The sequence below is a fragment of the Pseudaeromonas sp. HNCC25DJ180 genome, from assembly GCF_055413345.1.
This window is the reverse complement of the sequence record NZ_JBVAYF010000015.1, coordinates 57,672-141,475: the sequence shown is the minus strand read 5'-3', so window position 1 is coordinate 141,475 and position 83,804 is coordinate 57,672. Positions and strand designations below refer to the sequence as shown.

The window sequence follows — 83,804 nt, the reverse complement described above, 5'->3', positions numbered from 1 at the left end:
GTCACAACCTCGCCTCGCTGCTCTATCGCCAACGCGGCAGTGCCCAAACTCTGGCCGCCGCCTCATTGCAGATGAACGATGGTATCAATCAGGTCACGCGTGCCATCCATGAGCAGCAGGGACACCTCAACGAGGTGGCTTCTGCCATGGAGGAGATGAGTACATCGATCCGCGATGTAGCTGCCCAAGCTCATCACTGCGCTGACGATACCCGCAGCGCCGAACACTCCACCCAAGCGGGCGAGAGCGAGGTAGCCAAGGCCATCACCGCCATCAATAACCTCTGTAACGAGTTGGCAGGCAGCTCCAATGCCATTTCAACTGTCGAGGAGAAGGTCAAAGCGATCAGCCAGGTCATCGATACCATTGACGGCATCTCGGCTCAGACCAATCTGCTGGCACTTAATGCCGCCATCGAAGCAGCGCGCGCCGGAGAACATGGTCGCGGCTTTGCGGTCGTCGCCGATGAGGTGCGTCAACTGGCTGCTCGCACCCAGCAGGCGACCAAGGAGATCGGCGCTATGATTGACACACTGCAGCAAAATACCGGTCATGCCGTCTCCAGCATGGACAGTTCGGTCAAACAGGCCCATGAGGCCGTGGAAGAGGCGTCTGTCGCCGCCCGGCAGTTCGGGCTGATCGCCAACCAGACCAGCCAGCTGCGCCTGAGAACCGAGATGATAGCCGCCGCCGCCGATCAACAGAGCCAGGTCGCCCAGCAGGTCACCCACTCTCTGCTCGGCATCCGCGAGGCGGTGGAAGAGACCAGTCAGGTGCTGGATGAACTGGCCATCGCCAGCCACTCTCTCTCCGCTGAAGCCTCTGGGCTTGAAGGCGAGGTCAACCGCTATCGTCTGCCAGCCTAAGCAGACTAATAAACCAAACCCATAAAAAATGCCCTCGATTGAGGGCATTTTTCATGAAGCGCAGAATAAGCCGCGGGATCAGTGACGACCGCAACCACCGCCGCCACAGCAGCCTTCAGCCTTCTCTTCTTCTTCGTGATGATGGCCATGGCCACCACAGCACTCATGATCGTCATCGTGACCATGACCACCGCAGCACTCGTGATCCTCATCGTGATCGTGACCACCACAGCAACCGTCGTGCCCGTGGTGATGACCACCCTGACCATGGACGTGACCATGAGCAATCTCTTCGGCCGTTGCGGCGCGCACATCGCGCACGGAAACGGCAAAACGCAGATTCACACCGGCCAGCGGATGGTTGGCATCAACCTTGACGAACTCTTCGTTCACCTCGACCACAGTCACAGGACGGTGACCGTCATCGGTGTCGGCCACAAAGGTGTCGCCTTCGGAGACTTCCATGCCGTCAAACAGTTCACCCGGCACGCTCTGCACCAGATCTTCATCATACTCGCCATACGCATCGGCGGCGTTTACATCCAGCTCGAAGCTATCGCCAGCACTGCGCTCATACAGCGCCTTCTCCAGACCCGGAACCAGAAAACCGGCACCGTGCAGATACACCAGAGGCTCGCGGCCTTCGGTGGTGTCCAGTACATCTCCCGACTCGTCAAATACGGTGTAGTCGAGGGTTACAACGCTCAGATGGCTAACTTTCATGTCAGATTCCCGAAGTTGGTGCCTCAAGACAAACAGAGGCGGAATAAAGTTGCCTCCAGCATACCGGAAAAAACCTAGGGTGAACACCTGTGCCCCATGGCCGTTGCGCTCTGGGATCGAGCAAAGCAGGCCCCTCCGAAACCTGTGGCATTCTGCGCCATGGAAGAAAGGCGCTACTGGCCAGCATCCCTTCATTTATGCCCGAGCGCTTTTTCCGTATAATCCGCTTCAATTTCCCCGAAACGATCGACCCCATGCCCTATCCAGTTCATTTTGTAACCACTCAGGCCGAGCAGCTCCTGCTGCTGGGCCGTCAACGGGCTCCCGCCGATCAACTCCTCTACCTGATGAGCGGCAGCCTGTTGCTGCGTCTGGGCAAGGAGGAGATGGTGCTACGCCAAGGCGACAGCTTCTGGCTGCCCGCCGAGTGCCTGCATGGCCTCACCCTGTTGCAAGGGTGCCGACTGGTGTGCGTGCGTTTCTCCGTTCGGGTACGCCAGCGCCGCCCCCAGAGTGCCGGCCACCTGCTGGCATTGCCGCTGCTGCCGCCATTACTGAGCCGACTCGATGGACTCCAGCAGTTGGCGCAGCCCCTGGAGTGGCAAGGCGCCTCTGGACGCCTGCTGCGGGTGATCGCCGATCTGCTGCCTGAGCTGCGACTCACCCCCTACTCTCCCCTGCCCTGGCCCGCCGCCGTCACCTCAGCGCTCAAGGCCATAATGCAGGGCCAGGAGCTTTCACAACTGGTTAATCATTGTCAGAGTGAACATGGTGGCTCGCCGAGAGCACTGCTGGATCTGTTTTTACAGCATATGGGCAGCCCACTCATCGACTGGCAAGAGCAGTGGCAGCTCTATCAAACCCACCTGCGCCTCAAACAGGGGCAGAGCGAAGAGCAGGCTTATCGCCAGGCGGGCTTTGCCAGCCAGGAGCAATACTTGCAGTCTCATCAACGTTATCTTGTGTCATGAGTCACCCAGCTTGTGCCATGACCAACGCGCCGCCTGCGTGCGGATACCGCCAGACAGCCTTACGGAATAGACCATGATCATCGCCAGTCAAATCGAACTCTTGCGCGGCAATAGCAAGCTGCTGGATAACGCCAGTGCTACCATTTTCCCCGGCCACAAGGTGGGTCTGGTTGGCAAGAACGGCTGTGGCAAATCCTCCTTCTTTGCCCTGCTCAAGGGCGAGCTGAGCGTCGATGCGGGCACCCTCAACTATCCCAGTGGCTGGCAGCTCTCCAGCGTGGCTCAGGAGACACCGGCATTGGATATGCCGGCGCTGGAATATGTCATGGATGGAGATCGGGAGTTTCGCGGCCTGGAGGCTGAGCTGGCCCGCGCCGAGGAGCAAGGAGACGGCCTGAAGGTGGCCGAACTGCACGGCAAGCTGGAAGCCATTGGCGGTTACAGCATCCGAGCGCGGGCGGGTAGCCTGCTGCACGGCTTGGGCTTTGCCCGGGAACAGCAGGAATCCCCGGTACGGACCTTCTCCGGCGGTTGGCGTATGCGCCTGAATCTGGCTCAAGCCCTGCTTTGCCGTTCGGATCTGCTGCTGCTGGATGAACCCACCAACCACCTGGATTTGGATGCGGTGATCTGGCTCGAAGGGTGGCTCAAGAGCTACCGCGGCACCCTGATCCTCATCTCCCATGACCGGGACTTTCTGGATCGCGTCATCAACCGCATCATTCACATCGAAAATGGCAAGCTCAACGAATATACCGGCGGCTATTCCGATTTCGAACTGCAACGGGCCGAGCAACTGGCCCAGCAACAATCCCTGTTCGAGAAGCAGCAAGTGGCCTTGAACCACATGCAGGAGTATATCGACCGTTTCCGCTACAAGGCCAGTAAGGCTCGTCAGGCCCAGAGCCGGTTGAAGGCCATGGAGCGGATGGAGAAGATACTGCCCGCCCATGTGGACTCCCAGTTCAGCTTCAGTTTTCGCGAACCCGATGCCCTGCCCACGCCCCTGATGGTGATGGAAAATCTCAGTGCCGGTTACGGCGACAAACTGATCCTGGAGAAGATAAAGCTCAATCTGGTGCCCGGCTCCCGCATCGGCCTGCTGGGTCGCAATGGGGCCGGTAAATCAACCTTCATCAAGCTACTGGCGGGGGAACTGGCGCCGCTTTCCGGTGTGCTGGAACCCGCCAAGGGTGTCAAAATTGGCTATTTCGCCCAGCACCAGCTGGAGTACCTACGCCCCGACGACAGCCCGCTGGCTCACCTCACCCGCATGGCGCCGGATAAAACCGAGCAAGAGTTGCGCAGCTTTTTGGGCGGCTTCGGCTTTCAGGGCGACAAGGCACTGGATCCGGTCGGCCCATTCTCCGGCGGTGAGAAGGCACGCCTGGTGCTAGCCCTGGTGGTCTGGGAAAAGCCCAACCTGCTGCTGCTCGATGAACCCACCAACCACCTGGATCTGGAGATGCGCGAGGCGCTGACCCTGGCCCTGCAGGGCTTCGATGGTGCCATGGTCATCGTCTCCCACGATAGGCACCTGCTGCGCACCACCACGGATGATCTCTACCTGGTCCACGGCGGCCGGGTCGAGACGTTTGATGGCGATCTGGATGACTACCACAAGTGGTTACTGGATCTGGAGAAGAGCCAGAGTAACCAGGAGGCAGGCGCAGAGGCCGGCAGCAACTCGGCCGCCGCCCGCAAGGATCAGAAACGTCGGGAAGCAGACTTCCGCCAGACCATTCGCCCGCTGAAACAGCAGTTGGAGAAGCTGGAAAAGCGCATGGAGAAGCTGCAAGGCGAACTGGCAGAGATTGAGCAGGCGTTGGCCGATCCAGAACTCTATAGCGATGGCGCCAAGGCCAAACTCACCGGCTTGCTAGCCAAGCAGGGGCCCGTTAAAAATCAACTCGGCGAGGTGGAGCTGGAGTGGATGACGTTAAGCGAAAACCTGGAGCAGAAGGAACAAGCCTTTGCTGACGGCCAGTGAGTTCTGGCGTTTGAGCCAGGCCCTCTATGCTGCCCCCGGGGTGCGAGAGCTCTGTCTGCAGGCCCAGAATGAAGCGGGCGCCGAGATCAACCTGCTGCTATTGCTGGCGCTGCTACAGGCGCGCGGTTGGCGTGGCAGCCACCGCCCCCTGCTGGCCAATATCAGCCAGCAGCAACCCCTGTTGCGCCAATGGCGAGCGCTGCGCCGCAGCCTCAAGGCCAAAGTTGCCCCCGCAGATTACCAACGTCTGCTGGAGCATGAGCTAGGTCTGGAGCTGTGGTTACAACAACAGTTACTGAATGGCTTGCTCACCTCTCCAGCGCCAGATCACCATCAAGAGCAGGCCAGCGAGATGAATGCACTGGCGGGTTATCTGCAACAACTGGGGCTGACAACCACGCCCCTGTATCACCCACTACTGGCGCTGCCCGCTCTGGCGGCAGCGCTCGCGGCGACCAGCCAGGCCTCGGAGGCCACCCCATCTGCCCAGGAGGATCCATGCTAAGTTATCGCCACGCCTTTCATGCCGGCAACCATGCCGATGTACTCAAACACGCCACCCTTGCACTCCTCATCGATCAGCTCAAGAGCAAGGATAAACCCTTCTGCTATCTGGACACCCATGCTGGCGGCGGCTGCTATGACCTGACAGGCGAGTGGCCCCAGAAGAAGGCCGAATACCTGGATGGTATCGCCCGCATCTGGCCAGAGCGCGCGCAGTGGCCGGAACTGGCCAGCTACCTGGAGGTGATTGCCACCCTCAACGAGCAGGATCTGCGCTTCTACCCCGGCTCTCCCGAGGTGGCGCGTCACCTGCTGCGCGAGCAGGACAAACTGATGTTGATGGAGTTGCACAACCAGGAGATCGAAATCTTGCGCCGTCATCTGAGCCATGACAGCCGTACCGCCATTCACCATAGGGATGGGTTCGAGGGACTGCTGGCCCTGCTGCCGCCCACCCCACGTCGCGGCATGGTGCTTATCGATCCCCCCTATGAGCTCAAAGAGGATTACCCGCGAGTGGTTCAGACCCTCAAGAAAGCCATGCAGAAGTGGCCCACCGCCATCTACGCCCTCTGGTACCCCATACTGGGTAAAGAGGTGGACCGCAGCCGCACCCTGCTTGAAGAGATCAAGTATGCGGGTTTCCCCTCTGTGCTCATCGCCGAGCTGGAGGTGGCGGCGCAACCTGAAGAGTGGGGCATGAATGGCTCGGGCATGCTGCTGCTCAATGCTCCCTGGCAGTTGGACACCCAACTGGAAGCACTGTTACCCAAACTCTGCCAAACACTGGCCCAGGGTGAGGATGCCAACTGGCGGGTGGAGTGGTTAGTCAAACCGGAATAAAGCAGGTTGCAAACTCAGGTTGGGATAACAGAAGGGGGCCTTGTGCCCCCTTCCGGTTTATTTCCAGCAATCAGTTGGCAACTTTAACTTGGAGAGATCGGCTGTATCTCCTGATGGTGCAGAGGGATCACTACGCAGCTTCAAAGAGGTACAGCCCGTATCATTGACTTGGTTCTTACCCGTAGTCGCCGTAGCGATCAGAGTATAAGTGGCACCACTCACCGTCAGCGTATAATCGTAATAGTCAGTAGATGTTCCACCGATTGCAGCCATGGTTGTGGCATAGCTGGCATTGGTAACCCGATACTCTTCCAGTTTCAACTGCGCCGATAGCAGATGCTCAAGCGCCTCGGCGCGGCGACTGCGCACCACATGGGCCTGAAAGCTGGGGAATGCAATGGTCGCCAAGATGGCTAGCACCACCAGGGTGATCATCAACTCCAGCAGGGTAACCCCACTACTCTTCATTTTGTCTCTTTCCTTCTCATTCTTGCCCATCACCATCTAGACTCTACTTAGAGTGTGAGCAATTTTGGCGATTACGCCAAGGGGTCAACGTGAAACAGATCACTATGGGGTTTACGCTGATTGAAGCCATGCTGGTGATGGCCGTATTGACCATACTACTGGCCGTGGGCGTCCCTAACTACCAGCAATTCCGCAGAGACCATGAGCTGGTCGGCGCGGCCTATGCACTCTATGGCGATATCCAGCTCGCCAGAACCGAAGCGACCAAAAATAATAGCAACAACATCCATATTTATATCTTTAATGAATTGGGTTCCGATTGGTGTTATCGCATCACGGACCGAGATGCCAACACTTGTAACTCCTGTAGTGCACCCTGCGATATAGGCGGTGATGGCCTCACTCGTGGCAATGACCACTCCAACTTCGCCAGCACCAACATAACTACCGCCTCCGGCAGCGTCAGCACCATCAATATCGAAAATCGACGGACCGGGCTAGATCCTGATGGCAACCATGTCACGTTCGACTTGGCCGGTCGCCAAATCGTAGTGGAGCTATCCAGAATTGGCTCTACCAGGATCTGCACCCCCAGCGGTACCAGCTTGTCAGGTATTGAGTCATGTACCTAACCCGAGCCAAAGGCTTCTCCTTGGTCGAATTAATGGTCGCCATGGTGATTGGTCTCATTGTGGCGACTATTGCCCTGCTCATGTATGTGGCTATCATCAAGGCCAACTCCACCTCGATCCAATCGGCGCGACTCACCCAGGCACTGCAAGCCAGCCTGGATGTAATGGAGCGAGACATCCGGCGGGCAGGCTATCTGGCACCCAGCGCCGCCAACGCGGCTATAGACCCTATCTACCTCACAACCTACCAAACTGACACCATGTTTTCGCTATATACCAGTGCAGCAACTCCAGCATTGCAAGACTTGCAACCATCGGGGCCAAACTACTCCTGCATTTTGTTACGTTATGATGCCAACGATGACGGCGCTATCAGCGGCACAGATGAAATACTGGGCTACCGCCATAACAGCGCCAACCAGACCATTGAAGTCAAAACCTGGGCCAATATTGCCAGCCAGAGAAGTGACAAATGTACAGCTAATGGCTGGGAAGCGATGACAGGCGACGGCACCACCCGCATCACCGCATTGACGTTCAGCATTACACCCAGCAGCGGTGTTTCTATTGACTCCGGCCAGCGCACCATCAACATCGATATTCGTGGTTCTAGTCGGCTCAGCACCGCCCTGCAGATGCACCTTCAACGACAAGTGAGGCTGCGCAATGACCAACAGTAGCCGCTCCAGAGGCTTCGTCACCCTGACGATTACCCTCATCATCATCATCATAGTGATCTTTGCCTCCCTGCTTACGGGGAAACTTCTGTCTGGCAATCAGCGTATTGCCGCCAATGAGTTGCGCTATCGCGAAGCATTTTCCATGACAGAGGGCGGCATGGAATCTCTGCTTGGCGCCTGGAATGCCGCCAGCGGTAGCACCCCTACCCTATGCCAGGGGGTGGCCGCTGGCGTATCTAGCGCCACTCGCACCGGCAACTGCTACTGGGCCGCCTTCGTTGACATGTCAACCAGTAGTGCCCGAGCCAGCAATAGGGATCCGCAGACCAGAACGCCCATCTGCGTACTCCCTGAACCAGCAAGTGCCGCCATCTTTACCATACGCACCACGGGCTTTACCGTTCCGGCGGCTACTGCCTGCCCAACAACTAGCAGCGCCATCAAGACGGCGATTACTCACTCTGAAGCCACTGTCGAGCTGGAAATGAAAGCGCTGAAGAGCAAGGTCTTGGCCGGAGCACCGGACGCACCCATCACGGTAGCGGGTGGCCTGGGCGTGAGCGGTAACTTTACGGTCGTTGCCAACCCCAACGGTGGTGGGCAAGGGGTACCCCTCTCGGTCTGGACTGATCAGAATGTCGACCTGAGCACAGGTACAGGGCAAACCTGTGGGCAACAGGAGTGGGATCCATCTGCAAAAGCATGCACTAGCGCCAACTATAGTTCTAGAGATAACAAGCAGTCCGACATACTAGATAACGATGTGAGATTTCCAACAGATCTGCTGCGCTATGTCTTTGGCCTACCGAGCGACACCCCTAGCAATACAGCCAAATCCATGGCCGAACTGGAAAAGCGGGCAGTGAAACCAGCCCCCCTTTCCGGCTGTAGCAGCCTCAATAGCAGCAGTTATGGACTCTATGTGGTCGATGGGGATTGCAATCCGGCGAGCACCATAGGTAGCCAAGCCAAGCCTGTGATCCTGTTGCTGCGCAATGGGGATCTGACCATGAATGGCAACCTGATCATCTATGGTCTGGTCTTTACCTATGACAGTTTCCCCGCCACACCACCTGACTATGATGTCAAAATGAATGGCGGAGCCACCGTCTATGGGGCCGTGGTGGCTAATCACAAAGTGGGCAACTCAGCGGGGACCTATAACGCCGTCTACGATGCCGCCACACTGAAAAATATCGAAACCGGTTCACCATTTAATTACGTCGCCAATATTCCAGGAAGTTGGAAAGACTGGTAGGGGAACAAGATGAACAAGCGAACAGTAGCTGGCTTTATTCTGATCGAAGTGATCATTGCCTTTATCGTCATAGCGGTTGGCACAACCGCCTTGGTGCAGTTGCATCGCAGCTATTTGCGCCAGGAAGCGAGCAGCAGCATGCGCGAACAAGCCATGCATTTGGCAGAAAACAAACTGGATGATCTGCGCACCTTTGAGGTAATAGGCACCACAACAGGCAAGATCGCCTATCAGAATATTGCCAACAATCAGGGCGGGACTATCACAGCGGGAGTAAAAACCCTGGCTGGCGGCAGCTTTACCCTAAGCTGGAGTGTCACCAATAGCACGCTTCTAGCCTCAAGCATTCCAGTCAGTAAGGATATCAATATCAGTGTTACCTGGGTCGATAGCCAAAACCAGAGCAAGAGCCTACTGCTCTCCAGCACCCTTTCGCAGCAGACCAGTATCAATCTGGGCAAACTGGCTAATCTGCTAACAGGGGGCAGCGGTGAAACACCCTTGGTCAGCTACACACCAGGTACAGCACCAGATGTGGTAGCCGTTACGATCAAAGTAGGCACCAAGGCAGAAACCAGTAAACCCCTGCCCACCGTCTATCAATCCGGCACTAGCACGCTGGTGCAGTTTGAAACCATTACCTACGATTCCAATAATCCCCTAAAAAAAATTCAGGAAGATCAACTGACGCTGGCCTGCTCCTGCACCCTGCAGAGTGATAGCAATAAGTACGCTCTACCCGCCAAACCGCTACAGACTGACGCCGGCCTGTTTTGGGCCACAGGTTCAACGGTCACCAAAGACCATGGCGTCCCGGCAGGTAACCAGAACAGCCAGAGCCCCTACTGCACCATTTGCTGCAACAACCATTTCGATGGCGATAGCAGTGATATCAGCACCACAATCTCTGAATTTGATCTCTACTACAACCAGGCGCGACAAGAGCATGAGCATTACAGTAGCGCCACCAGTGATTCGGTAGATACGGGCTCACAATACCTTGAAGCCTGCCGCCTGATGCGCATCGACGGCTTCTATAAGCCCATGCCCGACTGGAATCTGGTGGCCTTGAATGTGATGAGCCCCGGATTTCTTACCGATGGCGACAACCAACAAAACTACGAGCGTTATGTCAAAGAGGTCGTGATCAATCAATATAAGTTACAAAATGGCGGGTCAGCCTCAGTTAACTCACTCGATGACTGGCTTAAAATTTCTGGCAACGCCAGTGGTGGCACCGCCACCACCGACATCAGCGTGACAGCAGGGACGACCAACCAGCTTATTGCCCGCGGCATCTATGTGGATAAAATGAGTCCAGCTTATTTGGCGATTTTGGCGGCACTTCCCTCCGATGAAGAGCGGCTGCCCTGGATCCCCTTCAATGAGGTGAATCTGACCCTCCTGGCCAATTGGTCCATTGGCAACGCCGAACAGAATTATGCCTCTGTGACCAATGAGGCCATACAGACCATAGTAGATCCCGACAATGACTACTACGGCACCTATAGTCGAGGCCGGATGTCAGCCCTGAATAGCCGCGCCACTGCCGTGCCAGTTTCAGCCACAGTCAAGAACAGCAACTCCGGCATTACCAGCACACCAGCAATCTCCTCGGATGATGCAACAGCAACTAGCTCGGCGCTGAACGTCACCATTAGTAACGCCAGTGCCTTGCACATCACCGGGGGGATCACCTGCTTAACGCCACCGAAGAGAAACTCGACCACACCTCAAGTGTGTGGTAATCCTGACTGGAACAAGTTAAGTGTCAGTGCGACCACGGGGGCTAGCTGCACATTGAATGCGCCATCCGGCAGCAATATTGAGGGCTATTTCGATTGTACCGTGGTTAGAGGGAGCGGAGTCACCATCAGCTTTACTGCCACTGGCTATCAACTTACTCCCAGCAGTATCACGCTCAGTGCAGCCCAAACCACCACTACCGCCAATCTTATCGAACTTGACTATCGCAAATTATCAGACTGGTCCCTCTTAACAACCAAAAAGCCATGTACTTTGATGATGGTTACGAGCGGCATGGACAATTACACCTGTGGTGAGTGATCAGCACAACAAGCCAACGGCAAATTGGCCGCCTTCTAGGCGGCCAATTTTATAACCGACTGGAAGCGGCAATAAAGTGTAATAACCTGGTTCCGCCTTTCCAAACTAGGGTTGCATCTGGCGACTCAATAGTTATCCCCCTGCAGAGCTCTGAGCTAAATCAACTGCGGCATCGCTTATGGGGCAGCGACAAGCGCTGCTCAAACAAGTCCACTGACAATAACGAATAGCAAAAAAATCATATAAGCGCAGCGCAACACCTCTGCTTAGGCTTGGCTCTCTTTAGAAGCATGAGTATTCTCAACCGACTCGGGTAGGAAAGGAGTCAATCAGCGACAACCTACCGGCCATCAGGAAAGGGTTTTCAAAAAACACCAAAGAAATCAATTACTACTTTTACAGCACTTAATGACTAGTTTGGTAGTAAGTTTAAACTCAGCCTCACAATTCTCATGCTAATCAGATTAACAATCGACCAAATGCAAGGTACCATGCCAAGAGTGCATATAGTCATACGAGGCTGTCACCATGTTTAAATCGCAAGGGCTTACTCTCATTGAATTGCTCGTTGCCATCAGTGTACTGGCGATAGTGACCACTCTAGGTGTTCCATCTTTTCGTTACTTTATCGAGACCCAGCATCAAGATACCGCGCGCGAAAAACTGGTAGATAGTCTCCACCTATCGCGTCTTCAGGCTCAACGCCTTAAAACCAATGTCTACCTGTGTGCTACCGATAATGGAACCAGCTGCGGTAATGACTGGAGCAAAGGGTGGATGGCCTATGCAGACAAGGATCGTAGCAATACCCTAAATACAGGGGATGAAATATTTTTGGTTTATAGAGGCTTGCAGGTTGAAGCTATCACAGCCGGAAGTAATAGCTTACTTTTCTCTCCTAGCGGCATGATGCAAAGTGGAACTTTCAACATCTGCTCAAGCTTCTTGGCCAAAAATAATAGAGTTGGTATCAATTCACTTGGCTATATCAATCTTGGACAGAGCAATGCACCTCACTGCTAATACTCGTGGCGTTGGCTTGATCGAGCTGCTTATTGCGCTAGTCATTATATCGATCGGCCTCTTGGGGCTGGCCTCCTTACAGGTCAACAGCTTGCAAAAAACCCAGCAAACTCGAGGATATGAGCACGCATCCGCCGCACTGCAAGATCTGGCCGAGCGGATCGGGGCGAATCCTGCTGCCGCCAAAAATGGTGACTTTAATTTCAGCAATCTCAGCAGTGCGGATAATACGTTGCCAACAGCCGCTGACTGTGGTGCGGTCAACTGCACACAAAGCCAGATAGCGCGCTATACATTGCAAAAATGGGCCGCCCCCCTGTCGGCCGCCCTGCCCTCACCAAGATTTTCTGTTGAGAAAAGCGATCTCGCCAGCGGCGCCATGATGACCCTGACCTTAACATGGGATGCAAGCTTGTCCGGGCAGGGCTCGGCCAGCTGCGCGACCGCAACAGTGAATGGGGCTCAATGCAGTAGGGTGAAAATATGGCTCAACTAACCCACAAGTGCTCTAGTCGTGGCTTTAGCTTGGTTGAACTGATGATAGCCATAGTCCTGGGCCTTTTCGTGATCAGCGGCTTATACACAATGTTAAGCAGCAATCAACGCACCTATTCAGCCGTGCAAGCCAATACCCAAATAACCGATGCAGAACGTAGATTAGATTCTATCATACAAAAAATGCTCAACCAGGCCGGCTTCCGCAACTACCGGCGACTAAAGAGTTATCAGCAATTACCAGCGGGAACCTCACCTGGAGCGCCCGGCCAAACATTGACTTGGTTAGAAGGTCAGGGCAGCACCGGAGTCAACAACAGTAGCGGTCTAGCAAGCGTTAAAGATGGCACTGATACCATTTCACTTCGCTTTTATGGCTCGAGCCTTATTGATGCAAACCCTGCTTCGAACAGCACTGCAGCCGACGGCTCGATCTTTAGCTGCCATGGCGGCTGGATCTCAGCACAAAACTCTAGCACAGTGACTATCTATGTTGACCAAAATAACAATCTGGTGTGTAAAGACAATATAAATCCAGCCCCGTTAATATTGGAGTCGGGCGTTGAGAGCCTGCAAGTTCGCTACAAATTAAGAGGGGATAACACCACCTTCAGCCCGGCATTTGCTGCTGGCAATAGTAACTGGAACAATATTCAGGTGATTGAGTATGCCCTGCTGTTGACCAAACCCTACAGGCAAGGGATGCTCAATAACCAGACCAGCTTTACCTTATTGGACCAATCGGTCAGCGTGGCTGCGGATGGTCAATTACGTCAAGTAGTGACCGGCAGCAGCCTGCTGCGCAACCAGAAATTTACCCACTAGTCTTTATTGCAAGCCCAGGAACCACAAGGACGCTATATGTTCAAATCGCAACGTGGGATGGTCCTCATCAGCGCTCTGGTCATACTGATCATCATCAGCATTATCGCCCTTGCCGTAGGACAATCCAGCATGCGCAATCAACAGATGAGTAGCTCCCGCGCCGATCAACTACAAGGGCAGACCCAAGCGCTCTCGGCGATGAACCGTGCCGACGCTGAATTCAGAGAGACCATAGTCAATAATGTATCCCTACTCACACCCGGAGTCCCAGGTTCAATCACCACATCAATGGCCACTTACAACTGGTGGTTAACAGACAGTAATTGGAACAACACCAATACTCACTCTTTTGCCGAATTGCATGCACAAACCGGTAGTGACCCACGCTACCGCATCGAATACCGAGAAAGTATTCAAGTAAACAGTAATGTGGAAGAGAAGCAGATAAGAAGATTTTACCGAGTAACCTCCCGAGCCAATGGGCCTGGTTCAGCTCGCAGTTTGTTACGAGCCTATTTCATTTTTAACACCTACGAAGATGCAACCAGATAAGCCAAGGACGGTACAGATGAAACTCAAATCCCATTTTGGCTTTACGCTTCTGGAGCTGATGATCACAGTGGTGGTCGTCGCCATACTGGCCGCAGTCGCTGTTCCCTCTTACTTGCGACATGTGCAGAATGCCCGCCGCGAAATGGCCAAGAGTGCATTGGTTGATGCGGCCCAAAAAATGGAAAGCTATTATGCCTTGAACTTTAGCTATGCTGGCGCGGATTCGAATGGTGTGCCGACACTCTTCGCCACCAAAGTACCCAAGGATGGCACGGATAATTACTACACACTCTCTATTTCAGGGTCTAGCCGAACCTACTACTCCGTAGTAGCGACGCCCACATCGGGCTCATCTCAAACCAGTGATGTGTGTGGCACACTGACCATGGATCGTACCGGCAACAAGACAGCAACGGGCAATAGCAGCAACTGCTGGTAACACGCCGACAACTGGAGCTTACCTATGAAGATCAGATACCTCTCGCTTTGTCTGCTGTGTTGCACCCCCTGGGCACATGCCAGCGACCTGGCCCTGCCCAACCAACCGCTGTTTGTCCAACAGGCGGTAGCGCCTATGGTCATGCTGGTAATGGGGCGCGACCACACCCTCTACTACGAAGCGTACAACGATGCCAGCGACCTGAATGCGGATGGCCGGCTCGATACCGAGTTTATGCCCAGGTTTAAATATTTTGGGTTATTCGACCCCAATAAATGTTATGACTATAATACCACTAATAACAAATTCACACCCACAAGCTGGGCAACAGATGGGGACTTAAGAAAATGCACGGGAACACCGGCAGCACCACCTAAACCGGCAGTACCAGGAAAATGGAGTGGTAACTTCCTTAATTACCTGACCACATCACGCATCGATGCCTTGCGTAAAGTATTGTATGGCGGGAAAAGATCAACCGATACGGCTAGCTCGACTGTCTTGATCCGTAGTTATATACCACAAGACGCCCATAGTTGGGGGAAAGTCTGGAAACCGGCCTATAACGTAGGCGGTAATCTGACCCAGTGTAAGTCCGAGTCCCCTCCCAGTTACAGCATTGCCGATTACACCCCTAAAAGTAATTTAAATATAGTTTATCACTTTGCCAATACCAGTGTCGGCGAGAATGATGGCAGGCCATTACTTAGGTTGGTGGAATTAGCCCTATCAGAGAACCTAAATTGCCCACCCAATCAGCCCTGGCAATGGGCAGGTAAAGAGCGCGTTCTGGCGGGTAACGACATGGATAAACCCATCAGTAATAATGGTTCTACCTTTCCAGTTGCCAATAATCGAATTACAGACCTTGAGGTCAAGGTAGATGTCTGTGTGACAGATCTGATATTTGATCCCACCCGGAATAATGCCAATGAAGAGGGGTGTGTGCCCTATACAGTAGATGGTGTTACCACTTATAAACCGGATGGCGTATTACAGGAGTTTGGCCTTAGAAGATCACCGGCCTACCATTTTGGCTTGATCTCAGGTAGTTATGAAAAAAACTTGTCTGGTGGGGTACTGCGTAAAAATGCGACGGCCTTAAATCCCTCCACAAACAACAACACCAATAACGAAATCAACAGCGATGGTACCATCAATACGGCTACTCAGGGCATCATTTATAATTTGGACCGATTGCGAATTAGTGGGTTCAACTACGCAACACACAAATATACCAATAGCAATTGTGGAACTAATGGCTGGTTATCCTCCCGCGCCATTACCAATGGCGAATGTCGTGACTGGGGAAACCCGATTGCCGAGATGTTATTTGAGTCACTACGCTATTTTGCCGGTGAAACCACGGCCAGCACGAGTTATACCTATACCGATGCAGGATCCAAAGATAATGAGTTGGGTTTAACCCAGGCTACCTGGCGCGATCCGTTTGCCACAGGGAGCGGCCACCCCTGGTGTACGCCCGCCTATAATCTGGTGCTGAGCGATATTAACCCCTCTTACGACTCGGACGAGTTGCCAGGCACTGCCTTTACAGCTGCAGCAGCCAGCAGTGCGTCCAGCACAGGCCACACTGGCACGACCGCTAACATCTCCAGCTTCAACGCTGCCGATGCAGCCATGGAGATCACCCGCAAAGAGGGGGATCTGGCGAATAATAGTTTCTATATTGGCCAAGATCTGGCCAACCCCAGTGCAGCCATAACGGCAAATGCCCCCACCCCCAAGAGCATCACGGATCTGGCCCAGATCCGCGGCCTGTCACCCCAGGAGCCCACCAAACAGGGCAGCTTCTACTCTGCAGCCGTTGCCTATTTCAGTAATAAATTTGATCGCTTCCCCGACCACGCCAAAACCCAGGGCATCAAGACGCTGGCCGTCGCATTGGCCTCCCCTTTGCCAGAGATGAAATTCGATACCAATGGGGATAATAAAGCTGATATTAGTTTTATTCCCTTTGCCAAATCGGTTAAAGCGTGGCGTGAGACAGGTGGAATTATCAATCCGGCGGCAGGAAAGTTCCAACCCACCAGCACCATAGTGGACTATTATGTGGAAAGCCAAGCCGCCGATGGAAAATCTGGCACCTTCCGGGTCAACTTCGAAGATGTAGAGCAAGCTGCCGACCATGACAAAGATTTCCTGGTTCAATATGCATACAGCATCAACCCTAGCGGTGCCCTGACCATCATCACGACTCCAGAACAGACACAAATTCTCGGCGACATAGAGATACATGCCGGCTATATCATTTCCGGCACAAATAAAGATGGCCTCTATCTGGATGTAAGAAATAATATCGATGACAATAGAAACCAACCCTATTATCTTGACACGTTAGATTCAGCAGATCTTCCATATCCACTTAACTACCGCAAAACAGATCCCAATGGTAAAGGTGCAGCGAATAAGGTTATAACCGAGAATACGTCCGTAACCCGCACCTTTACCGCCAGCCCTACTGCCGCGGCCCGGTTTTTTAAATCACCGCTCTGGTATGCCGCCCGCTGGGGATATTACGATGTGGATGACCCAACTAAAGAGCCAGCAGGTTTAGGCAGCGGCCCCACGGTAGCAAAACCAGCCGGTTATAACTTGGTGACGAATGCAGGCGATCTTAAAACCAGCTTGGAAGATGCGTTAAATAACGCCAAACCAGGCAAATTGGCCGCTAACGCCGTAGGTTTCAGCACCTTACAATTGGATAGTGCATCCCTAGCCTTTAACAGTTTCTTTGAAACAGAAAATTGGACGGGCGATGTTCAGGCCTTTAACGTGGAGAATAACGGGAATATTGCCAGCACCCCGCTGTGGAGTGGTACCACTCAATTGGCGGGCACCACGCCAGGCAACCGCAAAATTTTTACCCTGGCCTATACCCAAGCACAAGCGGGGAGCAGTTGGCAGAGCAGCAAACGGGAATTTACTGAGCCCGACAGCCTGACTGGCTCCGCTACGGGCTTGGCAGAAAACCAGATCAATGAGTTAGTGACGGGCGTCACACTTACGAATCAAGGCCAGAAACTGGAGTATGTTCAGGCGCTGGTAAACTATCTGCGCGGCGTTCGCACCTATGAGTCTACGACTGTACCTGGCCTGACAACCTCATTTAGGAAACGGACTGGCCTGCTGGGCACCATAGTTCACTCCACCCCTGTCTATGGCAAGAGCAGTGGGGATAGCAAGCCCTTCATCATGGTCGGGGCCAACGATGGCATGGTCCATGTACTGGATGCCAGCGCCAACAGCAGTGATGGCGGTAAGGAGCTATTTGCCTATGTCCCCAGCCCGGTGTATAGCAAATTACCGCGCTTTAGTGAGAGCAACTATAACCACCAATATTATGTGGATGGCGGCATCAATCTACAAACCGTAGTCAATAGTGATGGTGCGAGGCAAACCATAGCCATAGGCTCATTGGGCCATGGTGGCCAGGGTATCTATGCGCTGGATCTGACCAATCTGAGCAGTGGCAGTTTGACCGCATCAGACCGGGTACTCTGGGAATTTACCGATAAAAATGATGTCGACATGGGGTACTACAGTGCCATGCCTTCCATTGTCAAATTGAGAATTGACGAGACGGATCGCTGGGTGGCCATTTTTGGTAATGGTTACAACAATAAGGCCGCCGATGGCCAAGCCAGCAGCACAGGTAATGCCGTTATCTATATAGTCGACTTGTTCACCGGGGAGCTGTTAAAGAAACTGGATTCGGGCTCGGGTGACAGTGACCAAGCCACTTACTCATCCAATGCCATGGCACAGCCGCTTATTGTGGATAGTACGGGCTCAGGGCGTGCAGACAAGATCTACGCTGGCGACCTGTATGGAAATCTATGGAAATTTGATATCAGCCCCAGCTCGATCGATGACTGGAAATCCAGCCTGTTCAATGGCAACACCCCCATCCCACTATTTACCGCCAGCCGTGGGCAAACCATCACCACTCGGCCTGCCGTCACCCGCTCTTCGGCAGGAGGCCAATTGGTCATGTTTGGCACAGGTAAATTTGTCGAGATCAGCGATAAACAGATCGCTGGGGCGACAACCCAGAGCATCTACGCTATTCGAGATAACAACACCACCACAACCATTACCAAGGATGACAACCTTATCCAGCAAACGATCACTGGTACCACAACGGTCGATGGCAAGGATCACCGAATTGTCAGCAACACGGCGGTGGATTGGGTGACTAACCACGGTTGGTATCTGGATTTGATCCAAACAGGATTAACCAACAAGGGGGAACGCGTCGTTCTTAATCCATGGGTCTATGACAATATTCTCTATGTCACGACTCTGCTTCCCGATGCCGACACCTGCGCCTACGGGGGGAGGAGTTGGTATATGCAATTCGATGTGCGGACAGGACAATTACAACAAAGCCAGCTAACCGAGCCACCCGCTATGGGCCTGGAGAGCGGCAGTGTCATCACAGGTAAACCGAATGGCGTGCCGACCCCAAACCCAGATCCAGGCGAACCCACTCCGCCCCCACCGGCACCCGATCCATTGGTGACCACCTCCGCCTCGGTATGCAAGAACAATGGGAGAGGGAATACGGTGCTCTTTAACTATGTTAAAAAATCGGATGGCACCATTACCAAGATCCCGACCGAGATCCAGTGTAATGGCCTCGTCTCCTGGCAAGAACTTTACTAGCCGCCCACTGCAAACACCCCCTTCTTTAAGGGGGTGTTTTTTTAGCCGAGCAAAACGCCCCACAGCAATGACAAGACTTCTCTTGATGAGCAAATTTATTCATTAAATACACTTTGCGACAATATTCTTCCCCAGGGGCCAATCACCGCGTGATCAACATGTTTTAATCCGTCTTTTGTCGATAATGTTAGATTTTTAAGCCGAAAAACCACAGATATCCCCACCGTTAATGCTCCTAATGCCGCTTTTTCAGCCAGGATCCGGTATGACCATTTACCTATAGGTATTGCATAGTCAGGCAGATGCCCGATAATGCGCGCGTTTGTGTATATCGTCGCCCGGCCATTCAGTTGTCGGGGCTCAACTTGGTACAGGGCCATGGCCCTTTTGTGAGGTGTTTGCATAAGATGAACAGCCAATTCGTTCCGGGAATCGACTACCGTGGCCTGGTGGCCCAATATGGCTCTCCCCTGCTGGTGCTGGATCAGGCGGCCGTGCGCCGTCAGTATCGGGCCCTGGTAGCGGCGCTGCCGGGTGTTACTCTGCATTATGCGCTCAAACCCCTGCCCCATCTGGGTGTGGTCGAGACGCTGATGGCCGAGGGCGCCAAGTTTGATCTCGCCACCAATGGCGAGGTGGATCTGGTGCGTGGAGCCCAGATCAACCCGAACGACTGTATCCATACTCATCCGATCAAGCGGGATTCCGATATCCGCCACGCCCTGGAGTACGGCTGCAACATCTTTGTATTCGACAACCCGGTGGAGCTGGGCAAGTTTGTGGCGCACAAGGCCCAGGCCAAGCTGCTGCTGCGCGTCAGCTTCCCCAATCCGGAGACCAAGGTCGATCTCTCCAAGAAGTTTGGCTGCACACCCGAGATGGTGTTGCCCCTGCTGCAGCAAGCCAAGGATCTGGGAATTGAGGTGATTGGCCTCTCCTTCCATGTGGGCTCCCAAGTGCCCAATGCCAAGCGCCATGTGGAAGCCATCGAGGCCTGCAATGGTCTGCTGCGTCAAGCCGAGGCTCAAGGTCTGGGTCTGCAGCTGCTGGATATCGGTGGCGGCTTCCCGGTGGATTACTCAGGCAGCGGCAGTGAACTGGATATCGATGCCTTCTGCGCACCAATCCGCGCCGCCCTGGCCAATACCCCCAAGAACATTCGTCTGCTGGCCGAGCCGGGCCGTTTCCTGAGCGCCCCCGCCATGACCTCACTCTCCAGCGTCATGGGTAAGGCCGAACGCTTCGGTCGTACCTGGTACTACCTGGATGATGGTCTCTATGGCAGCTACAGTGGCCAGTTGTTCGATCATATCGACTATCCCAAGAGTGCCCCCTATGCCAAGGGGGAATGCCACCCAGCCGTGCTGGCAGGCCCCACTTGCGACAGTATTGACGTGATTGCCGAAGAGATCATGCTGCCGGAGCTGGAGCTGGGTGAACTGGTCGTGGGTAAGATGATGGGCGCCTATACCTGGGCCTCGGCGACCGAGTTCAACTTCTTCCGCCGTGCCAATATCCTGGTCATAGACTCAGACGCCGCGGCGCTGCGTGCCGTAGCCTGAAAGGGTTAGCCATAGGGCAAAATAGCAAGGGCGCCTCAGGGCGCCCTTTTGTTATCTGCCTTTGTCGCAGGCTCAAGCACTGACTCTTATACACCACTCCCTCCAGTTGTTCAGTAATAGAGGAAAGGTGCTGCAGTTTTTCCTTAGTTCAGAGGGCAGCAAAGCCCTCCCTCCCCTTTTTTCAAGGGGAGGGCTGGGGTGGGGTTTGCTTTTGTGCTTGTGAAAGATCAAAAGCCACCCCCTCCCAACCTCCCCCTTGGCAGGGGGAGGAGCTGTTCGAGGCATTTCTCGGCATTTATCTCACAACATGACCTAAGATGTGTATAAGAGGCAGGCTCAAGCCTGCTCATATTGCTGCTGGTTGATAACAGGGCGCGCATACATGGCCCGCACTGTTTCCCGCAGCTCGGGGGCCAGGGCCGCCAGATGGGCGTCATAACGCTGGCGCTCGGCCTCGGTCACCTCATCATTCAAACCCGCCGCCAGCCGATTATTGGCAAATAGGCGATACTGGTGGTGGATTGCCCCGTCAATGGCCTGAGCCAGCTCTTCTGGCGTGGCAAACTCGCCGTTCAGGGGTTTGCCCAGGCTCACATGGACTCGACCCTTGAAGCCGATGATCCCCGCCACTATGCTCTCGATATCTTCAAACTCCCCCTTCTCATAACTCCCCGTCTGGGCTCGCTCCAGCAGTTCCCGCGCCTTGGCTTCAGCGCCCGGATCGAACTCATAGGAGATGGCGACCGGCACTATGTTCAGCTGCTGCATATAGTCGGCAAAGGCACGCTTTTGCTGCTTGCCCGCCATATAGAACATCTTGAGGATGGCCGGATCGGTTCTGTCATCCCCATCCTTGGCCCGCCCCTCTTTCTGCGCTATCCAGATGGAGTGCCCCTCTTGCAGGGAGTGGCTGATGTAGGAGGAGAGTTCCGTGAAGGCCTTCATCATCTCCCGCGGCCCCTTGGCCGAGCGCTTGACGATAAAGCTCTTGTTCAGACGCATCAGATCCGTGGCACAGGGTTTACGCAGCAGGTTGTCACCTATGGCAATGCGCACCGTTTCCAGCCCGCACTTGTAGAGCCCCCAGTTAACCAACGCGGGATCCATGGCGATATCTCTGTGGTTGGAGATAAACAGGTAGCCCTTGCTGGAGTCCAGCTGCTCCAGGCCGGAATAGGTGACCCCATCCGTGGTGGAGGCCACCATCTGCTCCATGAAGTGCGCCACTTCCATCTGCACATCTCGCACCGTTTTCACGCGAGCCCAGCGACGCTGCAGCACAGAGCGGATCAACGGCTTCAACAACCAGCCTAACCAGCGGGAGAGGGTGGGATAACGAAAATGGGCAATGGCGCCCAACAGCTCGTCATCGCAGGCCAGACGCGCTAACGCGGCGGGTACTTCATCATCATTGTAGGGACGGATCTCCTTATAGGGATCCGCCTCGTGCAGCTGTTCTGTCATGAAATCCGTCTTATGAAAATGGGCGCAAAATCGGCGCAAATTCTACACTCATTTGCCATAAAGACTAGCCAACAGCGGGCTAAACTCTTCTCTGGGGGGCTAGATCCAAACCATCAACACACAAGCGGCCGTGGCCAACCCCATGCCGAGATTAAATCGTCGCCACCCTTGTGCCGAACGGATCACCCGCCTGACTTGAGCGCCAAAGAGCACCCAGACGCCCCCGGTCACTATCCCCATGCCAAAGAAGGTGAGCAGAATGGCCAACGCCGATGGCCAGTAAGCCTCCTCAGCCAGGGTAAAGCCGCCTATCGCGGACAGGGCCATGAACCATCCCTTGGGGTTGAGCAGCTGCAACAGCGCCGCCTGATGCCAACGCGGCATCTCGCTGAGGCTTCGCTCACCCGGCTCGCCGGCTTGTGCCAGCTTGATGGCCAACCACAACAGATAGAGGGAGCCCAAGACCTTGAGAGCGGTGTGGAATAGCGGATGAGAGTGCAATAACACGCCCAGCCCCAGGGCGGTCGCCAGCATGATGAGATTCAGCCCCGTCACCACGGAAAAGAGCATGGGCAGGCTGCGGCGCACCCCAAGGTTAGCCCCCGCCGCCGTCAACAACATATTATTGGGTCCAGGGGTGCCGCAGGTGATCAGGGCAAAAACCAGCAGCGAGCCAAACCAGAGGGGTTCCATCATTATCTCAACCTTTATAACAAGGCATAGGCCAGAGGCTTACTTTACCATCTCATGCCAGCGCAAGCTCCACCGCGCCGCGGGCATGGAGTGAGGTGGTATCAAACAGCGGCACGACAGCCGCCTCGGGGCTCACCAACATGGCAATTTCCGTGCAGCCCAGAATGATCCCCTCGGCCCCGCGCGCCACCAGATTCGCCATGATCTGCTGATAACGCTGACGAGAGTCGTCTCGCACCACGCCCACACACAGCTCCTCAAAGATCACCCTATGCACTTCCGCGCGCTCGACTGCGGTGGGGATCAGTACCTCCAGACCGTAGCGCGTCTGCAACAATTCCCGGTAGAAGGGCTGCTCCATGGTGAACTGCGTTCCCAGCAACCCCACCTTGCGCAACCCGGCCTGCTGGATGGCCTCCGCCGTGGGGATGGCAATATGCAACAGCGGAATAGCGGCGGCGGCTTCAATCTGTGTCGCCAGTTTGTGCATGGTGTTGGTACAGATGATGAGCAGTTCCGCCCCCGCTGCCACTAAGCCCTGAGCGGCACGGCTCAATATGGCTTCGGCCTCATCCCAGTTACCGGCGCGCTGCAGCTGGGCGATCTCGTGAAAGTCCACACTATGGAGCACGATTTTGGCCGAGTGCAGCCCGCCCAAACGCTCACGCACCAACTGGTTAATCTGCTGATAGTAAGGCACGGTCGATTCCCAACTCATGCCGCCCAATAAACCGATTGTCTTCATCTTCTCTCCAACTTAGTGGTGGCCAGCACAGCTACCTAGCGCCCGCCTCTGCGCCCCAACCCAGGGGCGCGCTTAATACCAAATCACCGCCACACAGGCCGCCGTCATCACCCCCATGATGCGATTAAAATTGCGCCAGGCACGGGGGGAGCGCAACCAACGCCCCATCTGTACGCCAAACTGGGCCCAGAGCAGGCACGTCTTGCAGCAGATGAGGCAAAACAGCACGACCAGCAGGATCACCGAGCCCCAGTAGTGACTCCCCAGCAGGGTGAAGCTGCCGATAGCCGAGATCGACATTAACCAGGCTTTGGGATTCACGAACTGGAACAGCACGGCCTGGTAGAAACAAAAGGGCCGCCGTGTTTCCTGCGTGGGGGGCGCCTCGTTCATTGGCTCAGCACCACTGGCCATGGGCGGTGCCGTGGCAATCATCCAACCCAACCAGAGCAGATAAGCCGAGCCCGCTACCTTGAGCGCCGATTGCAACAGGGGCCAGTGCAAGAAGAGCTGCCCCAAACCGCTGGCCACCGCCAACAGCATCACCCCCATGCCGACGGCAATCCCCAGCACATGGGGCAGAGTGCGGCGAAAGCCAAAACGCGCCCCCGAGGCTGTCAACATCACATTGTTGGGCCCAGGGGTAATACAGGTCACCCAGGCAAATCCCGCCAGGGGTAATAGCCATTCATAAGTCATTGCTTCGTCTCCTTACGACTCAAAGAGCAGAAATGGATTGAGCGATAGAAAACGCATCTGGATGCAATTGTATCGATACAAACCAGGAAAAAACGCCTGATTGTGCTGTTTCACGGCACGAATTCACGGTAATATGAGCCAATGATTGGATCAATGAGATTATTGTCACCATGACAATTTGGACGCCTCAACTCAATGGCCAAGGCCCACTCTACCGCCAACTGCTGGAAGCGATCCGGGCGGCCATTAGCCAGGGGGAATTGGTCGTAGGCGAGCGGTTGCCCACCCATAGAGCCCTGGCCGAACGACTGGGGATCACGGTCGGCACCGTCACCCGGGCCTACAGCGAAGCCGAACATGCGGGATTACTGCAGGCGCGCGTTGGCTCAGGCACCTTCGTGCGAGATCAGCAGGGGGAGCAGGCGCTGGCTTGGCATATTCGCCAACCAGACCCCAATCGCATCGAACTATGGCAAAACCTGCCCGTGGCACAAGATCGCGAAGGCGCCTTCCGCGAAGCCCTGCAAGAGCTGATGGATGAACCTGGCCTGGTCAACAGCCTGATGGAGTATGATTGTGCCGAAGGACGTCTGGATCAGCGCCAACGCGTCAGCCACTGGTTACAGCAGCACGGCATTGCAGCGGATCCAGAGCGGTTACTCTTCAACTATGGCGCCCAGAATGGATTGCTATTGAGCCTGATGGCATTAGGCGCCCCAGGTGAGACCATCCTCTGTGAGGGGTTGACCTACCCGGGCCTCTCGACCCTGGCTCACTCCCTGCGCCTGCAGCTCAAGGGGCTGGCCATGGATGAGGAGGGGCTGCTGCCAGAGGCCCTTGAGAAGGCTTGCCAGCATGGTCACTACCGGATCCTCTATCTCATACCTACCCAGCAGAACCCCACCACGGCCACCATGTCACTGGCCCGCCGTCAGGCCCTGTTGCAGCTGTGTGAAAAATATCAGCTCTGGGTGATCGAAGATGATGTCCATGGGCTCTTGCCCACCAGCCGTCCGGCGCCACTGGTGAACCTGGCTCCCGACAGGGTCTGCTATCTGGGCAGCCTCTCCAAGGGGATCAGTGCGGGCTTGCGCATCGGCTATATGCTGATCCCGCCGCAACTGCAAGCGGCCGCCAGCCAGGCCGTACGCGGGGCCAGCTGGATGGTCAGCCCGCTCCTGGTGGAGTTGGCTTGTCGCTGGTTGCAAAACGGTCAGGCCGATCGCATGCTTCACACCCAAAGAGCACAACTGAGCCAGCGTGCCCAGTTGTTGCAACACCATCTGGGACGCTTCAAACTGCACTACACAGCCGATAGCATGCATGCCTGGCTGGAGCTGCCCCCGCACTGGCGCTCGGCCAGCTTTATCCAGGCCGCCGAGGCTGAGGGCATTGGCCTGGCGGGTGCCGAGTTATTTGCCGCAGGCCATTTCCCCGCCCCGCAGGCCGTGCGGCTCTCCATCAGCCACCCACTGGATAATGTGGCGCTGGATCGCGCCCTGGCGGTATTGGCGCGCCTGTTGGAAGGGGATGCCGCCACACGGCAGTTGCTCTGAGCCAGCCGTAATAACAAACGCGCTCTATGATTCCCAACGCTCCGCTCACTGATGAGGCAAACCATGTTTATCCCCTGGCAAGATCTGGATCCCTCCACCCTGGATAACCTGATTGAACATTTCGTGCTGCGCGAAGGTACGGATTATGGTGAGCAGGAGGTGGGGCTGGCCGACAAGGTAGCCGAGGTACGGCAACGACTGGCCAGCGGCGAAGCCGTGCTGGTCTTTAGCGAGCTGCATGAAACCGTGAATATCATGCTCAAACGAGAATTTCACAACGAGCAGAAGGATTGATCCGTTCGAGCCTGACATAGCGGTAGCACAAAAAATGAGTGGCACATGGCGTTTATCTCTACCAGCCAGTGATCAGGATCACAACCTCATCCTTGAGTCCTGGTGACTACCGCACTTCACTTCTGTTTACTAGGGGTGATGAGTATGATGAAGGGACTGAACCTAGAGCAATCTGCTGTCAGCAAGCGGATCGAGACACAGTTTTCCGGTTGTTGTATGCCATCTTGGTAAAACATACCGAAGATCGAAATCTGTCAGCCAGAGCCCCAGGTTACCAGCATCTGCCTGCAAGGCTGTCCCTCCGGTCAGACCTTGCCATTCGGGGCCTTAGGCCCTTATGCTACGGCAACGATAATAAGGACATAGCCTGGCAATCCGCTTCTTGCCGGGTATCGCTAAACTAAGAGGACTAACAATGGTTATTGGCAAGCCGCAAAGCGATCCGACCCAAGAGTGGTTTTTGTCTCATTGCCACATACACAAGTATCCGGCCAAGAGCACGCTGATCCATGCCGGCGAAAAGGCAGAGACCCTCTATTTTATCGTCAAGGGTTCGGTTGCCGTACTCATCAAGGATGAAGAAGGCAAAGAGATGATCCTCTCTTATCTGAACCAGGGGGATTTCATCGGTGAGTTGGGGCTGTTTGATGACAGCGAAAACCCGACCCGTACCGCCTGGGTTCGCGCCAAGAGTCCTTGTGAAGTTGCCGAGATCTCCTATAAGAAGTTCCGTCAGCTGATCCAGGTCAACCCAGAGATCCTGATCCGCCTCTCTTCACAAATGGCCCGCCGTCTGCAGACCACCAGTGAAAAGGTCGGCAACCTGGCCTTCCTGGACGTGACCGGTCGCATCGCGCAAACCCTGCTGAATCTGGCTCACCAACCCGATGCCATGACTCACCCGGATGGCATGCAGATCAAGATCACCCGCCAGGAAATTGGCCAGATCGTGGGCTGTTCACGAGAAACCGTAGGCCGCATCCTGAAGATGCTCGAAGATCAGAGCCTGATCTCCGCCCACGGCAAGACTATCGTGGTGTTTGGCACCCGCTAAACCAGATGGTTAGTTGCTTAAGCCCGCATCCGTGCGGGCTTTTTTGTGGGCGTCTCGCCCTAGCCAAATGGCGCTAATCAAACTGCCGGATCAGCACAGACGTATCACAACGCCCCAAGCCTCTAGCCATCAACGCCTGATAGTGCTGATCGACCTCTCGAGTCAGTGGCAGCTCGACCCCATGTCGGGCGGCCTCCTGCAGGCAGAAGCCCAGATCCTTGTGCATCCACTCGATAGCAAAGCCAAAGTCAAACTGGTCGGCAGCCATACTCAAGGCCCGGTTATCCAGCTGCCAGGATTGGGCCGCGCCCCCCCCCAGCACCTGTGCCACCAGAGCCGGGTCCAGGCCACAATGCTTGGCCAGGGTGAGCCCTTCACTGATCCCCTGCAAGATACCGGCGATACAGATCTGATTAACCATCTTGCAGCGCTGACCGGCACCATGAGGCCCCACATGGGTGATGCGTTGGCCGTAACTGGCCAAATAGGGCTCGGCCTGTTGCAGCGAGCTCGCCTCCCCCCCCACCATTATGGTCAAGGCGCCTCTCTCGGCTCCGGCCTGGCCGCCCGAGACAGGCGCATCAAGAAATGCGACACCCGACTGGCAGCAGCGCGTAGCCAGCTCTTCGGCCAGGGAGGCCGAGGTGGTGGTGTGGTCGATCAGCAACGCCCCTGACGGCAGGCTGGCCAACACGCCATCGGCGCCATACACCACGCTGCGCACATCCTCATCATTGCCCACACACACCATCACATACTGGGCGCCGCGCGCCGCCTCAGCGGGTGTCGCCGCCCAGCTGCCACCAAACTCGGCGACCCACTGCTCGGCCTTGGCCTGAGTGCGATTGTAGACGCAGAGTTGGTAACCCAACGCCTGCAATGTGCATTGCAGATGACCCGCCATGGGATAGCCCATGACCCCCAGACCTATGAATGCAACTTTCATTTCTGTTTTCTCCAGCGCCGATGCGGTTCACTCTCACCTTAAGAGGTGTCGCGCTCTGCCTCAAGACAAGCCGCGGGCTTTGCGCCACAATACAGGCCATACAAAAAAGAGGATTGTATGACTAGCTGGCTACCATCTGGAGTAATGCAACCCGGGTATCAGGCACTGCTCACCGCCCTACGCCAAGATATCCAGGCCGGGATCCTGCGGCCAGGCCAGCGCCTGCCTGCCATCCGCCGCCTGGCCCAACAACTGGGCGTGAACCCGACCACAGTGGCTCGCGCCTATACGGAGGGAGAGCGGCTTGGTCTGCTGTTAAGCCAGGTCGGGCAAGGTACGTTCGTGCGCGGTCAGCTGGCCCTGGATCAGGTGATCCACTCCCCAAGCCTCGCCACCCCCCTTAATCTGAGCATAATCCAGCCGTTACTCTCGTTGGCCGAACCCGCCCTGCAGCGGGCCCTGCCCGCCCTGGCCCAGCAGCTCACCACGGCGCAGTTGGGGTATCCCGCCAGCCCCCTGCTTCCCCATCAGCAGCACGCGGCCGAGGCCTGGCTTAACTGGCTGGGTATTCCACTGGCCGCCGGCCACCAGATCTTACCGGTGCATGGTGCTCAACATGGGCTACAGGCCCTGCTGCTGGCGCTGAGTGAGCCAGGTGAAACCGTGGCCAGTGAAGCCCTCTGTTATCCCGGGCTCATCGCCCTCTGCCAGAGCCTGGGACGCCCTCTGCAGGGACTGGCCATGGATGAGCTGGGGCTGTTACCCGATGCCGTCGCTGAGTATTGTGCCCAGGCGCCGTTGCGCCTGCTGTTTGTCAATGTGAGTCAGCAAAACCCCACGACCGCCATCATGCCGCTCAAACGGCGGCTGGCGCTGATCGAGGTGGCACGCCGCCATAAGCTGACCCTGATCGATGATGATATCTATGGTTTTACCCTGCGCGGCCAGCTCCCCTCCCTCTATCAGCTAGCCCCTGACTGTACCCTGTCGCTTACCAGCCTATCCAAGTGTCTGCTACCCGGCTTGCGCTGTGGCTTTCTCTGCCTGCCTGACTCGGCCGCCGACGCCGTGCAGCGCGCCATTCGCACCCATATCTGGATGCCCTCCCCCCTGGGCCTGGAGCTGGCCTGCCAGTTGATCACCTCGGGCGATGCCGAGCAGATCTGCCTGGCGCAAATCGAGGAGGCTCAAGCCAGACAGCAGTTGGCCTACCATCTGCTGGGCAGCAACTATCAACACCAGCTACGCGGCCTGCATGGCTGGTTACGCCTGCCCGCTGGCCTCACGGCCGAGCAGCTGACGGCTCGCGCTCGCCAGGCGGGTGTGCTGGTCTCCTCTGCCAGCTACTTTGCCACCGATGTCCAGCAGGCGCCTGCCGCCATCCGCCTGGGGTTAATGGCCTGCGCCAGCCGCGCCCAACTGCACCAGGCACTCACCCTGCTGCGAGGTCTGCTCCAGGAGTCAGGCCCACAAGATTAGGACACCAAAAACAACAAGGGCCACCCGCACGGGTAGCCCTTGATAAGGTGAGCCACTATCTGGCCCTGCCTGATGACCTTAGCTCAGATCTTAGAACAAATCTTAGCCGACCACCTTGGCCACCGCCTCGGTAAAGCGACTCATGCCCAGCTCAAACTCTTCACGGCTAAGGTTCAATGCCGGAGCAAAGCGCACCACATTGCCTCCGGCCACCAGCACCAGCACACCGGCCTCGATCCCGGCATCGACAAAGGCCTTAGCTTTACCATGATAGGCATCGGTCAGCACGGCCCCGATAAGCAGCCCCTGGCCCCGCACCTCACTGAAACAGTGGTATTGGGCATTGATCCCGGCCAGCGTCTCGCGGAACCATCCCTCGCGCTCCTTGACGCCAGCCAGCAAGGCCGGATCATTGATGAGATCAAACGCCGTCTCGGCCACGGCACAGGCCAGGGGATTACCACCAAAGGTCGTGCCATGGACCCCCGGCTTGAATACCTGGGCTATAGCCTCCCGGGTCAACATAGCCCCTATGGGGAAACCGCCCCCCAAGGCCTTGGCTGTGGTGAGAATATCCGGCTCCACCCCCAACTGCATGTAGGCAAACAGGCTACCGGTACGGCCCATGCCGGTCTGCACCTCATCGAAGATCAGCAGGGCATCATGGGCATCACACAACTCGCGCACTGCCTTGGCAAACGCCAGATCGGCGGGCAGGACACCGCCCTCCCCCTGCAGGGGCTCCATCACCACGGCGCAGCAACGATCGGAGATCACCGCCTTGAGGGCCGACAGGTCATTGTAGGCCACATGCTGGATCTGACCCGGCTTGGGACCAAAACCATCGGAGTAACTCGCCTGACCACCCACGCTCACGGTGAAGAAGGTACGGCCATGGAATCCCTGGTGGAAGGCGATGATCTGATCCTTGGCACTGCCATGCTGCTCATGGGCGTAACGGCGAGCCAGCTTGAAGGCCGCCTCATTAGCCTCGGCCCCCGAGTTGCAGAAAAAGGCCCGATCGGCAAAGGTGGCATCCACCAGCTTGCGCGCCAGACGCAGCACGGGCTCGTTGGTCATCCAGTTGCTCACATGCCACAGCTTCTGTCCCTGCTCGATCAGGGTCTGCACCAAAGCCGGATGGCAGTGACCCAGGGCATTGACGGCAATCCCGCCCGCTAAGTCGATATACTCACGATCCTGCTGATCCCACAGACGCGAGGCCAGACCACGCACCGGCACAAACTGCGCGGGCGCATAGGTGGGGACTAACACCTCATCAAACCAAGCACGGGTCACCTGTTCCATATCTCTTCCTTATTGGCCTCGTCACCCCAGAGTCAGGAGTGAGAAAATAATCACTGTTTTTGCATAATACATCACTTGTTTTGGCGGGCGCCAGCACCTGCGAGAAAAAATTGCGTAACGCAACTAATTAGTTCGGCGACAAAAGCGGCGAGCAAAACCGTAAGAGGCGAAGTGATGGCGAGGAGAAGAGAGGCAAGCAGAGAAGAGCAAAGCACATGGGCCGCCCAAGCGCCCGATACCCGGTGTTAAACCGGGCATCGGGCGTTAATCAGGCGCGGTTAGTCAGCCGCCACTGCAGGGTCTGGCCGGCCCAGTACGGCACCAGAGTGCGGCCCCCCAGCAGCGCCAGCCGCTCGGGAACCTGCCAGGGCTCACGTTTGAGGGTGATAAGTCCCTGGTTGCGGGGCAAGCCGTAGAAGTCGGCACCGAACTCGCTGGCAAAACCCTGCAGCTTATCCAGTGCCCCCAACTGATCAAAGGCCTCGGCATAGAGCTCGATGGCCGCAGGGGCCGAGTAGCAACCGGCGCAGCCACAGCCCGTCTCCTTGCGCTCCTGCAGGTGCGGGGCAGAATCCGTTCCCAGGAAAAACTTGGGATTGCCGCTGATGGCCACCTGCTGCAGCGCCTCCTGGTGATTGCGGCGCTTAAGCACAGGCAGACAGTAGTTGTGGGGCCGGATCCCTCCCACCAAGAGGTGGTTACGATTCATCAACAGGTGCTGGGGGGTGATGGTCGCCGCCACATTCTCAGGAGCCGCCCAGACAAATTCAGCGGCCTGCTCTGTGGTGATATGTTCCAGCACTATCTTCAGCTCTGGATAGCGGGCGACTAACCCCTTGAGATGACGCTCGATGAACACCTGCTCCCGATCGAAGATATCCACCCCTTCATCCGTCACCTCACCGTGCAGTAGCAGCGGCATACCCAGCTCACTGAGTTTCTCCAGCACCGGACTCAACCGGTCGATGTTGGTGACCGCCAAATCCGAATGGGTGGTGGCCCCGGCAGGATAGAGCTTGACCGCTAGCACCCCAGCGGCCTTTGCCTCTTCTATCATGGCGGCCGTAGTCTGATCGGTCAGATAGAGGGTCATCAAGGGGATAAACTGGCTGCCCTTGGGACGCGCCGCCTCAATGCGCTGCCGATAGGCCAACGCCAGAGTGGCATCGGTAACAGGCGGAACCAGGTTGGGCATCACCACGGCCCGGGCAAAAGCGCGCGCCGTCGCCGGCACGGTTTCGCCGAGCAAGGCACCATCGCGCAGATGCAGGTGCCAATCGTCAGGGCAGGTGAGCTGTAGTTCTGTCATGGAGCCTCCAAAGCGAAAAAACATCACGCCAAACTAACGCATAACCGCTGGCGGATACTCAATACAAGAAGAGATTGGGAGCTGAGGCCACAGCTAGTATTGCACGCTGAATGCCCCCGATCTTGCCACTGGATTGAGCATAGCCTGTGACGCTCTGTTTCGCCGACTCAGGCCAGGCAAATCAGCCCAGTCGCACAAAGTTTTGTAACAGTGCCATCCCCTGCTCGCTGAGGATGCTCTCGGGGTGAAACTGGACACCGAAGAGAGGGAGCTCACGATGACGCAAGCCCATGATTTCAGGTGCCATGCTCCTACCCTGCCCATCCACTTCCGCTTGGCTCCAGGCCGTCACCACCAGTTCGGCCGGCAGACTCTGCGGCGCCACGATCAACGAGTGGTAGCGGGTGACTCGCAACGGCTGGTTCAAACCGGCGAACACGCCCTGGCCATCATGCTCGATAAGCGAGGTCTTGCCGTGCATGACCCGTTGTGCCCGCACCACCTGAGCACCGAAAGCCTGGGCCAAGGACTGATGCCCCAGGCAGACCCCTAAAATGGGCAGCGAGTCGGCAAAATAGCGGATGGCCGCCAGGGAGATCCCGGCCTCGTTGGGGGTGCAGGGGCCTGGCGAGATGACCAGATGAGAGGGGGCCAGGGCCGCAATCTCGGCAAGGGTGATGGCATCATTGCGGCGTACCAGCACCTCTTCGCCCAAGGCACCAAAGTATTGCACCAGGTTGTAGGTGAAGGAGTCGTAATTATCGATAAGCAGGATCATGAGGCTGTCATTCACTCTTGTCGCTAGCAGGCTGGGTGCCTGACTGTCGCCATGATATCACAGCTCTGCGATTGGGTTGAGCCAGCCCAAGTAAGAGGCCAATCCGAGGTAAAAAGATTGCGTCTGACACCCATCAATCATATAAAGGCGCACTATGCATCTGTAGTTAAACTATCCACTCGAGGTCGTTATGTTTGTCCAGGTCGTGTTTTTATCATTTTTGGCATTGCTGCCCATGGTCAACCCCCCTACCACGGCGACGCTACTGCTAGGCTTGAGTAAAGGCATGTCCCGCGAGCAGGTCCGTAACCAGGTCAATCTGGCCGCTATCTACCTCTTCTGTCTGCTCTGCACCAGCTTCTTTATTGGCTCCTCTATCCTGGATCTGTTTGGCATTTCGATCCCAGGCCTGCGCCTGGGCGGTGGGCTCATCATAGGCTTCATCGGCTTCCGTATGCTGTTCCCCGCCCCCAGCAGTACCCAGGTGACGGAGAACAACCCTAACATCGCCTTCGTCCCCTTGACCATGCCCAGTCTGTGTGGCCCGGGAACCATGGCCCTGGTGATCAGCGGCTCGGCTCAAATTGCCGAGCTACCCCATGAATACTCCCGCCTCGCTATCTACAGCGCGGTTGTGGTCTCATTCCTGCTGATCACGCTACTCAGCTGGGTGGTGTTAAAACTGGCCGATCCGGTGTGCAAGTTGCTCGGGGCCACGGGTATCGATGCCATGACCCGCATCATGGGCTTTTTGCTCATCTGCATGGGGATGCAATTCTGCATCAACGGCGTCAAGGAAGTAGCCCAGGACCCGGTATTCCATGGTGCTCAGGCCACCACCAACAGTGCCGCCGAACAACGCATTGAGGCGATGGAGGTTCGAGTAAAGCTCCATGCATCGGCCGCCACAACAACGCAACCATAACCACTCAAGGTGAGCAGGTTCCTGCCTGCTCACCTGCCCGCAACTAATCAGCGAGCACTAAGTTCGCTAGTCCCACGTTCCCCGGGCTGCAATTGCTCTGCGGCCAGAGCCTGCTCCAACAGCTGCCCCTGGACTTCGGGAGCCTGAGTATACCGAGCCAACAGCCGGTAGAAGGCCGGCACCAGCAGCAGGGTAATGAACGTGGCCAGCAGCATGCCGAAGAAGACGACAGTACCCACCGCCACCCGGCTCTCGTAACCGGCACCACGCGATAGCATCAAGGGAATGGCCGCTATGATGGCCGTGGCTGAGGTCATCAGTATGGGGCGCAAACGCCGCACGGCAGCATTGATAATCGCCGTTTCAAAGTCCTGCCCTCGGCTACGGAGCTGATTGGCAAACTCCACGATCAAGATCCCATTCTTGGTCACCATGCCGATGAGCAGCAACATGCCGATCTGGCTATACAAATTCAGGCTCTGACCCAAGAGCCACAGTCCTAGCAGTCCGCCCAACACCCCCAAAGGTACGGTGAACATCACCACCAAGGGATTGAGGAAACTCTCAAACTGGGCGGCCATCACCAAAAAGGCCACCAGCAGAGCCAGAGCGAAGACCGCCAGCACATCGCTCTGACTGTCGCGATACTCTTTAGACTCACCCGCATAATCCACCGAGATACCCGCAGGCAGATTGCTCTTGGCCCAGCTATCGAGCCAATTCAGCGCCACGCCTTGCGTCTGCCCCGTAGGCAGGTACGCACTCAGGGTGATCGCCTTCTGCCGCTGGTAGTGACCCAAACGCTGGGCCGAGGCCACCACCTCGACCTGGGCCAGAGTAGCGAGACTCACCATCTCACCCTTGGCCGAACGCAAGTAGAGTCGATTCAGATCATTACCACTGCTGAAGTGCTGCTGATCGGCCCGCACATAGACGTCATACTCCTCGCCACGATCCACATAGGTGGTCTTGCTGCTGCCACCCAACAGGGTCTGCAGTGCTTGTCCCACATCCTGCAGCGATACCCCGAGCTGGGCCGCCCGTTCCCGATCCACGTTCACCCGGATCTCCGGGGTCTTGGCGGTATAATCCAGATCCGGGTTGTTCAGTAGTGGACTTTTGGCCACCTCTAACTTCAGGCGCTGAGCCCACAGGTCCAGCTCGGTATAGTCACTGCCCTGCAGCACAAACTGCACCGGCGCCTGGGAGCGGCCGCGAAAGCCCGGCTGATAGGGGCGCAAGGAGATATCGGGAATGCCACGCAGCAGGGTTGGCAGTTGCGCCAGAAACTGGGCGGCACTCTGCTCACGCTCGGCCCAATCGGTGAGCTGGATAGTCACCATGCCGCTCTGATCACTGCCTCGACCTAACGCAGGGGTACTGAAGCTGATGGCACTCACCACGCCCTTACCCACCAGCGGCAACAGACGGGACTCCACCTGCAGCATGTTGCGCTTCATGCGCTCTATGCTGGTGCCCTCGGCACCACGCACCATCACATAGATGACGCCTCTATCCTCAACGGGTGCCAGATTGGTGGGTACCCGCCAGTAGAGCCAGCCAATAGCTAACACCACCAGCAGCATCACCAGTGGAGCCAGCCAGGCCCGCAGTAACAACCAGTCCAGGAGCCGTCGGTAGACACCCTCCAGCCGGGTCATACCCCGCTCCAGCCATAGTGTCAGGCGAGTGGTTTCATCATGTTCACGTAGCAGACGTGCCCCCATGGCCGGGGAGAGTGTCAGCGCCACCAGGGCAGAGAAGAAGACCGCCAGGGCAAGAAACAGCGCAAACTCGGTAAAGAGTCGCCCCATCATGCCCTGCATGAAGGTGATGGGCAGGAAGACCATGATGAGCACCACAGTGGTGGCAATGACAGCAAATCCAACCTCCCGAGTGCCATGCCAGGCCGCCAGCAGAGGTGTACGCCCCAGCCGCAGGTGGTGGTGAATATTTTCCACCACCACTATGGCATCATCTACCACCAAGCCGATGGCCAGGATCAGGGCCAGCAGGGTGATAAGATTGATGGAGAAACCGAAATACCAAGCCCCGATACAGGCAGCGATCAGTGAAACCGGAACCGTCACCGCCGGGATCAGCGTAGCGCGCCACTGGCCGATGAAGAGATAGAGCACGCCCACCACCAGCAGACCCGCCACCGCCAGGGTCAGGTAGACTTCATCTATGGCCTGGCGGATAAAATGGGTACTGTTGTAATCCACCACCAACTCGGCGCCAGGTGGCAAAAAGCGTTGCAGGCGAGCGACCTCCCTCTCTACGCCCGCCGCCATATCCAGAGGGTTGGCCGTCGATTGGGGTATGATGCCAATCCCGATACTGAGTTGGCCATTCCGCTGGTAAGCACTGAGTTCATTCTTGGCCCCCTCCTCTATGTCGGCGACATCACCCAGGTAGAGCGTCTGGCCGCTGTCCAGGGTGCGCAGGGGCAAGCGACGAAAGCTAGCCGCATCCTGATACTGGCGCACCAGTTGCACCGGCAGCACCATGCTGTTGTTGCGCACTTCGCCGCCGGGCAGCTCCACATTCTCCCGCGCCAGAGCGCTCAGCACATCGTTGACCGCAATCCCCAAACCACTCATCTGGCTGCTCTTCAGGCGGATATACATGACTTTTTGCAGATCGCCGGAGAGGTTTACCGAGCTAACGCCATCCACCAGACTCAATGATTTGATGAGACTGCGATTGGCATAGTCCGTCAGCGCCACTCTATCCATCTGGGTACTGGAAAAGTTGAGCCAGATGGAGACTTCGCCCTCACCATTATCCCGGGAGACCACAGGCTCATCCACCTCATCGGGTAGCTGACGCCGGGCGCGGGAGACACCATCGCGGATATCGGAAAGCGCCTCAAGCATGTTCCAGCCCTGTTCAAACTCTACCGTGACACTGCTGCGCCCCTTACGGCTGGTGGAGAGGATGGAGCGGATACCACTGATACCAGAGAGTTGATCCTCTAGCGGTTTGGTCACCTGGCTCTCTATGATGTCGGCCGCGGCGCCCTCATAGGTGGTCGTGATGCTGACTGAAGGTGCCTGCACATCCGGCATCTCACGCACCGGCAAACGGGAGAAGGCCACCAGACCAAAGATGAGCAGCAGCAAGCTAGCCACCAGCGCCAACACAGGCCGCTTGATAGAGAGATCGGAAAGGATCATCTCACCTCTCCTACGGCGTTTGCGCTGGTTGTCCCGGCGCCCGGCTGCTTAGCGGCCGGAACCACCTTGACCTTCATGCCATCATGCAGGGCGACCACCCCTTCAACGACCAGAGGCTCCCCCCCCTGCAGACCGGAGAGCACGGCAATGCGGCTGCCCTGAGCCTCCCCTAACTCAATCTTGCGCCGCTGCACATGCTGATCGCTGCCCAGCAGATAGACAAACCGCTCGTTACCCTGAAATTCGATGGCCTGCACCGGGATCAGCGGCTGTTGCTCACTGGCAAAGGGCAGATCGACCTGCATCAACATGCCAGGCCGCAGCCGCTCATCGTCATTGGCAAACTCCAGCCGCACCTTGATATTCAGCGTCTCACTCTCCACGCGACTGTCGATAGAGCGGATCACACCGGCAAATGAAGCATCAGGCCAGGCCACCGCATGACCCGTCAGGGGCATGCCCAGTTGCAACTGGGACAGGTAACGCTCAGGCACCGCCAGATCCAGCCGCATCACCGAGAGATCATCCAGATGCAGCAGTACTTCCCCCGGGTTCACCAAGGCCCCCAAGCTGATGTCATAGAGCCCTACTCGACCGGCAAAAGGGGCCAGGAGACGACGTTGAGAGAGTTCGAACGCTGTAATATCCCGCCGAGCCTGGGCTTGGGCCACCACGGCGGCTTGCCCATCCAGATCGTTCTGGGTGACCACGCCCTTTCTGGCCAGACGGGTCAAGTCACTGAGTTTTCGCTGCTCGTTAACCAGGAAGGCCTCCGCTTCGGCATGCACCGCCCGCTGTCTGGCATCATCCAGCTGTACCAGACGAGTGCCAAACGCTACCAGCCCACCCTTCGATGAAGGCAGAGCCGTGACCCGCCCGCTCACCTCAGGGGTGATGGTCACCGACTGACTCGCTGCCAACTTGCCCACCAAAGGCAATTGATTGGTGACGACGACCCGCTGAACCGTTTCCAATCGTACCGTCGCCACCATCTGTCGCGTCTTGGCCGAGGATTGAGATGATGAGCTAACGATAAAGAAGTGATAGCAGAGCCCAAGGGCAAGCAAGAGCAGCGGAAGCAACCAGAGCAGACGTTTTGACATGAGAAGAGAGGCCAGCCAACCAGACAAACCGCTAGTATAACCCCATCCTGTGACAAATCTTTGTCGGACAATGGGTGCTGTTGACCAAGGAGGGCAAACCAATGGTCAAGCAAAAAATAGGCAAACCCACACGCCCAGATCATGCTCGGTAAAGAGAGGAATAAATAACAGGGTGGAGGCCTTGAGTCAGCGTAACCAGTCAGGCTTTCGGTCGAGATGTGGCGTTGTCAACAATTACCGATTGAGCAGGACACCATACTCCAGTTCACGTTCGCGCTGACATTCCGCCAAGTAGATAGCCGCCAGTACTGTGGGTTGCTGGTGGTAATCATCCACAGCCTTGGGCACCATCAGCTCCAGGGTCTTGACGGTTTTGGCCTTGCGAAAGCGACGCAGCCAGTAATCTTTGTTTTCTAATTCGATTTGTTCTATCTGTTCTGGTTGTGACATGAGATCTCAACATTAAGTAGTCAGTAATAAACAGGAGCCAGAGCGACCAACCAGGTCACTCTGACCACACCCTAGTTTGGAATGGTTCAAGCCTTGGGCAACAAACCAATGGCATCATAGACTCGGGCCAAGGTTTTTTCGGCTCGTAAACGCGCCTTCTCCGCCCCTTGATGCAACACAGTCAGCAGATGACTTTCATCTTCACGCAAGGCATGGAAACGCTGCTGAATCGGCTCCAACAGGGCAACCACAGCATCAGCGGTTTCGCCCTTGAGATGACCATACATCTTGCCTTCGAAGTGGCTCTCGAGCTCAGAAATGGGACGCCCGGTGGCGCCATGCATCAGGGTCAGCAGGTTGGAGACCCCGGGCTTTTCTGCCACATCGTAACGCACCAAAGGCGGCTCTTGTGAGTCGGTGACGGCACGCTTGATCTTCTTGGTGATAGATTTGATATCTTCCAACAGGCCGATCACATTGTTTTGATTGTCATCGGACTTGGACATCTTCTTGGTCGGATCTTGCAGACTCATGACCCTGGCACCCTGATCGGGGATAAAAGGATCCGGCATGGTGAAGATATCACCATACAGAGTGTTGAAACGATAGGCTACATCGCGAGTCAATTCAAGGTGCTGCTTCTGATCATGCCCCACCGGCACCTGATTCGCCTGATAGAGCAGGATATCGGCGGCCATCAGCACTGGGTAACCAAACAGCCCCACGTTGACGTTATTTTCGTAGCGCTGGGACTTGTCCTTAAACTGGGTCATCCGTGACAGCTCACCCATCTGGGTGTAACAGTTGAGGATCCAGCCTAATTCCGCATGCTGAGGCACATGAGACTGGATGAAGACAGTGCTCTTGTTCGGGTCTATACCCACGGCCAGGTAGAGGGCGGCAGCATCGAGACAAGCCTTGCGCAGGGCTTGCGGATCCTGGCGCACTGTGATGGCATGCAGATCGACTATGCAGTAGAGACAGTCATAATCATCTTGCATGGTCACCCACTGCCGCAGGGCACCCATGTAGTTGCCAATGCTCAATTGCCCCGAGGGTTGGGCACCACTCAGTACTATGGGTCTAGTCATAGCGTCGTGTTTCCTTCAATTAATTAACCAGCAACAGCTCTTCGAGCTGGCTGAACTCATCCATGACCCAATCAGGAGCCGATGACGCTATTGATTCACCGTGGTTATAACCATAGGTCAGACCCACCACGGGAATGGCTGCGGCCTGGGCAGCCAGGACATCGTTCTTGGAGTCGCCTATCATCAGGGTGCGAGCTGGCGCGATCTGCAGTGCCTCGCAGATATGCAGCAGAGGCGCCGGATCGGGTTTGCGTACGGGTAGAATATCCCCACCCAGTAACATGTCAAACAGCGGCAGCAGATTGGCGGCCTGCATCAGGGGTTCCACAAAGGGCGCCGGCTTGTTGGTCACCACAGCCATGCGATAGCCAGCTTGGCGCAGACGCTGCAAGGTCTCACTCACCCCAGGGAAAACGGAAAAATTACGACTCAGGCTGGCATGGTAGTGGGTATCAAAAGCAGAACGCACTCGCTGGAAGAGCTCGGCATCCACCTCCCCCACCAACAGATGTCGTTGCTGTATGGCTCGCTTTAGCAACATATCGGCGCCATTGCCAATCCACATCTGCACCTGAGCCAGCGTCACCGTCGGCAAGTCGCAGCAGGCTAGCGCAGCCTCCACAGCCAGAAAAAGTTGTGGCACGCTGTCGATGAGGGTGCCGTCCAGATCGAACAGCAGCAAATCAAACTGCGATTGTTTATCCCGCATCTCAGCCGTGGGCCTTGGCCAGCTCGGCACGCATTTGATCGATGACCGTCTTGTAGTCTGGCTGACTGAAGATGGCTGAGCCCGCCACAAACATATCGGCCCCGGCGGCGGCGATCTCACGGATATTATCCACCTTGACGCCACCATCAATTTCCAGACGGATGTCACGGCCACTCTCATCGATGAGACGACGAACCTGACGCAGCTTATCCAGAGTGCCAGGTATGAAGCTTTGACCACCAAAGCCCGGGTTCACTGACATCAGCAGGATCACATCCAGCTTATCCAGCACATGATCCAGGTAGTGCAGGGTCGTGGCCGGGTTGAAGACTAAGCCAGCCTGGCAACCGTGATCCTTGATGAGTTGCAGTGAACGATCAATATGCTCGGAAGTTTCAGGATGAAAGGTGATGAGTGAGGCACCGGCCTTGGCAAAATCGGGAATAAGACGATCCACCGGCTTCACCATCAGATGTACATCAATCGGCGCCTGGATGCCAAAATCACGCAGAGCCTGGCATACCATAGGGCCTATGGTCAGATTGGGGACATAGTGGTTATCCATCACGTCGAAATGCACCACATCGGCGCCAGCGGCCAGCACATTGGCCACATCCTCACCCAGACGGGCAAAGTTGGCAGACAGAATCGACGGGGCAATCAAAAACTCTTTCATCAAGGATCTCATCTAATGGCGGTTGCAAAAACGGGCAAATATTACTCCAATACGGCGCCTGACTCTAGGGCAAGCGCCGCGTCACGGCGACTCGAATTCCATGCCGGGCAGATAGAGGGCTAGCAGCTCCCCTACCTTTTGCCTATTTCCTGCACTGCGGCTGATCGTACGTTTGACTTGAATTTCCAGTAAGTCGGCACCGCGGTACAACTCATAGGTCAAAGGGGTGGCATGGTTACTGATGAGCACAGGCACCCGCTGCTCTATCACAGTCCGGCGCGCCAGGCGCGCCAGCAGGGCTTGATCATCCAGGGTGAAGCCACCGGCTGCGTAGCTGGTGAAATTGGCCGAACTGGACAGGGGTACATAGGGTGGGTCGCAATAGACCACATGATCGGCCTGCAGCCGAGTGAAAGTCTGAGCGTACGACTCACACAGGAACGTGGCTTTCTGCGCCTTCTCGGCAAACCCCCACAACTCCTCTTCCGGAAAGTAGGGTTTCTTGTATTTGCCAAAGGGGACATTAAATCCGCCTTTTTTGTTATAACGACAAAGCCCGTTATAACCATAGCGATTAAGATAGAGAAACAGCGCCGCACGCGCCGTGGTATCTGTAGTTCGATTGAAGGCTTCGCGCAGTTCGTAGTAGACCAGTTTCTGATTGTTGCCATCCACAAACAGGCGACGAGACTCGGCAATCACCTGTTCAGGCTTGAACTTGAGCAGATTATAAAAATTGATTAGATCTGGATTGATGTCGGCAAGCAGGTACTCTTCAAACTCGGTATTCAGAAAAACCGAACCTGCCCCGACAAAAGGCTCCACCAAGACTCGTCCAGCGGGCAACCTGGCAGTTATCGCATCGGCCAGTGCATATTTCCCTCCGGCCCATTTAAGGAATGCGCGCATTTTCTTCATGAGTATCAGATCTGAACTGCCCGGAATTACCATAAAAAAGGGGGCGCATTGTAGCCCCCGAAGAATATTGCCGCTATGGCTTACTTGATCTCTTTTTGCACCTGGGCAAAGGACTTAGGCCAAGGTGCACCACGCTTAACCTGCGCTGGCAGCGTTGCAATGGCCGCCTTGGCCTGGGCCGAAGTAGCATAGTCACCCTGGATCAGTACAAACCAAGGCTTACCCTGGTACTCGGTCTGGTAGACCCAACTGGTCTGAGGCAGCGAGAGCTGGCGAGCCGACTGTTTCAATGCCGCCAGATCGGGGCCAGCTGAGAGTTGCAATGTATAGTGACGAGCGGGCTTCTGCTTGAGCTCAGCCAGGTTACCCGTGCCAGCAGCCACACCACTCTTGTTGGCGACGGGTTTGGCCTCGACTTTAGGCTGCGACGGCTTGACCGTCGGTGCAGGTTTAGCCACTGACGTAACCGCCGCACTCGCAGCGGCGCCACTGACCTCATGACCTTTGAGCTTTTGAGCCAATGCGGGTAGCTGCTGCACTGACGTCACGGCACCGGAGACGCCTGCAGACGCCGAGTCAACTGCACCGCTGGCTGCTGGGACAGTACCATTTTTCTGGCTAGCCATGATGTCTTTGACCACTTGATCGGCAATGACCACCCGGCGAGTCTCCCCATTTCCCCCCTCCTCAGCGGTCAAATCCCCCTGAGGCTCAGCAGGCAGGGCACCGCTATCCGACACAGGATTGACGCTCTGGGCTGCCGAGATCACAGTCCCTTCGGCAGCGGAGACCATGGTCTGCTCAGTAGTGACACCGCCCGGAGTAGTCGGATTGGTTGAGAGCAGTGGCGGCAAAACCCAGCTCAACAACAAGATACCCCCGACCACCACAGCACCAGTGGCAACCAGTTTATTCGTTGGCAATTCTTTGAGTTTTAACAAACTTTTCTTATCCATTATGCTCTCCGCCAATGCAACAATTCTACCTGGGTTTCCGGCACATGATCTGAGTCTATCGGCCAGGGCGGCAGGATTAGGCATATGCGCCACAACACCGCCAGTGCGCAGATTAAACTCCAGTAACCGGGTTTGCTCTCGGCTTACCAAAGGCTCAATTTCCAGCTCGAGCACTGAACCCTCTCGTCCCCGGAGCCTTCTGGCGCGTGATTCGCCCCATTCACTGTGACCACAGAATAACACACCTATTTTGTGGGAAATCGGCAACGCATCATTGATGCAGAGAAAATCCCACAACTCGTCGATGAACTCATCTGGGGCAAGATGCGCATCATCCACCACTAACAGCAAACGGATTGGCTCACTCCCCAGCAAACGGAACAGCGAGTCACCCAGAGTATCAGCAGGATCGAATACCGGGTTGATCAGCAACTGCTGGATCAAGGCTTCCCGAGCCTTAGGCAAAGAAAGCTTGTCAAGATAGGTCAGGTAAGCCACGCGCCAGGGGGGATCAAAGCTGGTGAGTAAGAGTTCACACAGGTGCGTCTTACCGCTGCCCTGGTTTCCAGAGAGGAAAATACAAGGTGAAGAGACCTCAAACAGGTGCCGCAACCGCAACACCATTTGAGATTGGCTTTCTAATTCAGGAAGATCCCGAGTGGTCACACCATCCGTTCCGCATCAATGATCTGTTGCAGTAAGCCTGGTTCTACATCGGCAAAGAGATCAGCCGAGCCAATACCCGTGGGTAATACCAAGCGTAGCTTGCCGGATAACACTTTTTTATCACGCATCATGTGGTGAATAAAGGTCGTGAAATCCATTTGAGCAGGAGCCACCACAGGTAACTTGGCCGCCACCAGCAGTTGGCGGATCCGCAAGGCCTGTTCAGCCGTCAGCAAACCAAGAGCCACAGCCGTAGCTGCTGCCAGTACAGTGCCTGCGGCAACCGCCTCGCCATGCAACCAGTTGCCGTAACCCTGTTCAGCCTCGATAGCATGACCAAAGGTATGCCCCAGATTGAGCAAGGCCCGGACACCCGTTTCTGTCTCATCCTGTGCCACCACATCAGCCTTGATTTGGCAGCAACGAAAGATAGCCTGAGCCAACAACTGGGTATCCAATGCCAGCAACTCGGCAGTATGCAGCTCCAACCAGGCGAAGAAGGCTGCATCCCAGATGATGCCATACTTGATCACCTCAGCCAGCCCAGCCGAAAGCTCGCGCTCGGGAAGCGTGGCCAGGCAATCGGTATCAATAACCACAGCCTTGGGCTGATAGAAAGCCCCTATCATATTCTTGCCCATGGGGTGGTTGACTGCCGTCTTCCCCCCCACCGAGGAGTCAACTTGGGAGAGCAGTGTGGTGGGCACCTGAATGAAAGGTACGCCACGCTGATAACTGGCGGCGGCAAACCCCACCAGATCGCCTATCACTCCCCCCCCCAAGGCAACTAGAGTCGTATCGCGACCATGATTACCTTGCAATAAAGCAGTCATGATCTGATTAAAACTCTCCAGATTCTTGTACTCTTCGCCATCAGGCAAAATACAGGTATCCAGTTGCCAAGCAGCCAGGGTGCGTTGTAACCGCTCCAGATAGAGAGGGGCTATGGTGACATTGGTGATGATCATCACCCGCTTACCCTTAATAACCTGGGCAAACAGAGTCACATCATCCAGAAGACCCGGTCCAATCGAAATGGGATAACTTCTTTCTGCCAAAGCGACCGTCAATTGCTCCATGTCACCCGCTCCCTCAACTCAAGCCTTATAAACCCAGCAGTTGCGCAATCTGATTGGCAACCAACTTGGCACTCTGTTCATCGGTGCGCACCACGTAATCGGCGATTTCGCGATATAAAGGTTCGCGTTCATCGGCCAGACGAATCAGAACATCCCGAGGATCTTCTTCTGTCTGTAACAGCGGACGACGCTTATCCCGCTGGGTGCGTGCCAATTGTTTTTCAATTGGCGTTTCGAGGTAAACCACTATGCCGCGTGCAGAGAGGCGATTACGAGTCTGGGTGCTTTTGATCGCGCCCCCACCCGTCGCCAGGACAATCCCTTGCAGCTCGGTCAACTCACCGATGACTTGCTCTTCCCGTTTACGGAAGCCGTCTTCACCTTCTACATCGAACACCCAGCTAATATCAGCCCCGGTGCGATGCTCGATCTCCTGATCTGAGTCAAAGAACTCCATATGCAGTTGATCTGCCAGATGTTTACCAATGGTGCTTTTACCGGCCCCCATGGGGCCCACAAGGAAAATATTGCGTTTCTCAGCCATTTTATTCGTCAAATAGTCAAAACTAACCTGCCCGCATGCGGCGGGATCCAAGGACATATATCCCTAACGTTTGAAACTGGACGGGGAATTATGCAGCAGCGCTCCCATGATAGCAACTTGGCATGGGTTAGAAGCGGCAGAAAGCACCCTGTACGAGTCCCTCCTGTATACTTCTCGGGCACAATGATGAAATAGCGTTCAAATAGAGACAACAAGGCCCAGCTTAGCTGGGCCTTGTTCATACTTCCAATACAAACTTAAGTTACAGTTGCGACTCCAACACTATCTTGGGCGTCACGAAGATCAGCAACTCACGTTTGGCATTCTTCGATGTAGTATTGCGGAACAACACACCCAGACCAGGAATATCGCCAAGCAACGGGATCTTGGTGACGTTCTTCTTGATGGTCTGCTGATAGATACCGCCCAATACCAGAGTCTCACCGTTGTCAACCAGTACCTGAGTGCTGATTTGTTGGGTGTTAATGGCGGTTCCTGTGCCGGTACCTGTCTGTACCGTCTCACCCAAGGTGTCTTGGGTCACCATCAGATCCAGGATTACACGATTATCCGGTGTGATCTGCGGCGTCACTTTGAGACTCAGCACTGCCTTTTTCCACTCTACCGAGGTAGCACCACTAGAAGTCGATGCGTTGCTGGGGAACTCAGTACCCTGCTCTATGAGCGCCTCCTTCTGGTTAGCCGTGGTGACCCGAGGGCTGGCGATGATCTCGGCCTTATTTTCGTTTTCCAAGGCACTCAACTCCAGATCCAGCAAAGAGCCATCTGCCAACTTGGCTACTTGGAAGGCCAAGCGACCAGCATTGGCCGCCGCCACCGGTAAGTTGACGTTGAGACGGTCATTTATAGCAGGAACCGAACCTCCTCTTATCGCATCATTACCCGCAATAGAACCCGAAGTAGAGCCATCCTGCTGGGCCTTACTATAACCCCAGCGAACCCCCAGCTGCTCATCGACACCATCGTCTATGGTGACCATGCGCGCCTCGATCACCACCTGTTTGACCGGAACATCCAGCACTTTCAACATGCTCTTGATATGGTCGACCACCTCAGCCGTATCCTTGAGCAGCAGGGTGTTGGTCCGCTCATCCACGCTGACCGCCCCCCGGCTAGAGAGCAAGCGGGTCTTGTCGGTTGACAGCAGGCTGGCCATCTCAGCCGCCTTGGCATAGTTCACCTGAATATATTCAGTAACCAGAGGAGCCAGCTCAGCTACCTGGTTCTTGCTCTCCAGGCTCTGCTTTTCCCGAGCCGCAATTTCCTGAGCCGGAGCCACCAGCAGTATGTTGTTATCCAGACGCTTATCCAGCCCCTTGACCTTCAGCACTGTATCCAGAGCCTGTTCCCAAGGCACACCATCCAGACGCAGGGTAATGTTGCCGGTCACCGTATCTGTGGTGACTAGGTTGAAGTTGTTGAAATCCGCAATCAACTGCAGCACGGTACGGATCGGCACATTCTGGAAGTTCAGGGAGATGGGTTTACCCTTATACTTCACCTGGTCAGCCCCGGCCTTGGCTGTTGCCTTCAGCGGTGATACCTCGATGATAAAGAGATCCTGCGCCTGATCATATTGGTAGTCATAGCGACCACTCACAGCCAGATCCAGTACCACATCATTTCCCTGATGAGATACATCTACCTTGCCCACCGGCGTGGCAAAGTCAGTGACATCCATCAGCGCAATCAGCTCACTGGCTACATCGGTAGCGTGGAACTTGGCAACAATGTGATTACCACGATTAACTATGTCCACGGCCGCGGAACTGTTATCCAGCCCCACCAACAGTTGACCTGCGCCATCCTTACCCCGTTTGAAATCCAGGCTCTTGATGCGGTTAATGGCGGCACTGGTAACCGGTGACTTGGCAGCCGGGGCAGCCTGAGTACTCTTGGCCGTAACCGGAGCAGCCTGGGCGACTGCCGTTGCGGCAGCCGCCGTTGCAATGACAGGCGCGGCGTCAATCTGCGTCGAACTATTAACCCCTTGGCCCATAGTCACCAGCAACTGGTTTCCCTTCTGGGAGATCTGGTAAGGCATCAACTGATTAAGCGCGATAGCCACATCCAGACCATTGCCATTGGGTGCCACACTAACCTGCTGAATACCCTTGCGTTCGACAGGGATTTGATTCATCGCCAAGCCTGAGCTGGCTTCAGGCAAATGCACCAGCAACTGGTTAGGCTGATATTTCAGGCGATCAGAGAAAGCGGTAACCGGTTCATTAAAGGTAAGTTCAAGCTGTAACTGGTCGGCCAGTAATGGATTTACCTTTACTTGTTCCAGACGAGCAGCTGCAAAAGATGAGCTGCACACACCGGCCAGTAACGCCAAGGTAACAAAACGTCCAATCCGTGATATTTGTTGTGTCATAACGATCCCTGCCTGCGCGACCTATTGTGCGACCAGAATATTTAACTTGGTTGTCCGCTTCGTCCAGCAGCCGCTTCCATCTGGAACAAACTCAAGCAATTCGATTGAATCCGTGTTTATTTTGGTAACCCGCCCATGGTTCAAACCAAGGTACTGCCCAACACTGACCCGATACACTTCCCCCTCCTGCGACTGGATCAGCGCCCAAAGGGCACTTCCAGACCCCAGTGTTCCCTGCATAGATAAATTATCTAGCGAAAACTGCTCCAGGGGCTGCTTCTTCCGATTAGCCTCTGGTTGCACACAATCCTTCTTCACCCTGGTAGCAGGCAAAACCAGCTCAGGTTGAGGCTCGGCAAACGGGGTTCGCTCTGTGTTAGGGTGATATTTCTTGGCTTCGAAAGGCCGGATCATTGGCAGAGGCTCTATCGGCAATGCCGGGCGAGCCTTCACCTGAGCCACATACTCATCCAAGTCATCGCTTCCCGTACATGCAGCTAAGAGCACACAGGCTGACAATAACAACCAATGTCTATTCATCATTTTGTGCCTCCAGCTGGTTTAGAGGCGAGCGGCTTCTCATTGTAACGGAAGGTCTTGGCCAGCATGCTCATCAACAAACCGCCCCCAGTGCCGCGTACAACAGTAAAACTGTCCAAGATGACAATCCGCGGCAAAGCGGCAACATCTGCGGTGAACTTGCCCAACTGGTGATAGTCACCAGAGACTTCAATTCGCATTGGTAACTCAGTGGAGAACTCATGAGGAATTTCAGGTTCCCAATTGATACGCAGCAGCTTGAGCCCATTATCCATGGCAATAAAACTAATATCGTCGAGCAAACCCGCAACTTCGTTTTTGTTTGGCAGTTGTTTCAACTGTGCCTGCAGCAAAGCCTCCAGCTCTACCATCTGCCCCTTATAGGCGTCCAAATTACTGGCCAAGCTGGCTTTTTGCTCAAATTGTCCCTTGAGCTCAATTTCTTTTTGCTGCACAACATCAAGGGCCTTGATTGAATCAGCAACCAGATAGTAGTAACCACCGAAGGCAATCAAAACCGCCACGACCAATACAAAGAAAACTTTGATGGGTAGAGGCCAACTGCCCATGTTGTCAAAATCAAGTTCGTTTAACTCTTGCAGATTCATGACTGGCCTCCCTGGCTGCCATTTGCAGGCTTCTTATTATTCTCTTCAGCCTCATGCTTGAGCACTTTGAACATCATAGAGAACTGGCTCAAGGAGATCGGCTTGCTGTCTGAGGCGAATATGGAACTGATAGTCGTTTGCCCTAACCAGCCACTGCGGTCAATGAGCCGCATCATGTTGGCAACCCGGCTATGAGCCTCAGTCTTGCCCACTACATCCACTTGATTATCCTTATAATTCAAGGAGTCAAGATACACCCCGGCAGTCACCAAAGAAGGCAGCGCATCATACAAATGCACAGCAAGATTTCGGCTCTGCTGCAACTGATCGATGAGCCGCATCCGCTCAATCAACTCAGCACGCCGCACCTTGAGTTGGTTAATCTCACCAATTTTCGCATCCAACTGCGCAATTTCGGTTTGCAAATACTGATTCCGCCCCTCTTGCCGGGTAATGGATTGCTGATACAAGAAGTTGACCACCAATACCAGCAGAGCCGCAGCCAGGGCACCACCACCCAACATGATAAGAAACTGCGATTTTTGACGCTGTTTGGTCGCCTCACGCCACGGCAATAGGTTTATATTTGACATGGTGTAAAGCTCCTCAATGCCAACCCCAGCGCAGTCATATACTTAGCGCCATGTTTGTTACTCTCAGTGCGCAGCTTAGGCGTAACAGAAAATGGATCCGGGTGAACAACCTCCAGTTGCAACTCCAGAGCCAACTGCTCACTGAGCCCGGGAAGCAGACTGCCTCCCCCAGAGAGCACCAACATATCCAGTTCACGATAGCCAGACGAGCTACAGAAAAGTTGGATATTCCGTCTGATTTGCTGAACCAACAGGGTGATGTAAGGCGCTAATACGTCCATCTCGGCATCAGGCGGCAGCTTGTTCTGCACCTTGGCTCTTTCGGCCTCATCCATCGGCATGCTGTAGAACGAGGCGATGGACTGAGTGAAGTTCTCACCACCGAAGCTTTGCAATCTCGAGTAGACAATTTCACCATTGATCATGACACCAAAGGTCAAAGAGACGGCACCTATATCCACCACGGCACAAATAGACTGGGATTTGTTCTCAGTCAGATCCGGCAGTAACGAGATAACAGAGCGGGCCAGAGCATGGAGACCCACATCCACGACCTTAACCTGGAGTCCGGCATCCTGCAGAGCACCCACGCGCCCGGTGATACTATCGGTACGCGCCGCACTCACCAACACATCATTGCGTGTTGGATCTGACAGGTTAGGACCCAGTACCTCAAAATCGAGACTGATTTCATCGAGTGGGAAAGGAATAAGCTGTTCAGCCTCCATCTGGATATGCGTCTCCAGGTCGGCCTCGCCCAACTTGCTATCGACCTGCGTCACCTTGGTGATCACATTCGAGCCCGAGACAGCCGTTGCCGCATACTTGCCACGGGTGGGCAGCAGCTTCAACAACTGCTTGATGGCTTGTGAGGCTTTTTCTATATCCTGCAGTTGAAAATCAACCACAGCACCTTTTGGCGTGGCGACTTCGACGCATGCATCAATCTGGTAGCGCCCAGGTTTTCCCGACACCACCACCGCTTTAATGGTCTGGCAACCGAAGTCAATACCAACCATCGAGAACAAACTACCTTGATTTATTAGGCCTAACATAAGTGCTTCCGTGCGGTTAGAGGCGGCATGATATCCCTTTGTGTCCAGATGCTATTACAGATACAGCCTGGAATACCACCTAAGCATAGCTTCCAAACCTCTCGAATTTGAAGTAGTTAACAAATATACTTCCTGCCAGTTTCCCCAATCATCCTTGCTGGAAGTACACTCATGCTCAAATGGCTTAAGCGCCTGTTTTGGTTAGGCCTATTATTAGCGGCACTCGGCGTCGCTGCTGTGGCCGCCTTTTATTTCAAGCTAGAGAGCGAGTTACCCGATGTTACCGGTCTACGGGGTGCCGCTTTCGAAACACCAATGCGAGTCTACAGCTCAGATGGGGCTCTCATTGCTGAGTATGGGGAAATGCGCCGCATCCCATTGAAAATACAAGAAATTCCCATTCAAATGCGCGACGCTTTTTTGGCCATTGAGGACTCCCGTTTCTATGAACACTCGGGAATCGATCCCATAGGCATAGCTCGGGCAGGCGTAGTCTGGTTAACAACGGGCCACAAGAAGCAGGGCGCCAGTACGATAACCCAACAGGTGGCGCGTAATTTCTTCCTGAGCCGAGAAAAAACCCTACTGCGTAAAATCACAGAAGTGTTTCTCGCTTGGCACATCGAAAAAGAGCTGAGCAAAGATGAGATACTCGAACTCTACCTCAACAAAATTGCCTTGGGCTACCGTGCCTTTGGCGTAGGCGCGGCAGCGCAGGTCTATTATGGCAAGAGCGTAAGCCAACTGACACTAGGGCAAATGGCTGTTATTGCCGGTCTACCCAAGGCGCCCTCCCTGCTCAACCCCATCCGCTCCCCACAACGGGCCTTGGCTCGCCGCAATCTGGTGCTCTCACGCATGCTGGCGTTAGGCAAGATCACCCAAGAACAGTATGCCGAGGCGTTCAAGGAACCGATTGCAACCCGTTACCACGGTGCAGAAATCATGCTCAACGCCCCCTATCTCGGCGAAATGGTGCGTAAATTCATGATCGAGCAACATGGGGATGAAGCCTATACCAAGGGTTTCAATGTCTACACCACCCTCTCCTCTGTACGCCAGAAGGCTGCGGATGATGCCGTATTTCAGGGGCTGATGGACTACGATCTGCGCCATGGTTATCGAGGCGCTGAAAAGCGGCTCTGGCAGGCCAAAGAGCCGGCCTGGAGCAGCGAACGGTTGAATGACTATCTGGATGATCTGACCAGCAGTGATCCCTTTGAACCTGCGGTCGTGGTACGTATCCGCGATCGCCAGGCCGATGTGATGTTGAAAGGCGGGCTGGAAGGCACCCTGAATTGGGATGGCATGAAGTGGGCGCGCAGCTTTATCAGCGATGAACGCCAAGGCCCGGCGCCACGCAAAGCCAGTGACATACTGCACGTCGGCGATCTGATCTGGGTCTGGCCAGTGGATGACAGCCAGCTGCGACTGGTGCAGATCCCGGACGTCAATGCCGCCTTTGTTGCCATGAACCCGCAAGATGGTGCCATTGAAGCGCTAGTCGGTGGCTTCAGCTTCGAACAGAGCAAATTCAATCGGGTTGACCAGGCGCAACGTCAGGCGGGCTCCAACATCAAGCCCTTCATCTACTCAGCCGCCTTCAACTCAGGTTTTACCCTGGCCTCCCTGGTCAATGATGCCCCGATCAATCAATGGAATCCTGGCCAAGGCACGGTCTGGAGCCCCAAAAACTCACCACCGGTTTATGATGGCCCCATCACCCTACGCGAAGCCTTGGCTCGCTCGAAAAACGTGGTATCTGTACGTCTACTGCGAGCCATAGGCATAGATAAGTTGATGGATCACCTGCGCCTATTCGGTTTTGATGTCAAAGCCGATCAACGCAACGAAGCATTGGCGTTGGGAGCCATTGAAGTCACCCCCATGCAACTGGTCACCGCCTATTCCACCCTGGCTAATGGTGGCTTCAAGGTAAACCCCTACTTCATAGCTCGAGTGGAAGATGCCCAGGGTAAGCTGGTTTACGAAGCCACGCCAGTTGCAGCCTGTAAGGGATGCAGCAAGTTGCAGGAGCAGGGACTAGATGACGCCAAAGCCTATCTGGATGTACTCCCCGACTGGCATGCCCAATGTGCCATAGATCCTGCCATTACCGCCCGGATTGCCCCCGCCATCATCAGCGAAGCCAACTCCTTTTTAGTGGCTGAAGCCATGCATAGCGCCATCTTCGGCGGCCGGGACCGCGGTATGAATGGCACCTGGTTGGGCACGGGTTGGCGCGCTGCCAAAGCGCTGGCTCGCCAGGATATCTCAGGCAAGACTGGCACGACCAACGAGGCCAAGGATGCCTGGTTTTCCGGCTTTAACGGCAAACTGGTCGCCACCGCCTGGGTTGGCTTCGATGACCACAGGCGCAAATTGGGCCGCTCCATTGCCGGTAATGAGTATGGTGCCAGTGCGGCGCAACCCATCTGGATTGACTTTATGAAGGTGGCGCTACAAGGCATGCCAGAAAGCCCGGTGGCGCAGCCCGAGGACGTGGTCACAGTGCGTATCGACAGTGCCTCCGGTATGCTCAGTGGCCAGTTTGACAACAATGGCCGGGTGGAGTTTTTCCAAAAAGGGAGCGAACCCACCCAGGCTAACCCCGGCAATGCCACTCTGTTTGGCGAGGGCCCCTCCGCCGCCACGGGCACAGGCACCAGCACAGACGATATATTCTAGACAGATGGTTCTATTTGCCACCAAGATCCTTTATAAAGAGCCCCATTGTGGGCTCTTTTTTTAAGCTGCCCCAAGCGCAGTGAGTGGCTGAAGTCTGTCTCATCACAGTCCAGCCGTTCGATACCTGACCGACTTCAATTTTTATCCAAATGAATACATGGATAATAGTGAGATCAAGAAAACAACACCAAGGACGGGAACCCATGGGATTTACTAAACAAACATTAGCGACCCTAGTCAGTCTGGCACTGATCACGGCATGTGGTGGTGGCAGCGCGCCGATAGGTGGTGGCACTACAGACGGCGGCACAGATAGCGGTACCAGTGGCGCTTCAGCGACTTACACCCTGGCATTAAGCCTGAAAGCGTGTGATGACGTAGCCACTCTCAGCACCTGTAAAGAGCAGAGCACACTACCGGCAGATAAACCCAATCTGGTGGAAGCCACTGTGCTAAATGAGAAGAGCCAACCCGTGCAAGGTGCGGTTGTTGATGCCAGCACTGACACCTACAAAATAGGGGTAATACAAGCTCCAGCGCGAACTATGACAGATACACAGGGCAAGGCTCGCTTTACTCTTGTAGCCGATGCGGCAAACGGAAATGAGGTAGGAAATGTAGCTGTCACCGCAAAATTTACGGGTTCTGATGGTATTGAAAAGTCACTGACCAAGAACAAAAACTTCAGCTTTGGTGCACTCAATCTCACCATGGAGTTGACCACTAACGTTAGTGAGCTGGCAGCCAACGGTACGGCTGCTATCACGGCTAAACTATTTAATAATGGTGAGCCGTACACAACCCCTGTCACCGTCACCTTTAGTTCTCTCTGCGCAACCAATAGCAGCGCCACCTTAGATAGTTCGAAAATAAGCAGTAATGGCATTGCTCTTGCCACTTATAAAGGCAGCTATACCAGTGCGGATGGGACTAGTTCCTCATCTTGTAATGGTGATGATACTGTGACAGCCAATGTTGGTAGCCTGCAAAAATCTCTGGTTATTTCAAATGTTCAAACCGTAGCATCTGCTATCCTTGCTGATGACCCAAGTGACTCAGTTATATATATTCCAGGAAGCGGATTGAAGAGCTACGCAACCGTTTCTTTTAAAGTCACCGACAGTGATGGGCGCCCTAAATCTGGTGAGTTAGTAGATTTTTATTTAGAAGGCATAAATACCAGCACCGAGGGGTATGATAATTATAGTGTGTCCCCTAAACAGGCCATGACCAATAGCGATGGCAAAGTAACAACAACAGTAAATGCAGGCACACTACCGACCTCAGTGGTCGTGGCGGCAAAGCATCATGCCAACAATCAAATTAAAATTGCAAACTCAAAATCTATTGCAGTTGCACTCGGGCTACCGACACAACGTGGGTTTTCATTTTATGCTGACAAATATAATCTTGATGGGTGGTTGAAAAACGATTCAGAGGCCAAAATCACTATCAGCATTACTGACCGCCAAGGCCATCCTGTTAAAAATGATACCAAAGTATATCTCTACACAAACTATGGTCTAATAAAGGGTGACCTAAATAGTAGCACAGGTATCACTGGCTACTGTATTACCAAAAATGGCGTTTGCAATGCGACCCTTGTAACAACGGATCCCAAACCTGCCACTGGCCGTGTAGAGGTCTTGGCCTATGCGGTAGGTGAAGAGAGTTTCAGCGATCTCAATGGCAATTTACTTTTCGATGCAACAGATAAAAGATATGACGATGATAAAAAACCCGATGTAGATGAGCCATATCTCGATGTCAACGACGATGGTGACTTTGATCAAGGCACAGATCAGCCCTTCGATCTGGATCAGAGCGGTGGCTATAGCCCGGCTGATGGCAAGTTTACCGGGCTTTTCTGTACATCTGCCACCTTGGCGTCAGGACTCTGCGAACAAAAGTCTGTTCATGTTTATGACAACCTGCAGTTCAAGTTTACTGGGCTGCAAGGTGGTAATGGCGCCGATCCGCAGATATTAATCCAGGAGTGCTCAACATCGGATAGCAGTAACGCAACAGATGTTGATTCAAAAACGACCACAGCTAAAGCTAATTGCTGGCCAATACCTCGTCCGCTGTGTGTCGACTCTAACGGTGCAGATGCAGACAAAACAGGGACATATGAGCCTAACGAGGGAACGTATAGCTGCGATGACTATGCGTGTAATGACGCCACAGATGAAGTAAAGGATAATTGTCCGAAGTCTGGAGTTAAAGCAGTTACTTCTGTGACAATAGGGTCATCTGCAAAGTATATGCGTTTTATGCCAAGAGTTGTTATGCGTGATACAAAGACATCTGACATACTGGCAATCAACCCTATCCCGGGGGATAGTGACCTAACCATATCTAACGATAATGGCACAGCGGCTGAGTCATGCTGTGGTGGTACCAGCTACACCTCCAAATATCCAGGGAACTGGAAAGAGCCAGATTGGTTTTGGTTCCAGATTAAGCCTGAAAAAACACCTAATGATGTTCATGATGGTGATTTGAAAATTACAGCAAAGAGTGGAAACACGTCCATTACTTCACAACCCATTAATGTTCATGACTAATTGAATATTGGTGTTAAGTAAAATAATAACGGGCCTTTGTGGCCCGTTTGTTTATCCTTTACATACTCATAGATCTTCTGTGCCCCCGCTTTTCCCCCCTCGCCCCTTGGGCTAGAATGGTCGCCACTCCATTCCATGGCTAACAACGAGACTTATATGGCTCAGTTTATTTACACCATGAACCGGGTGGGCAAGGTGGTTCCGCCCAAACGGCATATTCTGAAGAATATCTCCCTCTCCTTCTTCCCGGGCGCCAAGATCGGCGTGCTGGGTCTCAACGGAGCGGGTAAATCGACTCTGCTGCGCATCATGGCGGGCATTGATACCGAGATCGAGGGCGAAGCCCGTCCACAACCCGGCATTAAGATTGGCTATCTGCCCCAGGAGCCCAAGCTCAACCTGGAGCAGACGGTGCGTGAGGCGGTAGAGGAGGCGATGGGGGAGCTCAAGCGCGCCCTGACCCGGTTGGATGAAGTCTACGCTGCCTATGCCGAGCCGGATGCCGACTTTGACAAGCTGGCCAAGGAGCAGGGGGAGCTGGAGTCAGTCATCCAATCCCTGGATGGTCACAACATGGAAAACCAGCTGGAGCGCGCCGCCGATGCCCTGCGCCTGCCCGCCTGGGATGCCCAGATCAAGCACCTCTCAGGGGGGGAACGCCGCCGGGTGGCACTCTGCCGCCTGCTGCTGGAAAAGCCCGACATGCTGCTGCTGGACGAGCCCACCAACCACCTGGATGCCGAATCCGTGGCCTGGCTTGAGCGCTTCCTTCACGACTACGAAGGCACTGTGGTGGCCATCACCCACGACCGTTACTTCCTCGATAACGTGGCTGGCTGGATCCTGGAGCTGGACCGCGGCGAGGGTATCCCATGGGAAGGCAACTACTCTTCCTGGCTTGAGCAAAAGGATGCCCGTCTGGCTCAGGAAGCCAGCTCGGAAGCAGCCCGCCGCAAGTCCATCGAGAAGGAGCTGGAGTGGGTGCGCCAAAACCCGAAGGGACGCCAGGCCAAATCCAAGGCCCGTATGGCCCGCTTCGAGGAGCTCAATACCGCCGATTACCAGAAGCGCAACGAGACCAACGAACTCTTCATTCCGCCAGGACCCCGTCTGGGCGACAAGGTGGTGGACGTGGCCAACCTGCGCAAATCCTATGGCGATCGGGTGCTGATCGACGATCTCTCCTTCTCCATTCCCAAGGGCGCCATAGTTGGGATCATAGGTCCTAACGGCGCCGGTAAATCGACCCTGTTCCGCCTGCTCTCGGATCAGGAGCAGCCGGATGCCGGTAGCATCACATTGGGAGAGACAGTACAGCTGGCGTCCGTAGATCAGTTCCGCGACAAGATGGATGACAAGAAGTCGGTGTTCGATGAGGTGGCCAACGGCCAGGATATCCTCAAGATCGGCAATCTGGAGATCCCCAGCCGCGCCTATATCGGCCGTTTCAACTTCAAGGGGGCGGATCAGCAGAAGCGGGTCGGCGAACTCTCCGGGGGTGAACGGGGTCGTCTGCATCTGGCCAAGCTGCTGCAAGCGGGCGGCAACTTGCTGCTGCTGGATGAACCCACCAACGATCTGGATATCGAAACCCTGCGCGCCCTGGAAAATGCCCTGCTGGAGTTCCCCGGCTGCGCCATGGTCATCTCCCACGATCGCTGGTTCCTCGACCGCATCGCCACCCATATCCTCGATTATCAGGATGAGGGCAAGATCGCGTTCTTCGAGGGTAACTTCAGCGAATACGAAGAGTGGAAGAAGAAGACCTACGGCGCGGATGCCATCCAGCCCCACCGCGCCAAGTACAAGCGCATTACCAAGTAATAGCGACTGCGCCATAACATTCACGGGGCCTACGGGCCCCGTACTTTTTTACCGCATACCAGAAAGAACAAAGCCAGCCCCTAAGGCTGGCTTGTGCTCTTTGCACTTCCCCATCCCGGTAAGGATGTTCACTTGGCCTGCTACCCGGGTTAGGCAGAGGTTGCCGTGGTACGTCGCATCCGATGAGATGCCTTGCCGCCGCTGACGCCGGGTTTGGCGTGGGCTCAACCACTGAAGTTGAAATAATCATACCCCTGATGCCGGGGTGAGTGGTTGCGAAGTCAGGTCAATCTCAGCCATAATTTGCAATAGATGACTCAGCATTGTTAATATTGCGCAATAATATCTCACCAAGCATCTAATAAAGGAAATCATGCAGAAGCTGGATCGCATCGATCGCAAGATCCTGACCCTAATGCAACAAAATGGCCGCATCAGCAATCTGGAGCTAGCCGAACAGATTGGTCTCTCCCCCTCCCCCTGCTCGCGTCGGGTCAAGGCGCTGGAAGATGAGGGGCTGATCCGTGGCCATGTGACCCTGCTCAATCCGGATCGCCTCAACCTGAAGCTCACCGCCTATATCCACGTGACGGTCGACAAACACACGCCGGAGCGGCTGGAGAGTTTCAACCGGGAGGTGAGCCAGATGCCCGAAGTGCTGGAGTGTGCCCTTATTACGGGTAACGATGCCGACTACCAGCTCACCGTCATGGTGCCGGATATGGACCACTACCAGCAGTTCCTGCTGGGCAAACTCACCCGCATCGACGGCGTCAACGGCGTGCGCTCCAGCTTCGTGCTGCGTCAAATCAAGCAGCAGACCGCCCTCCCCCTGGATCACCTGGAGTAATCACCCATGGCTGAAGAGCAAGCGCACAAGGCCCAACCCAGAGTGGGGATAGGGGTAATAGTGGTTAACGCCGAGGGGCTGATACTTCAAGGGCGGCGTAAGAACAGTCATGCCCCCTACTGGTCTATTCCGGGGGGCCACCTGGAGTTGGGCGAGAGCTTCGAGGCTTGCGCCATCCGCGAAGTGGCCGAAGAGACAGGTCTGCTGATCTCAACCCCCAGAGTCATAGCCGTGAATAACGATCTGGTTACCTTCGCCGAGTGTGGCAAACACTACGTCTCTGTCACCCTGTTAGCCGAGCCGGTCGGCGGCGAACCCCGTCTGCTTGAGCCCGATAAATGTGAAGGGTGGCACTGGGTTGACCCTCACCAACTGCCCGAGCCACAATTTGCCGCCAGTTGGCAGGCCGTGGCGTGTTGGCTGGCCGGAATTTCCTATCTACGCGAATCACAACTTGAACCCGAGCTGTATCGGCCGCACAAGATCCCCAGAGAGTTGTCGCCAGACTCCTTTGACTAGGCGTAAAATCAGCACCGACTCTTTTTTTGCAAGCTGGCCAAGGAGGCCCAATGCGCAAGCGATTTTTACTGTTGCCCCTGCTCTTAACCGCCTGCGCGCAACAGAGCGTGGTCCAGGCCCCGGAACAACCCCAGCAGGATGAGCGACCCATACTGCAGATGACAGTGGTCGCCAGCACACTGGAGAGCTGGCCCTATCGCAATGGCGTTACCTTCGCCATTCCCGAGGATCATCTCCATGTGAAGGAGCAGGGCAAGACCTGGCTGCCGCTGATCCAACAGGCCACGCAACAAAGATTGTTGGCGCTGGGCCTCAAACCCGCCCCCGCCAACGAAGCCAACGTCATAATCAGCATAGGGGTACTGGGTGAGAAAGAGGATGCCGACAGCCTGGTCTTTGCCAAACTGGGCATGTCGCCCGGCGGCACGGCGCTGAGCAAGGGCACCATAGCCCTGGTGATCCAGGATAGACAGAGCCAAGCCAAGCTCTGGAGTTCAGCCCTGCAGGCCAACAGCAGCGCCCCCATCAAAGCCACCGAGGCCCGGGAACGCACCGCCCGCAGTCTGGTCGAGCAGATGACCAGCCGTTTGCCTCCCGCCCAATAAACCACCCTGCCGTCAGCCCAGGTTGACGGCCGTCATCCCGCCGTCATCATTTCGTCATAGAGTTCACTCTGGGTTATCACTATTGCTTGGCTAACCAGGAGGCCCCTTGTTCACTCTGTTTATTCGTTTTTTCTGGTTGGGTTGTCTGGGCTTTGGTGGCCCCCTGGCCCATATCGCCCTCTTTCGTCGAGAACTGGTGGAACGCTGCCACTGGCTCACCCCTGAGCAATTTGCCCACACCCTGACCCTCTGCCAATTCTTGCCCGGCCCGGCCTCCAGCCAGTTGGGCTTTGCCATAGGTCTGCAGCGGGCTGGCTTGCCAGGTGCCATTGCCGCCTTTGTTGGCTTCACCCTGCCCTCGTTTCTGCTTATGACGTTATTGGCTCTGGGCCACAGCTGGCTGATGAGCTGGCCCCCCATAACCGGGCTCTGGCATGGCCTGAAACTCTTTGCCTTGGTGGTTGTAGCCGATGCGGTGCTGACCCTGTTTCGCCAGTTTTGTCGCGACCGGCAGCAGCAGACGATCTGCATCCTGGTCGCCTGCCTGCTCTGGTTCTTTCCCGGCAATCTGCAACAGTTGTTGCTACTGGCCGCCGCCGGGCTCTGGGGGGGGGTACGTACCCGCTTGGCGCAAAAATCAGAACCCGCCTCTCCCGTCCCCGCCGATCCCACCACCCCGTTATTGACCCCACTCAAACTCGCCCGTGGGCCTCTGCTGCTGTTTGTGCTCTTGCTGGGTTTGCCCCTGCTGCCCCTGACCGGACTTCCTCTCTCTGGGCTGGGCCAGCTCTTCAGCCACTTCTATCAGGCGGGAAGTCTGGTCTTCGGTGGTGGCCATGTGGTGCTGCCCCTGTTACAACAGGGGGCTGCCGCCGCGCTGCCCCAGGAGCAATTTCTGAGTGGCTATGCCGCCGCACAACTGCTGCCTGGCCCCATGTTTAGCCTGGCTGCCTATTTGGGGGCGCTGCTGGCGCCCGCCACCCCCTGGCTGGGAGCACTAGTGGCGACCCTGGGCCTCTTCCTACCCGGCTTCTTGCTGATCCTGCTGTTTTTGCCCACCTGGCATACCCTGCTGCAACAACCGACCGTGCTGCAGTGGGTCGCCAGCATCAATGCGGCGGTAGTTGGTTTACTGCTGGCCACCCTGTACCATCCGCTCTTCACCTCGGCCGTGGCAGAGCCCGCCGATCTGGCCTGGGCGCTGGTAGGCTGGTGGGCCCTGCGCCAGTGGCGCGCGCCCATCTGGCTGCTGGCCTTGGCCTCCGCCGCCTCAGGATTACTCTTTTATTTCTTATGATGTTAATGAGAGCCCCATTATGACCAAACAGTGGCAAGCCGAGCTGGAGCGCTGGCTGGAGCAACACCACGCAGACGATGATGGCGCCCATGATATTGCCCACTTCCGTCGCGTCTGGAAAACCGCCCAGCAGTTAAATCAGGCCGAAGGAGCCACGGCTGATGAGCTGATCCTGCTCGCCGCCGCCTATCTGCATGACATAGTCTCGCTCCCCAAAAACCACCCTGAGCGTCACCTGAGCTCACGGCTGGCGGCCCGCGAGGCGGCGGTCATACTGCTGGAGCTGGAATTCCCGCCAGAAAAGATCCCGGCTGTCTGTCACGCCATCGAGGCCCACAGCTTCTCTGCCAACTTGCCCGCCCACACCCAAGAGGCCAGGCTGCTGCAAGATGCCGATCGCATGGAGGCGCTGGGTGCCATAGGTTTGGCCCGGGTCTTCTATACCTCGGGCCGGATGCAGCGCGCCATGTTCGACCCCTACGACCCTTTGGCTCGTCACCGGCAGCTGGATGATCAGGCCTACGCCCTGGATCACTTCTTCGTCAAACTCTACAAGGTCGCCGACAGCATGCAGACCCAGGCCGGTCGCCAGATGGCTCAAGCCCGGCGCCAACTGCTGGAGCGCTATGTAGAGGAGCTGCTCCAAGAGCTGTAAGCTGGCGGCTCTGTCGTCATGACAGAGTAGAGGCCACTGGCAATAATGACCTGCTCCCCCGATGCGGAAGCGCAGCTTCCGCATCCCTCCCGGTTTACTTCCCCTCTTCGCCCAGTGAAACGGAAGCTGGATTTCCCATATTATTTTTGTCCAAAGAGCATCCCCAAAAGAGGATAAAATAATATAAAAATCAAGGAACAAGCCAAGCTCGCGCCCTTGTGACCCCGCGGTAAATTCCCTAACATTGACCGATAATGTTGAGTCATATGAGTGATTGGGTCATGTCTTCTGCGAAAATGAAAATTGCCATCGATGATGGTTCCACCAATGTGAAAGTCAGCTGGATCGAAAACGGCACACTGAAAACCATCATCTCCCCCAACTCATTTCGTAAAGACTGGAAGAGTGCCGCCCTGCTCAAGGGGCAAAAGGTCTACAACTACACCATAGGCACCACAAAATACACCTATGACGCCACCTCGGATAAGGCGCTCTCCACCACCCATATCGAATATCAGTATGATGATCAGAACCTGCTGGCCGTGCATCACGCCCTGCTGCAGACCGGCATTCCCCCCTGCCCTGTCGCTATCGTCGTTACCCTGCCCATCACCGAGTACTACAACCCGGATGATTGTCAGAAGAACGAGATCAAGATTGCCGCCAAGCGCAAAAACCTGATGCGCGAGATCAGCCTGAACAAAGGCGAACTGTTCAAGGTGGTGGATGTGGAGGTGATGCCGGAGAGTCTGCCTGCCGTGCTCTCTTCCTTGGTCAGCTCCAACTGTAATGAGTTCACCAAGTCCCTGGTCATCGACTGCGGTGGCACCACCCTGGACATGGGCGTCATCGTCGGCGAGTTTGACGATGTCTCCGCCATCTACGGCAACAACGAGATTGGTGTCTCCATGGTGACCGATGCCGCCCGCAAGGCTCTGGCTGCCGCCGACAGCGATTCCAGCTATCTAGTGGCCAATGAACTCATCAAGCGCCGCTATGACATGACCTTCGTGCAGAGCGTAGTGAACGACGAATCGAAGATCCCCGGCATACTGGAGAAGATCGAGACCAAGATCCGCGAGCTGGGCGATCAGGTCGCCTATGAGGCGAAGAAGTTCGCCAAAAATCCCAACCGGGTCTATCTGGTCGGCGGGGGAGCCTCGCTCATCGAAAGCGCCATCCGCCAGGCTTATGCCACCCTGGATGAGAGAGTCGTGCTCATCGACAAACCCCAGAGTGCCCTCTCCCGGGAGATCTGCCTCTATCACGCCGATGAAGTGGCCACCAGCATAGCCGCCCCGGTATTGCTCGAGGTGGGGAATGAGTAACGGCGTCGCCAAAAAGCTCACCCTGGCGCTCTATCTCAATCCGGAAACCTCCGAGGCCGACCGCTATGCGGTCGGCGCTCTGCAACAGTGGTACGACAAGGCGAAGAAGAGTCACGCCCTCGCCAGCGATCTGGATATGGTGATCCGGCTCTTCCATCGGGACATCTACCTGGCCGGCCTCTATCTGCATCTGCTGAGCCCCCGCCTCTGCCGTGGCATCGCCGGGGCCCTGGACAATCACAACATCACCCTAGCCACCCTCAAGCAGCAACTGGATGCCTGTGGTCTGGAGCTACCCCTGGCGCCGCAGGGTGATAATGGCTTCTCGGCGGCGCAACTGGCTCAACTGCAGCAGCTGCTGATGGCCACGCCGGCCGAGGGATCCCCCCCAACGCCCACGCTCAATCTGGAGGCGGCGCTAGCCGAGCAACATGCCCTGTTGGCCCTGATGAGCGAGGAGCTGAGCCAGCTCAGAGCCTTGGCTGAAACCCAAGCCGAGCAGCTCACCCGCCTCAAACTCGGCAACCTCCGCACCCAGTCCGCCGACGCCAGCCGTCAGGATCAAACGGAAGAGAGCAGCCTCAGCGAGCTGGCGCCTCACCTGGCACAGATCCAGCAAATTAAGAAGAAGGGGCTGTTCTAAACAGCCCATTTTTGCTAAGCCTCGCAGGCACCATTTTTCTCTTAGTTTACCCATACCGGCATGCTGCCGCTTCACCTTCCCCCACCTCAAGTTCTTCATTTCACGCCAGAAAAGAGGCTTTTCACGCTGTTACGCAGAGGCGCGTCCTGCCACGCCAACCCGGGCTTTGTCCATGGTAAAAAAGTCGCCATGCATCACGCTTTTGTGTAAAATACGCGCCCACTCGCGGGCCACTCTGGGCCGCAACTTACCGGGTATTTTTGGCAAAGCTGACTTCCCCTCCCGCCCTCTGGCGCAGCGAGTCAGCTTTGCGAAATTCCCCCCTGGAACCTTTAGAGGACAACGAAGAGATGGAAAACACTCGACCGATCCGCCGCGCCCTGCTGAGCGTCTCAGACAAGAGCGGCATTGTGGAGTTTGCCCGCGCCCTGCAAGCCCGTGGCGTAGAGCTGCTCTCCACCGGCGGAACCGCTCGCCTGCTGGCCGATGCTGGCCTGCCGGTAACCGAAGTCTCCGATTACACCGGCTTTCCCGAGATGATGGATGGCCGCGTCAAGACCCTGCACCCTAAGGTTCATGGCGGCATTCTGGGCCGTCGCGGCATCGATGATGGCATCATGAGCCAGCATGGCATCAGCCCCATCGATCTGGTCGCCGTCAACCTCTACCCCTTCGCTGCCACCGTCGCCAATCCGGAGTGTTCCCTGGCCGATGCCATCGAGAACATCGATATCGGCGGCCCGACTATGGTGCGCTCTGCGGCCAAGAACCACAAAGATGTCACTATAGTCGTCAACGCCCGCGACTATGATCGCGTCATCGACGAAATGGACAGCAACGAGAACTCGCTGAGCTACACCACCCGTTTCGATCTGGCCATCGCCGCCTTCGAACACACAGCCGCCTATGACGGCATGATAGCCAACTATTTCGGTACCAAGGTGCCGAGCTATGGTGTGGCCGACGAAACCAGCAGCGACTCCAAGTTCCCGCGCACCATCAACTTCCAGTTCATCAAGAAGCAGGATATGCGCTACGGCGAAAACGCCCACCAGGCCGCTGCCTTCTATGTGGAAGCCGATGTGCAGGAGGCCTCCGTCGCCACCTCCACCCAGCTGCAGGGCAAGGCGCTCTCCTACAACAACATAGCCGATACCGATGCGGCGCTGGAGTGTGTGAAGGAGTTTATCGAACCGGCCTGTGTCATCGTCAAGCACGCCAACCCCTGCGGTGTGGCCCTGGGTGATGACATACTGCAAGCCTACGATCTGGCCTACAAGACCGACCCCACCTCGGCGTTTGGCGGCATCATCGCCTTCAACCGCGAGCTGGATGCGGCCACAGCCGAAGCCATTGTCAGCCGTCAGTTTGTCGAGGTGATCATTGCCCCGGCCGTCACTGACGAAGCCCGTGATGTGGTGGCCAAGAAGGCTAACGTGCGTCTGCTGGAGTGCGGTTTCTGGACCAACAAGAGCAATGGCCTCGACGTCAAGCGCGTCAACGGCGGCCTGCTGGTGCAAGATAGCGACCAGGGCATGGTCACCCAACGCGACCTGAAAGTGGTCAGCAAGCGTCAACCGACCGAGAAGGAGCTCGAAGAGCTGCTCTTCTGCTGGAAGGTGGCCAAGTTCGTCAAGTCCAACGCCATCGTCTACACCAAGAAAGGTCAGACCATAGGCATAGGTGCCGGCCAGATGAGCCGCGTCTACTCCGCCAAGATCGCCGGCATCAAGGCCGCCGATGAAGGATTGGAGGTGAAGGGCTCCGTCATGGCCTCCGACGCCTTCTTCCCCTTCCGCGATGGTATCGATGCCGCCGCCGAAGCCGGGATCAGCTGTGTCATCCAACCGGGTGGCTCCATGCGCGATCAGGAGGTGATCGATGCCGCCGATGAGCATGGCATGGTGATGGTCTTCACCAACATGCGTCATTTCCGTCATTGATACGGCCGGGCCGCTCACTGGAGCGGCCTTTGCTTTTGCTGGCCGAAGCCATAATTGCGTCAGGTGGCCGAGTGGTGCCATCTGGATTTGCAGCCGGGGCCAGACCCCGACAAGAGGATAGTAAAACATGAAGATACTGGTGATCGGCAACGGCGGCCGCGAACACGCCCTGGCCTGGAAGGCCGCACAATCCCCGCTGGCCGAGAAAATCTTTGTCGCGCCGGGTAACCCCGGCACCGCCCGCGAAGCCAAAGTCGAGAATGTGGCCATCAGCGCCACCGATGTACCGGCTCTGGTGGCATTCGCCAAGCAAGAACAAATTGGTCTGACCATTGTTGGCCCGGAAGCCCCGCTGGTGATCGGCGTGGTTGACGCCTTCCGCGAGGCTGGTCTGACTATTTTTGGCCCAACCCAGGCCGCCGCCCAGCTGGAAGGCTCCAAGGCCTTCACCAAGGATTTCCTGGCGCGCCAACAGATCCCCACCGCCGATTACCAGAACTTCACCGAAGTGGAACCCGCCCTGGCCTATCTGCGCACCAAGGGTGCCCCTATCGTCATCAAGGCCGATGGTCTGGCCGCCGGTAAGGGCGTTATCGTCGCCATGACGTTGGCCGAAGCCGAAGAGGCGGTGTGTGACATGCTCGAAGGCAATGCCTTCGGTGAAGCCGGTAGCCGCGTGGTCATTGAAGAGTTCCTCGATGGCGAAGAGGCCTCCTTCATCGTCATGGTCGATGGCCAGAATGTGCTGCCCATGGCCACCAGCCAGGATCACAAGCGCGTCGGCGATGGCGATACCGGCCCGAATACTGGCGGCATGGGTGCCTACTCCCCGGCACCCGTTGTTACCCCGGAAATTCATGACCGGGTCATGGAACGTATCATAATGCCGACCGTCCGTGGCATGGCGGCCGAAGGCAACGTCTACACCGGCTTCCTCTATGCCGGTCTGATGATCGATGCCGCGGGCAACCCCAAGGTGATCGAGTTCAACTGCCGTTTCGGCGATCCGGAAACCCAACCCATCATGCTGCGTATGCAGTCTGATCTGGTGGAGCTCTGCCTCGCCGGTTGCACAGGCGAGCTGGACACGAAGGAAGCACGCTACGACAGCCGCCCCGCCGTCGGTGTGGTGCTGGCCGCCGCCAACTATCCAGGTGAACCCCAGAAGGGTGACATCATCGAAGGACTGGAGACGCCAGCTCCGGCTGACAGCAAGATCTTCCAGGCCGGTACCGCCCAGCAGGGTGACCATGTGGTGACCAACGGAGGCCGCGTCTTATGCGCCACCGCCCTGGGCAACACAGTCCTGGAAGCCCAACAACAGGCTTATGCCCTGGCCAAACAGATCAGCTGGAATGGTCTCTTCTATCGCTTTGACATTGGCTATCGCGCCATCGCCCGCGAACAGGCCAAGTAACGCCTGAACTAACAAAAAAGAGGGCAAGCCTAGGCTTGCCCTCTTTTATTTGCGCTTCCCGCCGATGTTCGAGCTGCCCTATTTAGCCTGCAATACCCCGGTTTTCAGATCGATCTGCACAGCCAGATCCGGTGTCGGATCGTGCAGGATCCCGTCGCCCACCAGGCCAAACCCGGTCACCAGAGCCGCAAATTGCGGCAGTACTGTGGGAGGCAACGTCAGCTTCATGGCCGCGACCTGCAGCGCCAGCAGGGCTGCCAGTTGTGAACTATCCACCCCCTTGGCCCAGAGAATGGCATAACGATCGGCGGCCGAGATGGCCGGATTGCTGGCCTCATCCCCCTGATAGTGCGCCTTGAGAACCTTGGCGATCAGCGTAGTCAGCGTCTGCTGTTGCAACTGATCCTGGGTGACCCCAGCTGGCAAAGTAGCCAGCAGTGCTTGCTCCCCCTGGGCCTTATCCACCACCGGATCCAGATTTTGACCAAACAGATAGAGATCACGCATCAGATCCCACAGCGGACGCTTGAGCAGCAAGCCATTCATCAGTTGCAGCAGCTGATCCGGCAGCTCCATGCCCAAGGCGGCAGGCAAGTTACTCGCCATATCATCCACCAGCGTCTCCAACGCCGCCTCAGGCACCGACTCTTGTACCTGCTGGCTATCGGTATGGATAGTGAGCGTCTGCTGCGACAGATCGAGCTCTAACTGACGATAGGAGGCCGGATAGCTGACGGTGGCGCCCGTCTCTACATCAATGAGGAAGGAGCCATCCGCATAGCGGCGCTGGGCGATATCGTTGGCATGGAAGTGGCCGGTAAAGAGCAGGGGGATCCCAGCCTTAGCCAACTCAGCCGAGATGTACTCGCTGCTGGAGTTATAGCCCAAGCTTCCCTGGCTGCCGTTACTCTGGGTGTAATTCTCCACATAGGGCTTCCAACTCAGCCCCTTGAGGTAGGAGGCCTTACCGCCACCATCGATTACATAATCCGGGATCAAGCTGTTCTGGCCCGGGAAGTGCTCTATGCCGCCGAAATGGCTCATGGTCAGCAGCACCTTGCCTTCCGCCTTGGCGCGGGCCGCCATCTGTTTCGCCCAGGCAAAGGTAGCCTGCCGCTCTGGAGCCAGTAAGGAGCCGCCGGTCGGCGGATAATCTGTGACCCCGTCGGTGGTTTTCCACTTGGCAGAAGCATCTGGCAGCGAGGTATTGGCGATATCCAGCGCCATGATCCAGAGGCCAGGCACAGGTTCAGTCACATAGGAGAAGGAGCTCTTATCCCGAGCCAACGCGCTCTTGAAGCCAAAGTCGGCGTAAAATTCATCAAAGTTGGCCACATCATAGCGCTTGGCTCCACTCACATGCTCCATGAAGGGAGCCAGGCTACCCACCTCGGCACCCAAGCTGTTTTGCTCGAAGTAGATGGAGCCATGCTGATCATAGGGGTTATTCATGTCATGGTTCCCCGGCACAACCAGCACCTTGACGCCCTTGGCCTGCACCTTGGCAATCGCGGCACGGAAGGCTTCATGGCTGAACTGCTCGCCATCCTTGGTCAGGTCCCCGGTTACCAAGATCAGCTGATCACCGGCCGCCACCAACTTGTCCAGGGCGGCATCCAGCAGCGCCTGGCTTTGCAGCAGGGCCTTGCGATCCTTGGCCAGCGCCGCCTCATAGGCAGGTTGCCCCGCCACGCCGCCCAACCGTACCGAATCGAAGATATGTACATCGCTCACCACCCCAATCTTGATGGGCTTTGGGGGAGTGACTACCGGCGGGGCGGCAGGCACGACTGGCGGCTGAGTAACAGGTTGAGCCGAGGGTTGCGCGAGCGTTTGGCTCCCCTCTGGGGCAGGAGTGTAGGCAGTATGGGAATTGTCATTACAAGCCGCCAACAGCATAGCCGAGGCCAGCAGAGAAAAAGCCGAGGTAAAACGCATGGTAAGAGTCCTTGCTACCAAAGTTAAGAGCAAAGACTCTATCTCGCGCCTATGTCATGAGGATGAAGGAGTCATGACAGCTTCGCGAAAGCCATATGAAGCCATATGAAGCCATATGAAGCCATCTGACACATTAGGGGCGAACTGGCCGCCAGCCCAGGGCAGCCAACTGGCGGTTATGCCAACTACTCAAGCAAAGCATGCCAAACGACGAGCCAATCAATGCCGAAAACATATCGGACTGAGTATCCCACGGGTCGCCCTGGGTACCCAGAAACTCGTCAGCGCCCTGGCCCAACGCCAACGCACTCCACCACTCGATCAGCTCATAACAGGCACTAAACGCCATGGCCACACAGATGGCGAGAAAGCTGGTCATGCGGGTTGCCACCAGATAGCCGCGCCGCAGCAAGATCTCCCTGGCCACTAGCGCCGGAACCAGGCCTTGCATGAAATGGCCCAGCTTATCATATGGGTTGCGGCTCAGATCCAGCCACTCCTGAACCCAGAAGCCAAGAGGTACCCGGGCATAGCTGTAGGTGCCACCGGCAATCAGCACCAGGCAGTGCAGGGTGATAAGCAGATAGAGTAACGCGCTAAGAGGAAAGCGGCGGTGAGTCAGCAGTAGCAGAGGTAGAGCAATCAATACCGGCAACACCTCTAGCCACCAGGTAGTGCGATCAAAAGGCGCCAGCCCAGAATAGAGTAGCGCTATCGATACCAGTAGGGCATAACCCAGCAAAATTGCCCTTTGATCCCATACTCTGGCCATACGTTTACTCCTGACTGGTTAACTGAACACCTGTGATACGCCATAGAGACAGCATGGCCACTGACTACACGGCTCTTAGCATTGCCGATATGGGCAGAAGGCAACTATGGCAGGAGAGAGAAGAGATGCCAAGGCGCAGGCAACAAAGCAGCAGGAGCGGCGACTCACTGCTGCTTTGGTCGGTTACCAGTAACTACTGGGTGTATCAAGCCGAGGTGTTAACCACATTTCCCAGACGGGAATTCCCCCCATCCGGTATTTTACTGGAGAACTTCTGCAGGAAATCCGTGAGCGATACGCCACTGCTGGAACTCCCACTGCTGCCGATCAGAGAGGAGAATTGGCTCTGCAGCTCGCTGACGGCGCTATCCGAGCTGGAATCCGAGCTGCTGAGTTTGCTGATCAGGCTCTGCATATCGGTTTTCATGGGGTTGGTTTCCCCATACTCGCTGCCAGAGCCGCTGTCACTCTCGCTCTTACCCGCCCCCTGCTCATGCAGCGTCTTCATCAGAGTCTCCATAAAGGCCTTGAGCTGATCCTCGCTGCTGGTCGCCGTGGTGCTATCTGTGCTGCTGGTCTCGCTACTTTGATCGGTACTGGATGTAGACGTGGAGGTAGAAATCCCCAGCTCTTTGAGCACATCACTGAGATCCGACATCATCTGCCCCCCATCTTTAGGCGGTGGGGGAGGCATACGGTTGTCTTGCCCCTTCACACTGCCGCTTTGCGTACTGCTCTGATTACTGCTTTGCATCGCTTGCACCAGCGAATTGATGCTACTGGAAGATACTGAACTGACTGACATAACCTTCTCCTTGCTGTTGTCATCAGATAACCCGAAAGGCTATCCCTGGCGATAGATACATGGGCTAAAACCACACAGCCGATGCTCCCTGCTATCCACTTGCAAAGTGTCAGCCAAAAAAATGTTTATTTTTCAATGCAATAGGTAAATATCGGTTAAGTTGTGTGAGTTTGTGTAAGGAGAGATTGCACTCCCAGCTTCAGACTCCGCTCATGCAGCGTTTAATGGGGCCTTCCTCCTCGCCGGAGGGCGGCAGCGGCAAGATCCTGCCGCCCGCCGGCCAGGCTTGCCTGGCATGCTGACATAGCGCCAAACAGCCCGCCCAAGGTTGGCCGCAAAGCATAAAGAAAAAGGTGTCCGGGCCAATTTATTGGCGCTCATGGCCATTCCCCAGCAAGAGCGCGGATAAGGCGTTCGATTGAAGTGTGATCTGGATTCAATTAGTACCAAAGGCCAAAATGAGACTGAAGTCTCATACTTGCGCACCAAGAGCAAAGACTCAGCTCAAATGAATCCTCAATGCTGACCTGATTCAGCAATCTGGTCATACCTGATTTCAGTTGAAACCATTTCCATCGCCTGTAAATTAGCCGCAGATAAGACTTATACAATACTTTTCAACCCCTTGGTTGAAGCCGTTGTTGAGCCGACTTTTGAGCACTGGGGCTCAGCACTATTTGGCATCTCTCCAGAGTCACCACTCGCCGACACGGATAGTCATCGGCACTACAACGACAATAAATAATGGAACAGATGATGGAAAAGCAGCTCATCGAGATCAGCAACCGCAGCCTATTTACCGAATACCTGAATCACTTTGGCGTCCGCGCCCCCAGCCTGCAACAGGATTGGGTCTACACCCTGGACAAGAAAGTCGTGGCCCGCATTCGGATGGATGCCGATCGGGTGCGTTTCTTCATCTCTGCAGCCCGGATCTGCGCTCCCTGCTAAGCCCCCCTTGGCTGCGCCAAGTCGCAGCCATCCCCTAGCTCCCCGACTCCACCCCCCGATTCCGCCCGTTTAGGGGATGCTCGTCATTCACGCCCATGAGAGAGTGCTCAGACGCCTTCCCCTCAGGAGATAGCATGAGCATTCCTTACGCCCCGCTGAGCAACCACTGCTTACCCCAACATGAGGTCAGCGCCTGGCACTCGCCGACTGCCCCGACAAGTGTCATGACAGCCCAGGGCCCCAGAGTATGGCTCTGGCTCAAAGCCCAACCCTGGCCCCAACAGGTGCTGCTGCGCTGTGAGCCGGACAACGAAGAGTGGCTGCAGAGCATGACGCTGCACGCCGAGTCGGCAGGCTGGCGCTGCTACTGCGCCGACCTGCCCCTGCATCAGGCCTCCAGCCGACACTTTTACTGCTTCAAACTACTCTGGAGCCATGCCCAGAGCTGGTTCGGCCCGGAAGGGTGGAGCCAGCAACCACTGGAACGTCTGCGTCAGTTCTGCCTGGCCCTGCCCGACCTGCACCCCAACTGGGTACCAGACCAGATCTTCTACCAGATCTTCCCTGACCGCTTCGCCCCGGGCAGCGGTGACCATCTGGTACAGGAGGGGGAATATCAACATCATGCCCGCAACCGTCGGGTTCGCCGTCGCGCCTGGGATCAGCCACTCGAGCTAGAAGCCGCCAGCACTACCTTCTATGGGGGCGATCTGGATGCCATCACCAGCAAACTCGATTACCTGCAACAGCTGGGGATCACGGCCCTTTATCTCAATCCCATATTCACCGCCCCCACAGTCCACAAGTACGACACCGAAGATTACTTCCATGTGGATCCGCACCTGGGTGGCGACGAGGCGCTGATCCGTCTGCGCCGCGCCAGCCGCGAACGAGAGATGCGTCTGCTGCTGGACGGTGTATTCAACCACAGCGGAGACAGCTGCCCCTGGTTTGATCGCTACCAAACCAGTGCTGGCCTCGGCGCCTGCCATCACAGCGCGTCTCCCTATCGCAACTGGTACAGCTTCGGCCCTGAAGGCGCCCTGGGCTGGAAAGGCAACGCCAACCTGCCCAAGCTCAACTTTGCCGAACCTGCCGTGGTCGAGACCCTCTATCAGGGTCAAGGCAGTGTGGTGCGCCACTGGCTGCGCGAACCCTATGCCATCGATGGTTGGCGGCTGGACGTGGTGCATATGCTGGGAGAGTCCGGCTCCGCCAAACATAACCTGCAGCACCTGACGGGCATCTATCAGGCGGCTCGGGAGGAGAACCCGCAAGCCTATCTGCTGGGTGAGCACTTCGGCGATGCCCGGGAGTGGTTGCAAGCGGGAGTTGAGGATGGCGCCATGAACTACATGGGTTTTGCCCAACCCGTACGGGCCTTTCTGTGTGGCGTAGACATTGCCTACCAACCCATCACTCTGCAGGCGGCCGACTGTGCGCGCTGGATGGAGCACTACCGGGCCGGACTCAGCCAACAGCAGCAACTGTGCCAATTCAATCAATTGGATAGCCATGACACGGCCCGCTTCTTCACCCTGCTCAAAGGCGACAGGCAAAAGATGAAACTGGCTCTGGGCTGGCTCTTCTGCTGGATTGGCGTCCCCTGCCTCTACTATGGCGATGAGATTGGCCTGGAGGGGGAGAACGACCCCTTCTGCCGCGCCCCCTTCCCTTGGGATGAGCAGGATTGGGATCACGAATTGCTGGCCCATACCCGGCAACTGGCCCAACTGCGTCAGCAATTCCCAGCCCTGCGCCGCGGCGCCCTGCAACTGCTCTATGCCGATGCTGAGAGCCTGATCTTCGTCCGCCTGCTGCAGCAGGAGCGGCTGTTGGTCGCCATACAGCGAACCGATTCTGGTGCGATCTTCATTCCAGAGAGTCCATTACTGAGCTGCCGCAACTGGCGACGCCTGCTCGGGAGTGGGCAGCTAACCCAACAGAACGGGCTTCAACTGCAGCTAGACGAATGGAGCCTGACCCTCTTCCACGGAACGGGAGATATTGCGTAAAAAAACGACAAACAAGCCAGTAAGCCAAACCGGGGCTGAACCAGCCCCGGCTCTCGGCTGTTCATCGCTCCTCATCCCATCTAGACTGCGCCGCTCATTATTCACCCTATTTTGCCGGAGAAGATCTGACCCTATGGTGAGCCCTCTTTTCTAGTTTGTTTGGAGCCCGCCCATGCGCATATTACTCTTCGTTATCACCCTCGCCTTTAGCTCTTTGACGTTCGCCGCTGATGATTTCCGGCTCGGCTCGACCCTGTTGCTCTCGGTCGGCGAAAGCGAGGCCATAGTCAAACCGCTGGTCTGCCGTTATGCCGACACCTTGCAGCTCAAAATTGAAAAACAGGAGGCCCGGGTCGAGGCACTGAAGGTCTATTACAAGGACGGCAGCAACCGAACCGTAAAAGTAGATAAAAACTATGGGAAAAATGAACGCAGCAACTGGCTCAAGCTTGATCGTCGCAAGTGCATCACCAAAATACGCGTAGAGGGCTATGCCAAACGCAAGATGTCCGAGGTCACGATTTACGGCCGACGCGACTAACCCCAGCTACGCCCTGATCGTAACAGCTGCGCAGCAGGTCACGCCAAGTGACTATGCCGCAAAGCACTCCCTGCTCCAGCACCGGCAGGCAGGAGACGGCGTGGTGTAGCAGCAGCTCGGTTGCCTCATTGACGCTCATATCCGGAGTGGCAGTGATCAGCTGACGAGTCATCACCTGATGCACCCGCCGCTGCAGGGTATCCCTATCCCGCTGATTCTCCCCCTGACTCTCCAGATAGGGGCTCAGAGCCTTGTAGAGATCCTTGTCGGAGAGAAGACCGACCAGGCACCCCTCCTCCACCACCAACAGGTGATGAAAGGGAGCCGCCTGCAATAGATCCCGCACCATCTCCAGGGTGTCATCCATCTCCACCGTCGCGACCCGCGATTTCATGATCTCGGCAATCTGCATAACTGCTCCTTAGGCTTCAAAGACATTTCCCATTTATGCTGTCATTGTAGCCCGGAGCGCTCTGGAGAGTGGGCGCTGGCACACATTCAGGATTCGCCCTATCAGCATGAGAGGTTCAATTGTTCGCGACGCGCTCCCCGACTCCTGCACTATTAGCTCACCTCTGGCGCTCAACGCTGCTCGTGACCGTCACTTGGCTGCTGAGTGCCTGTAGCCAGTCGCCCGAACATTATCATCTGGTCACCCAGCCCAGCCCCAACCAGGACAGTCGGGTGCAATATCTGGTGCTGCACTACACCCAGATCGACGATGCCAGCTCCCTGTATGAGTTGACCCGACCCGAAAGCCAGGTGAGTGCCCACTACCTGCTCAGCCGCGATGAAGTAGGGGGTAAACCGACCCTCTACGCCCTGGTGCCGGAGAGCCAGCGGGCCTGGCACGCCGGGCGCAGCCACTGGCAAGGAGCCCAGGCCTTGAACACCGCCTCCATCGGCATAGAGATAGTCAATTTGGGCTACGACCCTGCCGATAGCCAGCTGCCCCTGAACCAGCGCCGCTGGCAAGCCTATACCGAGGAGCAGATCCGCGCCCTGGCCGAGCGGCTCAAAACGCTGAGTGCCCGTTACCAGATCAAGCCCTCACGCATACTCGGCCACAGCGATATCGCCCCAGGCCGCAAGGTAGATCCGGGTCCGCGTTTTCCCTGGCAACGGCTGTATGAGGAGTATGGCATCGGGGTCTGGCCTGACGAAGCCCGCGTGAAAGCGCTACTGAGCCAACCCACCGCACCCCAGCCCACCCTCCGTGAGGTGCAACAGATGCTGGTACGTTACGGCTATCAATTACCCATCAGCGGAGAACTGGATGAGGCGACTCGCACCGTGCTCACCGCCTTCCAGCTGCACTTTCGCCCCCGCCTGTGCGATGGCCTCCCGGATGCCGAGAGTATTGCCCGCCTGCAGGTTCTGCTGGAAAGTAGCGACTGAGAAAAATACGCCATGTCAATACGCCATTAGTTTGTTCAATCTTCATTTTGTGAACTACCTTCATGTATAGAGTCGGATCTCTGAGCATGCGAGGTTGTCATGAAGCGCGTTTCTCCCTGGCCCCTGTTGGCTACCCTCTGTCTAACCCTGGCACCTCTTGGCATGGCGGATGCCGCCAAGAGCCAATTTGGTAAAGATCACCCCTTCACCCTCAGCGAGCTGCCCCCTGGCTTGTTGAAACAGGATCTGCAGCGCTTACCCACCACCGCACAGCAAAAGGCCATCGCCTGGCTGCACAGATTCAACTTCCCCGCCAACGATGCCGCCATGCTGCGCGCCGACGCCCAAGGGGGCATCCACTATCAGGACTTTTTCTCTTTAGCCAGCAGCGCCGAGCCTGGAACCGCCCAGACAGTGACGGGGATCACCCCGGAAAACACCTTGCTGCTGCATAGCCGTCCTGGGGCCAGCAAAATTATCTATCTGGATTTCAACGGGCAGCTCATCAGCAACACAGCCTGGAATCAGGGACGGGCCAATCCACTGACCGCCCGCCCCTACAGCCTGGACGCAGACGACACCACCTTCTCCAGCAGCGAGCTGATTAGCATAGCCGCCATCTGGCGTCGGATCGCCGAGGACTATGCCCCCTTCGACGTGGATGTGACCACTCAGGAACCCGCCAGCTTTGGCCCTACCACGGGGCGTCTCCTCATCACGCGTGATACCGATGCCAACGGCAACGCCATGCCTTCACAAGGCGCGGGGGGCGTGGCCTATGTGGGAGTATTTGGCCTCAGCAACTATGGCTACTACTCTCCGGCCCTGGTCTACTTCAATAATCTGGGCGGCGGACGCGAAGATTACGTCAGCGAGGCCGCCAGTCACGAGATGGGCCACAACCTGAATCTCTCCCACGATGGCACGGCTACCCTGGCCTATTACGGCGGCCATGGCAGTGGCGAAACCTCCTGGGGCCCGCTGATGGGCACGGGCTATAACCGCAATGTCAGCCAGTGGAGTAAGGGCGAATACCCAGGCGCCAACAACCTGCAGGATGATCTCCAGATCATCGGCAGCTCCCTGCTGTTTCGCCCCGATGATCACGGCAACACCCCCGCCACGGCCAGCCCGCTCCTGAGCGACAGCAGTGGCGTCATCAGCTCGACCACACCAGAGCAGGATCCACAAAACCAGCAGCCACAAAACAAGGGGGTGATCAGCACACCGAGTGATGTGGACTATTTCTATCTGGATACGGCCGCCGGCACCCTGTCGCTGACCATCACCCCATTGCGGATGCCCAGCAATACCCGAGGCGGCGATCTGGATATTGTGGCCAAATTGTATGATAGCAACGGCACCCTCTTGACCCAGGCAGCTCCCGGCGGCGACACCCGCACTAGCCTGCAATTGAACGTCAATCCTGGCCGTTATTATCTGACCCTTGATGGCGATAGCGATCCACTCTCCCCCTACAGTGACTATGGCAGCCTGGGGCAATACTTTATCAGTGGCTCCCACCCACTATTGGCCAGTGATACCACCCCTCCCACCCCGAACCCCATGACATGGGCCCAACTGCCCCAGGCCAGCGGCCGCAGCACCATCACAATGCGCGCCAGCCAAGCCATTGATGAGTCAGGGAGCCCAGTGCAATACGCCATGAGTTGCGTAGCCGGTGGGGCCAGCTGTAGTGGTGCCACTTGGCAGAGTAGCCCGGATCTGCAGGCCACTGGCCTGAGCGCTAATACCCTCTATCGGTTCCAGATCAAGGCGCGAGATAGTTCAGGCAATGAGAGTGCCGGTTCAACCATTGCCGAAGCGACGACGCTACCTAACCAGATACCGGTCGCCAATAACGATACGGCCACCCTGGCCGAGGATAGCAGCATCACCCTGAGCGTGTTGGCTAACGACACGGATGCCGATGGCGATCCTCTGAGCCTCACCGCAACCACCCCGCCGAGCCACGGCACAGTCACCCAAAGTGGCAACACCCTCATCTATCAACCCAGTGCCAACTACAACGGTGATGACGCCTTTGGCTACACCCTCAGCGATGGCTTCGGCGGCAGCGCGTCGGCTCAGGTCTATCTGACCATCACAGCGGTTAATGATCCCCCCTTGGCCACAAACGACAGTGCCACCGTCAATACAGGCAAGAGTGTGGATATTGCGGTACTGGCCAATGATAGAGATGTAGATGGCACCGCCTTGCAACTTATCTCTGTTTCAACAGCCAGCAAGGGAAGCGTAATCCGGGTCGGCGACCTGCTTCGCTACACGGCCGGTACGCGCACAGGCACGGACACCCTGAGTTACCAGGTCAGTGATGGCCAGGCAAGCAGCACAGGTAAGGTCACCATCACCATAACCAAGGTAAAGCGCTAGTTGTCGATCGCGGCAGGCCGCTGAGCCTGCCGCCCTCGGGTCAAACCTTGAGTGAACATCACGCCAAAGGAACCCGCTATGACTAAATTCCTGCTAATTATTTCGTTATTGCTCAGCAGCACCCTGCACGCGGCCACCCCACGCATAGTGGGTGGCGGCAACACACAAGCACCAGGCTGGATGGCCTCACTCCAGCGGGCATATGGGGCACCGCCCTATGTCAGTTTCAGCCACTACTGTGGCGCCAGCCTGATTGCCCCCCAGTGGTTGGTCACCGCAGCCCACTGCGTCGATGAGTTAAACGTGGCGCAAATACGCATGATGATCGGCGACTCGACCCTGGCCCAGGAGAATATCCTCAGCTCAATAGACCAAGTGGTCATCCACCCGCAATGGCAACCCTTAAATACCGCCTCGACTCGCAACCTGGAGCTATTTGCCAATGACATAGCCCTGTTGCACCTGAGCGAGCCCGTTTCAGCCCCTCCCGTCTTGCTTGCCACGCCAAGCCAGACTCAAGGGTTAAACAGTGACGCCTCTCTAACCGCCTATGGCTGGGGGGCCATGGATGCCGCTGGGTTAACGGCCCCGGAACAGCTACAAAGTGTGACCCTGCCTTACTTGGGCAAGATGCTGCCACAACAGCTGCCGGATCATCTGTTTGCCGGCAGTGTAGCGGGCGAGAATATCTGCTTTGGCGACAGTGGCGGGCCTCTGGTGCACAAGGGCGTCCTCTATGGGATCTCCAGTTTTGTGACCAGCACATCAAGCGACACCTTGGCTTGCGCTAACCCGGATGCCGCCAGCGGCTTCACGGCTATTGCCTCTCATCAGGAATGGCTGCAGAGCCAGCAGCAGGGCTTGACGGTAACCAATCGTCAGAGTCTGGCCGTGCATAGTGGTGACGAGGGAAGCGTCACCTTTGTGATCCGCAACTACAGCAAGGCTCCCTGGTTACTGGGGCAGATCACCTCCTCCTCCCCACTGGATGCCGCCTGTCAGCAGAGCACACTGCAGCCTGGAGAGTCCTGCACCATTCAGGTGGGTTATCGCGCCAAAGATCCTGGCGTCAGTGAGACGCTCCGCATCGACTACAGCGCCACCAGCACACTCGGCAGCCAGGACAACAGCCTGTGGCTGACAGTGCAAAATATCGATGCCGCCGCCATCCCCGCCGTGGTGCCTGCCAGCCCACAACAGAGCAGCTCAGGGGGCGGCAGTTGCTCCCTGCTGGCCCTGCTGGGTTTATGGTTAATCCCACGCAGCCGCCATCTGGGCAAGATGCAGTAAACCACTGGCGCAACACCTGTCGGGGCATGACATCATGCCCCGACAACGGGGGCCCTGCGCAATTGTGCATTGCAGCTAGCGAGTAAATACAGAACAATGCCCGCATACAAGGCTATCTAGGCAAGCACAGCCCGACTCAACCCCAGGGCGGCTCAGGATCCCTCATGCAACAGATGAGTTTTCTCTTTTTCTCCGTTCTGCTTCCCATCTTCTTGCAAATTGGCGCCGGTTACTGGGTACAGAAGCGCTTCCCCCTCAACACCGCCACCCTGAGCAAGATCCAGTTCTATATCTTTATTCCGGCCATCACCTTTACCAGTCTCTATGCCACTGAACTGGCGGGCTCCCTGCTGTGGGACATTCTGCTCATTAACCTGCTGCTCTTCGCCGCCCTGCTGCTGTTAGCCTGGCTGGTGGGGCGCAAGGCGATCAAACCCAGCAAGCGGCGCGCCTTTTACAACTCGGTCGCGCTCTACAACAGCGGCAACTACTGCATCCCGCTCATCCAGCTGCTCTATCACACCCCCTTCTCCTATTCGGTGCAGATCATCATCATGCTGTTACAGAGCGTGCTGACCAATACCTTCGGCATACTCAACACCCAGCAGCAAGCCAAGGGGTGGCGCAGTGCCCTATGGGAGGTGGTCAAGATGCCGATGAGCCTGGCCATGGTAGCCGCCGTGCTGCTGCGCCTGCTCGGCTGGCCCGTTTGGACACCCATCTGGAACTCGCTGCAGGTGGTCTCCCAGGGCATGGTGCCGCTGGCGCTGGTCACCCTGGGCGCCCAGCTGGCCAACACGCCGCTACGCTTGGCGGCGCTGGATGTCTACCTCTCCAACCTGTTACGGCTCCTGGTCGCCCCGCTGATCGCCGCCGGCCTGGTCTGGTGCTGGGGCCTGCAGGGGGTGGCTGCCCAGGTACTGGTGATCTGCGCCGCCGCCCCCACCGCCGTCAATACCGTGCTGCTGGCGATAGAGTTTGGCAGCGACCCCGACTTCGCCTCGCAAAGCGTCTTGAGTTCCACCCTGCTCAGCGCCCTGACCATGCCTCTGGTAATCGCCGCCGTACTGCACTGGCTCTGACTCATCATAGGAAGAAGAGATAATCCAGGGCCAAACCGACAGAGCCTGCAGAGCCTGCAGGGACACCCACTTCCAGCTTCACGCCTGTCCATCCGGCTTGATAGACTCGCCAGTTATGACCCCTTAGTTTGCTTACTACGCGGAGCCGAACTTGATGCCAAACAGCCCTACCTTCGCCGACCAAGAAATAGTGGGGGTTGCCCTCTCGCTGGCACTGCTAACAGCGGCGATCTGGAGTTACCCCGAGCTGTTTATGTTTAGCAAAACCCTTGTGTTGCCAGCATGGGCCAAGGCGCTGCCGGGCAGCCTCTTTGCCGGTGGCTATTTAGGCTTTATTGCCTTGCTGCCCATTGCCCTGCTATCTGGCAGCAAACGACGGCTGCTGGGCTGGTATCTGCCCCTGGTCGCCAGTGCCATGATCCCGGCCAGCCTCTATCACCATCTGGCCCACCCCGACTCACCATGGCAGCTGCTTGGCAATTGCACCGCCGACCTGCTCTACGCCACCCTGATGATCTTAAGCGGCCCGCTGCTCTGCACACTGGCCATCCGGCTATGGCGCGATAAAGGCTCCCGCTCCCGATAGCGGCCAACGAGAACACCTATGCAACCCACTGCTATCAACACGACAGGAAATAAGATGACCCCCACTCTGGATGATCTGCTCTGGCATGATGGCAATCTGATCTCGCTTATCCTTGGCCTGGATAAGCAGGGGAACGCCACTGTCACGCTGGAGATCGACCTCTACCCGGACGAGCAGGCCAGACAGCGCCAACGCTGGCTTATCGAGTGCCAGAGCGTCTCGCGCTTTCACAGCACCCTGGATCTGGCGGCCCTGAAACAGAACCTGGGCGCCGGCCATATCGCCAACGGTTATCTCAAGAATAAAACCCTATGGCTCTATTTCAGCGATGGCTTGCTGGAGATCAGTGCCAAGAAATTCCGATTGCGTGATTTAATGTCAATCAACAGCGCCCCTCATCCACCGATCATTAGCGGAACCGCCCAATGAAGACCCGATTGCTCCTAATCCTGCGCTATATCGCCCATAGCAAGCTGGCCTTTGCCGTGACGCTGATCGGCCTGGTGCTGCTATTTATCTATCAGCTCTGCATCAACAATGGGGTGACACTCGCCCCCGGAGCCGAGCCTGATTACGGTTTTTATGTGGCCGTCACGCCCGGCGCGGAGAATCAGCCCTTTGAGCTGGTGCTGCTAAGCGAAATCAAGAACAAGGCGTACCGCTTCGAATTACCAAGCCAAAGCGCCAGCGTTAAGCGCGGCAAATTCGAAAACCTGAGCTACCGCGTTATCCATTCAACCCCGTCAGGTCAGGAGCCCGGCCAAGAGATAGAAACCATCTATCGCGGTGATGACTACACCTTCTGGAGCCGTTACCGCGTCACCCCCACGGGTATTCAACCGCTCTGGCAACGCAATGTCGGCCCGGGCCAGATGTTTGCCGCCATCCCCTTAGGCCTCATCACCTGCTGGCTACTGTTTTTCGTTTTGCGCCGCCTGTTGCCACGGCAGAAGGCATGTGGCGCTCAAGAGCAAAGCAAATAATCAGCCTCGTCATCACAACGTATGGAGCATATAAAAAGCAATGGAATCAATACCTGACACATCGCAAGTAAGCCTTGGAAAAGGTGCCTGGTTTGTTTTTCCCCTTGGCTCCATGACTGTCAGAGCTTGGGGCTCTGGAATATCCGGTCTTGAGCGGATCTACGTGGACAATACCCTTGTGTCCGAACAAAAAAATAGGCGCAACCGCATCAGCGTCCATAATTTTGCAATCGATGAGGAACCATATTCGGTCACCTTCAAGACCCAAGGTTGTTTCACATTCTGGCTTGAATGTTCCCTGGCCAAAGATGGCGTTCCAGTAAAGACTCTTTTGGCTAAGCAAGGTCGCAGTAGCTGCTCGCCAAAGCGATTATTTCTTAGCATTGTTGCTGGGGCCATCATAGGCATTGGTTGTAGCTATTTCCAATTACCCTATTGGGCCACCCTTTCCCTGATCGCTTTTGTGATACTGGTACAAAGAAAAACCAGAAAGCCTAACGAGATCCTGATTGAAGAAGTGCCTTACCAACAAAGTCTCTCCGCCGATAACCCTTGATATCAATCACCAAGGTTGGGCTGAGAGGAAAGAACGAGGGGGACACCGAGGAAAGAACAGGAACGAGGGGACACCCACTTCCAGGGAGACGAGGGGACACCCACTTCCAGCTTCACCGAAGCTCCAGCTCCAGAAACGTATTCAATCTGAAATACGTTGATGCCCGGTAACAACACCTACAAGCTGCTTTTGCTGGAAAACAGCGAAGGGCGCCCAGCGCACTCCAAACGCCGTCAAAGAGCGCATGGACTCCCGGTTAATCGCATTGGATAACAGAAGCAGATGGGCTTATTGCAGTAAGGTCGGCCTTAGCAAACCGCCCCGGACATTCTGTCGACTGGTGAGTCTGGCATGAGCGGCGGCGCCAGTGACCAATCCGATGACTGTACCGTGTGACAACTGCTTTATCGCCAGCTCAGACAGGAAGCTACTGCTATCAATTCCCAGCCGGGACAAAATTGGAGGTACATCGGCAGCAATAGCTCCCCGTTTGTCATAACGGCGCACTCTTCCCGTCCAGTCTAATAGCAGCAGGTAATCCTTGAGGGTATAGGGCAGGCTCTCTGGCTCAGGCTTGCCACTTGCAAAGGGAAGTAACCTTGGCAACTTTCCTTTAGACTCTATTTCAGGTTCATTTGATTCCGCTAGCCGTTGATGGATGGAAACGTCAGCCGACTCTTCCGGTGCTAATACCAGACTTGCTCGCAGTGGATTGAGGTCAACATACACCATACAGGCCAGTCGCCCCGGTTCATCCAGTATTGCTTGGGACTTGAACCGTCCCTCCCAAAACCGACCTTTGCAACCATCTTCAATGTTGGCCAAACGCGCAATGTGTTCGTTCAGACAACGCATATACCAAGAGACATCGCAAAGGCGGTGACGCCACAGAGCAACCAGCTTCTGTACTACCTCGGTTTCAGCCTCTTCGGCGTTGTTTTTCTGCCAGTTTTTAACCATACCTGGCACACAAAACAGGCGCCCCCAGCGGGAGATAACCTCGTCATCGGTCAGTGCTAATGCCTTGTCTTTATTAATATTAATGACCAGATGGTAATGATTGGACATCACCGCATAGGCATATAGCTCTATGGTAAAGACCTCCGCCAACAAGGATAATCGTTCCAGCACCCAACCTTTGCGATGGCTGTAATCCTTGCCGGTCAAGCTGTCCTCGCCACACAGAAAAGCTCGGCGCACACAGCGGCAGATACAGTGATAGTAAGGCGTGGAGGATGTGCAAATCAGCTGACTGCGAGGGAGGGTCATCATCCACTCCAACAGAACTACCATGATCAAAGCATAGGCACTGTTTTTATATACAGCAAACTGGGGTGGGTGTCCTTTCCCCCGTCCCATGAACGGAACCAATCAGCGCACCATAAACGGCTTGCCACCCGAGCCGTCATCCCCGCGCAGGCGGGGATCCAGAGCCCTGGACTCCCGCCTACGCGGGAGCGACAAAGAGAAGAACCGGCATGGCCGTAGCAGCAGGATGGGTGTCCAATTCAGTCCCGCAAGTCCAGCTCACGCTCCCGAAGTGGGTGTCCTTGCCCCCGTCCAGCCGTTTATTACTCCCAAAGTGGGTGTCCAGTTCGGCCCGTTTTAAGATGTCTCGTTCTAAGTTAGCCGAGAAATAATAAAACAGCCCCAACCATAACTCTATTAAACCTAACCTATGAGCTAGCCTCATCACTCCTCTCACTCGATTTCATTGTAGCTTGCAAGCCATCATTAACTTTTCTTTCAATTGCA

76 protein-coding genes (1 of these 76 only partly in view) are annotated in these 83,804 nt (G+C 56.1%); 44 read left to right on the top strand and 32 right to left on the bottom strand.

What is annotated here, in order from left to right:
• On the top strand, nucleotides 1–866 hold an 866-nt coding region (locus tag ACZYTD_RS14560; protein ID WP_463893086.1), incomplete at its 5' end, for a methyl-accepting chemotaxis protein.
• 78 nt (nucleotides 867–944) lie between these two features.
• Here the strand turns inward: ACZYTD_RS14560 and slyD are convergent.
• On the bottom strand, nucleotides 945–1,589 hold the full coding sequence (slyD, locus tag ACZYTD_RS14555) for a peptidylprolyl isomerase (protein WP_463893084.1): 645 nt from the start codon (nucleotides 1,587–1,589) through the stop codon (nucleotides 945–947).
• Nucleotides 1,590–1,843: 254 nt separating this feature from the next.
• On the opposite strand from slyD, the gene ACZYTD_RS14550 reads away from it, so the two are divergent.
• The 4 genes from ACZYTD_RS14550 to ACZYTD_RS14535 all read left to right on the top strand — a co-directional run bounded on the left by ACZYTD_RS14550 (nucleotide 1,844) and on the right by ACZYTD_RS14535 (nucleotide 5,897).
• Nucleotides 1,844–2,560 carry an AraC family ligand binding domain-containing protein gene (locus ACZYTD_RS14550; RefSeq protein ID WP_463893083.1) on the top strand — a complete coding sequence of 239 codons (717 nt, stop codon included), beginning with the start codon at nucleotides 1,844–1,846 and terminating at the stop codon, nucleotides 2,558–2,560.
• A gap of 73 nt (nucleotides 2,561–2,633) precedes the next feature.
• Entirely contained in the window at nucleotides 2,634–4,550 is a 1,917-nt protein-coding gene (locus ACZYTD_RS14545; protein ID WP_463893081.1) for an ABC transporter ATP-binding protein, read from the top strand.
• Entirely contained in the window at nucleotides 4,534–5,055 is a 522-nt protein-coding gene (locus ACZYTD_RS14540; RefSeq protein ID WP_463893079.1) for a DUF2390 domain-containing protein, read from the top strand. The genes ACZYTD_RS14545 and ACZYTD_RS14540 overlap by 17 nt, the downstream gene beginning before the upstream one ends.
• Nucleotides 5,049–5,897, top strand: a complete 849-nt coding sequence (locus ACZYTD_RS14535) for a 23S rRNA (adenine(2030)-N(6))-methyltransferase RlmJ (RefSeq protein ID WP_463893077.1) — start codon at nucleotides 5,049–5,051, stop codon at nucleotides 5,895–5,897. Before ACZYTD_RS14540 ends, ACZYTD_RS14535 begins: the two co-directional genes overlap by 7 nt.
• 57 nt (nucleotides 5,898–5,954) lie before the next feature.
• Here ACZYTD_RS14535 and ACZYTD_RS14530 read toward each other — a convergent pair whose 3' ends face one another.
• The gene (locus tag ACZYTD_RS14530) at nucleotides 5,955–6,365 is read right to left on the bottom strand and encodes a type IV pilin protein (RefSeq protein ID WP_463893076.1); all 411 of its coding nucleotides are present in this window, start codon (nucleotides 6,363–6,365) and stop codon (nucleotides 5,955–5,957) included.
• 89 nt (nucleotides 6,366–6,454) lie between these two features.
• Between ACZYTD_RS14530 and ACZYTD_RS14525 the strand changes: the two genes are divergently transcribed.
• The 10 genes from ACZYTD_RS14525 (at nucleotide 6,455) to ACZYTD_RS14480 (ending at nucleotide 19,025) form a co-directional block, all read left to right on the top strand.
• Nucleotides 6,455–6,997: a pilus assembly FimT family protein gene (locus tag ACZYTD_RS14525; RefSeq protein WP_463893075.1), complete on the top strand. Its 543-nt coding sequence runs from the start codon at nucleotides 6,455–6,457 to the stop codon at nucleotides 6,995–6,997.
• Nucleotides 6,988–7,677 carry a prepilin-type N-terminal cleavage/methylation domain-containing protein gene (locus tag ACZYTD_RS14520; protein ID WP_463893073.1) on the top strand — a complete coding sequence of 230 codons (690 nt, stop codon included), beginning with the start codon at nucleotides 6,988–6,990 and terminating at the stop codon, nucleotides 7,675–7,677. The genes ACZYTD_RS14525 and ACZYTD_RS14520 overlap by 10 nt, the downstream gene beginning before the upstream one ends.
• A complete protein-coding gene (locus ACZYTD_RS14515; protein WP_463893072.1) occupies nucleotides 7,664–8,935 on the top strand; it encodes a hypothetical protein in 1,272 nt (423 codons plus the stop codon). Before ACZYTD_RS14520 ends, ACZYTD_RS14515 begins: the two co-directional genes overlap by 14 nt.
• Before the next feature lie 9 nt (nucleotides 8,936–8,944).
• Complete coding sequence (locus ACZYTD_RS14510) at nucleotides 8,945–11,002, top strand: type IV pilus modification PilV family protein (RefSeq protein ID WP_463893070.1); 2,058 nt, start codon at nucleotides 8,945–8,947, stop codon at nucleotides 11,000–11,002.
• A 528-nt stretch (nucleotides 11,003–11,530) separates the two neighbouring features.
• The gene (locus ACZYTD_RS14505; protein WP_463893067.1) at nucleotides 11,531–12,025 is read left to right on the top strand and encodes a GspH/FimT family pseudopilin; all 495 of its coding nucleotides are present in this window, start codon (nucleotides 11,531–11,533) and stop codon (nucleotides 12,023–12,025) included.
• Entirely contained in the window at nucleotides 12,009–12,521 is a 513-nt protein-coding gene (gene pilV, locus ACZYTD_RS14500) for a type IV pilus modification protein PilV (protein WP_463893064.1), read from the top strand. Before ACZYTD_RS14505 ends, pilV begins: the two co-directional genes overlap by 17 nt.
• The gene (locus tag ACZYTD_RS14495) at nucleotides 12,509–13,345 is read left to right on the top strand and encodes a PilW family protein (protein WP_463893062.1); all 837 of its coding nucleotides are present in this window, start codon (nucleotides 12,509–12,511) and stop codon (nucleotides 13,343–13,345) included. The genes pilV and ACZYTD_RS14495 overlap by 13 nt, the downstream gene beginning before the upstream one ends.
• Nucleotides 13,346–13,381: 36 nt before the next feature.
• Nucleotides 13,382–13,897, top strand: a complete 516-nt coding sequence (locus tag ACZYTD_RS14490; protein WP_463893060.1) for a PilX N-terminal domain-containing pilus assembly protein — start codon at nucleotides 13,382–13,384, stop codon at nucleotides 13,895–13,897.
• A gap of 16 nt (nucleotides 13,898–13,913) precedes the next feature.
• Nucleotides 13,914–14,336, top strand: a complete 423-nt coding sequence (locus ACZYTD_RS14485; protein WP_463893058.1) for a type IV pilin protein — start codon at nucleotides 13,914–13,916, stop codon at nucleotides 14,334–14,336.
• 24 nt (nucleotides 14,337–14,360) lie between these two features.
• Nucleotides 14,361–19,025 carry a pilus assembly protein gene (locus ACZYTD_RS14480; RefSeq protein WP_463893057.1) on the top strand — a complete coding sequence of 1,555 codons (4,665 nt, stop codon included), beginning with the start codon at nucleotides 14,361–14,363 and terminating at the stop codon, nucleotides 19,023–19,025.
• Between the two features lie 95 nt (nucleotides 19,026–19,120).
• Here ACZYTD_RS14480 and ACZYTD_RS14475 read toward each other — a convergent pair whose 3' ends face one another.
• Nucleotides 19,121–19,405 (bottom strand): hypothetical protein, encoded by a 285-nt coding sequence (locus tag ACZYTD_RS14475; protein WP_463893055.1) that lies wholly within the window; start codon nucleotides 19,403–19,405, stop codon nucleotides 19,121–19,123.
• A 27-nt stretch (nucleotides 19,406–19,432) separates the two neighbouring features.
• Between ACZYTD_RS14475 and ACZYTD_RS14470 the strand changes: the two genes are divergently transcribed.
• Complete coding sequence (locus ACZYTD_RS14470; protein WP_463893053.1) at nucleotides 19,433–20,587, top strand: type III PLP-dependent enzyme; 1,155 nt, start codon at nucleotides 19,433–19,435, stop codon at nucleotides 20,585–20,587.
• 336 nt (nucleotides 20,588–20,923) lie between these two features.
• Here ACZYTD_RS14470 and ACZYTD_RS14465 read toward each other — a convergent pair whose 3' ends face one another.
• From ACZYTD_RS14465 to ACZYTD_RS14450, 4 genes are all read right to left on the bottom strand, one after another.
• Nucleotides 20,924–22,051, bottom strand: a complete 1,128-nt coding sequence (locus ACZYTD_RS14465; RefSeq protein ID WP_463893051.1) for a 1-acyl-sn-glycerol-3-phosphate acyltransferase — start codon at nucleotides 22,049–22,051, stop codon at nucleotides 20,924–20,926.
• A 99-nt stretch (nucleotides 22,052–22,150) separates the two neighbouring features.
• The gene (locus ACZYTD_RS14460) at nucleotides 22,151–22,744 is read right to left on the bottom strand and encodes a LysE family translocator (protein WP_463893092.1); all 594 of its coding nucleotides are present in this window, start codon (nucleotides 22,742–22,744) and stop codon (nucleotides 22,151–22,153) included.
• 52 nt (nucleotides 22,745–22,796) lie between these two features.
• The gene (locus ACZYTD_RS14455; protein ID WP_463893048.1) at nucleotides 22,797–23,489 is read right to left on the bottom strand and encodes an aspartate/glutamate racemase family protein; all 693 of its coding nucleotides are present in this window, start codon (nucleotides 23,487–23,489) and stop codon (nucleotides 22,797–22,799) included.
• Between the two features lie 72 nt (nucleotides 23,490–23,561).
• Nucleotides 23,562–24,188, bottom strand: a complete 627-nt coding sequence (locus ACZYTD_RS14450) for a LysE family translocator (RefSeq protein ID WP_463893046.1) — start codon at nucleotides 24,186–24,188, stop codon at nucleotides 23,562–23,564.
• A 170-nt stretch (nucleotides 24,189–24,358) separates the two neighbouring features.
• Between ACZYTD_RS14450 and ACZYTD_RS14445 the strand changes: the two genes are divergently transcribed.
• The 3 genes from ACZYTD_RS14445 (at nucleotide 24,359) to crp (ending at nucleotide 27,092) form a co-directional block, all read left to right on the top strand.
• The gene (locus ACZYTD_RS14445) at nucleotides 24,359–25,744 is read left to right on the top strand and encodes an aminotransferase-like domain-containing protein (RefSeq protein ID WP_463893045.1); all 1,386 of its coding nucleotides are present in this window, start codon (nucleotides 24,359–24,361) and stop codon (nucleotides 25,742–25,744) included.
• A 63-nt stretch (nucleotides 25,745–25,807) separates the two neighbouring features.
• Complete coding sequence (locus tag ACZYTD_RS14440) at nucleotides 25,808–26,038, top strand: YheU family protein (protein ID WP_463893043.1); 231 nt, start codon at nucleotides 25,808–25,810, stop codon at nucleotides 26,036–26,038.
• Nucleotides 26,039–26,453: 415 nt separating this feature from the next.
• Nucleotides 26,454–27,092, top strand: a complete 639-nt coding sequence (crp, locus tag ACZYTD_RS14435; RefSeq protein ID WP_463893041.1) for a cAMP-activated global transcriptional regulator CRP — start codon at nucleotides 26,454–26,456, stop codon at nucleotides 27,090–27,092.
• A 73-nt stretch (nucleotides 27,093–27,165) separates the two neighbouring features.
• On the opposite strand, the gene ACZYTD_RS14430 is transcribed toward crp, so the two are convergent.
• Nucleotides 27,166–28,038 (bottom strand): NAD(P)-dependent oxidoreductase, encoded by an 873-nt coding sequence (locus ACZYTD_RS14430; protein ID WP_463893040.1) that lies wholly within the window; start codon nucleotides 28,036–28,038, stop codon nucleotides 27,166–27,168.
• Nucleotides 28,039–28,155: 117 nt separating this feature from the next.
• On the opposite strand from ACZYTD_RS14430, the gene ACZYTD_RS14425 reads away from it, so the two are divergent.
• Nucleotides 28,156–29,517, top strand: coding sequence for an aminotransferase-like domain-containing protein (locus ACZYTD_RS14425; RefSeq protein WP_463893038.1), 1,362 nt, complete (start codon nucleotides 28,156–28,158; stop codon nucleotides 29,515–29,517).
• Between the two features lie 102 nt (nucleotides 29,518–29,619).
• Here the strand turns inward: ACZYTD_RS14425 and ACZYTD_RS14420 are convergent, their stop codons facing one another.
• The 3 genes from ACZYTD_RS14420 to ACZYTD_RS14410 form a co-directional block, all read right to left on the bottom strand.
• Nucleotides 29,620–30,825: an aspartate aminotransferase family protein gene (locus ACZYTD_RS14420; RefSeq protein ID WP_463893036.1), complete on the bottom strand. Its 1,206-nt coding sequence runs from the start codon at nucleotides 30,823–30,825 to the stop codon at nucleotides 29,620–29,622.
• Between the two features lie 268 nt (nucleotides 30,826–31,093).
• A complete protein-coding gene (gene pyrC / locus ACZYTD_RS14415) occupies nucleotides 31,094–32,134 on the bottom strand; it encodes a dihydroorotase (protein ID WP_463893034.1) in 1,041 nt (346 codons plus the stop codon).
• 181 nt (nucleotides 32,135–32,315) lie between these two features.
• A complete protein-coding gene (locus tag ACZYTD_RS14410) occupies nucleotides 32,316–32,912 on the bottom strand; it encodes an anthranilate synthase component II (protein WP_463893032.1) in 597 nt (198 codons plus the stop codon).
• A 190-nt stretch (nucleotides 32,913–33,102) separates the two neighbouring features.
• Here ACZYTD_RS14410 and ACZYTD_RS14405 point away from each other — a divergent pair, with 190 nt between their 5' ends.
• A complete protein-coding gene (locus tag ACZYTD_RS14405) occupies nucleotides 33,103–33,837 on the top strand; it encodes a MarC family NAAT transporter (protein ID WP_463893030.1) in 735 nt (244 codons plus the stop codon).
• A 47-nt stretch (nucleotides 33,838–33,884) separates the two neighbouring features.
• On the opposite strand, the gene ACZYTD_RS14400 is transcribed toward ACZYTD_RS14405, so the two are convergent.
• From ACZYTD_RS14400 to pilM, 15 genes are all read right to left on the bottom strand, one after another.
• The gene (locus ACZYTD_RS14400; RefSeq protein ID WP_463893028.1) at nucleotides 33,885–37,016 is read right to left on the bottom strand and encodes an efflux RND transporter permease subunit; all 3,132 of its coding nucleotides are present in this window, start codon (nucleotides 37,014–37,016) and stop codon (nucleotides 33,885–33,887) included.
• Complete coding sequence (locus ACZYTD_RS14395) at nucleotides 37,013–38,119, bottom strand: efflux RND transporter periplasmic adaptor subunit (protein WP_463893026.1); 1,107 nt, start codon at nucleotides 38,117–38,119, stop codon at nucleotides 37,013–37,015. Before ACZYTD_RS14395 ends, ACZYTD_RS14400 begins: the two co-directional genes overlap by 4 nt.
• Before the next feature lie 234 nt (nucleotides 38,120–38,353).
• A complete protein-coding gene (locus tag ACZYTD_RS14390; protein WP_463893023.1) occupies nucleotides 38,354–38,569 on the bottom strand; it encodes a hypothetical protein in 216 nt (71 codons plus the stop codon).
• Nucleotides 38,570–38,655: 86 nt separating this feature from the next.
• The gene (trpS, locus tag ACZYTD_RS14385) at nucleotides 38,656–39,660 is read right to left on the bottom strand and encodes a tryptophan--tRNA ligase (RefSeq protein WP_463893021.1); all 1,005 of its coding nucleotides are present in this window, start codon (nucleotides 39,658–39,660) and stop codon (nucleotides 38,656–38,658) included.
• Nucleotides 39,661–39,679: 19 nt separating this feature from the next.
• Entirely contained in the window at nucleotides 39,680–40,369 is a 690-nt protein-coding gene (locus ACZYTD_RS14380; protein ID WP_463893020.1) for a phosphoglycolate phosphatase, read from the bottom strand.
• Nucleotide 40,370: 1 nt separating this feature from the next.
• A complete protein-coding gene (gene rpe, locus ACZYTD_RS14375; RefSeq protein WP_463893019.1) occupies nucleotides 40,371–41,045 on the bottom strand; it encodes a ribulose-phosphate 3-epimerase in 675 nt (224 codons plus the stop codon).
• 81 nt (nucleotides 41,046–41,126) lie between these two features.
• Nucleotides 41,127–41,963, bottom strand: coding sequence for a Dam family site-specific DNA-(adenine-N6)-methyltransferase (locus ACZYTD_RS14370; protein ID WP_463893017.1), 837 nt, complete (start codon nucleotides 41,961–41,963; stop codon nucleotides 41,127–41,129).
• 80 nt (nucleotides 41,964–42,043) lie between these two features.
• Nucleotides 42,044–43,531, bottom strand: coding sequence for an AAA family ATPase (locus ACZYTD_RS14365; protein WP_463893015.1), 1,488 nt, complete (start codon nucleotides 43,529–43,531; stop codon nucleotides 42,044–42,046).
• Between the two features lie 50 nt (nucleotides 43,532–43,581).
• Entirely contained in the window at nucleotides 43,582–44,664 is a 1,083-nt protein-coding gene (gene aroB, locus ACZYTD_RS14360; protein ID WP_463893014.1) for a 3-dehydroquinate synthase, read from the bottom strand.
• Between the two features lie 25 nt (nucleotides 44,665–44,689).
• Nucleotides 44,690–45,208, bottom strand: a complete 519-nt coding sequence (aroK, locus tag ACZYTD_RS14355) for a shikimate kinase AroK (protein WP_463893091.1) — start codon at nucleotides 45,206–45,208, stop codon at nucleotides 44,690–44,692.
• 262 nt (nucleotides 45,209–45,470) lie between these two features.
• A complete protein-coding gene (locus ACZYTD_RS14350; protein WP_463893013.1) occupies nucleotides 45,471–47,606 on the bottom strand; it encodes a type IV pilus secretin PilQ in 2,136 nt (711 codons plus the stop codon).
• A 21-nt stretch (nucleotides 47,607–47,627) separates the two neighbouring features.
• The gene (locus tag ACZYTD_RS14345; protein ID WP_463893011.1) at nucleotides 47,628–48,149 is read right to left on the bottom strand and encodes a pilus assembly protein PilP; all 522 of its coding nucleotides are present in this window, start codon (nucleotides 48,147–48,149) and stop codon (nucleotides 47,628–47,630) included.
• A complete protein-coding gene (locus ACZYTD_RS14340; protein WP_463893010.1) occupies nucleotides 48,146–48,754 on the bottom strand; it encodes a type IV pilus inner membrane component PilO in 609 nt (202 codons plus the stop codon). Before ACZYTD_RS14340 ends, ACZYTD_RS14345 begins: the two co-directional genes overlap by 4 nt.
• Nucleotides 48,751–49,347 carry a PilN domain-containing protein gene (locus tag ACZYTD_RS14335; RefSeq protein ID WP_463893009.1) on the bottom strand — a complete coding sequence of 199 codons (597 nt, stop codon included), beginning with the start codon at nucleotides 49,345–49,347 and terminating at the stop codon, nucleotides 48,751–48,753. Before ACZYTD_RS14335 ends, ACZYTD_RS14340 begins: the two co-directional genes overlap by 4 nt.
• On the bottom strand, nucleotides 49,335–50,402 hold the full coding sequence (pilM, locus tag ACZYTD_RS14330; RefSeq protein ID WP_463893007.1) for a type IV pilus assembly protein PilM: 1,068 nt from the start codon (nucleotides 50,400–50,402) through the stop codon (nucleotides 49,335–49,337). The genes ACZYTD_RS14335 and pilM overlap by 13 nt, the downstream gene beginning before the upstream one ends.
• 171 nt (nucleotides 50,403–50,573) lie before the next feature.
• Between pilM and ACZYTD_RS14325 the strand changes: the two genes are divergently transcribed.
• The 12 genes from ACZYTD_RS14325 (at nucleotide 50,574) to purD (ending at nucleotide 66,738) form a co-directional block, all read left to right on the top strand.
• On the top strand, nucleotides 50,574–53,090 hold the full coding sequence (locus tag ACZYTD_RS14325; protein ID WP_463893005.1) for a penicillin-binding protein 1A: 2,517 nt from the start codon (nucleotides 50,574–50,576) through the stop codon (nucleotides 53,088–53,090).
• A gap of 203 nt (nucleotides 53,091–53,293) precedes the next feature.
• A complete protein-coding gene (locus tag ACZYTD_RS14320) occupies nucleotides 53,294–55,657 on the top strand; it encodes a hypothetical protein (protein WP_463893004.1) in 2,364 nt (787 codons plus the stop codon).
• Nucleotides 55,658–55,813: 156 nt separating this feature from the next.
• Entirely contained in the window at nucleotides 55,814–57,481 is a 1,668-nt protein-coding gene (gene ettA / locus ACZYTD_RS14315; RefSeq protein WP_463893003.1) for an energy-dependent translational throttle protein EttA, read from the top strand.
• A gap of 373 nt (nucleotides 57,482–57,854) precedes the next feature.
• Nucleotides 57,855–58,331: an Lrp/AsnC family transcriptional regulator gene (locus ACZYTD_RS14310; protein ID WP_463893002.1), complete on the top strand. Its 477-nt coding sequence runs from the start codon at nucleotides 57,855–57,857 to the stop codon at nucleotides 58,329–58,331.
• 6 nt (nucleotides 58,332–58,337) lie between these two features.
• On the top strand, nucleotides 58,338–58,850 hold the full coding sequence (locus ACZYTD_RS14305; RefSeq protein ID WP_463893001.1) for a nucleotide triphosphate diphosphatase NUDT15: 513 nt from the start codon (nucleotides 58,338–58,340) through the stop codon (nucleotides 58,848–58,850).
• A 50-nt stretch (nucleotides 58,851–58,900) separates the two neighbouring features.
• Nucleotides 58,901–59,455: a DUF4136 domain-containing protein gene (locus ACZYTD_RS14300; RefSeq protein ID WP_463892999.1), complete on the top strand. Its 555-nt coding sequence runs from the start codon at nucleotides 58,901–58,903 to the stop codon at nucleotides 59,453–59,455.
• A gap of 106 nt (nucleotides 59,456–59,561) precedes the next feature.
• Nucleotides 59,562–60,752, top strand: a complete 1,191-nt coding sequence (gene chrA / locus ACZYTD_RS14295) for a chromate efflux transporter (protein WP_463892998.1) — start codon at nucleotides 59,562–59,564, stop codon at nucleotides 60,750–60,752.
• 19 nt (nucleotides 60,753–60,771) lie between these two features.
• A complete protein-coding gene (locus tag ACZYTD_RS14290; RefSeq protein WP_463892996.1) occupies nucleotides 60,772–61,407 on the top strand; it encodes a phosphohydrolase in 636 nt (211 codons plus the stop codon).
• Nucleotides 61,408–61,688: 281 nt separating this feature from the next.
• Nucleotides 61,689–62,735, top strand: a complete 1,047-nt coding sequence (gene parM, locus ACZYTD_RS14285) for a plasmid segregation protein ParM domain-containing protein (RefSeq protein ID WP_463892995.1) — start codon at nucleotides 61,689–61,691, stop codon at nucleotides 62,733–62,735.
• Complete coding sequence (locus tag ACZYTD_RS14280) at nucleotides 62,728–63,378, top strand: hypothetical protein (protein WP_463892994.1); 651 nt, start codon at nucleotides 62,728–62,730, stop codon at nucleotides 63,376–63,378. Before parM ends, ACZYTD_RS14280 begins: the two co-directional genes overlap by 8 nt.
• 350 nt (nucleotides 63,379–63,728) lie before the next feature.
• Entirely contained in the window at nucleotides 63,729–65,321 is a 1,593-nt protein-coding gene (gene purH, locus ACZYTD_RS14275; protein WP_463892993.1) for a bifunctional phosphoribosylaminoimidazolecarboxamide formyltransferase/IMP cyclohydrolase, read from the top strand.
• Nucleotides 65,322–65,448: 127 nt separating this feature from the next.
• The gene (purD, locus tag ACZYTD_RS14270) at nucleotides 65,449–66,738 is read left to right on the top strand and encodes a phosphoribosylamine--glycine ligase (protein WP_463892991.1); all 1,290 of its coding nucleotides are present in this window, start codon (nucleotides 65,449–65,451) and stop codon (nucleotides 66,736–66,738) included.
• Between the two features lie 78 nt (nucleotides 66,739–66,816).
• On the opposite strand, the gene ACZYTD_RS14265 is transcribed toward purD, so the two are convergent.
• The 3 genes from ACZYTD_RS14265 to ACZYTD_RS14255 form a co-directional block, all read right to left on the bottom strand.
• Nucleotides 66,817–68,676, bottom strand: coding sequence for a metallophosphoesterase family protein (locus tag ACZYTD_RS14265; RefSeq protein WP_463892990.1), 1,860 nt, complete (start codon nucleotides 68,674–68,676; stop codon nucleotides 66,817–66,819).
• A 133-nt stretch (nucleotides 68,677–68,809) separates the two neighbouring features.
• Complete coding sequence (locus ACZYTD_RS14260) at nucleotides 68,810–69,448, bottom strand: DUF2238 domain-containing protein (protein WP_463892989.1); 639 nt, start codon at nucleotides 69,446–69,448, stop codon at nucleotides 68,810–68,812.
• A gap of 205 nt (nucleotides 69,449–69,653) precedes the next feature.
• Nucleotides 69,654–70,253: a hypothetical protein gene (locus ACZYTD_RS14255; protein ID WP_463892987.1), complete on the bottom strand. Its 600-nt coding sequence runs from the start codon at nucleotides 70,251–70,253 to the stop codon at nucleotides 69,654–69,656.
• Nucleotides 70,254–71,006: 753 nt separating this feature from the next.
• Here ACZYTD_RS14255 and ACZYTD_RS14250 point away from each other — a divergent pair.
• The 3 genes from ACZYTD_RS14250 to ACZYTD_RS14240 all read left to right on the top strand — a co-directional run bounded on the left by ACZYTD_RS14250 (nucleotide 71,007) and on the right by ACZYTD_RS14240 (nucleotide 73,760).
• A complete protein-coding gene (locus ACZYTD_RS14250; protein ID WP_463892985.1) occupies nucleotides 71,007–71,204 on the top strand; it encodes a hypothetical protein in 198 nt (65 codons plus the stop codon).
• A 134-nt stretch (nucleotides 71,205–71,338) separates the two neighbouring features.
• Entirely contained in the window at nucleotides 71,339–73,219 is a 1,881-nt protein-coding gene (gene malZ, locus ACZYTD_RS14245; RefSeq protein WP_463892983.1) for a maltodextrin glucosidase, read from the top strand.
• Between the two features lie 172 nt (nucleotides 73,220–73,391).
• Nucleotides 73,392–73,760, top strand: a complete 369-nt coding sequence (locus ACZYTD_RS14240; RefSeq protein ID WP_463892982.1) for a DUF2541 family protein — start codon at nucleotides 73,392–73,394, stop codon at nucleotides 73,758–73,760.
• Here ACZYTD_RS14240 and ACZYTD_RS14235 read toward each other — a convergent pair.
• Nucleotides 73,735–74,172, bottom strand: coding sequence for a CBS domain-containing protein (locus ACZYTD_RS14235; RefSeq protein WP_463892981.1), 438 nt, complete (start codon nucleotides 74,170–74,172; stop codon nucleotides 73,735–73,737). The genes ACZYTD_RS14240 and ACZYTD_RS14235 overlap by 26 nt on opposite strands.
• A gap of 182 nt (nucleotides 74,173–74,354) precedes the next feature.
• Between ACZYTD_RS14235 and ACZYTD_RS14230 the strand changes: the two genes are divergently transcribed.
• From ACZYTD_RS14230 to ACZYTD_RS14195, 8 genes are all read left to right on the top strand, one after another.
• Nucleotides 74,355–75,158 (top strand): N-acetylmuramoyl-L-alanine amidase, encoded by an 804-nt coding sequence (locus ACZYTD_RS14230; protein ID WP_463892979.1) that lies wholly within the window; start codon nucleotides 74,355–74,357, stop codon nucleotides 75,156–75,158.
• Nucleotides 75,159–75,257: 99 nt separating this feature from the next.
• The gene (locus tag ACZYTD_RS14225; protein ID WP_463892977.1) at nucleotides 75,258–77,552 is read left to right on the top strand and encodes an Ig-like domain-containing protein; all 2,295 of its coding nucleotides are present in this window, start codon (nucleotides 75,258–75,260) and stop codon (nucleotides 77,550–77,552) included.
• Nucleotides 77,553–77,630: 78 nt separating this feature from the next.
• Complete coding sequence (locus tag ACZYTD_RS14220) at nucleotides 77,631–78,842, top strand: S1 family peptidase (protein ID WP_463892975.1); 1,212 nt, start codon at nucleotides 77,631–77,633, stop codon at nucleotides 78,840–78,842.
• A 164-nt stretch (nucleotides 78,843–79,006) separates the two neighbouring features.
• Nucleotides 79,007–79,924, top strand: coding sequence for an AEC family transporter (locus ACZYTD_RS14215; RefSeq protein WP_463892973.1), 918 nt, complete (start codon nucleotides 79,007–79,009; stop codon nucleotides 79,922–79,924).
• Nucleotides 79,925–80,078: 154 nt separating this feature from the next.
• Entirely contained in the window at nucleotides 80,079–80,510 is a 432-nt protein-coding gene (locus ACZYTD_RS14210) for a hypothetical protein (RefSeq protein ID WP_463892971.1), read from the top strand.
• A gap of 54 nt (nucleotides 80,511–80,564) precedes the next feature.
• Entirely contained in the window at nucleotides 80,565–80,939 is a 375-nt protein-coding gene (locus tag ACZYTD_RS14205) for a hypothetical protein (protein ID WP_463892969.1), read from the top strand.
• Nucleotides 80,936–81,493 carry a hypothetical protein gene (locus tag ACZYTD_RS14200; protein WP_463892968.1) on the top strand — a complete coding sequence of 186 codons (558 nt, stop codon included), beginning with the start codon at nucleotides 80,936–80,938 and terminating at the stop codon, nucleotides 81,491–81,493. Before ACZYTD_RS14205 ends, ACZYTD_RS14200 begins: the two co-directional genes overlap by 4 nt.
• Nucleotides 81,494–81,533: 40 nt before the next feature.
• Nucleotides 81,534–82,049, top strand: a complete 516-nt coding sequence (locus ACZYTD_RS14195; RefSeq protein ID WP_463892966.1) for a hypothetical protein — start codon at nucleotides 81,534–81,536, stop codon at nucleotides 82,047–82,049.
• 288 nt (nucleotides 82,050–82,337) lie between these two features.
• Here the strand turns inward: ACZYTD_RS14195 and ACZYTD_RS14190 are convergent, their stop codons facing one another.
• Together ACZYTD_RS14190 and ACZYTD_RS14185 are read right to left on the bottom strand one after the other, a co-directional pair.
• Nucleotides 82,338–83,216, bottom strand: a complete 879-nt coding sequence (locus tag ACZYTD_RS14190; protein ID WP_463892964.1) for a transposase — start codon at nucleotides 83,214–83,216, stop codon at nucleotides 82,338–82,340.
• Between the two features lie 509 nt (nucleotides 83,217–83,725).
• Nucleotides 83,726–83,804 carry the final stretch of a hypothetical protein gene (locus ACZYTD_RS14185; RefSeq protein WP_463892962.1) on the bottom strand. It continues 1,343 nt past the right edge of the window, so 79 of the gene's 1,422 nt are visible here — the last part of the coding sequence; its start codon lies beyond the right edge, outside the window; its stop codon occupies nucleotides 83,726–83,728.

Bases quoted from the DNA above. Each gene is read 5' to 3' on its own strand.
- slyD (WP_463893084.1), bottom strand. From the start codon at position 1,589: ATGAAAGTTAGCCATCTGAGCGTTGTAACCCTCGACTACACCGTATTT.
- ACZYTD_RS14550 (WP_463893083.1), top strand. From the start codon at position 1,844: ATGCCCTATCCAGTTCATTTTGTAACCACTCAGGCCGAGCAGCTCCTG.
- ACZYTD_RS14545 (WP_463893081.1), top strand. From the start codon at position 2,634: ATGATCATCGCCAGTCAAATCGAACTCTTGCGCGGCAATAGCAAGCTG.
- ACZYTD_RS14535 (WP_463893077.1), top strand. From the start codon at position 5,049: ATGCTAAGTTATCGCCACGCCTTTCATGCCGGCAACCATGCCGATGTA.
- ACZYTD_RS14530 (WP_463893076.1), bottom strand. From the start codon at position 6,365: ATGAAGAGTAGTGGGGTTACCCTGCTGGAGTTGATGATCACCCTGGTG.
- ACZYTD_RS14520 (WP_463893073.1), top strand. From the start codon at position 6,988: ATGTACCTAACCCGAGCCAAAGGCTTCTCCTTGGTCGAATTAATGGTC.
- ACZYTD_RS14515 (WP_463893072.1), top strand. From the start codon at position 7,664: ATGACCAACAGTAGCCGCTCCAGAGGCTTCGTCACCCTGACGATTACC.
- ACZYTD_RS14510 (WP_463893070.1), top strand. From the start codon at position 8,945: ATGAACAAGCGAACAGTAGCTGGCTTTATTCTGATCGAAGTGATCATT.
- ACZYTD_RS14505 (WP_463893067.1), top strand. From the start codon at position 11,531: ATGTTTAAATCGCAAGGGCTTACTCTCATTGAATTGCTCGTTGCCATC.
- pilV (WP_463893064.1), top strand. From the start codon at position 12,009: ATGCACCTCACTGCTAATACTCGTGGCGTTGGCTTGATCGAGCTGCTT.
- ACZYTD_RS14495 (WP_463893062.1), top strand. From the start codon at position 12,509: ATGGCTCAACTAACCCACAAGTGCTCTAGTCGTGGCTTTAGCTTGGTT.
- ACZYTD_RS14490 (WP_463893060.1), top strand. From the start codon at position 13,382: ATGTTCAAATCGCAACGTGGGATGGTCCTCATCAGCGCTCTGGTCATA.
- ACZYTD_RS14485 (WP_463893058.1), top strand. From the start codon at position 13,914: ATGAAACTCAAATCCCATTTTGGCTTTACGCTTCTGGAGCTGATGATC.
- ACZYTD_RS14480 (WP_463893057.1), top strand. From the start codon at position 14,361: ATGAAGATCAGATACCTCTCGCTTTGTCTGCTGTGTTGCACCCCCTGG.
- ACZYTD_RS14475 (WP_463893055.1), bottom strand. From the start codon at position 19,405: ATGGCCCTGTACCAAGTTGAGCCCCGACAACTGAATGGCCGGGCGACG.
- ACZYTD_RS14470 (WP_463893053.1), top strand. From the start codon at position 19,433: ATGAACAGCCAATTCGTTCCGGGAATCGACTACCGTGGCCTGGTGGCC.
- ACZYTD_RS14465 (WP_463893051.1), bottom strand. From the start codon at position 22,051: ATGACAGAACAGCTGCACGAGGCGGATCCCTATAAGGAGATCCGTCCC.
- ACZYTD_RS14460 (WP_463893092.1), bottom strand. From the start codon at position 22,744: ATGGAACCCCTCTGGTTTGGCTCGCTGCTGGTTTTTGCCCTGATCACC.
- ACZYTD_RS14455 (WP_463893048.1), bottom strand. From the start codon at position 23,489: ATGAAGACAATCGGTTTATTGGGCGGCATGAGTTGGGAATCGACCGTG.
- ACZYTD_RS14450 (WP_463893046.1), bottom strand. From the start codon at position 24,188: ATGACTTATGAATGGCTATTACCCCTGGCGGGATTTGCCTGGGTGACC.
- ACZYTD_RS14445 (WP_463893045.1), top strand. From the start codon at position 24,359: ATGACAATTTGGACGCCTCAACTCAATGGCCAAGGCCCACTCTACCGC.
- ACZYTD_RS14440 (WP_463893043.1), top strand. From the start codon at position 25,808: ATGTTTATCCCCTGGCAAGATCTGGATCCCTCCACCCTGGATAACCTG.
- crp (WP_463893041.1), top strand. From the start codon at position 26,454: ATGGTTATTGGCAAGCCGCAAAGCGATCCGACCCAAGAGTGGTTTTTG.
- ACZYTD_RS14430 (WP_463893040.1), bottom strand. From the start codon at position 28,038: ATGAAAGTTGCATTCATAGGTCTGGGGGTCATGGGCTATCCCATGGCG.
- ACZYTD_RS14425 (WP_463893038.1), top strand. From the start codon at position 28,156: ATGACTAGCTGGCTACCATCTGGAGTAATGCAACCCGGGTATCAGGCA.
- ACZYTD_RS14420 (WP_463893036.1), bottom strand. From the start codon at position 30,825: ATGGAACAGGTGACCCGTGCTTGGTTTGATGAGGTGTTAGTCCCCACC.
- pyrC (WP_463893034.1), bottom strand. From the start codon at position 32,134: ATGACAGAACTACAGCTCACCTGCCCTGACGATTGGCACCTGCATCTG.
- ACZYTD_RS14410 (WP_463893032.1), bottom strand. From the start codon at position 32,912: ATGATCCTGCTTATCGATAATTACGACTCCTTCACCTACAACCTGGTG.
- ACZYTD_RS14405 (WP_463893030.1), top strand. From the start codon at position 33,103: ATGTTTGTCCAGGTCGTGTTTTTATCATTTTTGGCATTGCTGCCCATG.
- ACZYTD_RS14400 (WP_463893028.1), bottom strand. From the start codon at position 37,016: ATGATCCTTTCCGATCTCTCTATCAAGCGGCCTGTGTTGGCGCTGGTG.
- ACZYTD_RS14395 (WP_463893026.1), bottom strand. From the start codon at position 38,119: ATGTCAAAACGTCTGCTCTGGTTGCTTCCGCTGCTCTTGCTTGCCCTT.
- ACZYTD_RS14390 (WP_463893023.1), bottom strand. From the start codon at position 38,569: ATGTCACAACCAGAACAGATAGAACAAATCGAATTAGAAAACAAAGAT.
- trpS (WP_463893021.1), bottom strand. From the start codon at position 39,660: ATGACTAGACCCATAGTACTGAGTGGTGCCCAACCCTCGGGGCAATTG.
- ACZYTD_RS14380 (WP_463893020.1), bottom strand. From the start codon at position 40,369: ATGCGGGATAAACAATCGCAGTTTGATTTGCTGCTGTTCGATCTGGAC.
- rpe (WP_463893019.1), bottom strand. From the start codon at position 41,045: ATGAAAGAGTTTTTGATTGCCCCGTCGATTCTGTCTGCCAACTTTGCC.
- ACZYTD_RS14370 (WP_463893017.1), bottom strand. From the start codon at position 41,963: ATGAAGAAAATGCGCGCATTCCTTAAATGGGCCGGAGGGAAATATGCA.
- aroB (WP_463893014.1), bottom strand. From the start codon at position 44,664: ATGGAGCAATTGACGGTCGCTTTGGCAGAAAGAAGTTATCCCATTTCG.
- aroK (WP_463893091.1), bottom strand. From the start codon at position 45,208: ATGGCTGAGAAACGCAATATTTTCCTTGTGGGCCCCATGGGGGCCGGT.
- ACZYTD_RS14350 (WP_463893013.1), bottom strand. From the start codon at position 47,606: ATGACACAACAAATATCACGGATTGGACGTTTTGTTACCTTGGCGTTA.
- ACZYTD_RS14345 (WP_463893011.1), bottom strand. From the start codon at position 48,149: ATGATGAATAGACATTGGTTGTTATTGTCAGCCTGTGTGCTCTTAGCT.
- ACZYTD_RS14340 (WP_463893010.1), bottom strand. From the start codon at position 48,754: ATGAATCTGCAAGAGTTAAACGAACTTGATTTTGACAACATGGGCAGT.
- ACZYTD_RS14335 (WP_463893009.1), bottom strand. From the start codon at position 49,347: ATGTCAAATATAAACCTATTGCCGTGGCGTGAGGCGACCAAACAGCGT.
- pilM (WP_463893007.1), bottom strand. From the start codon at position 50,402: ATGTTAGGCCTAATAAATCAAGGTAGTTTGTTCTCGATGGTTGGTATT.
- ACZYTD_RS14325 (WP_463893005.1), top strand. From the start codon at position 50,574: ATGCTCAAATGGCTTAAGCGCCTGTTTTGGTTAGGCCTATTATTAGCG.
- ACZYTD_RS14320 (WP_463893004.1), top strand. From the start codon at position 53,294: ATGGGATTTACTAAACAAACATTAGCGACCCTAGTCAGTCTGGCACTG.
- ettA (WP_463893003.1), top strand. From the start codon at position 55,814: ATGGCTCAGTTTATTTACACCATGAACCGGGTGGGCAAGGTGGTTCCG.
- ACZYTD_RS14310 (WP_463893002.1), top strand. From the start codon at position 57,855: ATGCAGAAGCTGGATCGCATCGATCGCAAGATCCTGACCCTAATGCAA.
- ACZYTD_RS14305 (WP_463893001.1), top strand. From the start codon at position 58,338: ATGGCTGAAGAGCAAGCGCACAAGGCCCAACCCAGAGTGGGGATAGGG.
- ACZYTD_RS14300 (WP_463892999.1), top strand. From the start codon at position 58,901: ATGCGCAAGCGATTTTTACTGTTGCCCCTGCTCTTAACCGCCTGCGCG.
- ACZYTD_RS14290 (WP_463892996.1), top strand. From the start codon at position 60,772: ATGACCAAACAGTGGCAAGCCGAGCTGGAGCGCTGGCTGGAGCAACAC.
- parM (WP_463892995.1), top strand. From the start codon at position 61,689: ATGTCTTCTGCGAAAATGAAAATTGCCATCGATGATGGTTCCACCAAT.
- ACZYTD_RS14280 (WP_463892994.1), top strand. From the start codon at position 62,728: ATGAGTAACGGCGTCGCCAAAAAGCTCACCCTGGCGCTCTATCTCAAT.
- purH (WP_463892993.1), top strand. From the start codon at position 63,729: ATGGAAAACACTCGACCGATCCGCCGCGCCCTGCTGAGCGTCTCAGAC.
- purD (WP_463892991.1), top strand. From the start codon at position 65,449: ATGAAGATACTGGTGATCGGCAACGGCGGCCGCGAACACGCCCTGGCC.
- ACZYTD_RS14265 (WP_463892990.1), bottom strand. From the start codon at position 68,676: ATGCGTTTTACCTCGGCTTTTTCTCTGCTGGCCTCGGCTATGCTGTTG.
- ACZYTD_RS14260 (WP_463892989.1), bottom strand. From the start codon at position 69,448: ATGGCCAGAGTATGGGATCAAAGGGCAATTTTGCTGGGTTATGCCCTA.
- ACZYTD_RS14255 (WP_463892987.1), bottom strand. From the start codon at position 70,253: ATGTCAGTCAGTTCAGTATCTTCCAGTAGCATCAATTCGCTGGTGCAA.
- ACZYTD_RS14250 (WP_463892985.1), top strand. From the start codon at position 71,007: ATGATGGAAAAGCAGCTCATCGAGATCAGCAACCGCAGCCTATTTACC.
- malZ (WP_463892983.1), top strand. From the start codon at position 71,339: ATGAGCATTCCTTACGCCCCGCTGAGCAACCACTGCTTACCCCAACAT.
- ACZYTD_RS14240 (WP_463892982.1), top strand. From the start codon at position 73,392: ATGCGCATATTACTCTTCGTTATCACCCTCGCCTTTAGCTCTTTGACG.
- ACZYTD_RS14235 (WP_463892981.1), bottom strand. From the start codon at position 74,172: ATGCAGATTGCCGAGATCATGAAATCGCGGGTCGCGACGGTGGAGATG.
- ACZYTD_RS14225 (WP_463892977.1), top strand. From the start codon at position 75,258: ATGAAGCGCGTTTCTCCCTGGCCCCTGTTGGCTACCCTCTGTCTAACC.
- ACZYTD_RS14220 (WP_463892975.1), top strand. From the start codon at position 77,631: ATGACTAAATTCCTGCTAATTATTTCGTTATTGCTCAGCAGCACCCTG.
- ACZYTD_RS14215 (WP_463892973.1), top strand. From the start codon at position 79,007: ATGCAACAGATGAGTTTTCTCTTTTTCTCCGTTCTGCTTCCCATCTTC.
- ACZYTD_RS14210 (WP_463892971.1), top strand. From the start codon at position 80,079: ATGCCAAACAGCCCTACCTTCGCCGACCAAGAAATAGTGGGGGTTGCC.
- ACZYTD_RS14205 (WP_463892969.1), top strand. From the start codon at position 80,565: ATGACCCCCACTCTGGATGATCTGCTCTGGCATGATGGCAATCTGATC.
- ACZYTD_RS14200 (WP_463892968.1), top strand. From the start codon at position 80,936: ATGAAGACCCGATTGCTCCTAATCCTGCGCTATATCGCCCATAGCAAG.
- ACZYTD_RS14195 (WP_463892966.1), top strand. From the start codon at position 81,534: ATGGAATCAATACCTGACACATCGCAAGTAAGCCTTGGAAAAGGTGCC.